General features: G+C 66.3%; 109 protein-coding genes. 67 read left to right on the plus strand and 42 right to left on the minus strand.

Going from position 1 to position 113,451, the window contains the following annotated elements:
• Positions 1–397 precede the first annotated feature (397 nt).
• From EV643_RS44755 to EV643_RS45475, 3 genes are read right to left on the minus strand one after another with little or no spacing between them, the layout of a single operon-like run.
• The gene (locus EV643_RS44755; RefSeq protein ID WP_238165462.1) at positions 398–643 is read right to left on the minus strand and encodes a phosphoenolpyruvate hydrolase family protein; all 246 of its coding nucleotides are present in this window, start codon (positions 641–643) and stop codon (positions 398–400) included.
• Positions 610–711: a phosphoenolpyruvate hydrolase family protein gene (locus tag EV643_RS45470; protein WP_238165463.1), complete on the minus strand. Its 102-nt coding sequence runs from the start codon at positions 709–711 to the stop codon at positions 610–612. The genes EV643_RS44755 and EV643_RS45470 overlap by 34 nt, the downstream gene beginning before the upstream one ends.
• A gap of 29 nt (positions 712–740) precedes the next feature.
• The gene (locus EV643_RS45475) at positions 741–872 is read right to left on the minus strand and encodes a phosphoenolpyruvate hydrolase family protein (protein ID WP_238165464.1); all 132 of its coding nucleotides are present in this window, start codon (positions 870–872) and stop codon (positions 741–743) included.
• Here EV643_RS45475 and EV643_RS09160 point away from each other — a divergent pair.
• The 8 genes from EV643_RS09160 to EV643_RS09195 all read left to right on the plus strand — a co-directional run bounded on the left by EV643_RS09160 (position 847) and on the right by EV643_RS09195 (position 9,858).
• Positions 847–1,164: a Tm-1-like ATP-binding domain-containing protein gene (locus EV643_RS09160; RefSeq protein ID WP_133799546.1), complete on the plus strand. Its 318-nt coding sequence runs from the start codon at positions 847–849 to the stop codon at positions 1,162–1,164. The two genes, EV643_RS45475 and EV643_RS09160, sit on opposite strands and share 26 nt — an antisense overlap.
• Positions 1,165–1,366: 202 nt before the next feature.
• Complete coding sequence (locus EV643_RS09165) at positions 1,367–2,725, plus strand: ABC transporter substrate-binding protein (RefSeq protein WP_202869463.1); 1,359 nt, start codon at positions 1,367–1,369, stop codon at positions 2,723–2,725.
• A 56-nt stretch (positions 2,726–2,781) separates the two neighbouring features.
• Positions 2,782–3,717 (plus strand): carbohydrate ABC transporter permease, encoded by a 936-nt coding sequence (locus EV643_RS09170; RefSeq protein WP_133799547.1) that lies wholly within the window; start codon positions 2,782–2,784, stop codon positions 3,715–3,717.
• A gap of 62 nt (positions 3,718–3,779) precedes the next feature.
• On the plus strand, positions 3,780–4,589 hold the full coding sequence (locus EV643_RS09175) for a carbohydrate ABC transporter permease (protein WP_202869464.1): 810 nt from the start codon (positions 3,780–3,782) through the stop codon (positions 4,587–4,589).
• Positions 4,590–4,619: 30 nt separating this feature from the next.
• Positions 4,620–6,725, plus strand: coding sequence for a GMC family oxidoreductase (locus tag EV643_RS09180; RefSeq protein WP_133799549.1), 2,106 nt, complete (start codon positions 4,620–4,622; stop codon positions 6,723–6,725).
• A gap of 73 nt (positions 6,726–6,798) precedes the next feature.
• Positions 6,799–7,815: an NAD-dependent epimerase/dehydratase family protein gene (locus EV643_RS09185; RefSeq protein ID WP_133799550.1), complete on the plus strand. Its 1,017-nt coding sequence runs from the start codon at positions 6,799–6,801 to the stop codon at positions 7,813–7,815.
• 58 nt (positions 7,816–7,873) lie between these two features.
• Positions 7,874–8,836, plus strand: a complete 963-nt coding sequence (locus EV643_RS09190) for an aldo/keto reductase (protein ID WP_133799551.1) — start codon at positions 7,874–7,876, stop codon at positions 8,834–8,836.
• A gap of 47 nt (positions 8,837–8,883) precedes the next feature.
• The gene (locus EV643_RS09195; protein ID WP_133799552.1) at positions 8,884–9,858 is read left to right on the plus strand and encodes a Gfo/Idh/MocA family protein; all 975 of its coding nucleotides are present in this window, start codon (positions 8,884–8,886) and stop codon (positions 9,856–9,858) included.
• Positions 9,859–9,991: 133 nt separating this feature from the next.
• Here the strand turns inward: EV643_RS09195 and EV643_RS09200 are convergent, their stop codons facing one another.
• From EV643_RS09200 to EV643_RS09210, 3 genes are all read right to left on the minus strand, one after another.
• Positions 9,992–10,828 (minus strand): endonuclease/exonuclease/phosphatase family protein, encoded by an 837-nt coding sequence (locus EV643_RS09200; protein WP_166665374.1) that lies wholly within the window; start codon positions 10,826–10,828, stop codon positions 9,992–9,994.
• 206 nt (positions 10,829–11,034) lie between these two features.
• A complete protein-coding gene (locus EV643_RS09205) occupies positions 11,035–13,239 on the minus strand; it encodes a beta-glucosidase family protein (protein WP_202869465.1) in 2,205 nt (734 codons plus the stop codon).
• A 98-nt stretch (positions 13,240–13,337) separates the two neighbouring features.
• Positions 13,338–14,105, minus strand: a complete 768-nt coding sequence (locus tag EV643_RS09210; protein WP_133799554.1) for an SDR family NAD(P)-dependent oxidoreductase — start codon at positions 14,103–14,105, stop codon at positions 13,338–13,340.
• Between the two features lie 238 nt (positions 14,106–14,343).
• Between EV643_RS09210 and EV643_RS09215 the strand changes: the two genes are divergently transcribed.
• Positions 14,344–15,507 (plus strand): ROK family transcriptional regulator, encoded by a 1,164-nt coding sequence (locus EV643_RS09215; protein ID WP_202869466.1) that lies wholly within the window; start codon positions 14,344–14,346, stop codon positions 15,505–15,507.
• Between the two features lie 63 nt (positions 15,508–15,570).
• Here EV643_RS09215 and EV643_RS09220 read toward each other — a convergent pair whose 3' ends face one another.
• The 4 genes from EV643_RS09220 to EV643_RS09235 all read right to left on the minus strand — a co-directional run bounded on the left by EV643_RS09220 (position 15,571) and on the right by EV643_RS09235 (position 19,095).
• Positions 15,571–16,539: an aldo/keto reductase gene (locus tag EV643_RS09220; RefSeq protein WP_133799555.1), complete on the minus strand. Its 969-nt coding sequence runs from the start codon at positions 16,537–16,539 to the stop codon at positions 15,571–15,573.
• 39 nt (positions 16,540–16,578) lie between these two features.
• Positions 16,579–17,517 (minus strand): LLM class F420-dependent oxidoreductase, encoded by a 939-nt coding sequence (locus EV643_RS09225; protein WP_133799556.1) that lies wholly within the window; start codon positions 17,515–17,517, stop codon positions 16,579–16,581.
• A gap of 138 nt (positions 17,518–17,655) precedes the next feature.
• The gene (locus EV643_RS09230) at positions 17,656–18,045 is read right to left on the minus strand and encodes a Rossmann-fold NAD(P)-binding domain-containing protein (RefSeq protein ID WP_133799557.1); all 390 of its coding nucleotides are present in this window, start codon (positions 18,043–18,045) and stop codon (positions 17,656–17,658) included.
• A gap of 36 nt (positions 18,046–18,081) precedes the next feature.
• On the minus strand, positions 18,082–19,095 hold the full coding sequence (locus EV643_RS09235) for a zinc-binding dehydrogenase (protein ID WP_133799558.1): 1,014 nt from the start codon (positions 19,093–19,095) through the stop codon (positions 18,082–18,084).
• Positions 19,096–19,407: 312 nt separating this feature from the next.
• On the opposite strand from EV643_RS09235, the gene EV643_RS09240 reads away from it, so the two are divergent.
• The 9 genes from EV643_RS09240 to EV643_RS09280 all read left to right on the plus strand — a co-directional run bounded on the left by EV643_RS09240 (position 19,408) and on the right by EV643_RS09280 (position 30,477).
• Positions 19,408–20,457, plus strand: coding sequence for an ABC transporter permease (locus EV643_RS09240; RefSeq protein WP_166665375.1), 1,050 nt, complete (start codon positions 19,408–19,410; stop codon positions 20,455–20,457).
• Between the two features lie 84 nt (positions 20,458–20,541).
• Positions 20,542–21,822 (plus strand): substrate-binding domain-containing protein, encoded by a 1,281-nt coding sequence (locus tag EV643_RS09245; RefSeq protein WP_133799560.1) that lies wholly within the window; start codon positions 20,542–20,544, stop codon positions 21,820–21,822.
• Positions 21,823–21,907: 85 nt separating this feature from the next.
• Complete coding sequence (locus tag EV643_RS09250) at positions 21,908–24,433, plus strand: ATP-binding cassette domain-containing protein (protein WP_166665376.1); 2,526 nt, start codon at positions 21,908–21,910, stop codon at positions 24,431–24,433.
• Positions 24,434–24,468: 35 nt separating this feature from the next.
• A complete protein-coding gene (locus tag EV643_RS09255; RefSeq protein ID WP_133799562.1) occupies positions 24,469–25,353 on the plus strand; it encodes an SMP-30/gluconolactonase/LRE family protein in 885 nt (294 codons plus the stop codon).
• A 200-nt stretch (positions 25,354–25,553) separates the two neighbouring features.
• Positions 25,554–26,330 carry an enoyl-CoA hydratase-related protein gene (locus EV643_RS09260; RefSeq protein WP_133799563.1) on the plus strand — a complete coding sequence of 259 codons (777 nt, stop codon included), beginning with the start codon at positions 25,554–25,556 and terminating at the stop codon, positions 26,328–26,330.
• Positions 26,327–27,280: an acyl-CoA dehydrogenase family protein gene (locus EV643_RS09265; RefSeq protein ID WP_133799564.1), complete on the plus strand. Its 954-nt coding sequence runs from the start codon at positions 26,327–26,329 to the stop codon at positions 27,278–27,280. Before EV643_RS09260 ends, EV643_RS09265 begins: the two co-directional genes overlap by 4 nt.
• Positions 27,281–27,344: 64 nt before the next feature.
• Positions 27,345–28,547: a CaiB/BaiF CoA transferase family protein gene (locus EV643_RS09270; RefSeq protein WP_133799565.1), complete on the plus strand. Its 1,203-nt coding sequence runs from the start codon at positions 27,345–27,347 to the stop codon at positions 28,545–28,547.
• Entirely contained in the window at positions 28,535–29,317 is a 783-nt protein-coding gene (locus tag EV643_RS09275) for an enoyl-CoA hydratase/isomerase family protein (protein WP_133799566.1), read from the plus strand. The genes EV643_RS09270 and EV643_RS09275 overlap by 13 nt, the downstream gene beginning before the upstream one ends.
• On the plus strand, positions 29,314–30,477 hold the full coding sequence (locus tag EV643_RS09280; protein WP_133799567.1) for an acyl-CoA dehydrogenase family protein: 1,164 nt from the start codon (positions 29,314–29,316) through the stop codon (positions 30,475–30,477). The genes EV643_RS09275 and EV643_RS09280 overlap by 4 nt, the downstream gene beginning before the upstream one ends.
• 52 nt (positions 30,478–30,529) lie before the next feature.
• Here EV643_RS09280 and EV643_RS09285 read toward each other — a convergent pair whose 3' ends face one another.
• Positions 30,530–31,264, minus strand: coding sequence for a FadR/GntR family transcriptional regulator (locus EV643_RS09285; protein ID WP_133799568.1), 735 nt, complete (start codon positions 31,262–31,264; stop codon positions 30,530–30,532).
• Between the two features lie 203 nt (positions 31,265–31,467).
• Between EV643_RS09285 and EV643_RS09290 the strand changes: the two genes are divergently transcribed.
• Together EV643_RS09290 and pntB are read left to right on the plus strand one after the other, a co-directional pair.
• Positions 31,468–33,018, plus strand: a complete 1,551-nt coding sequence (locus EV643_RS09290; RefSeq protein ID WP_133799569.1) for a Re/Si-specific NAD(P)(+) transhydrogenase subunit alpha — start codon at positions 31,468–31,470, stop codon at positions 33,016–33,018.
• Between the two features lie 25 nt (positions 33,019–33,043).
• A complete protein-coding gene (pntB, locus tag EV643_RS09295; RefSeq protein WP_133799570.1) occupies positions 33,044–34,462 on the plus strand; it encodes a Re/Si-specific NAD(P)(+) transhydrogenase subunit beta in 1,419 nt (472 codons plus the stop codon).
• A 25-nt stretch (positions 34,463–34,487) separates the two neighbouring features.
• On the opposite strand, the gene EV643_RS09300 is transcribed toward pntB, so the two are convergent.
• Positions 34,488–35,903, minus strand: a complete 1,416-nt coding sequence (locus tag EV643_RS09300; protein ID WP_133799571.1) for an MmgE/PrpD family protein — start codon at positions 35,901–35,903, stop codon at positions 34,488–34,490.
• A gap of 435 nt (positions 35,904–36,338) precedes the next feature.
• Between EV643_RS09300 and EV643_RS09305 the strand changes: the two genes are divergently transcribed.
• Complete coding sequence (locus EV643_RS09305) at positions 36,339–37,109, plus strand: glucose 1-dehydrogenase (RefSeq protein ID WP_133799572.1); 771 nt, start codon at positions 36,339–36,341, stop codon at positions 37,107–37,109.
• A gap of 33 nt (positions 37,110–37,142) precedes the next feature.
• On the opposite strand, the gene EV643_RS09310 is transcribed toward EV643_RS09305, so the two are convergent.
• Positions 37,143–37,682: a cyclophilin-like fold protein gene (locus tag EV643_RS09310; protein WP_370452245.1), complete on the minus strand. Its 540-nt coding sequence runs from the start codon at positions 37,680–37,682 to the stop codon at positions 37,143–37,145.
• A 101-nt stretch (positions 37,683–37,783) separates the two neighbouring features.
• Here EV643_RS09310 and EV643_RS09315 point away from each other — a divergent pair, with 101 nt between their 5' ends.
• Positions 37,784–38,671: a helix-turn-helix transcriptional regulator gene (locus EV643_RS09315; protein WP_133799574.1), complete on the plus strand. Its 888-nt coding sequence runs from the start codon at positions 37,784–37,786 to the stop codon at positions 38,669–38,671.
• 41 nt (positions 38,672–38,712) lie between these two features.
• Here EV643_RS09315 and EV643_RS44765 read toward each other — a convergent pair whose 3' ends face one another.
• From EV643_RS44765 to EV643_RS09355, 8 genes are all read right to left on the minus strand, one after another.
• On the minus strand, positions 38,713–38,889 hold the full coding sequence (locus EV643_RS44765) for a hypothetical protein (protein ID WP_202869467.1): 177 nt from the start codon (positions 38,887–38,889) through the stop codon (positions 38,713–38,715).
• A 306-nt stretch (positions 38,890–39,195) separates the two neighbouring features.
• The gene (locus EV643_RS09325) at positions 39,196–41,682 is read right to left on the minus strand and encodes an alpha-L-rhamnosidase-related protein (protein WP_133799575.1); all 2,487 of its coding nucleotides are present in this window, start codon (positions 41,680–41,682) and stop codon (positions 39,196–39,198) included.
• The gene (locus EV643_RS09330; protein WP_133799576.1) at positions 41,679–42,527 is read right to left on the minus strand and encodes an alpha/beta hydrolase; all 849 of its coding nucleotides are present in this window, start codon (positions 42,525–42,527) and stop codon (positions 41,679–41,681) included. The genes EV643_RS09325 and EV643_RS09330 overlap by 4 nt, the downstream gene beginning before the upstream one ends.
• 1 nt (position 42,528) lies before the next feature.
• Positions 42,529–43,434, minus strand: a complete 906-nt coding sequence (locus tag EV643_RS09335; RefSeq protein ID WP_133799577.1) for a carbohydrate ABC transporter permease — start codon at positions 43,432–43,434, stop codon at positions 42,529–42,531.
• A gap of 5 nt (positions 43,435–43,439) precedes the next feature.
• Positions 43,440–44,327: a carbohydrate ABC transporter permease gene (locus EV643_RS09340; RefSeq protein ID WP_133799578.1), complete on the minus strand. Its 888-nt coding sequence runs from the start codon at positions 44,325–44,327 to the stop codon at positions 43,440–43,442.
• Between the two features lie 58 nt (positions 44,328–44,385).
• Positions 44,386–45,765, minus strand: a complete 1,380-nt coding sequence (locus EV643_RS09345; protein WP_166665377.1) for an ABC transporter substrate-binding protein — start codon at positions 45,763–45,765, stop codon at positions 44,386–44,388.
• 202 nt (positions 45,766–45,967) lie between these two features.
• Positions 45,968–47,440, minus strand: coding sequence for an aldehyde dehydrogenase (locus tag EV643_RS09350; RefSeq protein WP_133799580.1), 1,473 nt, complete (start codon positions 47,438–47,440; stop codon positions 45,968–45,970).
• A 142-nt stretch (positions 47,441–47,582) separates the two neighbouring features.
• Positions 47,583–48,560, minus strand: coding sequence for an NAD-dependent epimerase/dehydratase family protein (locus EV643_RS09355; RefSeq protein ID WP_133799581.1), 978 nt, complete (start codon positions 48,558–48,560; stop codon positions 47,583–47,585).
• A gap of 175 nt (positions 48,561–48,735) precedes the next feature.
• Here EV643_RS09355 and EV643_RS09360 point away from each other — a divergent pair, with 175 nt between their 5' ends.
• Positions 48,736–49,602, plus strand: coding sequence for an NAD(P)-dependent oxidoreductase (locus tag EV643_RS09360; RefSeq protein WP_202869468.1), 867 nt, complete (start codon positions 48,736–48,738; stop codon positions 49,600–49,602).
• A gap of 33 nt (positions 49,603–49,635) precedes the next feature.
• Positions 49,636–50,403, plus strand: a complete 768-nt coding sequence (locus EV643_RS09365; RefSeq protein ID WP_133799583.1) for an SDR family NAD(P)-dependent oxidoreductase — start codon at positions 49,636–49,638, stop codon at positions 50,401–50,403.
• A 48-nt stretch (positions 50,404–50,451) separates the two neighbouring features.
• On the opposite strand, the gene EV643_RS09370 is transcribed toward EV643_RS09365, so the two are convergent.
• Positions 50,452–51,837, minus strand: coding sequence for an MmgE/PrpD family protein (locus EV643_RS09370; protein WP_133799584.1), 1,386 nt, complete (start codon positions 51,835–51,837; stop codon positions 50,452–50,454).
• A 105-nt stretch (positions 51,838–51,942) separates the two neighbouring features.
• On the opposite strand from EV643_RS09370, the gene EV643_RS09375 reads away from it, so the two are divergent.
• From EV643_RS09375 to EV643_RS09430, 12 genes are all read left to right on the plus strand, one after another.
• A complete protein-coding gene (locus EV643_RS09375; protein ID WP_133799585.1) occupies positions 51,943–52,710 on the plus strand; it encodes a glucose 1-dehydrogenase in 768 nt (255 codons plus the stop codon).
• 51 nt (positions 52,711–52,761) lie between these two features.
• Complete coding sequence (locus tag EV643_RS09380) at positions 52,762–53,505, plus strand: SDR family oxidoreductase (protein ID WP_133799586.1); 744 nt, start codon at positions 52,762–52,764, stop codon at positions 53,503–53,505.
• Positions 53,506–53,666: 161 nt separating this feature from the next.
• The gene (locus tag EV643_RS09385; RefSeq protein ID WP_133799587.1) at positions 53,667–54,410 is read left to right on the plus strand and encodes an SDR family NAD(P)-dependent oxidoreductase; all 744 of its coding nucleotides are present in this window, start codon (positions 53,667–53,669) and stop codon (positions 54,408–54,410) included.
• 17 nt (positions 54,411–54,427) lie between these two features.
• Entirely contained in the window at positions 54,428–55,639 is a 1,212-nt protein-coding gene (locus tag EV643_RS09390; RefSeq protein WP_238165468.1) for an acetyl-CoA C-acetyltransferase, read from the plus strand.
• A 1-nt stretch (position 55,640) separates the two neighbouring features.
• Positions 55,641–56,474 carry an aspartate/glutamate racemase family protein gene (locus tag EV643_RS09395; protein WP_133799589.1) on the plus strand — a complete coding sequence of 278 codons (834 nt, stop codon included), beginning with the start codon at positions 55,641–55,643 and terminating at the stop codon, positions 56,472–56,474.
• A 4-nt stretch (positions 56,475–56,478) separates the two neighbouring features.
• The gene (locus EV643_RS09400; protein ID WP_133799590.1) at positions 56,479–56,817 is read left to right on the plus strand and encodes a carboxymuconolactone decarboxylase family protein; all 339 of its coding nucleotides are present in this window, start codon (positions 56,479–56,481) and stop codon (positions 56,815–56,817) included.
• Positions 56,818–56,872: 55 nt separating this feature from the next.
• Positions 56,873–58,324 carry an aldehyde dehydrogenase family protein gene (locus EV643_RS09405; protein ID WP_133799591.1) on the plus strand — a complete coding sequence of 484 codons (1,452 nt, stop codon included), beginning with the start codon at positions 56,873–56,875 and terminating at the stop codon, positions 58,322–58,324.
• Positions 58,325–58,362: 38 nt separating this feature from the next.
• Entirely contained in the window at positions 58,363–59,109 is a 747-nt protein-coding gene (locus EV643_RS09410; protein ID WP_133799592.1) for an SDR family NAD(P)-dependent oxidoreductase, read from the plus strand.
• 63 nt (positions 59,110–59,172) lie between these two features.
• A complete protein-coding gene (locus EV643_RS09415; protein WP_133799593.1) occupies positions 59,173–59,946 on the plus strand; it encodes an SDR family oxidoreductase in 774 nt (257 codons plus the stop codon).
• Positions 59,946–61,574 carry a class I adenylate-forming enzyme family protein gene (locus EV643_RS09420; RefSeq protein WP_133799594.1) on the plus strand — a complete coding sequence of 543 codons (1,629 nt, stop codon included), beginning with the start codon at positions 59,946–59,948 and terminating at the stop codon, positions 61,572–61,574. Before EV643_RS09415 ends, EV643_RS09420 begins: the two co-directional genes overlap by 1 nt.
• Positions 61,567–62,379: an enoyl-CoA hydratase/isomerase family protein gene (locus tag EV643_RS09425; protein ID WP_133799595.1), complete on the plus strand. Its 813-nt coding sequence runs from the start codon at positions 61,567–61,569 to the stop codon at positions 62,377–62,379. The genes EV643_RS09420 and EV643_RS09425 overlap by 8 nt, the downstream gene beginning before the upstream one ends.
• Positions 62,376–62,792, plus strand: a complete 417-nt coding sequence (locus EV643_RS09430; protein ID WP_133799596.1) for an MFS transporter — start codon at positions 62,376–62,378, stop codon at positions 62,790–62,792. The genes EV643_RS09425 and EV643_RS09430 overlap by 4 nt, the downstream gene beginning before the upstream one ends.
• A 192-nt stretch (positions 62,793–62,984) precedes the next feature.
• Here the strand turns inward: EV643_RS09430 and EV643_RS09435 are convergent, their stop codons facing one another.
• Positions 62,985–63,713: a FadR/GntR family transcriptional regulator gene (locus tag EV643_RS09435; protein ID WP_133799597.1), complete on the minus strand. Its 729-nt coding sequence runs from the start codon at positions 63,711–63,713 to the stop codon at positions 62,985–62,987.
• A 296-nt stretch (positions 63,714–64,009) separates the two neighbouring features.
• On the opposite strand from EV643_RS09435, the gene EV643_RS09440 reads away from it, so the two are divergent.
• Positions 64,010–64,258 (plus strand): hypothetical protein, encoded by a 249-nt coding sequence (locus tag EV643_RS09440; protein WP_133799598.1) that lies wholly within the window; start codon positions 64,010–64,012, stop codon positions 64,256–64,258.
• Between the two features lie 151 nt (positions 64,259–64,409).
• On the opposite strand, the gene EV643_RS09445 is transcribed toward EV643_RS09440, so the two are convergent.
• Genes EV643_RS09445 through EV643_RS09460 form a run of 4 tightly spaced genes read right to left on the minus strand, consistent with a single transcriptional unit; the run spans position 64,410 to position 69,390 of the window.
• A complete protein-coding gene (locus EV643_RS09445) occupies positions 64,410–65,555 on the minus strand; it encodes an XdhC family protein (protein ID WP_133799599.1) in 1,146 nt (381 codons plus the stop codon).
• 22 nt (positions 65,556–65,577) lie between these two features.
• Positions 65,578–67,773, minus strand: a complete 2,196-nt coding sequence (locus EV643_RS09450; protein ID WP_133799600.1) for a xanthine dehydrogenase family protein molybdopterin-binding subunit — start codon at positions 67,771–67,773, stop codon at positions 65,578–65,580.
• Positions 67,770–68,750, minus strand: a complete 981-nt coding sequence (locus tag EV643_RS09455) for an FAD binding domain-containing protein (RefSeq protein ID WP_133799601.1) — start codon at positions 68,748–68,750, stop codon at positions 67,770–67,772. The genes EV643_RS09450 and EV643_RS09455 overlap by 4 nt, the downstream gene beginning before the upstream one ends.
• Positions 68,751–68,760: 10 nt before the next feature.
• Positions 68,761–69,390, minus strand: coding sequence for a (2Fe-2S)-binding protein (locus tag EV643_RS09460; protein WP_133799602.1), 630 nt, complete (start codon positions 69,388–69,390; stop codon positions 68,761–68,763).
• A 179-nt stretch (positions 69,391–69,569) separates the two neighbouring features.
• On the opposite strand from EV643_RS09460, the gene EV643_RS09465 reads away from it, so the two are divergent.
• The 3 genes from EV643_RS09465 to EV643_RS09475 all read left to right on the plus strand — a co-directional run bounded on the left by EV643_RS09465 (position 69,570) and on the right by EV643_RS09475 (position 72,656).
• Positions 69,570–70,457: a helix-turn-helix transcriptional regulator gene (locus EV643_RS09465; protein ID WP_202869469.1), complete on the plus strand. Its 888-nt coding sequence runs from the start codon at positions 69,570–69,572 to the stop codon at positions 70,455–70,457.
• A 274-nt stretch (positions 70,458–70,731) separates the two neighbouring features.
• Positions 70,732–71,424: a DUF2255 family protein gene (locus tag EV643_RS44770; protein WP_202869470.1), complete on the plus strand. Its 693-nt coding sequence runs from the start codon at positions 70,732–70,734 to the stop codon at positions 71,422–71,424.
• Positions 71,421–72,656, plus strand: coding sequence for an MFS transporter (locus tag EV643_RS09475; RefSeq protein ID WP_133799604.1), 1,236 nt, complete (start codon positions 71,421–71,423; stop codon positions 72,654–72,656). Before EV643_RS44770 ends, EV643_RS09475 begins: the two co-directional genes overlap by 4 nt.
• On the opposite strand, the gene EV643_RS09480 is transcribed toward EV643_RS09475, so the two are convergent.
• From EV643_RS09480 to EV643_RS09490, 3 genes are all read right to left on the minus strand, one after another.
• Positions 72,610–73,458 carry an oxidoreductase gene (locus EV643_RS09480; protein ID WP_133799605.1) on the minus strand — a complete coding sequence of 283 codons (849 nt, stop codon included), beginning with the start codon at positions 73,456–73,458 and terminating at the stop codon, positions 72,610–72,612. The genes EV643_RS09475 and EV643_RS09480 overlap by 47 nt on opposite strands.
• A gap of 34 nt (positions 73,459–73,492) precedes the next feature.
• Positions 73,493–73,858, minus strand: coding sequence for a cyclophilin-like fold protein (locus EV643_RS09485; RefSeq protein WP_238165469.1), 366 nt, complete (start codon positions 73,856–73,858; stop codon positions 73,493–73,495).
• Positions 73,859–74,468: 610 nt separating this feature from the next.
• Positions 74,469–75,035 (minus strand): site-specific integrase, encoded by a 567-nt coding sequence (locus EV643_RS09490; protein WP_133799607.1) that lies wholly within the window; start codon positions 75,033–75,035, stop codon positions 74,469–74,471.
• 243 nt (positions 75,036–75,278) lie between these two features.
• On the opposite strand from EV643_RS09490, the gene EV643_RS09495 reads away from it, so the two are divergent.
• The 9 genes from EV643_RS09495 (at position 75,279) to EV643_RS09535 (ending at position 85,193) form a co-directional block, all read left to right on the plus strand.
• On the plus strand, positions 75,279–75,995 hold the full coding sequence (locus tag EV643_RS09495; RefSeq protein ID WP_202869471.1) for a DUF6152 family protein: 717 nt from the start codon (positions 75,279–75,281) through the stop codon (positions 75,993–75,995).
• Between the two features lie 11 nt (positions 75,996–76,006).
• On the plus strand, positions 76,007–76,489 hold the full coding sequence (locus EV643_RS09500) for a hypothetical protein (protein WP_133799608.1): 483 nt from the start codon (positions 76,007–76,009) through the stop codon (positions 76,487–76,489).
• A gap of 114 nt (positions 76,490–76,603) precedes the next feature.
• Positions 76,604–77,029 (plus strand): aldehyde dehydrogenase family protein, encoded by a 426-nt coding sequence (locus tag EV643_RS09505; protein WP_133799609.1) that lies wholly within the window; start codon positions 76,604–76,606, stop codon positions 77,027–77,029.
• A gap of 88 nt (positions 77,030–77,117) precedes the next feature.
• On the plus strand, positions 77,118–78,368 hold the full coding sequence (locus EV643_RS09510) for an extracellular solute-binding protein (RefSeq protein WP_202869473.1): 1,251 nt from the start codon (positions 77,118–77,120) through the stop codon (positions 78,366–78,368).
• Between the two features lie 50 nt (positions 78,369–78,418).
• Positions 78,419–79,294 carry a carbohydrate ABC transporter permease gene (locus tag EV643_RS09515; RefSeq protein WP_133799610.1) on the plus strand — a complete coding sequence of 292 codons (876 nt, stop codon included), beginning with the start codon at positions 78,419–78,421 and terminating at the stop codon, positions 79,292–79,294.
• Positions 79,284–80,168, plus strand: a complete 885-nt coding sequence (locus tag EV643_RS09520) for a carbohydrate ABC transporter permease (RefSeq protein WP_133799611.1) — start codon at positions 79,284–79,286, stop codon at positions 80,166–80,168. The genes EV643_RS09515 and EV643_RS09520 overlap by 11 nt, the downstream gene beginning before the upstream one ends.
• A gap of 10 nt (positions 80,169–80,178) precedes the next feature.
• Positions 80,179–81,609 (plus strand): glycoside hydrolase family 5 protein, encoded by a 1,431-nt coding sequence (locus tag EV643_RS09525; protein WP_133799612.1) that lies wholly within the window; start codon positions 80,179–80,181, stop codon positions 81,607–81,609.
• Complete coding sequence (locus EV643_RS09530; protein ID WP_202869474.1) at positions 81,588–82,844, plus strand: ROK family transcriptional regulator; 1,257 nt, start codon at positions 81,588–81,590, stop codon at positions 82,842–82,844. Before EV643_RS09525 ends, EV643_RS09530 begins: the two co-directional genes overlap by 22 nt.
• A 54-nt stretch (positions 82,845–82,898) precedes the next feature.
• On the plus strand, positions 82,899–85,193 hold the full coding sequence (locus tag EV643_RS09535; protein WP_133799613.1) for an exo-beta-d-1,3/1,6-glucosidase: 2,295 nt from the start codon (positions 82,899–82,901) through the stop codon (positions 85,191–85,193).
• Between the two features lie 6 nt (positions 85,194–85,199).
• On the opposite strand, the gene EV643_RS09540 is transcribed toward EV643_RS09535, so the two are convergent.
• Positions 85,200–85,673: a lipocalin-like domain-containing protein gene (locus tag EV643_RS09540; protein WP_133799614.1), complete on the minus strand. Its 474-nt coding sequence runs from the start codon at positions 85,671–85,673 to the stop codon at positions 85,200–85,202.
• 156 nt (positions 85,674–85,829) lie between these two features.
• The gene (locus EV643_RS44775) at positions 85,830–86,024 is read right to left on the minus strand and encodes a hypothetical protein (protein ID WP_202869475.1); all 195 of its coding nucleotides are present in this window, start codon (positions 86,022–86,024) and stop codon (positions 85,830–85,832) included.
• A 276-nt stretch (positions 86,025–86,300) separates the two neighbouring features.
• Here EV643_RS44775 and EV643_RS09550 point away from each other — a divergent pair, with 276 nt between their 5' ends.
• The 3 genes from EV643_RS09550 to EV643_RS09560 all read left to right on the plus strand — a co-directional run bounded on the left by EV643_RS09550 (position 86,301) and on the right by EV643_RS09560 (position 88,348).
• Positions 86,301–86,954, plus strand: coding sequence for an SDR family NAD(P)-dependent oxidoreductase (locus tag EV643_RS09550; protein ID WP_133799615.1), 654 nt, complete (start codon positions 86,301–86,303; stop codon positions 86,952–86,954).
• A 360-nt stretch (positions 86,955–87,314) separates the two neighbouring features.
• A complete protein-coding gene (locus EV643_RS09555; protein WP_202869476.1) occupies positions 87,315–88,085 on the plus strand; it encodes a PQQ-dependent sugar dehydrogenase in 771 nt (256 codons plus the stop codon).
• Between the two features lie 2 nt (positions 88,086–88,087).
• The gene (locus EV643_RS09560; RefSeq protein WP_133799616.1) at positions 88,088–88,348 is read left to right on the plus strand and encodes a Rossmann-fold NAD(P)-binding domain-containing protein; all 261 of its coding nucleotides are present in this window, start codon (positions 88,088–88,090) and stop codon (positions 88,346–88,348) included.
• Between the two features lie 726 nt (positions 88,349–89,074).
• Here the strand turns inward: EV643_RS09560 and EV643_RS09565 are convergent.
• Positions 89,075–89,689: a cyclophilin-like fold protein gene (locus EV643_RS09565; RefSeq protein WP_133799617.1), complete on the minus strand. Its 615-nt coding sequence runs from the start codon at positions 89,687–89,689 to the stop codon at positions 89,075–89,077.
• Between the two features lie 101 nt (positions 89,690–89,790).
• On the opposite strand from EV643_RS09565, the gene EV643_RS09570 reads away from it, so the two are divergent.
• The 3 genes from EV643_RS09570 (at position 89,791) to EV643_RS09580 (ending at position 91,729) form a co-directional block, all read left to right on the plus strand.
• The gene (locus EV643_RS09570; protein ID WP_133799618.1) at positions 89,791–90,204 is read left to right on the plus strand and encodes a DUF2255 family protein; all 414 of its coding nucleotides are present in this window, start codon (positions 89,791–89,793) and stop codon (positions 90,202–90,204) included.
• A 275-nt stretch (positions 90,205–90,479) separates the two neighbouring features.
• Entirely contained in the window at positions 90,480–91,373 is an 894-nt protein-coding gene (locus tag EV643_RS09575; protein ID WP_238165470.1) for a zinc-binding dehydrogenase, read from the plus strand.
• Positions 91,370–91,729, plus strand: coding sequence for a cyclophilin-like fold protein (locus tag EV643_RS09580; RefSeq protein ID WP_133799619.1), 360 nt, complete (start codon positions 91,370–91,372; stop codon positions 91,727–91,729). The genes EV643_RS09575 and EV643_RS09580 overlap by 4 nt, the downstream gene beginning before the upstream one ends.
• A 26-nt stretch (positions 91,730–91,755) precedes the next feature.
• On the opposite strand, the gene EV643_RS44780 is transcribed toward EV643_RS09580, so the two are convergent.
• The 3 genes from EV643_RS44780 to EV643_RS09590 all read right to left on the minus strand — a co-directional run bounded on the left by EV643_RS44780 (position 91,756) and on the right by EV643_RS09590 (position 93,325).
• Complete coding sequence (locus tag EV643_RS44780) at positions 91,756–92,001, minus strand: (2Fe-2S)-binding protein (RefSeq protein WP_202869477.1); 246 nt, start codon at positions 91,999–92,001, stop codon at positions 91,756–91,758.
• Positions 92,002–92,152: 151 nt separating this feature from the next.
• Positions 92,153–92,356: a twin-arginine translocation signal domain-containing protein gene (locus EV643_RS44785; protein ID WP_202869478.1), complete on the minus strand. Its 204-nt coding sequence runs from the start codon at positions 92,354–92,356 to the stop codon at positions 92,153–92,155.
• Between the two features lie 99 nt (positions 92,357–92,455).
• Positions 92,456–93,325, minus strand: coding sequence for a helix-turn-helix transcriptional regulator (locus tag EV643_RS09590; RefSeq protein ID WP_133799620.1), 870 nt, complete (start codon positions 93,323–93,325; stop codon positions 92,456–92,458).
• 146 nt (positions 93,326–93,471) lie between these two features.
• On the opposite strand from EV643_RS09590, the gene EV643_RS09595 reads away from it, so the two are divergent.
• Entirely contained in the window at positions 93,472–94,488 is a 1,017-nt protein-coding gene (locus tag EV643_RS09595) for a zinc-dependent alcohol dehydrogenase family protein (RefSeq protein WP_133799621.1), read from the plus strand.
• 885 nt (positions 94,489–95,373) lie between these two features.
• Complete coding sequence (locus EV643_RS09600; RefSeq protein ID WP_133799622.1) at positions 95,374–96,225, plus strand: LLM class F420-dependent oxidoreductase; 852 nt, start codon at positions 95,374–95,376, stop codon at positions 96,223–96,225.
• 6 nt (positions 96,226–96,231) lie between these two features.
• Here EV643_RS09600 and EV643_RS09605 read toward each other — a convergent pair whose 3' ends face one another.
• Complete coding sequence (locus tag EV643_RS09605; RefSeq protein WP_133799623.1) at positions 96,232–97,431, minus strand: ROK family transcriptional regulator; 1,200 nt, start codon at positions 97,429–97,431, stop codon at positions 96,232–96,234.
• A gap of 406 nt (positions 97,432–97,837) precedes the next feature.
• On the opposite strand from EV643_RS09605, the gene EV643_RS09610 reads away from it, so the two are divergent.
• The 8 genes from EV643_RS09610 to EV643_RS09645 all read left to right on the plus strand — a co-directional run bounded on the left by EV643_RS09610 (position 97,838) and on the right by EV643_RS09645 (position 108,967).
• Entirely contained in the window at positions 97,838–100,057 is a 2,220-nt protein-coding gene (locus EV643_RS09610) for a glycoside hydrolase family 3 N-terminal domain-containing protein (RefSeq protein WP_166665378.1), read from the plus strand.
• 48 nt (positions 100,058–100,105) lie between these two features.
• The gene (locus tag EV643_RS09615) at positions 100,106–101,377 is read left to right on the plus strand and encodes an ABC transporter substrate-binding protein (protein ID WP_133799624.1); all 1,272 of its coding nucleotides are present in this window, start codon (positions 100,106–100,108) and stop codon (positions 101,375–101,377) included.
• Positions 101,378–101,405: 28 nt separating this feature from the next.
• Positions 101,406–102,308: a carbohydrate ABC transporter permease gene (locus EV643_RS09620; RefSeq protein ID WP_133799625.1), complete on the plus strand. Its 903-nt coding sequence runs from the start codon at positions 101,406–101,408 to the stop codon at positions 102,306–102,308.
• Positions 102,305–103,198, plus strand: a complete 894-nt coding sequence (locus EV643_RS09625; RefSeq protein ID WP_202869479.1) for a carbohydrate ABC transporter permease — start codon at positions 102,305–102,307, stop codon at positions 103,196–103,198. The genes EV643_RS09620 and EV643_RS09625 overlap by 4 nt, the downstream gene beginning before the upstream one ends.
• Before the next feature lie 3 nt (positions 103,199–103,201).
• On the plus strand, positions 103,202–103,921 hold the full coding sequence (locus tag EV643_RS09630; protein ID WP_133799626.1) for an IclR family transcriptional regulator: 720 nt from the start codon (positions 103,202–103,204) through the stop codon (positions 103,919–103,921).
• 132 nt (positions 103,922–104,053) lie between these two features.
• The gene (locus EV643_RS09635) at positions 104,054–106,732 is read left to right on the plus strand and encodes a glycoside hydrolase family 3 protein (RefSeq protein ID WP_133799627.1); all 2,679 of its coding nucleotides are present in this window, start codon (positions 104,054–104,056) and stop codon (positions 106,730–106,732) included.
• Between the two features lie 202 nt (positions 106,733–106,934).
• Positions 106,935–107,996 carry an ROK family protein gene (locus tag EV643_RS09640; protein WP_166665379.1) on the plus strand — a complete coding sequence of 354 codons (1,062 nt, stop codon included), beginning with the start codon at positions 106,935–106,937 and terminating at the stop codon, positions 107,994–107,996.
• A gap of 98 nt (positions 107,997–108,094) precedes the next feature.
• Positions 108,095–108,967 carry a helix-turn-helix transcriptional regulator gene (locus EV643_RS09645; RefSeq protein ID WP_133799629.1) on the plus strand — a complete coding sequence of 291 codons (873 nt, stop codon included), beginning with the start codon at positions 108,095–108,097 and terminating at the stop codon, positions 108,965–108,967.
• A 64-nt stretch (positions 108,968–109,031) separates the two neighbouring features.
• On the opposite strand, the gene EV643_RS09650 is transcribed toward EV643_RS09645, so the two are convergent.
• A complete protein-coding gene (locus EV643_RS09650; protein ID WP_133799630.1) occupies positions 109,032–109,232 on the minus strand; it encodes a hypothetical protein in 201 nt (66 codons plus the stop codon).
• A 40-nt stretch (positions 109,233–109,272) separates the two neighbouring features.
• On the opposite strand from EV643_RS09650, the gene EV643_RS09655 reads away from it, so the two are divergent.
• On the plus strand, positions 109,273–109,524 hold the full coding sequence (locus EV643_RS09655) for a hypothetical protein (RefSeq protein WP_133799631.1): 252 nt from the start codon (positions 109,273–109,275) through the stop codon (positions 109,522–109,524).
• Between the two features lie 452 nt (positions 109,525–109,976).
• Here the strand turns inward: EV643_RS09655 and EV643_RS09660 are convergent, their stop codons facing one another.
• Genes EV643_RS09660 through EV643_RS09675 form a run of 4 tightly spaced genes read right to left on the minus strand, consistent with a single transcriptional unit; the run spans position 109,977 to position 111,687 of the window.
• Positions 109,977–110,141, minus strand: coding sequence for an SDR family oxidoreductase (locus EV643_RS09660; RefSeq protein ID WP_133799632.1), 165 nt, complete (start codon positions 110,139–110,141; stop codon positions 109,977–109,979).
• A complete protein-coding gene (locus tag EV643_RS46875) occupies positions 110,138–110,305 on the minus strand; it encodes a heme-binding protein (RefSeq protein ID WP_133799633.1) in 168 nt (55 codons plus the stop codon). The genes EV643_RS09660 and EV643_RS46875 overlap by 4 nt, the downstream gene beginning before the upstream one ends.
• Positions 110,238–110,624, minus strand: a complete 387-nt coding sequence (locus EV643_RS09670) for a heme-binding protein (protein ID WP_166665380.1) — start codon at positions 110,622–110,624, stop codon at positions 110,238–110,240. Before EV643_RS09670 ends, EV643_RS46875 begins: the two co-directional genes overlap by 68 nt.
• A gap of 40 nt (positions 110,625–110,664) precedes the next feature.
• Positions 110,665–111,687, minus strand: a complete 1,023-nt coding sequence (locus tag EV643_RS09675; protein WP_133799635.1) for a zinc-dependent alcohol dehydrogenase family protein — start codon at positions 111,685–111,687, stop codon at positions 110,665–110,667.
• Positions 111,688–111,907: 220 nt separating this feature from the next.
• Here EV643_RS09675 and EV643_RS09680 point away from each other — a divergent pair, with 220 nt between their 5' ends.
• Complete coding sequence (locus tag EV643_RS09680; RefSeq protein WP_133799636.1) at positions 111,908–112,897, plus strand: LLM class F420-dependent oxidoreductase; 990 nt, start codon at positions 111,908–111,910, stop codon at positions 112,895–112,897.
• Positions 112,898–113,451: the final 554 nt, after the last annotated feature.

A 113,451-nucleotide genomic window follows, 5' to 3' on the forward strand; every position in this document is an offset into this window, starting at 1 on the left:
CTTGAAAGCATGTGGACGCGCCAAATCAGCCGCTCGCCGAGAACGCGGCGGCTGCCAGGGTTGCGCGATCAGCGGGTGCTGCTGACACTCACGATCGTGCCTGACAAGGGCGAAAACCCGCCGAAGCCCAACGTGAACGCCCTGTTACGGGCTTCGCGCACCGTTGATCAGGGCAACAAACCAGAAGACCACAGAGGATGCGGACACGGGAGGGCGCTGGGCACGGCGAGCAGCGCTGGATTTGCCTCTGGCAACTGTCACCTGCAGCCCTGCAGCACACCTGCACGGGACAGGCCTAGCAGCAGGTGGCTCCCGGCGCGTCGCGATGGCGTCAACTCGTCGAGAGCGCCCCGGCCAGCCCTTGGTTCTGGGAAGTCGTGGTCGGTGAAATCTCTCCTCAGAAGGTGATCTCGGAGAACGCGTGGGTCTGCTCGGTGAGCGCTCGTTCGACCGGGAGCCGCTCCATCGAGGAGGCGCCGTAAAAGCCGTGGACACCGGTGGTCTTGCGAAGCACGGACTCCGCGTCGCCGGGCTCCGCCACCGGTCCGCCGTGCACGAGCACGAGGACGTCTTCCCGCACACTCCGGGCAGCCTCGGACCACCCGTTGCTCAGCTGCACACAGTCATCGATCTCGGACGCCATCTCGAGCACGAGTCGTTCGCGTTGCCATAGGCAGCAGGCCGGCCGGCCAGCGAACCACGGCCCGCCATCCGGAATCGCCCGGAGTTGTAGACGATAATTAGATCGATCCCCCGGCCTCCTCGCACTTGGCGGACAGCCCCGTGCCTGCGCCGCCGCCGACGATCGGCTCGTGCCGCTCTACGTTGCCGCGCAACCGCCGCAGGATGTCGTCGCGCTCGATTCGTCCCACACTCAATCTCCCTCATGAACTCGTCCTCGCGGCCCGGTGGTGGCTGCGGCACTGGATACGGCTGTCTGCCGTCTTCCTGCCCTTGCGGGGCGTTTCAGCAATCGCCGTCCAAGGCGGCCCGTTCTACGACCCGGCCGCCGACGAGGCGCTGTTCGACGCGGTCCGGAAGAACGTCAGCCCGAATGTGGAGGTCGTCGAACTGGATCACGCGATCAACGATCCGGCCTTCGCAACCGCCATGGTTGACTCACTTCTCGACTACGTCACCACTGACAGCCCCGCTCCGCACTGACGCGCCGCAGCCTTCCGCGGTCCGAGGGGGCGCAAGACATCCTCGCCGGCGTTCAATGCTGTGCGGCGTCGAGTTGGGTCTGCTCCCGGTGTGGTCACGGTCCCAGTCGTAATAGTCCGGAGGTCGAACCATTGACGAGGGCTCGGTCTTACATTACGTTCAGAGCCCGAACGAACAAATGTAAGACCGATCACGTGCTCACGTGCGTGAAGCCCAGCGATCAGACAGGACGACTTCGATGGCGAAGAATCAAGGGCTCGGCCACGTCGGCGTTTCGCGGCGTGGGTTCCTCGGACTTGCTGGTGGTGTTGCCGGCGCCGCGGCCGTGTCGCCGCTGCTGGCCGCTTGCAGCAGTGGTGCTGCCACGGGCTCCGGCCCGCTGAAGTTCTGGGACATGCCTTGGGGTGGGACGGCTTACTCGCCAGCGGCGAAGCGACTCACCGAGGCCTACCAGCCGGCAACGGGACTGCCGACGGCGCAGTACCAACAGATTCAATGGGCGAATTTCACGCAGACGTTTTCGGCGGCCGTGGCGTCCAACACCGGGCCAGCGGTGAGCACGGGCGGCGGTTTCCAGGCCTTCCAGTTCGCCTCGGAGGGCGCGATCGCCTATGCCGACCACCTGATCGACACCTTCAAGAAGGACGGGACCTACGACGACTTCCTGCCGGGCACCATTGAGGCAATGAAGACGGAGAAGGGTTACGCCGCGGTCCCGTGGGCGATCGACATTCGCGTGTGGTGGTACCGCAAGTCCGTCATGGACCAGGTAGGGGTAGAGCCGCCGACGACATGGCCCGAGTTGCTGTCGACCGGCAAGAAACTGGCGGCTCAGGGATACTACGGATTTGCGGCCGGCGCCGGCGCGGGCCAGCCGATCGGCGGGCAACAGATGCTGATGATGATGGTCAACAACGGCGGCGGGATATTCAACGCGGGCGGCGAGCTCGATCTGCTGAACGACCGCAACATCGAGGCGATGGAGTTCGTCCGCGAGCTCGTTTCGAACAAGATCATCGACCCGCGCGCGGTGGGTTACACCATCGACAACGTGAACTCGCAGTGGAAGAACAAGAAGTTCGTGATGGGAATCGACACGCCGGGCCTGGACAGCATCCTCGGTGACACGTCGGGTGACCTGCTGGTGATGAAGCCGCTCGCGGGACCGCACGGCGACAAGGCCTGCCTCACCTTCATCAACAACATCATGATGTACAGCAATACGCCGTCCCAGGAGGGCTCGGAGGCCTTCCTGACGTACTACGTGAAGAACATGAAGACGTACTGGCAGCAGAACCTCGTCCCCGGTCTGCCCACCCTGAAATCGATTGTCGCGCTGCCCGAGTTCCAGAAGCAGAAGAACAAAGTGGACGTCATCCAGGACTGGCAGCCGATCGGCAAGTCCTTCGCCGCCCAGGCCACTGAGCTGACGCCCGCCCTCGCCAAGATCGACAGTGGCCAGGCGATCAGCTCCTTCGCGCAGACCATGTTCGCCGGCCGCACCGACGCGAAGGCGGCCCTGCGGACCTTCCAGGACGCCCTGAGCGCCCTCATTAAGTAGCCACAGAAGGCGGGTCGCCCCGGCGGACGGCTCCTGTAGTGAAGGCTGGATTGCCAATGACTATTAGCCCAGCGGGCACCGAGCACGTTGTCGCCGGCCTGCACCGGCCGGTCCGTCGCCGCCCGCGGCTCACCTCCGTACGGGTAACGATGCTTCTGCTCGTCACCCCGTCGGCCTTCCTCCTGCTGCTGATCACCGCGTATCCGTTGGGCTACGCGGCGTTTCAGTCGGTGCACGACGGGACGCTGATCACGGGTGGCTCGTACGTCGGTCTCTCCAACTACGGCAACACGCTGACGAGCGCCGCGTTCTGGGACGCAGCCAAGTTCACCGTGGTCTTCACGGTGGTCGGCGTGTTCGGCAGCTGGCTCGTCGGGCTCGGCCTCGCGCTCCTGTTGCGCAGCAAGTTTCCCGGCCGCGGCCTGTTCAAGGTTCTGCTGTTGCTGCCGTGGGTAGTGCCGGTCGTCGTATCCGCTACCTCGATGAACTACTTGGTGGCAACATCGTCGAGCCCGATGCCGAAGCTGTTCCATGCGTTGGGGCTCGGCAGTCCGCTGTTCCTCGCCGACCCGACGTGGGCCCAGGTAACCGTCTGCGTCTACAAGGTGTGGGTCTCGTTCCCGTTCATGATGCTGATGGTCAGCGCCGCGCTGTCCAGCATCGATGAGACGGTCTACGAGGCGGCGCGCGTCGACGGCGCTTCGAGTTGGCAGCAGTTCACCGGCATCAGCCTGCCGATGATTGCGCGGTCGACCTACATCTCGTGGATCCTCATGACGATCTTCTGCGTCAACGACTTCCCCACCATCTACTTGCTGACGGGCGGCGGGCCGGAGAGTTCCACGACTCCGCTGGTCGTGCTCGCCTACCGGACGGTGTTCCAGGACTTCCAGGTCGGCCCGGGGGTCGCCATCGCATTCGTGATGACCCTCATCCTCGTCGTCGTGTCCACGTTGCTGTACCGGCAGATCCGAAAGGCGACATATCAATGACCGCAGTCGATGAACGTGTGCTCGCCGCATCATCGGGGTCCGCGCCCTTGCGGGCGAATCGGATGAGGCCCCGTCGTCAGTGGTGGCGCTTCGCGGCGGCCTTGGGGATCACCGCCATCGCGATGATTCCGGTCGCGGTCGTGGTGTACCTGTCGCTGCGGCCCGGGACTGGTTCGACGAGTACAGCCACAATCACCTTCGAGAACTTCACCAACGTCTTCCAGGCGACGCAGACGTTGACCTGGCTGCGCAACAGCTTGATGGTGACTCTTGGCACCGTCGTCGTTTCCGTCGCCGTCGCCGCACCCGCCGGCTACGTCCTCTCCCGCGGTCGTGGTCGAACTGTCTCCGGCTACTCGCTGCTGCTGTTCGTCGTCCAGTCGCTGCCGGTCATCACGTCAGTCATCCCGCTGTTCATCGTCTTCGCCAAGCTCGGCCTCGTCGACAGCCTGCTCGGCCTCGGCATCGTGTACGTCGGGGTTTCGATGTCCGTGGCGACCTGGATGATGGCAGCCTACATGGACTCAGTTCCGCTGAGTCTCGAACAGGCGGCCTGGATCGACGGTGCGTCGGTGTTCGGGAGCTTCCTCCGCATCGTGCTGCCCAACTCGCTGCCGGGCGTGCTCTCGACGGCGATCTTCACTTTCCTCGTTTCCTGGAACGACTATCTGGTGGCGATCGTCTTCATCCGTACCAACACCGCGTTCACGCTCCCGCTGGGCTTGGAGTCGTTCTTCCAGCAGAACGTCACCGATTGGGGTTCGGTGATGGCGATTGCCGTGGTGATGACCGCGCCACCAGTGATCGTCTTCGGCACGCTCCACCGATTCTTCAGCGTAGGAGGTATCGGCGGTGCCCTTGCCGGACAGTGACCGTGGTTCCGCGGCCGGGACGGGGCAGCCGTGATAGCCGACTGGACGGTCGTAACGGCGTTCTGCGACCGGCTCATCCCAGCTGATGAGCACCCTTCGGCGGCGGCGGCCGGACTCGTCGACGACCTCGCGCGGGATGCCGCCGGCTTCCAGCGGCAACTCTGGGCCGACTTGCTGCAGCCCGGCTTCGAGGCGTTGTCCGCGGAGGTCGCGGTCCGCGACCTGAAGGGCTTCTTCGAGCTCGACGCCACGCACCAGGATGCCTTGATCAAGGACCTGATCGAGGGCCGTACGCGGGCCGAATGGCCAGTCGGCAGCGCGTTGTTCGTGTCGACGATGATTCGGCTGGTCGTGGAGAAGTACTACGGCGCGCGCAACGCGCCCGGTTGGCCGATGGTCGGCTACAACCCGGCGCCACGGCGGAGCTCGGGGTTGGCCGGGACACCGCCCATGGGACTGCCGGTCAGACGGCTGTGCGACGCGAATGATCACTATGACGTGATCGTCGTCGGGTGCGGCGCCGGAGGTGGTGTGGCGGCTTCGGTACTGACGGCGGCCGGTATGAAGGTCTTGGTGCTGGACCGCGGAGAGTATCTGACCTACGAACAGGTCGGCACCGATCATCTGCGTAACTACCGGTTGAGCACTTACGGCCACAACACACCGCCGGGGATCCTGGATGCGGGCCACCGCCTGTCGGTCGATTCGTCCGGTCGGGAGACGCTCGTGCCACCGTGGGCATTCGAGTACGGCGCGCTGCCGCACACCGTGGGCGGCGGAACCCGGCTGTATCAGGGCATGGCCTGGCGGCTGACGCCGGCCGACTTCGAACTCGCGTCCACGCATGGCGTCCCGGACGGAAGTTCGCTGGCCGACTGGCCTTTCGACTACGCCGAGCTCGAGCCGTACTACGACCGAGCCGAGCAGGAGATCGGCGTCTGCGGCGACGGCCGGGCGCACGCGAATCAAGGGCTGCGATCCCGGGAGTATCCGATGCCGCCGCTGCCCGACAACAGTGAGGCGCGGCTGCTTCGGGCCGGCGCCGACAAGCTCGGGTTGAGCACGGGGCCAGTGCCGATGCTCATAAATTCCGAGCCGCGGGCTGGCCGGGGCCGGTGCGCCCAGTGCGGTGAGTGCGTTGGCTTCGCCTGCCCGACTGATGCCAAGAACGGTCCGTACAACACGGTGTTACCCAAGGCGGTGGCGGCCGGGTGCGACCTGGTCACCGGCGCCCGCGCAGTTGAGGTGCGCACCGGAAGTTCAGGACGGGTGAGCGGAGTCTTGGTAGTAGACGTCCGGACGGACGAGCGTCGGGTCATCTCAGCCGGGAACGTCGTACTGGCGGCGTCCGCGATCGAGACAGCGCGGTTGCTGCTGAACAGCCGTTCGGCTCATCATCCGGACGGTCTGGGTAACCACTCCGACCAGGTCGGCCGACACTTGCAGGGCCACATTTACGTCAGCGGCTTCGGTCTCTTTGACGCGCCGGTGATCGACGGCCCCGGACCAAATGTGAGGATCGCCACCTGCGACTACGTCAACGCTCTCCCCGGTGTCATCGGAGGCGGTGTGCTGGCCAACGAGGCGGTCAAGCTGCCGATCCTGCATTGGCATTGGGCGCTGCCGCCGGATGCTCCCCGTTGGGGGCTGGCCGGTAAGCACGCGATGCGCGATCTGTACCGGCGTACCAGCCATGTCTTCGGGCCGATCCAGGAGACGCCGACGCCGGATGCACGGGTAACGCTCGACCGACGGATCGTGGACCGCTACGGGATACCGGTGGCGCGGCTGTCGGGCCAGCACCATCACGAGTCGATCCGCGCTGCACGCGCTCAGCAGGACAAGGCTTTGGAATGGCTCGAGGCTTCCGGAGCGACGCGGGTGTGGCCCAGCCAAACGCCGATCTCCACGCAGGTCGTCGGTGGGCAGCACCAGGCCGGCACTTGCCGCATGGGCGAGGATCCGGGCACGTCAGTGACCGATCCGTGGGGACGCGTCCACGGGCACGACAACCTGTGGGTGATGGACGCGTCGTTGCACGTCACCAACGGGGGATTCAATCCGGTGCTGACTGTACTGGCATTGGCGTACCGCAGCGCCGAGCGGCTCGTGGCCGAATCGGGAAGGCGGGCATGAGCCCGGGAAGCGTTCCATCAACGTCATCGAAGACAGGCACGCGGGACAAGTCCAGACACTGAGGAGATCGCACATGAAGGTCCTGTATGTCGGCGGCACTGGCACGATCAGCTGGTCCTGTGTCGCCGAATCCGCGCGGCAGGGCGCGGACGTGTACGTGCTCAACCGCGGCCGGGCCCATAAGCGTCGGCTGCCCGAGGGCGTGAAGCACCTGACCGCTGATGTCCAGGACGGCGACGCCGTCCTCGCCGCGGTCGGCGACACGCAATTCGATTCCGTGGTGAACTTCTTGAGCTTCGGCGAGAAGGACGCCGCGGCCGCGGTGGAGCTCTGGAGCGGACGCACCGCGCAATACATCCATGTCAGCTCGGCGTCGATCTACCACAAGCCGGTGCACCGGGTCCCGATCGTAGAGTCGACACCTCGACACAACCTGTTTCTCGAGTATGCGCGGGACAAGATCGCGGCCGAGGAAGTACTGGCCGGCGCGTACGAGGAGAGCGCATTCCCGGTGACGATCGTGCGTCCCTCACACACCTACGACGACGCTCACCCGCCGCTGCCCGGAGCCTGGACGGCTTGGGACCGGATCGCCCGCGGTGCCGAGCTCGTCGTCCCCGGCGATGGCACCAGCCTCTGGACCCTCACCCACGCGGCGGATTTTGCGGTTGGCCTTGTTGGCCTGGTCGGCAACTGGGGCGCCATCGGCGAGAGCTTCCACATCACCTCGGACGAGGTGCTGACCTGGGATGACATCTACGACAGCGTCGCGCGCGTCTCGGCGGTGCCGGCGCGGCTGTTGCATCTGTCGTCCGAGTTGCTGCCGGTGCTTGCGCCCGACTGGCTCTGGTCGACGTTGATTCTCGGCGATCTCGCGCACAGCGCCGTGTTCGACAACGCCAAGATCCGCCGGTTCGTGCCGGCCTTCCGCCCGGCGATCACCTGGAGCGAGGGCGTGCGCCGTCTGGCCGGCTGGCGCGATCAGCACCCTGAGGAGACCCGGCCCGACCCGAGCACTGACGCGGTCCTCGATCGCCTGGTGCTCGGTCGCCACCGGGCGGCAGAGGTGCTCGCGGAGCTGGCGCCGTGAGCCGCGCTCCGCACGGATGTCAAGACGTCCACGAATTCGATGGAATGAGGAATGTGAAATGACGACGCTGCTGCCACCGAGGCGAATCCTCGGCTCGACGGGTCTCGAGGTCAGTTCGATCTGCATCGGCACGAGCCCACTCGCGAGCATGAGCCTCCTCTACGGCTATTCGGTGAGCGAAGGTCGAGCGGTCGAGACCGTCGAGTCGGTCTTCAACAGCCCCTTCAACTTCATCGATACCTCGAACGACTACGGCGCTGACGGCGCAGCGGAGCGACGGATCGGCCTGGCGCTCCGGAGTCACGGCGGACTGCCGTCCGGCATGGTCTTGGCGACGAAAGTGGACCCCGACCCGGCAACCGGTGACTTCTCCGGTCGGCGGGTCCGTAGATCACTCGAAGAGAGCATGGAGCGGCTCGGCTTGGACCATATTCAACTGCTCCACCTGCATGACCCCGAGCGAATGTCCTTCGCCGATGCGATCGCACCGGGCGGGCCCGTGGAGGCATTGGTCCAGCTGAAGGACGAGGGATTGGTCGACCACCTTGGCGTTGCCGGCGGATCGGTTGCGCTGATGCAACAGTATGTCGACACGGGGGCTTTCGAAGTGGTGCTGACCCACAATCGCTACACCTTGCTGGACCGCTCAGCATCCCGACTGTTCCGCGACGCGCACGAGCGCGGAATGGGTGTGTTGAACGCGGCGCCCTACGGCGGTGGCATGCTCGCCAAGGGTCCCGACCGGCAACAGCGCTACGCCTATGGCCTCGGTGATGAATCGATCGGGTCGACGGCGGCGGCGATGGAGAGCGTCCTGAGCCGCGCGGGAGTGCCGCTGGCGGCTGCCGCGTTGCAGTTCTCACTCCGCGCCCCATTCGTGCACTCCACCGTGGTCGGGGTCTCGACGCCGGAGCGCGTGCGGCAGACGGCCGAGTTGGCAACGATCGACATCCCGGAAGAACTGTGGGACGAACTCGAGCAGTTGACGCCACGATCGGACCTCTGGCTGGACCCCGCGTGAGCCCACGACCCGAACATCAGGAACCGCTGACCGGAGGAGATGGTCCCGTGCTGAGAATTGGCATTTTAGGCGCCGCAGACATCGCGGTCGAGTCGATGCTGCTACCGGTTAGCCGGCGTAACGACGCCTTGGTTGTTGCGGTGGCCTCGCGTTCTGCCGGCGCCGAATATGCACGGAAGCACGGCATCGATCGGAGCTACGACACCTACGAGGCTCTGCTTGCAGATCCGGAGATCGACCTGGTCTACAACGCCCTGCCGCCCTCAGCGCATGCAGAGTGGTCGATCGCTGCGCTGCGGGCCGGCAAACATGTTCTCTGCGAGAAGCCGTTCACCATGACGGCGGCTGAGGCTTCGCGCGTGCTACAGGCGGCGCGGGCCACCGATCGCCGCGTCGTAGAGGCCTTCCACGACCACTACCACCCATTGAGCGCTTGGATTCGGGAAACTGTGAGTTCCGGCCGACTCGGCGCGGTGCGGCGCGCCGACGCCGTCTTCACCGGTGCCAACGCTTTCGTGCCCAACACCTTGCGGCACGAGCCGGCGCTCGGCGGCGGCGCGCTCATGGATCTCGGCTGCTATCCCGTCCATTGGCTGCGTGCCCTGTTCGGGGATGCCCCGCAAGTGCGTGAGGCCAAAGCCGAACTGAACCCTGCGGGCGCGGACCGGGTCATCGATGCCCGGCTGAGCTTCGATGACGAGGTCGAGGCCACGGTGCACGCCAGCATGGCCGAAGGCGTGCAGTTGCGGTCGTCACTCTCGATCGAAGCCGAACGCGGAATCCTCGAGGTCGACAACATCGTGTTCCCGTCAGCGGGGCACAGCATCCGGTTCGTTCTCGACGACGTGCCCCACAGGTGTACGGTCGCCGGAAGACAGACCTACGACCACCAGCTCGAAGCGGTCGTTGCGGCGCTGCGCACCGGTGACCCGTTGCCGACGGAGGGCGCTGACTCGGTGTCGAACATGACCGTGATCGACGAGATCTACGCGGCAGCAGGGTTTGATCGGCCGTGGATGTAGTCCGGACTCGGGCGACACGACAGGTCCGAGCGGACAAGAGGCGAGCTCCCGGGCGATGAGCCCGGAAGCTCGCCGGCAGCCGGGGTGAGCGCGGCGGCGCCTGAAGCGCGTCCAGGGTCGGTCCTAGAGCCAGCTAGGCACCTGATGGCAGCGGCCGGATCTCCAGGTCGACGACGACGCCGTAGTGCTGGCTGACCGGAGGATCGGTGAGGGCAACCCGGCAGCTGCGGATTCGGGCGGCGTAGCCGGGGTGGGCGTGCCAGGAGCCGACGAGGACGTGGTCGATGCGGCGTGCGTGGGCTGTCTGGCCGACAACCTGTTCGATGACTGGCGTCGCGAGTTCGTTCTCGGAGGTCCAGGTGTAACCGGGGGATCCGTCACCGGCGATGGCCCAGGCATCGTGGTAGTAGACGCTGTGGCCGTCGATGGCGGCCCGTCCGGTGAGGTAGCGCATGCAGTCGGCGTCGGGGGTGGCGTCGAAGTCGCCGGCGATGATCGAGGGCACCGCCTGCCGTCGCCGCGCGTCGAGGTCGGCAATCGCCCGGGCCTGCTTGCATCGGACCGCTTCGGCATCGAGACGCCAGGTCGGTTTCACCGCGAGAAAGGCGAGGCGCAGCCCGCCCGGCAGTGGGATGTCCGCGGCCAGAGCGTTGGCTACGCCATTTTCGTCGCCGGGCAGCTGGATGCCGGTCACGTCGGTCGGTTGCCAGCGGCTGGCCAGCGCGGTGCCGACAGAGGACGCCTGCAGCACGTCGAGCTGGTGTGTCCCGTACAGCGGGGTGTCGCCGAGCAGTTCGGAGAGCTGGTCGCGCTCCTCGGTGCGGGCGACGTTCTGAAGAGCGACGAGATCGGGGGCGATGTCGGCTATGCCCTTTCGTAGCAGTGCCTGGCGCTCCGGGGCGCCGTCGAAGCCCCCAACGTTGAGGGTCAGTATCCGCAACTTGAGGGCGCGTTCGCTGCTCAGTGTCATCCGACTCGGCTCCATTCAATGTGTGCGTTCGCGCGGGCCGGCCCGCGCGAACGCATTCGTTCAGGTAGACAGACCCGGCGCAAGCAGTGTGGTGGCAAGTCCGATGGCGGTTGCGGCCTCTCTGCCCGGATCGCATTGCGGCCTGGGTGAGTAGTTCATCTGCGCCCCTGCGCCGGCCGATCGTGGGTCTCTGCGCATTCTCGCGTTCAGAGCTCGGGCAGGGTCAGTTCGGTTCGCTGGCGGGCGGGGTCGCCGGACCAGGCGGCGACTTCGATGCGGATCGGGCCGGCCGGGATGCGCAGTTGCTGGGTGTCGGGGGTCCAGCGGCCGAGGGGGCGCAGTGATGCTGTGATCGTGATGGTTTGTGATGCGCCGGGTTGGAGGTGGACGGGTGTGAAGCCGAGTAGTGCCCGTTCGCCGGCGCGGTCTCCGTCGAGGCGGACGCCGTAGACCTGGGCGACGTGGCGGCCGGGGCGGTCGCCGGTGTTGCGCACCGTGGTGGTGACCCGGAGGGTTTCGGCCTGGTCGACCTCGGCGTCGGCGCCGTCAAGGGCGAACGTTGTGTAGGAAAGCCCGAAGCCCAGTGGGTACGCTGCTTGCACGCCGAGGCGGTCCAGGAGACGTTGGCCGAACCATCGGTCGTAGGTGATGGCCGTGGCGTCTGGGTCGAAGGCGGGTAAGTGCGCCTCGTCGGTGGGGATCGAGAACGGCAGCCGACCGGTCGCGTCGACGTTGCCGAGGAGGACGTCGGCGAGCGCGTGGCCGCCCTCCATGCCGGAGTACCAGGCCATCAGCACCCCCGGGACGGACTCGCGCCAGGCCTCCATGAGCACCGCTCCGGCGGCGCGAACGGCGACGACTGTGCGGGGATTCGCGGCGGCGCAAGCGCGGATGATGTCCTCGTCGACGGGCCGCAGGGTGAGTCGCGCGCGGTCGCCACCGACGTTGCCGCTCCCAACCAGCGACTTCTGGTCGGCTGCGGGGGCGCCGACCAGCCGTTCGGCGAGTTCGGGATCCGCGGCCGGCGGATACAGGGCGCGCAGCTCGGGCCGTCCGAAGGCCTCGGGGTCGACGAACTCACCTTCGTCCTCGGCGGTGAACCCGGCCACGATCACTGCCACGTCGCACGCCGCGGCCAGGGCAGCCGCCTCGGCTGGATCATCGGCGGCGGTATGGCGGATGTCCACGCCGGGCAGCGCGGCCCGCAGACCTTCGAGAGCTGTCACGACCTCTGGTGCGCGGACATCGGAGGAGCCGTGGTCGCCGGTACCTGGCTCGTCGGCGAGCCGGCCGATCACCGCGATCGACCCGAGGTCCGCCGCCGATAGCGGCAGCACCGGTGCACCGTCGACCGGCTCGTTGCGCAGCAGCACCATGGAAAGCGCTGCCGCTTCCCGGGCCAGCGCCCGATGTTCGGCAGACGCCACGACATCGCGTGCCGGGGCCGTGGCGTCCACGGAGGCCGCGTGGCGCAGCTGCGTTGCGAGGATGCGCACCCCCGCCCGCTCGACATCACTCCAACTGGCCTGGCCCTCGACCAGCGCGCTCGCTAGAAGCTGCGCGCGCTGCTGCCGGAACGGTTCCTCGACGTCAAGACCCGCGCGCAGCGACAGTACGGCGTCACGCAGCCCCCACACGAAGTCGGAGACGACCACCCCACGGAAACCCCACTGGTCGCGCAAGACACCGGTCAGCAGTGGCTCGTTCTGGCCGCACCACTCTCCGTTGACCGAGTTGTAGGCGCTCATGACCGCGGAGACACCTTCCTCGACGACCCGGCGGAAGTGGGGCAGATACACCTCGTGCAGTGTCGCATCGTCGCAGGTGACGTCGACACTGAACCGGGCGTTCTCCATCGAGTTGAGGGCGTAGTGCTTCGCGCACGCCATGACGTGGCGCTGCACACCGCGGGTGAGCGCCGCCCCGAACTCTCCGAGCACCACCGGGTCTTCGCCGTACGTCTCCTGGGCTCGGCCCCACGCCGGGTGGCGGGGCAGGTTGATGCACACGCCACCAAAGAAGTTGGCTCCCTGGGCGCGTGCCTCTGCGCCGATGACCTCCCCGATGCGTTCCTCGAGGCCGACATCCCAGGTCGCCCCGCGCGCCATCGACACCGGGAACGCGGTCGAGTTGCCCATCACCACACCACGTGGGCCATCACTGAAGCGCAGGCCAGGGATGCCGAGACGGGGAACCGCGCCATGAACGATCGGCCGCAGGTTGTAGCCCTCCTCGAAGAACTCCTGCATGCCCGGCCAGAACTCCTGATCCCCATCCAGCAGACCCAGCCGCTCCGCATCGGTCAACTCGGCGTACAGGCCAGCCGCAACCACCTCGGCAACGGCACCCGCACGGACCTCTTCCACCGATTTTCCGTACATGTTGCTGGGAAACGTGACATCCCTACTCATGAAGATTCGCTTTCTGCCAGTAACTATCGCGGATGGACAAGCTCATGTGACGGAGGACCGCTTGGATGCCAGCGGGTCGGCCGGTCGAGCCCACCGTGTCACCGGGCGGTGTAGCCGCCGTCTACAGGAAGTGCGACCCCGACCACCAGGCTCGCACCCGGGCTGCACAGCCACAGCACCGCGGAGGCGATCTCGTCGGCGGTCCCGAGGCGCTTGATCGGCTGGTCCCGCACGGCCTCCTCCATGACGAACTCACCCTTGGCGATCATGGCGTCGACCATGGGGGTCTCTACCGGGCCGGGGCAGACCGCGTTGATCCGCACCCCTCTGGGCGCGTACTCGAGCGCCGCGCTGCGGGTGAGACCGATGACGCCGTGCTTGGAGGCGTGATACGAGGCGCGCCCCGGGAGCCCGACGAGACCGCCCAGCGACGAACAGTTGACGATCGCCCCACTGCCCTGCTTGCGCATCTGGTGGAGTTGGTGCTTCATGCACGCCCAGACCCCGCGCAGGTTGACGGCGTTGACCCGGTCGAACGCCTCGAAGGTCTCCTCGGCCGCGTCGACCGGCGGGATCTGAATACCGGCGTTGTTGAACGCCATGTCCAGACGTCCGAAGGCCGATACGGTCTGCGCGACGGCCGCGGCGACCTGCTCCTCGTCGGCGACGTCGCATCGCGTTCCCGCGACCCGACGGCCCGCGGCGGTCAACTCGGCGACAGCCTTGTCCAGCGCTTCCTGGTTGATGTCGACGAGCATGACCGAGGCGCCTGCCTCGGCGAAGGCCCGCGAGGTGGCGAGACCCATCCCCGAACTCGCGCCGGTGACGAACGCGACCTGGCCGTTGAAGGCATAGATGGGATTCATGCGTATGTCGCTCCTTGTCAGAACTGTTGCCGCCCTGCCTGCCCGCCCCACATCCCCGTCGGATCTCACCGACGCTCTCGTGGCGGGGAATAGTCTTACATTTGTTCGTTCGGGCTCTGAACGTAATGTAAGACAGAGTTCCCGTCAATGGTTCATTCTCCGGACTATTACGATGGGGGCCGTGACCAACTCCCTGCCAGCCGGGCTACACACAGTCCGCCGCCACAACGCCGGGCTCGTGCTGGATGCGATCGCCACACGTCCCGGCATCTCGCGGGCTGGCATCGCGGCACGCACCGGGCTGGCCAAGGCCACGGTGTCCGGCTCGATCGACCGGCTCGTCGCGGCCAACCTGATCGTCGACACCGGGCCTCAAACCCGTAGCGGCCGAGGCCGGCGTGGTACTGGGCTCACGTTGTCCCCCTCGGGACCGCACGGGCTGGGTGTCGAGATCGGTGTCGACTACCTCGCCACCTGCCTTGTCGATCTCGCCGGCACCACGCGCGCTCACCGGATTCGCGCCTGCAACAACCGCACCCGGTCAATGCGGCAGGTGATGGCGCACGTTGCGCGGGCAGTGCGCGCCGCGCTGGACGAGGCCGAAGCCATGGGCGCGCCCGTAGGCGGAATCGGCATCGCCGTACCGGGTTTGGTGGAATCCTCCGGGATGCTTCGCACAGCCCCCAACCTCGGATGGCGCGACGTCGACGTGCGCGCGGAACTGGCCACCCGGGTAGACCTGGCCGACCGGCCGATCATTGTGGGCAACGAAGCCAATTTCGCGGCGACGGCGGAACTCCTGAGCGCAGAATCCGGCGACTTGCGCGACTTCGTGCACATCACCGGCGAGATCGGCGTCGGCGCCGGCATCATCATCAACGGCGCGTTGCTGGCGGGGGTCCACGGGTTCTCCGGCGAGATCGGCCATGTCTGCGTCGACCCCGACGGCCTCCTCTGCGGATGCGGAGCCCGCGGCTGCCTGGAGACCATGGCAGGCCAGGACGCCATCATGTCCAACGCTGGTGTCCCCGCCAACGGTCGCCCACCCGCCCACCTCATCGACACCCTCACCGAACGCCTGGCCCACGGCGATCCCGCCGCACTCGACGCAGCGCGCACGGCCGGACGGGCTCTCGGCATTGCGCTCGCAGCGCTCATCAACATCATCGATGTGCCGGTCGTTGTCCTCGGCGGCAGCTACGGCGCGCTCGAGCCCTGGATCGGGCCGCCAATCTTGGACGAACTCGCCACCCATGTGATCAGCGCCCCTTGGGAACCACCACAGGTGCTGCGATCCCAGCTCGGCGCCGAAGCCGCTGTTCGTGGCGCCGCAGCTGCCGCCGTCCAGGACATCCTTGCCGATCCTGAGAACGCGATGGCGAGCGCACGGTCCGCCACCTGACACGGGCGGATTCGACACAGACCTAGATCTCGTACTGCGATCTGCGTCCAGACCCGCGGGCGTTTAGGTGTTCTCGTCGGCGTTCAGTGCTGTGAGGGCGTCGAGTTGGGTCTGCTCGAGGTGGGTGTTTGCTGCTGCGGCGTTCGCGGTGATTTCATCCACGGTTTCGGCGCCGACGATCGCCGACGCGACGGTTGGCCGGGACAGCAGCCAGGCGAGTGAGAGCTCGTGTGGTTGCAGTCCCCATTCCTGGCTGAGCTGCTCGACCGCACGACCGATCTCGAGCTCGGTTTCGGAGAAGCCGGATCCCGAGAACCGCTGCCAGCCGTAGATGTCCCGTTCCAGGATGCGGGTGCCGGCCAGTAGACCGCCGTGGAGCGGCGAGTAGGTGACGATGGAGAGTCCGAACTGCTGGCAGGCTGGCATTAGCTCCTGTTCGGCCGCGCGGTCGATGAGGTTGTATCGGACCTGAGCGCAGACCGGGGCGTGGAGGCGCCGGTCGTCGGCGATCCATAGCGCCTGCGTGAGCTGCCAGGCCGGATAGTTGGACAATGCGACGTATCGCAGCTTGCCCTGCCGGACGAGATCGTCGTACGCCTGGAGTGTTTGTTCCAGGGGCGTGTCGGGGTCGGGCCAGTGCGCGTAGTAGAGGTCGATGTAGTCGGTTTGCAGTCTGCGCAGGCTGGTGTCGACTTGCTCGATGATGTGCCGGCGGGACAGCCCGGCACCTGGGCCGAGGCGCCGTTCTCCGGACTTGGTCGCGAGCACCACGTTGTCGCGGCGGCCGGCCAGTGCTCTGCCGAGGATTTGTTCGGCGGGCTCGCGTTCGGCGGAGGGCGGAGCGCCGGGCTGGTCGAAGACCGACAAGGTCCCGTACACGTTGGCGGTGTCGAAGAAGTTGATGCCGAGGTCAAGGGCTGCGTGGACGACCCGTTCGGCGTCCCGCTCGTCCGGCGAAACTCCAAAGGTGGCCGTGCCCAGGCAGATCTTGGACACCTCGACACCAGTCGGCCCTAGCAACGCGTATTCCATAAGCCACCTTGCCTTGGTCAGTGGTTTCGCTGGGAAGGACTACTGCGCTACGAGCGGGCTCAGGAGCTTGCCCATTTCCGCGACCAGCCCGGGCTCGTGACCGTTGACGGGCATGTTGATGATGAGTCCGTCCACGCCGGCGCCGAGGATGTCGTCGCCGAGTTGCCCGGCGATCTCGGCAGGACTCCCGATGAACGACTCTGCCTGCAGGAACGGGCTGAGCGACTCATGGACTCGTCTGCCTTCGGCGGCGCTGTCGACCGGAATGGCCGTGGCAAGGAAGCTCGACTTGAGCGTGCCGGGATCGCGGCCGATCTCCTCGCATCGCTGGTGCAGGACCTGGACTTTGTGTGGCAAGACCGGCCGTGGGCAGATCATGTTGATATGGTCGGCGAAACGGGCGGCGAGCCGAAAGGTCTTCCGCTCGCCGCTGCCGCCGAGCATGATCGGCACCGCGTCTCGATAGCGGGGTTCGTTCAGCGCGTTCTGGACCTGGTACCACTTGCCGTCGAACGTGAGCCGCTCGCCGCGGAGCATCGGCGCGATGATTTCCAAGGCCTCCTCGAGCTTTTGGAAGCGTTCGGTGAACGTGTCGAAGGCGAAGCCGAGCTCGTCGTGCTCTTGCTGGAACCATCCTGCTCCGATGCCGAGAATCGCCCGCCCTCGACTGATGACGTCCAGTGTTGAGACGGTCTTGGCGAGCAGCGCCGGGTTCCGGTAGGTGTTGCCGGACACGAGAGCGGCCAGCTGAACGGTCGAACTCGATGCGGCCAATGCGGCGAGAATCGAGTAGGCCTCGAGCATCGGCTCGTCGATGGCGCCGAGGTCCGGCAGTTGATAGAAGTGATCCATCACCAGCACGGTGTCGAAACCTGAGGCTTCAGCTTCGCGCGTTTGCGCCACGACGGTCTCGAACAGGGCATCCGCGCCGCCGGGATAGGTGAACTTCGGTATCTGGTAACCCAGCGAAATTGTCATACACGCGTCCTCTGGTGCCGTGGGAGGGGATCTCAGTCAATGTCACCTGAGCTGGCTGGGGGAGTCTCTGCCGGTAGATGTATTGACAGGGCATCCCTATCCCGATGCCGGCGTGCTAGGGCGACAGGAACCACGCGGTCACGGGCGATCAGTGGTCGTGGACAGATCAGACCATTGGTCAAGCTCGTTGAGTTGGTGTCGCAAGTGGTCTCGGATCATGCTGACCGCATCAGAGCCCATCGGCATGCGAAACGGCAGTTGATCGATCGAGGCGAGTCGCACGATGAGGTCGGCGGCACGATCGGGATCACCTGGCTCCTCGCCAGGTGCCCCGGCGTTCTCCTTGCGCCGCTTGCCGGCGGTGTCGGCGTAGGCGTCAACTGCGCGACCGGGATAGCGGCCGACAAGGTCCTCGAGCTGACGCGGATCCCGCGCCGTGGCGACAACCTTGTGACCGAGATCGAGTGCATGCACGGCGAGTGCCCGTCCGAGACCGGACGAGCAGCCGGTGATGAGCCATGTGGACAACGAGGCCCTCCTTGTCGATGGGGTCCAGCCGGCGGGCTAGTTGATGAAGACGCCCTTGCCCGAGGTCTGCTGGTCGAACAGCTCGTAGGCCGCGGCGTAGTCGGTGAGCTTCCATCGCTCGGTGAACACGGCGTCGACATCGATATCTCGCTCGACCACGAAGTCCGCGCAGCGTGCCATCGATGCGATGGACATGGTCCACGACGTCATCGCCGTGATCTGCTTGTACAGGTGCTCCGTCAAATCGAACTGGATGGTGGAGCCGACACCGACCCAGCACGCTGATCCCCACAGGTCGAGGACGTGCAGAGCGTCGTTTGCGGCCGAGGATGCGCCCGACGTCTCAAGACTCTTCGACACTCCTCGCCCCATTGTCAGCTCCCGGACCGCCAGGTCCACTGAATCGACCTCAGCGGGGTTGACCGTTGCCCAGGCACCGAAGTCGTGTGACCGCGCGAGTCTGCTGGGGGAGATATCGAGTGCGATGACGCGGGCGCCCATCGCGGAGGCCAGCTGGGTCGCGGCCAGGCCGACGGGTCCTTGCCCGAAAATGGCGATCGTGTCCGAGCCAGTCAGTGAGAGACGTTCCAGGGCTCCCCATGCGGTGCCCGTGCCACACCCTATGGCCGCCGCGCCAAGGTAGGACAATCCCGGGGGCATCGGCAGGACCGTGGACTCGGGGACCTTGACCAGATCGGCATGCGACCCGTGCGCCGTGTTGCCCATGGCAGCCGTACCTTCGCGGCAAAGCTGGGTCCATCCCATCCGGCATTGGTCGCAGCGCCCGCAGCCGAAGTAGTGGTGGACCATGACGGCCTGCCCGATCCAGGCTGGATCGGCCCCGCTGCCGACGGCGGCAACGACCCCGGCGGGTTCATGTCCGCCGATCTCGGAGCGGGCGGTCGCCTTGGGCCCGCGGTATCGGTGCAGGTCTGACCCGCACATGCCGGAGGCCATCACCTCGATGACCAGCTCACCCGGTCCTGGTGTCGGATCCGGAAAGGTCGCCAGTTCGAGCTCTCTCTCGCCGTGGAAGACGATCCCGCGCATCTCGCTCCTCGATCTGGTCCCGTGCCAGGAACCGTCGGCTAGGACGCGGCTACGCACCGCTCGCACGCTGAATACTGTCAGACATTAGTTCTAATGTGAACCAAGCCGGAGGTCAATACCCGACCGCACCTTCATGGTGCATCCGGACCCTTGACGGTTTGATGTTACGCGAGTATGAATGTCCCATGACGACCGAGATAAGGTCTGACAATTAGTCTCAGGTTCCGGGTCCGGTGCGCGTCGCCGTCCTAGATCAGCAGGGAGCAGGTTCCCCATGTACGACGTCGTATGGCAGAACGCGCGGTAAGAGCCATGACAACCTCACGGGCGGCCGAGCGATTGCGCTCAGAGTCGCCGCAGTGGATCACTGATCTGAAGTACCGGTGGCCCGCCCGGTATCGGGCGAGCTGGATCGCCCTAGTCGTCCTTCTGCTCATCGTCGGCCCGGTTGTGCCCCGGGCGCTCAGCGCGCCCTCGGTCGAGTTGGTCAGCGCGCTGGCGGGCGTGCTGATCCTCGCCGCGCTCGGCCAGATGCTCATCATCATGGTGGGTGCGCTCGACCTCTCGGTCGGCGCGATCGTGTCTGTGGCGGCTGGGATGGTCGTGCACTACGGCGGCGAAGGCGCCAACGTAGCGGGGGTTATCGCCGGCGCGGTTCTGGTGTCCGTCCTCTTGAGCTTGGCGAACGGCGTCATGATCAGTCTGCTGCGGCTGAACCCGCTGATCGTCACGCTTGCCACCTTCGGGATCATCACCGGGGCGATCCGGCTGTGGACCGGCGTTTCGTTGTCGGTGACCGGCCAGGCGCCCGAGGCCCTGACCTCGTTCGCGCAGCCCGCCCTCACGGTGTTCAACGCTGTCTTTCTCTACGCGCTGGTCGTCGCGGTCCTCCTATCACTGTTGCTGACCAAGACGCGTTACGGCCGGCACATAGCATTCGTCGGTTCGAACCGGCGGGCGGCCCGGGCGCTGGGTATGTCGATCGTGCCCACTGAACTCGGAACCTTCGCGATCGCTGGTTTGCTGTACGGCGTCGCCGGCGTGCTGCTTGCCGGGTTCCTCGGAACCCCTGACGTGCAATCAGGCGCGATCTACCAGCTGTCCACCATCACTGTCGCCGGCATCGCCGGCGTCATGTTCGGCGGTGGGCCTGCCAGCGTCGCGAGCGTGGTCAGCGCCTCCGCGTTCCTCCAGATGCTTGACCAGGGGCTGGCAATCCTCGGGCTGGGCGCCGGGTCACGGGTCATGGTTCAAGGCTTCGTGCTTGTCGTCGCCGTGGGCGCGATCACCTTGGCCCAGTACAGCGCATCCGGTCTCAGCCGCGGCATCGGTCTGCGGCGCCGCCGGCCGTCGACCGGCTGAACCCATTCCATCCGCACGTCAGTTCTGGACCTGGGGTCAGGGCGGCGAGCAAGAACACCTACCAATCCCGAACTGGAGACAATCATGGCAACGGGTACGCGGGTTGCTTTGCGCTTCCCAAGGACAGGCGCGAAGCTCAAGCTCGTCGCAATCACCGCTGCTGCGGCGGCGCTGCTCGCGGCGTGTGCCCCCGACACAGGGGCAAGTGGCAACTCGGCCAACGGCTCGTCGGCGCGCGCTTCGCGGGCACCGGTGAGCGAAGCGGCGGTCAAGAAGATCATCAACCGCTCCTTCCTCAAGGACATCCCGCTGCAGCAGCTCAACCCGGCGATCCAGGAGACCATGCAGGTCGCCGCCGCGGAGTGGACGCCGGCGATGGAGGCGAAGCTGCAGGAGTGCCTGAAGCAGAACGTGTGTGAGACCGGCCGTGGCTCGCTCACGATCGCCTTCCCGAATGACAACATCAACCCGTGGCGGCAGACTTTCCGGGCCGAGATCACCGCGCAGGCGATCGCCTCGCCTGACGTCGCCAAGATCATCTACAGCCTCGGTACCGACACCGCCAGCTGGCTTGCCAACTTCAAGAGCCTCGCGGCCCAGCGGCCCGACGTGATCGTGATCGACTCGATCTTCGGCTCGGCCATCGCCCCCGCGGTTCGCCAGGCCAAGGCTGCTGGAATCGTCGTCGTCCAGGCGGAGACACCCCTGCCACCCGAGGTCGCTTCGCTCGTCGACGTCCAGGCCACATCCGACCTGTGCGCCGCGTACCGCGACGGCGCGAAGCTGGTCACCGGCCTCATCCCCGAGCCCGCTGGTTATGGCCTCTACACCGGCATTCCAGGCAACGCCAGCGCCGCGGCGTGGCAGCCCTGCTTAGTCAAGGGTCTCGAGTCGGCCGGTTGGAAGAAGGTCATCGAGGGCTTCACCCAGTGGACTCCTCAGGGCATGACCCAGGAGGGCAACGCTTTGTTCGCGTCGGGCACCAAGCCGGCGGTCGTGGCCTACGACTACACGATGGAGTACTTCGCCGCCCCGTTCCTGAAGGCGGGCCAGACACCGCCGGTCATGATCTCCGACGTTGTCAACTACTCCTACCTGAAGCAACTGAAGGAGACCCAGGCCAAGGGCATCAAGGCCAAGGCGATCGTTGCCAACAGCAGGGTGTGGTACGGCCGCATTGGTCTGACGGCCGGCATCATGAAGGCGCAGGGTCAGCAGGTCGACCACCAGATCGACATTCCGTACCCGATGGTGGACGCGGACGAGATCCTGCCGTCGTACGATCCGGCGATGCCCGCGAACGCGCCGGTTCCCACCCTGTTCAATGCCGACCAGGAGACCGCGGTCCTCGCGGCCGGGTCCTGACGCTGCTGCTGCGGTGCCGGGTCGGTCTCGTCTCGGACAGGCCGACCCGGCACCGCGCACCGAGCCATCATCGGAAGGGTTCGTGATGGAGGACATCGTGTCGCTGACGAGCGAGATCTCACCCGCAACTGAAACGCCGCCTCCGAATGAAGGGGTACGCCTCCGAGGGGTCACCAAGTCCTTCCCCGGGGTACGGGCTCTCTCCACCGTCGACTTCGACTGCAGTCCGGGCGAGGTTCACGCGTTGGTGGGCGAGAACGGATCGGGCAAGTCGACGCTGATCAAGATCGCTTCCGGGGTTCTGGAGGCCGACGCCGGCACCGTCACGATCAGTGGTCGGCTCCTCGCTGGAGGAGGCGTGAAGCGCGCCAGGCAGTTCGGGTTGGCTACCGCGTACCAGGACACGTCGTTGGTGGCGGATCTCAGCGTCGCCGACAACATCACGTTGTCGCTGAACGCGATCGGCATGAAGAGGCCGAGTGACCTCGACGCCACCTTGGCCCGTTTCGGGCTTCCGTTCAAGCAGTCGGACGTCGTCTCAAGCCTCGGGCCCGGCGCTCGCCAGTTGCTCGAGGTAGCCCGCTCCATGATCACCAATCCACGCGTGCTCATGCTCGACGAGCCCACCGCCGCCCTTGACCTGCGCCTCGCGGCGCAACTCGAGGGGCTGGTGAAGGAAGCTCGTGACAGCGGCATGGCGATCGTCTATGTGAGCCATCGTCTGGCAGAGGTACGGCGGCTGGCGGATCGGCTGACGGTGCTGCGTGATGGCGTGGTTCAGGGCACCTTCGGCTCACAGAGCTGGGAGGTCGAGGAGATCGTCGAGCTCATGGTCGGGGCACCGACAGACCTCGAGTTCCCGCAGCGGACCTCGCCACCAGGCGACTCCGTCCGGCTGGACGTACGTGAGCTGCGTGGCCAGGGCTTCGGTCCGGTTTCCCTCACCGTTCATGCCGGCGAGATCGTGGGGTTGGCCGGCGCCGAGGGCAACGGACAGCGCGCCCTGCTCCGTGGGATCCTCGGTATCGGCCGCCATGGCGGCGGCGTGAGTGTCGATGGGAAGGCCGTCCGCCACGTGACCCCGGGGAGGGCGCTCGCTGCTGGGATCGGCTTCCAGAGCGGCGACCGCGCCGCCGAGTCGATCTTCGCTCCGATGTCGGTGATGGACAACGCGACCGCACAGCTGGGATCACAGGCTGGACCAGCCGGCACCTCGCTCTTGAGCAAGCTCCTTCCGGCCTTCAAGACCGCGACCAAGGACCTGGGCATCGTGTCCGGCTCACCGTTCCAGCCGGTCAGTGCACTCTCGGGCGGGAACCAGCAGAAGGCCGTGCTGGCTCGGCCCGCTTTGCGGCAGCCGAAAGTGCTCATCGTCGACGAGCCGACCCAGGGCGTCGATGCACGGGCTCGCCTGGACATCTACCGGGTCCTGAGCGATTCGGCCGAGGATGGTCTTGGCGTCTTGGTCAACTCCTCCGACTCTGCTGAGTTGGTCGGCCTGTGTGACCGCGTCTATGTGATGTCACGCGGAGTCGTGGTCACCGAGCTGACTGGGCCGTCCACCGAGAACGAGGTCGTGAAAAGCTTCGTCAGCGCGACGGACGCGACGGAGGCGCAGGAGACCGCGGTCAGTCGCGGTGGGTGGCTGGGTCGGCTCTGGGACCGTGGCACCACCCATTTGCCGATTGCGATCCTCCTGCTGCTGATCACAGTTGTCGGCCTCTACGCCCACAGCCGCTCGGACGTGTTCTGGACCACCTTCAACCTGTCGAACCTGCTGCTACTGACCCTGCCCCTCGCTTTCGTTGCGCTGGGACAGCAGTTCAACATGGTCGCGAGGCTCTTTGATCTTTCCATCGGATCGGTGATGAGCCTGACGGTCGTGGTCGTGTCGATGACCCTGCCGAGCCTGGCGTTCGAGTCGGTGCTGTCCACCGCACTTGCCCTGGTTGGGGTTGTGTTGGCGGTCGGAGGCTTCAACAGCGTTCTCATCGTGGCGCTGAAGGTTCCTGCCATCGTGGCGACGGTCGCATCGATGGGAATCGTGCAAGGTGTGGCCATTCTGCTGCGCCCAGAACCTGCCGGCGTCATCGCCCCGGAATTCGTCACTGGAGTGGCGAACGGAATCAGCTACGTCCCCTTCGCTTTCATCGCCCTCGTAGTGCTCACCGTGGCCATGGAGTACTGGCTCTACCGCCGGAGTCGTGGGCTTGCACTGCGCGCGGTCGGCTACGACGGAGAGGCCGCCCTTCGCGTCGGCGAGCGAGTGACCGTGATCCAGACCGGCGCACTGATGATCTGCACATTGGGCGCCGTGATCGGAGGCGTCTTCCTCGCCTCGCAGACCGGCATGGGCTCCAATGCCGTGGGCGCCGGTTACACGCTGCCCTGCTTCGCCGCCGTGTTCCTGGGCGGCGCCGTACTCACCGGCGGTCGCGGATCGTTCATCGGCGCCCTACTCGGGGCCCTCTTCCTTGCGCTGTTGGACAACGTCACTCCGCTGCTCAACATCGCGGACGCCTGGCGGCAGATCATGTACGGCGTCATCCTGCTGGTGGCAATCGCGGCGTACGCATCCTTGGCACGCATCCGCGGTGGCGCCGGCCGGTGACACGTTCCGTTGAGAACCCTTGCGAGGAGGCAGTGGTGGGTGAAAGACCGACGACTCTGATTGACGGACGGACCTTTGTCGAAGCCCCGAGATGGCACGAGAACCGGATCTGGTTCTCCGAGCTGTATACGCACAAGGTGATGTCGGCCAGGGAAGATGGCACGGACCTGAGAGTCGAGGCCACTGTTCCCCAGCAACCGTCGGGGATTGCCTGGCTCCCGGATGGCCGGCTCCTGGTCGTTTCGATGCGTGACAGGAGATTGATGCGTCGCGAGTACGACGGAACGCTGGTCGTGCACGCCGACCTCAGTGAGCATGCGACCGGCTTCTGCAACGAAGTCATCGTTGACGATCAGGGCCGCGCCTATGTCGGCAACTTCGGCTTCGACCTGGTCAAAGGCGGGCCGATGACGCCCGCGTCGATCCATCGGGTCGATCCAGATGGGACGATCACGGAGGTCGCGGACGACATTTGGTTCCCCAACGGCTGCGTTCTGACCGACGACGGCGTCTTCATCGTCAACGAGACGTTCGGGAACCGGATCTCCGCCTTTGACCTCACCGAGGACGGCTGGCTGGTGAACCGCCGGGTGTGGGCGGAGTTCGGCCAGCTCCCGGCAGCGACAACCCTGGCCGAAGCCACCCCTGAGCTCGTGCTGTCTCCCGACGGGATGTGCCGAGATGCCGAGGGGGCGCTCTGGATCGCGGACCTGACCTCGCAAAAGATTCTCAGAATGCGCGAGGGCGGTGAGGTCGTCGACGAGATCGATCCCGGAATGATGCCGTTCTCTGCCGCACTCGGAGGCTCGGACGGGCACACCATGTTCATCTGCGCTGCCCCCGACTTCGACGAGGAGGATCGGCGGGCAACCACGCTGGCCGCGGTACTCCAGGTCCGCGTGGACGTCCCTGCCGCGTGAGCAAGAATGCCGCCGCCGTCGCCGGCGGCAGGGCCAGGGGAGAAGTCTTGAACCTTACTGTATGACAATGTACTGTCTGTAAAGAATCGACTGGATGATCATGAGCCTGACTGTTCGCAATGCCCGCTCTCTGTGTCGCATGATGAGGGAAACGTTGCGCCGGGCACTGAATCCCGGACCCGATGCTGGAGCTGAGAGCAATGACCTACGAAGACATCGAGCTTGCCGTCGAGGACGGGGTAGCCGTGCTGACCATCAATCGGCCGGAGAACGCGAACAAGCTTCGTTTCGAAACCGCCCGCGAGCTGCATGATGCCCTCCGCCTCGTCCGGCAACAGGCGGACATCGACGTCGCGATCCTGACCGGCGCGGGCGACAAGTTCTTCTGCATCGGCGGTGAGCACGAAGAGCTCACCGGCCTCGACTACTCCAGTGTCATGCCGGTGATCGATCTCTACGAGTTCATCGACACCATGCCCAAGCCGGTGATTGCCGCGGTCAACGGGTTCGCCGTCGGTGGCGGGAACGTTCTCCAGGTCGTGTGCGACCTCTCGATCGCCGCGTCGACAGCGGTGTTCCGGCAGGTCGGGCCGATGGTCGGCAGCTTCGATGCCGGGTTCGGAACCTGGTATCTCGAGGAGTCCATCGGACGCCGCCGCGCAAAGGAAATGTGGTATCTGAACAAGAAATACTCGGCCGCCGAAGCGCTGTCGATGGGCCTGGTGAACGAGGTGGTCGAAGGGCGGCCCGTTCTCGAGCGCGCCGTCGAGGTCGCCCAGGAGTTGCGCCGGCGCGGGCCGTTCGCGCTCGCGGCTCTCAAGACTGCTTTCTCGAGCCGCCACACCGGCGTTGTCGGTCAAGCCCGACTGGCGCACGATCTGCTCCTCACCGCCTATCGGGGGACCCAGGAGGCCAGCGAGATGGCGGAGTCCTTCGAGGAGCGGCGCGCTCCCGACCGTGGCAGGTTCAACCGATGAGCGCGGACGCGGAGCTCGACAGCTTCATCGTCGTTCTGGACAAGCAGTTGACGGCGGTTCGCCGGGCCGCCCCGGATCCGTCGGCGCTCGACCCGGAGCTGGTCATCCCGGCCTTGGAGTCGGTTGGTGTCCTCGACCTCGCCCTGGACACGGTCGAGCTGGACAACTCACTCGAATGGCTCTCGTCAGTCATCCGCACCTGTGCTCGTTTCTCACCATCGATCGCGTTCGCCCTTGCTTCCCGCTTTGCCGGGCAGCGGGCGACGCGAGGGATCGGCGCGCTGTCACCAGCCGCCGCCGTCGCCGGCGGGGACGGCGGGGCCGCCTGGCGTGCGACCGTTCCGGGCTTGTTCGCGCCCCAGACCGTGGTTTTGCTCAACCGGGCGGAGGTCGCCGCACGAGTGGTCACCTGGGACGTCGGGGAGATAGGAGCATCCGTGCGACGGACCGGTCTCATTGATGCGGATCTTCGCACAGTCACGGACCCTGCCGCAGCCGCAACCGAGCCGACCTTGACCGGCGAGCAGGCCCGGATCGCGCTGTTCGAGCTGGATCTGCTCAACGCGTCCGTGGGCTTGGGACTGATCGAGAACGCCGTCGCGACGTCAGAGGATTACGCGGCCAACCGCCGTCAGTTCGGCCAACCAGTAGCCACCTTCGCAGGTCTTGCGGCCATCCTCGTCGAGATGCGCCTGCGGTCGTCGATTGTCGCGGGCCTGTTGACCGCCGCGCTCGGCGGCCAGCGCGACGGAGCTGAGCTGGTGGCAGTCACGGGCCGTGCCGGTGTCGAGGTGTGTCTGGACGCGATTCAGGTGCACGGAGGGTACGGATACATCGACGAGTACCCGGTTGCCGGGATGCTGCGTGATGCGATCAGTCTCCGCGCGCGGGGTGGCGGACGGAGAGCTGCCGTGGCCGCAGTCGCCGCCGCCCACCTGCCGTCGAGGTGACCAGGCCGCCGCATCTTGGCCATGTCCTGCGTTACTCCACCAATTCGACTGTTACCGAGGAGCCATGAGCGAGAACCGGGGCCCGCTGCAGGGTGTCAGGGTGGTCGACGTCTCATCGTCGTACGCCGCACCCACCACGTCGATGTACCTCGGTGACATGGGTGCCGACGTCATCAAGGTCGAGCCCATCTGGGGCGACGATGCCCGCGGGTGGGGTCCGCCGTTCCTCAACGGCGAGGCGGCCTGGTTCTTGTCGGTGAACCGGAACAAGAAAAGCCTCTGCCTCGATATCCGTAGCGACAAAGGACGGGAGATCCTGTTCCGTCTGCTGGAGACGGCGGACGTCTTTATCGAGAACCTCAATCCGGCCAAGCTCGAGAAGCACGGGCTGGGACTGGACGGCCTGCGTGAGCGGTTCTCCCATCTGGTCATCTGCGCAGTCTCGGGGTTCGGCCTCGACGGCCCTGACGCCTCGCTTCCCGGCTATGACCTAATAGCGCAGGCGCGCTCGGGGTTGATGAGCGTGACCGGCGTCGACGACGTGCCGCAGCGCGTCAGCACGGCGCTCTCGGACGTGGCCGCAGGCACGGTGGCTGCCTTCGCTGTGGCGTCTGCCCTGGTGCGGCAACGTACGACGGGGCGCGGGGAGATCGTCGATATCGCACTTCTCGAGGCCGACCTGGCGTTCATGGCCCCCCGCATCGCCGGCTTCTTGGCTGGGGGAGAAGAGCCCCGCCCGTGTGGAGGGACCGACTCGGTGATCGCGGTCTACCAGTCGTTCCCCACGGCCGACCGTTCGATCGTCATCGCCCTCGGAAACGACCGGCTCTGGCAGCGTGCGTGCCGGGCGCTCGGCCTCCATGAGCTGGCAGCGGATCAGGATCTGGCCACCAACGCACAGCGGCGCGGTCGGCGATCGGAGGTCGTAGAAGCATTCGCTGGTGCCCTCGCGGAGATGACTTCCGAGATGGCACTCAAGGCGTTGCAGTTGGCCGGGGTTCCGTGTGCCCCGATCAACTACCTGTCGGAGGTTGTCGCGGACCCACAGGTGGTGGCGCGCCAGGCCATTGTTGAGCAGCACCATCCCGTCGCAGGAAGATTCCAGAGCGTCGCTGCCCCGTGGCGGCTCGGGTCCAACGAACCTCGCGAGCCGCGACTCCCAGCACCACTGTTGGGCCAGCACGGTCGTGAGATCCTCACCGAGGCCGGGTACGACGCGGCGGCGATGCAGGATCTGGTCGAGGCAGGTGTCGTATGGCTCCCCTGATTGAAGTCAGCGAAGCTGGTCTGGTCCGCACCCTTGTGCTGAATCGACCACAGCAACTCAACGCGTTGAACAGTGCTGTCCTCGAGCAGCTCATTGAGCAGATCGACTCGGTCGCCCATGCCTCATCAGTGGGGTGCGTGGTGATCAAGGGTGCAGGTGATCGCGCTTTCAGTGCAGGCGCCGACCTGGACGAGATCCGAGGGCTGAATGCCGAGCAGGCGCATCAGTTCATCCGGCGTGGTCACCGGGCGATGGCGTGTATCGAGCAGTCCCCGGTTCCCGTCGTGGCGCAAGTGGACGGCTTTGCTCTGGGAGGCGGCTTCGAGCTCATGCTTGCTTGCCATCTGGTGATCGCGTCGGAGCGAAGCCAGTTCGGTCTGCCCGAATCCCGAATCGGATGTATCCCTGGCTTCGGGGGAACCCAGCGACTCAGTGCTGCCGTCGGCAAGGCGGCCGCTTTTCACCTCATGCTCACCGGGGAGCGGGTTGATGCTGCCCGCGCATGGCAGATCGGATTGCTCTCTGTGCCGCCCGTTCCTCACACCGATCTTGACGCCGAGGTCGAGCGAACTTCCGCGTTGATCGCGTCCGGGAGCCGTGCCGGCACCGCCACGCTGCTTGAAGCAGCACGTGCGGGTTTTGCGGCTCCAGCGCTGGAACAGGAGGCAGCCCTCGCCGCCCTGGCGATCGCGTCCACGGACGGTCAGGAGGGCATCACGGCGTTCGCGGAACGACGCGACCCCGTCTTCAACAAGGAGGACCCGCGATGATCCCTCGGCCACAGGGTGCCGGTGCCGATGAGCGTTCGAACGTACTGGCCAAGGTGCAGAAGGTCGTCGCCGAAGCGGTGGCGCCTGCAGCTGGCGTAACTGATCGGAATGGCACCTTCCCGGCCGAACAGATCGCTGCGCTGGCAGAGGCCGGCGTCGGCGGTCTCTTGATGCCGGAAAGGCTGGGTGGGCTGAACACCTCCACGGCGACGTACGCCGATTCGTTGGCCGCCATCGCCGCTGCGTGCGGCTCGACCTCGACGGTCTACATGACCCAGATGCACTGCGCACACCCGATTCACGTGCAAGGCCGACCAGACCAGCAAGAAGCCTGGATTCCCCGTCTTTGCTCGGGCGACGCGATCGGCGCCATCGCCCTCACCGAGCCGGAAGCAGGTTCGGACATCGCATCGATGCGAACAACCGCGCTCCTGGACGGGGATCATTACGTCATCAACGGCGAGAAGACCTTCATCTCCAACGGCGACGTCGCTGACGTGATCGTGTTGTTCGCCACGGTGGACACCAAACGTGGCAAGGACGGCATCACCGCATTCCTCGTCGACACTGCGGCGGTCGAAGGATTACATGCCGGCGCGCCGATGAAGAAACTCGGCCAGAAGGGCGCCTCAACGGTTGCGCTCGGCTTCGAGGAGTGCCGCATCCCTGTCTCCGCACGGCTCGGAGACGAGGGACAGGGATACGCGCTGCTCCTCCGCTCGGTCACCAAGTCGCGGATCAGCGCCGCTGCCCAGGGGATTGGCTTCGCCCAGGGAGCCTTCGACGCCACCGTGCAGTACTGCGCCGAACGCGATCTGCTGTCTGCGCGCACGCGCAGCGCACAGGATCTGCAGTTCGCGTTGGCTCGGCTGCGGGCCGAGATCGCCGCGGGACGCGCCATGCTGAACGAGGTCTGCGACCTGGTCGATGCGAGCCCTGATGATCCGACCGGCGAGGTCGCGATGGCGAAGCTGCACTGTACTGCGCTGGGCGTCGAGGTCAGCTCGACCTGTGTGGAACTGCTCGGCGAAGACGGCGATCAGTGGGACCTGGGAGTCGAGAGACGCCTTCGCGATGCCAAGATCACCGAGATCTACGACGGCACGAACCAGGTGCAGAGCATGCTGGTCGCGCGCGCCATCGCGGCCAGGCCTGAGTAGGGGTGAACGATATGGCGGCCGGAGGGCAGTTCATGGCCGCAGCGCAGCATGCTCATTCGGAACGAACGATGCCGAGCGAGTACTGGAGCACGTAGTCCAGATGGGAGGCCATGGCGTCGCGAGCCGTCTCGGCCTCGCCGCTCTCGATCGCTCGAAGAATCGCCATATGCTGCTTCACGGTCCGGCGGCCGACCTCCTCAGTGACTTCGAGGTACTGAGCTGGGTGAGTCGAATCATGCACAGCAGCAATGAATGCCGCCAGGAGACGGTTCCCCGAGGCGTGCCCGATCGTCGTGTGGAACGCCAGATCGTACGACGGTATTGCTGGGTCGTTGATCGTCGTATCCCGTTGCTTCTGAACGATCGCCTGCAACGTGTCGAGGTGGGAGTCCTGCCGGTTCTTCGCAGCCCATTCTGCGGCAGGGACCTCCAGCATCCTCCGCACGGACGTCAACTCACCGACGTCGAGCGCACCCAGACGCAGAATCGTGTCCATGGACTCCTTGAGCATCTGGCTCAGTGAATCCGGGGTCACGACGTTCACGAAACTGCCGCCGGCCACGCCGGGGCTCTTCCGGATGAGCCCTGCGCTCACGAGCGCGCCCAGGGCTTCTCGCACCGTCGGTCGGCTGACACCGAACTGTTGAGCGAGTTCGGTTTCAGCCGGCAGCTTCTCTCCCTGAGCGAACTGTCCGGTCAGGATCGCCTCACGGATCTGCTGCTCGACTTGGTCCCGGGGTCTGGTGACCTGTTGGGGACGGAACTTCTGGGCGACTGGATCAGTCATGCGGCGCCTCTCGCAATGTCTCGGCCGTGCAAGCCGCATCGGCGGGGCAGTGAGTCTAACGATCAAACAATTGTCGTACAGATATCATACAGGCAATTTCAGCTTCTGGTGTGACGCTCAGTGTCCGCCTGCCGAGCGAGAGACTCTTGCCAGAAGCCTAGTATCTATTGTTTGACATTATGAGAAGTGCTAACTTCTGTCACGTGATCATAGGAGTCCTCAAAGAGGCGCAGCCGGGGGAGACGCGGGTTGCGGCAACGCCGACCACGGTGGTCCAGCTTGCGAAGCTGGGGTACGGCGTCGTGGTGGAGGCGGGTGCGGGTGAGGCGTCGAGCTATCCAGACAGCTCGTACGTCGAGGCCGGCGCCTCGATCGGTTCGGTGTCGCAGTCCGACGTCGTGTTCGGCGTGAACGCGCCTTCGACGGACCAACTGGACCGCTTGAAGCCGGGCGTGACTGTGGTAAGCCTCATCCAGCCGGCGCTGAATCCGGACTTGGTGGACGACCTGGCAACGCGGCCGCTGACGGCCCTGGCGATGGACGCGGTACCGCGGATCAGCCGGGCTCAGTCGTTGGACGTGTTGTCGTCGATGGCGAACATTGCTGGTTACCGGGCGGTGATCGAGGCCGCGTATGTATTCGGGCGGCTCTTCACCGGGCAGGTGACCGCGGCGGGGAAGGTGCCGCCGGCAAAGGTTCTCGTGGTGGGCGCCGGGGTAGCCGGCCTGGCCGCGATCGGCGCTGCCGGGAGCCTGGGGGCGATCGTACGGGCGACGGATCCGCGGCCGGAGGTGGCCGACCAAGTGCGGTCGCTGGGGGGTGAGCACCTGGCGATCGAGTCCGCTGAGGTCGAGGTGTCGGCGACCGGCTATGCCAAGGAGATGGGCAAGGAATACAAGACGCGTGAGGCTGAGCTGTACCTCGCGCAGTGCCGGGATGTGGACATCATCATCACCACCGCGCTGATCCCTGGGAAGCCTGCGCCCCGGATCATCACCGCCGAGATGGTGGAGTCGATGCGGCCGGGCAGTGTCATCGTGGATCTGGCCGCGGGAACCGGCGGCAACGTGGAAGGGGCTGTGACGGGCGAAGCGATCACCACCCCAAACGGCGTGACGATCATCGGCTACACAGACCTGCCCGGCCGGCTGCCGGCGCAGGCCTCCCAGCTGTACGGCACCAACCTGGTCAACTTGATCAGGCTGATGACGCCGGCGAAGGACGGGCAGCTGGCCTTGGACTTCGACGACGTGGTGCAACGGTCGATGACCGTAGTCCGGTATCACGACGGCGCCACTGAAGTGACCTGGCCGCCCCCGCCGGTGCAGGTGTCAGCCACCCCGAGTCTCGCGGCCTCGAAGGCGCCTGCGACGGATTCTCCGGCCAAGGCGCGCCTGTCGCCCGCTCGCCGGCTGGGCCTGGTGTTCGGCTCGGCCGCGGCATTGTTCGTGCTGGTTGGAGTTTCGCCGGCGGCCCTGCAGGTCCACCTGACCGTGTTCGCTCTGGCGATCGTGATCGGCTTCTACGTGATCGGGCACGTGCACCATGCCTTGCACACGCCGCTGATGAGCGTGACCAACGCGATCTCGGGCATCATCGTGGTCGGCGCGCTGCTGCAGATCGGCCATGCCGGCAGAGCTGGTGGCGGCCTCGTCACGGCCCTCTCCTTCGTGGCGATCCTACTGGCCTCGATCAACGTCGTCGGCGGCTTCGCGGTCACCCGACGGATGCTCGCCATGTTCTCCCGGTCGTGATCCGGGCCCGCACAAAGGATCTGACGTGAGTACCGAGACCATCGCCTCGTCGGCGTACATCGTCGCTGCGCTGCTGTTCATCCTGGCCCTGGCCGGCCTCTCGAGGCATGAGACTGCCAAGGTCGGCAACACCTTCGGAATCGCCGGAATGGCGCTCGCGCTGGCAGCGACGATCGCGCTGGCGTTCGAGCACGAAATCGAGGTCGTGGGCCTGGTCCTGCTGATCGCGGCGACTGCGGCGGGGACGGCCATCGGGTTGTGGCGTGCCCGAGCGGTGGAGATGACCGGGATGCCTGAGCTGATCGCGCTGCTGCACTCGTTTGTCGGTCTGGCCGCGGTGCTGGTCGGGTGGAACGGCTATCTGTCCGTCGAGCGCAATCTCGATGGGGAGGAGGCGCACCTGCTGGCTGCTCAAGACCTCCTGGGGATCCACTCCGCGGAGGTGTTTGTCGGCGTGTTCATCGGCGCCGTCACGTTCACCGGCTCGATCGTCGCCTTTCTCAAGTTGTCGGCGCGGATCGGCTCGAGGCCGCTGATGCTGCCGGGCAAGAATGTCCTGAACGTCGGCGCGGTGTGCGCGTTCGCTCTGTTGACGGTCTGGTTTGTGCTCGATCCGCAGCTGTGGCTACTGATCGCCGTCACTGTTCTTGCACTGGCTCTGGGGTGGCATCTGGTCGCGTCGATCGGTGGTGGCGACATGCCGGTAGTGGTGTCGATGCTGAACAGCTACTCGGGCTGGGCTGCTGCCGCGTCAGGGTTTCTGCTGGGCAATGACCTGCTGATCATCACCGGAGCCTTGGTGGGTTCCTCGGGTGCGTACCTGTCCTACATCATGTGCCGGGGGATGAATCGGTCGTTCCTGTCCGTCATCGCCGGCGGTTTCGGCGTCGAGGCGGCTGCCAGTGCTGATGGCGGGTACGGCGAGCATCGCGAGATCACCGCCGAGGGTGTCGCAGAGCTGCTGACCGCCGCCGACTCGGTGATCATCACCCCCGGATATGGGATGGCGGTGGCGCAGGCGCAGTACGGAGTGGCTGAGCTCACCCGCAAGCTTCGTGACCGAGGCGTGGATGTCCGATTCGGGATCCATCCCGTGGCGGGTCGCCTGCCCGGTCACATGAACGTCTTGCTGGCCGAGGCCAAGGTGCCCTACGACATCGTGCTGGAGATGGACGAGATCAACGACGACTTCGCCGCAACCGCCGTCGTCTTGGTCATCGGCGCGAACGACACCGTCAACCCCGCCGCCGTCGAAGACGCCGACTCGCCGATTGCAGGCATGCCCGTCCTCACCGTCTGGGAAGCCGACGACGTCGTGGTGTTCAAACGCTCCATGGCCTCGGGGTACGCCGGCGTACAGAACCCGCTGTTCTTCCGCGACAACGCCGCAATGCTCTTCGGAGACGCCAAAGACCGCGTCGAAGACATCCTGCACGCGATCTGATCGCCCGGCCCACCGCAACCTGATGTCAGCGGCCCGGCGTCATGAGGTTGAAGAGTCGGTCGAGAGAAGACTCGTGCTCCAGACTCCACAGTGCGCGCAGCAGCTCCCGCGCGCGGTCCTCGCCGAGCCGTGGCTCGACCTGGCCGAGGAACTTGGCGGTCAACTCGGCGTCGCTCATGGGGTTCTGCGGGTGACCCTTGGGATTTTCGCCGCGGATCGTCAGGGAACGCCCGTCCTCGGTTCGCACCTCGAACCGGCAGGCCATCTGCCACGGAAAGCTCGCCGTGTACGTCGTGTCCTCGATCAGCTCAATCGTGTCGGTGACCGACAACAGCTTCGGATCGAGGTAACGCCCGGGCTCGAACGTGGCCTCGGTGATCCCTCCGTCGACCAAGGCCGCCGCGATGAGATAGGGGCCGCTGTGATCGGCTGTCTCGCGGCCCGATGGCCGCCACAAGGCCGGCTCCGCCTCGCGTGACGCTACGGACTTGTGTTCGAGGTAGACCTTGAGTGATGCGATCTCTCGCGGATCGACGACCTCACGCAGTTTGAGTGCGAGTTGCACGGGGAGTTGCAGCTCGTAGCGCAAGGGCAAGTGCTTGAAGTAGGTGTTCTCGACGCGGAACGGTCGTCCCTTGCCACCGAAGGGGCCGAGAGAAAACCTGTGGTCGAGCTGGCGCATGAATCCACGGGCGCCTTCGAAGGCCATCTCCGGACCGGTGATTCCCGCCTCGGCGAGCATGGCCGCGAAGAGCCCGTTGCGACTCCCGTTGGGACCGGCCAGGCCCTTCCAGTTCGAGATCGATCCCACCCGGGTCTCGAACAGGCAGATGTTGGCGACCGACGCGATCCGGATCGCGTCGGCCGTCTGTGCCCGGGAGAGCCCAAGGAGTCTCGCCGCGGCTGCGGACGTCGCGATGCTGTGGAACGTGGGGTGGTCCCAGCCGTTCCCTCGCAGGACTACCTCGTCGACAAGCTGACCGCAGACCTCGTACGCGATGATGACGCCGAGCAGGGCGTCGGCGCCGGTCGCACCAGAAACCTGGGCTGCTGCCAGAACGCCCCCCAGGTTGTCGCTGGGGTGCGGCCCGGTATCTCCCTTGGCATTCGACTCATCGGTGCCGAAGTAGTCGTCGTTGAAGTCCAGACACCGGATCGCGGACCCGTTGACGAAGGCAGCCAGGTCGGGCGTCGTTCGAATGGTGGTGCCGAAGACGGTGGCCGCTCGCGAGCTGGTTGCTGTCGACGCTACGGTGCGCAGCGCCCGCATGACGTCGGTCTCCTGAGCGCCGAGGGCACATCCAAGGGCATCGACCAGACATCGTTTCGCAGCCGACACGGCGGCGTCGCCGACATCGGTGTAACGCACCTGAGTCGTGAACGAGGTGAAGTCGCGGATGACGCTGTCCGCGATGTGATTGGGGCTTGCGGCAACTGTCATGGGACGCCTCGCGCGTGTGCGTATTCAGGAGCAGGAGTCTAGGACCGCACCTTCGCGGTTCTCGGTGCACGACAACCTATTACCGATCTTACACAGCCGCAAGTGTTTGACATTTAATAATCGAGATACCTCACCCGTGCGTTTGGACCGACGTGTCAGTTGCATGGTGAGGGTGCTGAGCGGGTGGCGCCGAGATTGACCATGGCGCGGTAGAGGGCGCGCAACCGACTCGGCGACAGCACCTACACCAGGCAGCCCAGCCATCAGCAACTGACTGGCAGGCGGCTGAGAAGATGCTCCAGGCAACGATGCTGACTGCACGTTCGGCAGCTGACCAGCATTGATGGGTGTACTGACAGAGCATCCCAACTGGGTTCGTGACGCCGTACTGTCGTTTGCGGCTTCGACTCGCCGCTGCACTTCGAACGGAGCATCATGACCAGGAACACTGCAGGCGCCTTTGACGGCAAAGTAGCATTCGTCACTGGAGCCGCCAATGGGATCGGACGTGCGACTGCGCTCGCATTCGCTCAAAGCGGCGCGTCCTTGGCGCTCGTCGATATCGACGAGGCGGAGAACGCGGTGACGGCCGAGCTGGTGCGCGAAGCAGGTGGTCAGGCCCTGGCGATCCACGCAGACGTCGTGGTCGAGGCCGAGATCAAAGCCGCCCTCGACGAGACAGTGCGGCGATTAGGCAGCCTTGACATCGCGTTCAACAACGTAGGTCGAGATCAGGAGACCAAGCCCCTGGCCGAGGCGACCGAAGACGAGTGGCGATACATCCTCGACGTGAACCTCACCAGCATGTTCCTGTGCATGCGCAACGAGCTGCCGATAATGCTCGAGGCTGGCAGTGGCGTGATCGTCAACACCTCCTCAGGCGCCGGCCTCGTCGGGACCAAGGGCTCGGCCATGTATGCGACAGCCAAGCATGCGGTGATCGGCCTGACGCGGTCCGCGGCACTCGACTATGCCGACCAGGGAATCCGGATCAATGCCTTGGTACCTGGGATCATCGAGACCGGCATGATGTTGCGAGTTTCCGGCGGTACGGCGCACGGGCGCGCCGAAATGATCGCGCAGGAGCCGATCGGCCGCCTCGGCCGACCCGAGGAGATCGCCTCTGCGGTCTTGTGGCTCGCGTCGGAAGGCGCGAGCTTCGTAGTGGGTAGCTCCCTGGTGGTCGACGGCGGCTTCACGGCCTAGGGATATGCGGGCTAGGGCTGACTGGTCCGCCGCTCAGGAGCGACTCTTGACGGCCCAATCGATCCGGACCGCTACCTGATGGCCGACGTCGGCGATCTCGGCCGGGTCGCCGTCAAGTGTGCCGAGGCGGACCAGTCCCGGAGGTGGGACGCTTTGGCCGAGGTCGTCGTAGTACACAGCGAGTGTGGCAGTGTCCGGCCAGTAGTAGATACCCCCGGGAGTAGGCTCCAAAGTCCGCGCGACGCCGATGACGGGAACTGGACCCGGCAGCCGGGCGGACTTGGCCTGCCCCCAGGTGTCGCGGAAGTCCATCGTCAGCGGCAACCTTGCCGCGAGCTCGCGAGTTGCCGGCATGTCGTCTAAGGTCGCCGGGACTGCACGGTCGTCAAACAACAGCATCACCCGCAGGCCAGGAGTTGCGCTCAAGGCGTCGGGCGTTTGCACGCCTTGGATCGTGTCCATCCCACCGGCCGTGCCTCTACTGACTGAACACACGGTCAACAGTGCCACCAGGACGGTGGCCGGGACCGCCGGGAGCAACCGGCGGCACCATCCAGACGAAGTCGAGGTCATGCGCCAAGCTCACATGAACCTGGCGGCGTGGGAAAGTTACTGCCGATGGGTGTACTACCAGTACAACCCACGGCTCGGTGAGACGTCGTAGTGTCTGATGTGTGGACAACCGAGTCGAGGTGCGTGAGTTCCTGACCTCGCGGCGCGCCCGAATCAGCCCCGAGCAGGCCGGCCTGCCCGTCGCCGGGCAGCGCAGAGTTCCCGGGCTCAGGCGCAGCGAGGTCGCCGCGCTGGCCGGAATGAGCGTCGAGTACTACGCGAAGCTCGAGCGGGGCTCACTTGCCGGGGCGTCCGCCGGTGTTCTCGACGCTGTCGCCCGGGCCCTGCAACTCGATGACGCGGAGCGAGCTCACCTGCTTCACCTCGCGCACGAGGCCGACGGAAGCACCGCGATCCTGCGCCGTGCCCGGCACCCGAAGCACGCGTCGATACACCCAAGCCTGCAGTGGACGCTTGACGCCATTACCAGCGCGCCGGCGATCGTCGGCAACAACCGGATGGATCTACTCGCCGCCAACCAGCTGGGCCGCGCCATGTACTGCGACGTCTACGCCGACCCGGCCAGTCAACCGAACTTCGCCCGCTTCGCCTTCCTCGACTCGGCGGCGCATCGCTTCTACCCTGACTGGGAACTGGCTGCCAACATGACCGTGGCCAACCTACGCACCGCGGCGGGGAAGGATCCACACGACAAAGGCCTGCACGACCTGGTCGGCGAACTGTCCACCCGCAGTGACGAGTTCCGGCGGCGCTGGGGCGCCCACAACGTCCGAACGCACGGCACCGGGGTCAAACAGTTCCACCACCACATCGTCGGTGATCTCACCCTCGCTTACGAGAGCATGGACCTGAGGGCGGACCCCCACCTCACAATGACCGTCTACTCCGCCGAGCCCGGCTCCTCTTCCGAGGACGCGCTGCGGCTGCTCGCCTCCTGGGCAGCCTCACAAGAGGCGGCCGGCTCGACCACAAAGCTGTCCGCTGAATAGAAAGAACCCCGACCTGCTGAGGCAGGTAAGGGTTCTTCTTGTCAGAGGATTGGAGACAGCACTCGGCCCATCTCAGTTACGACGCCGGGCTCGTGTCCGTTGACCGGCAGGTTGATCACGATGCCGTCGATTCCGTGCCCGAGGATGTTGTCGGAGATGTGCTCGGCGATCTGTTTGGGAGTGCCGATGAACGCGAACTGGCGCATGTAGTCGGTCATCTGCTCTCGGACAGATGATGTTCATGTGCTCGGCGTACCGCGCGGCGAGCCGGAAGGTCTTCTTCTCGCCACCCCCGCCCAGCATGATCGGGAGGCGGTGTCTGTACCTTCGGCACTTTCACGGCCTGTTCACTGCGGTACCACCGACCGCTGAAGTCGTGGCGCTCATCGGCCAGCATAGGTGCGATTATCTGGTCGATCCCGCCGACTCGGCTTTGACTGCTTGGTCGATCACGGTCTGGAACAGCCGCTCCGGTCCTCCCGGGTAGGTGAAGTTCGGGATCTGATAGCCGAGCTTGAATGTCACTACTTCTGCTTCCCGGAGGTTGTCAGCGTGAACTCGTGCTTGCCGGCGGGACCGTCGTACTCGATGGAGTTGTCGTCGACGAAGCGGAACGGGACGGGACTGTCGATTCGCACGATGCCGTTGTCCACATCGACGTGAAGCAGCCCGTACGGTGTGGGCACGGACCCGCTCAGCTGGGTGATGCGTCCCGGCCGGGGAGCGATGCGAGCTGTTTCGTAGCCCGGGCTGCCGGGGGTGACGCCGAGGACGTACCAGATGAGGTCCTTGGTCGGGGTCGCGCTCCAGGCGTGGACCGGCGTGCCCCAGCCCCAGCACTCGCCGAAGGTGTCGTACCCGCTCTGAAGGAAGACGCTCCATCGGCGGAGCAGGTCCGGGAGCCGGTCGGCTGCTCCGCCAAGGGCGACGGCATCGTGGACGACGTAGCTGAAGAAGGGTTCGGCCAGAACGATCTCGGTGTGCGCGTCCCAGTCGATGCGGTAGATGCCGCTGGCTTGTTCGACGATCTTCTGCATGTCGTAGCCGCCGTCGGCTCCACCGATCCAGGAACGGATCACGAGCGACTCCGAGTCGGTGATGACGTCGACGATCCGGGCCCATCGCTCGCGTGGTGCAAGACCCGAGACGATCGCGGTCGCTCCCGCCGCCTGCGACATCGCCGGCTTGCGTTCACCTTCGACGATGTGGTCGACGTAGCTGCCACGTTCCTCGTCCCAGAAGTCCTCGAACCCGACCTGCGCGGCCTGGTGGAGTCCGCGCGCCCAGGTCGCCGAGGCGGTGTTGCCCACCCAGTCGGACATTTCGGCGTACTCGCGCAGTCCGCGTGCCCACAACCCGGTGATCAGCGAGGATCGGGCGCTGGAGAACACGCTGGACCAGTCGATCAGGTTCCACTCCGGGACGTCGCTGATGGTGCCGTGTTCGTCGACGAAGTTCGCGTACCACCTCAGGATCCGCTCGACGACCGGGAGCTGCTCGAGCGTCGCTTCGCGATCACCGTCGTGCCGGTACAGGTTCCAAACGCCGTGGATCCAGTGCAGAGCCCAGTCGGGGATGCTGAAACCGCCGCCGAACTCGGCTTCGCCGACGACGGTCATCGGCAGCATCCCGTCCGATCGGGGCGAGGCGCCGAGCGCTATGTAGTTGCGGGCCAGACGCCAGTCCTCATTCGCCACCAGATGAACCATCTGGTGTACGACACCGTCGCCCACCCATGCTCGCTGTTCACGAGTCGGGCAGTCGGTGAAGGCGTCGAAAGAGTTCATCTCCGTGGTGCGGATACCGGCCCGGTACAGCCTCGTGAGTTCGGCATCGCTTGACTCGAAGCGCGCACCGCCGGCGAAGGGGTAGTGGTATTCGTCGACCGCGATGTCGCGGACTTGGATCTCCCCGTCGCCGGCCGGCAGCATGAGGGAGATCCGGCGCAGGCCGTTGATGTCGATGGCTTTGTAATGGTCACCGACGCCGCGCGCGGTGTAGCTGGCGCTGGTGCGAGGTGCCGAGGCGACCGGCCCGGTGGTGGCATCGAATTCGGCTTCTTGGTAGAAGAGGTCGAGTCGTGCGCCGGCCGGAGCGTCCACACCTAGTTCGACATGCCCTGCGACGATCCGTTGGAAGTCGAACGTGACGATCGTGACGGTCTCCGGTGCGAGCGAGACCGTCAGCGGGAGCTCAGCTGGCGTCGGCGTACCCGCAACAGCGAGTTGGGCGACCACGCGTTCGGCGGGATGATCGGTCAGATCGTCGCGGAGCGGAGCTGTCTGTACGACGGCGGTCACCGGTGACACGCGTTCGCCGCCAAGGGTGCCGATCCCTCGCGGCAGCATCGATCCGTAGGGATCGACGGGCGGGCGCGACTCGGCCAGCCCGCCATGATGGCTGGCTTTGACCAGGCTGGCGGTGGTCCATCCCGAGTCGTCGAAGTCAGTAGTCGCCCATGAAGGGTCGAGCTCCCGTGCGTCGAGGAGCTCTACCGGAACCCCGGTCAGTGCGTCGTGGCCCTTGAACGCACGCCACGCGGGCGACCGGTAGGCCCGCCACCGCTCGTCGGTCACCAACCACTCGTCGCCCAGCCGTGCCTCGAGGACAAGTTGCGCATCGCGTCCCATCAGCCCGCTGGACGCAGCAGGCTGCCAGAACGAGTTGGCGTTGCCGTAGTACGTGACCAGAACCGAGATGACGTTGCGGCCGGCAACGAGGTGACTGGACACGTCGTACTCGTCGTATCTCAACCGGCGCGGCTGCGATCGGATTGGGCCGCGGCCGACCTCGGCGCCGTTGACAGACAACAGGTAGCGCGAGTCCGCGGACACCCGAAGTGGGGCGCGGTCGAGCTTCTCTCGCAGGTCGAACGTACGGCGGAACAGCACCCGGGAGAACTCCGCCGGCGGAAGGTCGCGGCCGAACCCGGTCGGACTCATCGTGAACTCGGGAAGATCGGCCACGATCCAATGACCGTGCCAGCGCACTCCGGGGAAGTCGTCGCTCATGGTCTACGGATCCTTTCCGTGAGCGGATCGCCGCTCATCTTGTTCTGCGAATTAGCTGCCAACCACCGGGCGATGCGTCCCACGGATGTGGTCGCGGCGGTCTCGTCTGGTCGATTGAGGTGGCCGTGGGCGGTCCCTGGCTCTGTGATCAGGGTGATCTTCCGCCCTGCATCCCGAAGCGACGTGGCGAAGATCTCGCCGGAAATGCTCAGATCATCGATCTCACTGTTGATCACCAGGACCGGAGGGAACCCCATCAGGTCAGCCGGGGTTGCGAGTCCGGGCGTCACGGGCAGAGGGGCGGTGTCAATTGGGCCACCGAAGTAGGTTTCGTACATCGCCCGGATCCGGGCGGGGCCGAACATCTCGCCGACCGGATGCGCCTTCAAGGCATCCTCGAGCTCCTGATCGGGCGGTGACTGCACGGCCAACAGCGAGGGATATGCGAGGACCAACGTGGACGGTAGCCCGCCTGAGTGGACTTCGAGCATCCTGAGTACGGCGCCGGTGACGAGATTCGCGCCTGCGCTCGCACCGCCAATGGACAAGCCATCAGGATCGATGCCGAGCAGTTCGCGATTGTCCCGCGCCCACGCCCAAGCGGTCAGGATGTCGTCGGATGGCCCGGGGTAGTGGAGGTCATCCGAGGCGAGGCGGTAGTCGACCGAGACGACTGTGATCCCACGCATTGCGAGTGACCTTGCCACCCAGTCGGCTTCGGGCATGTCGAGATCGCCGAATTCGAAGGCTCCTCCATGTGCCCACAGGAGCCCGATACCGGATGCGCGGGAGGCGGGATATACGCGCACAAGTCCGCCGGCGGCGGGATACGGATCAGTCTTCATATCAGCCCTTCATCGATCCAGCGGCGAGGCCGCGCATCACCCGTTGGTTCATGAACAGGTACAGCAGCAGAGTTGCCGAGATGCTGACGACGATCGCAGCGAACAACGGTCCGTAGTCGATCGAGCCGTACTGTCCGTTGAAGCTCAAGAGGCCGACCTGCACCGTACGGAGACGAGGGTTGTTGGTGAAGGTGAGCGCGAAGAGCAAGTCGTTCCACAAGAAGAAGAACTGAACAAGTCCGACGGTGAAGATGCCGTTTCGAACCATCGGGACTCCGACGCTCCAGAACATGCGAAGCGTGGAGGCGCCGTCGATCGCCGCTGCCTCGAACATTCCACGCGGCGCGGCCTTGAAGAAGGTCGCGATCATGAAGACGTTGAGCGGCAGTGTGACGGCCGTGTAGGTGATGATCAGCGGCCAGAGCGTCCCCAGGAGATGCAGCTGGAAGTACATGGTGAACAAGGGAAGTAGGATAATCTGCGCGGGCACCGTGATCCCCACCAGGAAGATCCCGAGCGTCGGGCCTCTGCCCTTCCAGACCAAGACTTCGAGGGCAAAGGCCGCTGCGGTACCGAGTGCCAACCCGATGATCAGCGCGGGTATCACTGTCAGGACGCTGTTGATCAGATAGGTGCCGAGGTTGGCCTTCGCGAACGCCTCGGTGTAGTTGCTGAGATCAGGCGTGCTTGGCAGTGCCCAGAACGGACTGCTCAGGAACTCGTCTTGTGTCTTGAACGACCCGAGGACGAGCCACACGAGCGGGTAGCAGACGATCACCAGCAGCAGTGCAACCACTATGTTCAGCGGCAGGCGGCGGAGAAACCGCGACCTGCGGTTCTTCGGCCGGCGAGTGGCGCGGTTCGTGGCGAGTTGGCGCGGGGCCGGTGCCTGGATAGTCGATGTCATGTTGATCAACTCGCGGTGAGGTGGCGGCGGGTGGACCGAAGGATGAACCACGTGACGATCAGCGAGAGAAGTGTCAATACCATGGCGATCGTGCTGCCGTATCCGTACTCGCCGAATCCGAACGCGGTCTGGAACATGTAGAGGGTCAAGGGAGTGGTCGAGCCGGCCGGTCCACCGCCGGTGAGTGCGATGATCGAGTCGAACACCTTCATCGTTCCGTTGATGCTGAAGACCAGCGCCGAAACAAGGACCGGTAGCAGCATCGGCAGGACGACGTGCCGGACGAGTTTCGACCCGGTCGCCCCATCCAGGCGAGCGGCTTCGATCATCTCTTCCGGGATGTCCATCAGTCCCGCGTAGAGCAGTACGGCGTAGAACCCCATCGAGCGCCACAGATCCATCACGAAGAGGACACCTACCGCACTGGCTGTACCGCCGAGCCAATCGATGCCCGTGCCGCCTAGCGTCTGGATGAGCGCATTCACCGGACCTTCGACCGGGGCGAGGCCGAAGACCCGCTGGAACAGCAGCGCGACCGCGACAGTCGGAAGGACCACCGGAAAGAAGACGAGGGTTCGAACAATCGTCGAACTTCGGCGCAGGTGAAACAAGTAGAGTAACGAGAGCAGATAGCCCAGGGCGACCTGGCCGATCGTCATCGCCACGGCGTAGATGGCGGTGAAGCGAAGGGCGGACCTCGCCTGAGGATCTGTGAAGAACTGGGTGTAGTTGTCGAATCCGGTGAAGGTGAATCCGCCGATCAGACCGCCGTCCATGAACGAGTAGATCGCCGACCAGACGATCGGGACGAGCATGACCGCGGTGTAGATCGCCAACGCCGGCATCACGAGTAGGGCGGTGGCCCGGCGATTCGAGAAGACGCTGATTGCCATGAGAATTCCAGTTCACTGATGCCGGCGAGGGCGATTCGGCCAGGCTCGATTCAATGGGCTACTTACCGAGTGCTGCCTGTACGGATGCCATGAAGTCGGTTCCTGACATCGACCCGTTGGCCAACTGGCCCGCGTTCTGGGTGGAGATGGTTGTGGCCTGGGAGCTGAACAGAGCCTCGAACCACAGCACCGTGCTCGGAGAGCCCTCGACCTGATCGACGACAACCCGCTGCAGCGGAGAGAGGTCATGCTTCTCGCGCATCTGCATACCGGTCAGAAGACCGGATTTTTCGAAGGCGGTGTCGCCGTAGTTCTGGGCGATGCACTTCAGCCACTCGCGGCTGGTGTCGCCGAATGCCGACTTGGCGAACATGAGTGGCTGACCGGCATTCGCCGGCATCTGGTCGATCGCCCCCGCACCGCCGGTCACCGCAGGGAACCTCATGAAGCCGATGTTGGCGGCGCCCACTTTGTTCTGCTTCGGGTCTTCGATGTTCTCGGTGATCCAGGAGCCCATATACATCATGGCCGCGCGGCCGGTGAGGAAGGTGTTGACCGTCTGGTTGTAGTCCGCGGAAGCGACCGCCTTTCCGAAAACACCCTCCGCACCGAGCTTGGCGATCTGATCGGCTGCGGCGACGTATTGCGGATCGGTGAGCTTCGCGTTGCCGTCCGCAACTTTGCGCATTGCATCCGGACCGAGTGCACGGAAGATATAGGCGCCGAGCCATCGCGTGATGCCCCACCCAGGATTTGCGCCGTTCTGCGCGATCGGCTGCACCCCGGCCGCCTGGAACTTGTCAACGGCAGCGAGGAACTGGTCCCACGTCGTGGGAACAGCGATGCCGTGCTGGGCGAAGATCTGCTTGTTGTACCAGATGCCCTCGATGTTGAGCTGGACCGGCAGGGCATACAGGTCGTTCGAGCCGTAGTACTGCTGAACGAGCGAACTCGCGGCCGGTAGTACCGCGTCCTTCAGGCCGGCGTCGTTCAGCACCTGCGACACGTTCACGAGCGCATCGGCGTCGATGAACTTGCGGCCGAGATCGGGTGTTCCAGGGCTCAGGAACGTGCTGGGGAGCCCGTTCTGGCTCAGCAGAAGCTGGAGCCGCTGGTCGTACTGATCCTGCGGGGCGGCGTCGAGCGTCAGCGGCGCGGATGTGTTCTGAGCTTGGCAATCACCGGTGCTCAGCGAGTTCAGGGTGTTGATGACATCGGTCGTCGCAGTCAGTGTCAAACCGCTGAACTTGCCGTCGCCGTTGCCGCCTGCCCCCTGTGAGCCACCGCCGGCGCAGGCGCTGATCGCGAGCAGGCCGCTGATAACGAGGCTCAGTCCGGCAATGCCCTTGCGTGTGATGAATCGGCTGACCACATCTCCTCCTGGCAGTGAGAACCCCGACGCTGAAAGTGAAACGTGAATCGTTTCAGATGCCGTCACGATACGAGCCTGGCCAAGATCCGATCAATGGGACAAGGGTGTACTGACAGTGCATGCTTGCCGGAGACAGCGGACCCGAATCATCCATTGAATCGTCACAATTCAGAACCGGGCGAAGACAGGTGCCTTCGGCAACTATACGTACCGCCTCGACCCCGCCGTGCAGCGGAGTGGAGGCGGTCTTGACGAGCCGGGTGCGCTCTTATTGAAGCGCGACGGCGAGATCCGCGGGGATGCCGATGGCCTTCGTCTCCACGAAAGGCTCGAGCCCTTCGGGGCCGAACTCCCGGCCCAGCCCGCTGGCTTTCACCCCGCCCATGGGCGCGTGGAAGCCGGCGGGGTTTCCGTTCAGCTCGACGGTGCCGGTGTGGATCTGGGCGGCCACCCGGAGACCCCGATCGATGTCGGTCGTGAACACTGATCCATTCAGCCCGTACTGAGAGTTGTTTGCGATCGCGATCGCGTGATCCTCTGCGTCGTACGGAATCACCGACAGGACGGGCCCGAAGATCTCCTCCTGGGCGATGGTCGCGTCGGGATCGACATTGGCAAAGATCGTCGGTTCGACGAACCATCCGTGGTCGAGGTCGGCAGGTCTTCCACCGCCGCGTACGAGACGTGCCCCCTCACCGAGGCCGGCCTCGATGTAGCCCTCGACTCGGGCGCGCTGCCTCTGGCTGACGAGCGGGCCGATGTGTGTTGCTGGGTCGTTCGGATCACCGACCGGCATCGAGTCGACAAGTGCGTCGAGCCGCTCGAGCAGCTCCGTCTGCCGTGGCCGAGGAACGACAAGCCTCGTTTTGAGACTGCAGATCTGACCATTGTTCCGGAATGCACCCAGCCGCAGGGCGGACACCGCGATGTCGAGGTCGGCGTCGTCAAGAATGACAGCGGCCGACTTTCCGCCGAGCTCCAGCGTTACCTTGCGCAGGTCTCGGCCGCAAATCTCGGCAATTCGCCGGCCTGCGGCGCTGGACCCGGTGAAGGTGACCTTGGCGACGTCCGGGTGGGACACAAGGTACTCACTGATCGCACGGTCGGCCGGGACAACGTTGACGACGCCCGGCGGCAGACCGGCCTCGATGAGCAACTCTGCCACCAGGTAGGCGTCGAGCGGAGTCTCGGGGGCTGGTTTGAGCACGACTGTGCACCCGGTGAGCAGGGCCGGGATGACCTTTTGGATCGTCAGGGAGAGAGGCACGTTCCACGGCACCACACCAGCGACCACGCCAACCGGCTCTCTCGTCACCAGGGCCTGGCCGCCCCTGGAGTGGCGGATCTCCCGGAACGGGTAGGCCGCTGCCACCTCAAGGTACGACTCCAGGATTCCGACCGGGTTGGTGACCTGGATGTTCTGCGACTGGGTGATCGGGCAACCCATCTCGTCCGTGATGAGCTGGGCGAACTGGTCGCTGTGCTTGACCAAGAGGTCGCGCAGCCGGGCCACGATCGCCATGCGGTCGGCGAGGCTCATCGCCGGCCATGGACCTGACTCGAATGCTCGCCGCGCCGCGCCGACCGCGCGGTCGACGTCCTCCCGAGACGCTGACGGTACTGAGGCGATGGGCTTCTCGGTCCACGGCGAGACCACTTCGATGCGCTCCTGTGCGACCGCCGGCACCCACTGTCCGTCGATGAAGAGCGTCTCGTGGCTCGTGAGTAGATCGGTGGTCATGGATGCTGCACTCCCGGCTGGAAAGATCGGTTGCGGGCTCAGATCGGTCGCTGGGGCGTGCGTACGCCGCTCCTCCGCCGATCCGCCAGTCTGATTATTGTCAGACTATATTGCGTGACGCAAGAGTTGCTCGCCATCTCAGTCAGCGCGGCTGACTCTGCTTTCGGTGCCAGTTGATGACCGACTGGAGGCCCTCGTCGAGGGTGGTCTCGGGTGCGAACCCGAGGACCTCTCTCATCCGGCCCTGGCTCACCCGCTGGTACCGGGTGCGTTCGCTCTTCCACTCGATCTGGGACGGGTCGTGCCCGTACAGCTCCACGATCCGGCTGCAGAACGTCTCGGCCGTGACCGGCGCTCCGACGACGTTCACAGCCAGGCCCGTCTGCGCCGCGCTCAACGATGCCACGATCGCTTTGGCGACGTCGTCGATGTAGACGAAGGAGTGGACCGAGTCTCTGGCCCAGGACACGATCGGTCGCTCGCTCCGGTCGAGCGCGTGGAGGATCTCCACGGACAAGCTGCCGTTCGACCCGGGGCTGACTCGTGGGCCGTAGATGGGGCCGATCCGCAGGGCGATGTACTCGGGACCGCCCAGCCCTGCGAAGGCTTCGAGGTAGGCCTCGCTCGCCAGCTTGGTTGCGGCGTACATGTTGATGCCTTGGGGCACCCACGGCCTGTCTTCTCTGACCGGTTCCGTGGCCGGGTCCTGGTACGGGCCGTAGATGGTGTTCGTCGAGCCGAACACGAACCGGCGGACGCCGTGCTTCGTGGCCGCAGACAGCAGGTCGTATGTCGTGCCGACGTTGATGTCGTGAGCGTCTTTTGGTCGCTTCTTCGCCGCCTGGGTGCGCACCGCGGCCAGATGCACGATGGCATCGGTCTCGGACACCACTGACTCGAGTGCATCGGTGTCACGCAGGTCCATGGCGCGGAAGTCGACCGCGGGCAGCGATGCCAGCTCGCACAAACGCGGTGACTCCACGACGTCGAGCGCAATCACACGGTGGTCCGTCGTACCTGCCAGCATCTCGACGACCCGAGATCCGACGAACCCTGCGGCGCCAGTCACGAGCACCCTCGCCGTCACGGGATCGGGCACCGGCGTTGCTGCTTGCGACATCTGTTCGTTCCTCTCGTGCGAGCGACAGTCTTCACAATAGCGCTAACGTCTGACAGTATGCGAGGTGTGGCGGCGGGACTTACGCGCCCAGATCCGCCGGCTCGCGGCCGATGATGGACGGCCAGCTGAGGAGCCCGGCATGTGACAGGGATGGACATGACGGAAGGACGATGTGATGGACACGATCGGCTTCATCGGAGTCGGCGCGATGGGCTCGTCGATTGCCAGCCGGATAGTGGCCGGCCATCAACTGCTGGTCAACGACAGCAATCCGGAAGCGGCAGCAGACCTGGTCGCAGCCGGCGCCCGGTTCGCGACGCTGGCAGAGATCGCCGAGGAGTGTCGAACGATCTTCCTGTGCCTTCCCGGTCCAGCGCAGGTGAAGGAGTTGCTGCTCGGCCCGGACGGTTTGGGAGAAGAGTTGGTTCCGGGGACCGTGATCATCGACACCACCACGAGCACACCCACAGTGGACGCCGAGGTGCTCGCTGAGCTCAAGGGTCGTGCGGTGACGTACGTCGACTCCCCGATCGCCGGTGGTGTTCGACGTACGCGCGAGGGCACAGCGACGCTCATGGTCGGCGCCGATCCGGACGTCTTCGCCCGGGTGGAGAAGCTGCTCAGCGAGGTGACGACAGAGGTGGTCAATGTCGGCCCCACCGGCGCGGGCCACGCCATGAAGCTGGTCAACAATCTGCTCAATGCCTGCAACCGGTTCGCCGCGCTGGAGACTATCCGTCTGGGCGTTGCGGCTGGGATGAAGCAGGAGGTCGTGGTCGATGTCATCAACAAGTCGAGCGGCCGCAACTACGCCACGGAGTACACCTATCCCCAACTGCTCTCCGGTGACGCCTACAAGCCGCAAGGGTTCACGCTGGAGTTGATGCTCAAGGACATCCGGCTGGCCACGGAACTCGCCGAGTCCCTCGGGCATCAGACCCCGGTCGGCAAGCTCGTCCAGGGGTTCACCGAGTTCGCGATCGAGCGGTTCGGTCCTTCTGCCGATCAGAGCCAAATGATGGCCGAGTGGTACGAGAACTGACCGGAAGACCTGGCGAACGGAAGAGGAATCATTGTGGATCTGAATCTCGGCGGAAAGACCGCCTTGATCTCCGGAGCAAGTGCGGGCATCGGTCGGGTGACGGCAAAGACCTTGGCCCGTGAGGGCGTCCAGACAATCGTGGTGGCGCGCCGCGCGCAGGCGCTCGAGGAGCTCGCCGACGAGATCCGTGCCGAGGGCAACAAGGCGCCTGTGCTGATCGTGGATGACCTGCTGGACGACGGCTCGTTCGACCGTATCGTCGCCCACGTCATGGGGCAGTTCGGTGGCGTGGACATCGTCGTCAACAACCTCGGTCAGGCGAGGCCTTTCGACCTGGACACTACCGAGGAGGAGTGGGCGGAGGCCTTCCGTCTGAACTTCGTGACTCCTCGACGACTGACGACGCCCTTCATTGCCGGCATGCGAGAGCGAGGCTTCGGTCGTGTCGTCAACTTGACCGCGACCTCGGAACCGCAGCACGTCAGCGGGTCGTTGACCTCCAAGGCGGCCGTCCTGATGTGGGCGAAAGGCCTGTCCCGTGTGGTCGCCAAGGACGGTGTGACGGTCAACTGCGTCTCGCCTGGTTATTTGCTCACGGATCAGATCCGGAACAACTTCATCCCCCAGTTCCTGCCGACCGAAGAGGAACAACAGGTCTGGCTCGACCGGGAAATCCCGGCCGGCAGGTTTGGAGACCCGGCCGACGCGGCCAACCTGATCACGTTCCTCTGCTCCCCGCTGGCCGGATACATCACCGGACAACGGGTGTACGTCGACGGCGGATGGAATCGACACGTCTGAAGGCGCAAGCCCTTCGTCCGGAGCGGCAAGCTAGATGCCGAAATCGGTCTACCCGAGGGCGCCGGTGATCTCGCTGACGTCGTCAATCGTCTCCAGGTCACGACACATGGCGATGATGGTCTCCACTTGATCGGCGGACGGTTTCCGGGCTGCAAGGGCCGCGCAGTCGCGGAACTTCTGCGCGAGGTCGCTCCACGGCGTCGGCCTGGTCACGCTTCCCGGATAGCCGGATCCGATCTTTGAGAAGCGGCGTCCGTCATTCGTGATCACCTCGACACGCCCCGGAGGCAGTTCGAGCTTCCAGTCGAGAGAGGCGTCCGCCACAGGAAGAATCTTCGCTGCAACGGCCCGAACGCGATCGTCGTCGAGCCCGGCTGCGGTGAAATGCTCGACCTTGACCGATCGGTGTACGGCGGCGAGGGCGAGCAGGAACGGGAGGCTGAATTTGGCGTCGACCAGCGTCTGTGGCGCCTGCCTTGTGGCCAACGGCGTGCACATCAGTTGGTGGTAGTCCCCGACGTAGACCCGGATCTCGCGGAGATCTTCACCGGCGAGGGCGTTCTCCGACATGAGTTCGATCATCGCGTGGATATGGCTGTGCGAAGTTCCGACCGACGGCCAAAGCTTGTACAGAGTGCCCGCGCCGCGGTACTCGTGCCCGAGGCCGGCGAGCATCGGCTCTCGATCGTAGTGGCCTCCGAAGTATGTGTTGAAGACGCCGTACGGGCCCTCGAACAGTTGGTCCACACCGGTGAGGCCGCGTTCGGCCAACAGCGTCGCGGTCACAGCGCCGCGGGCGGAGAAGCCGGCGTAGACGGCGCGGAGGTCGCTGCCGGTTCCGGCCAGCACCTCGGCGAGGCCCGCCGACTGCTGGCTTGCAATACCGAGCGCGTGCTGCACCGCTCTGCCTGGCATGCCGAGGATCCGCGATGCGGCGGCAGTCCCAGCGTAAATGCCAATCGCGCTGGACAGGTTCCAGTCCTTGCGCCACCCGACATGGCAGCGAAGACGGGCGAAAATGTCCTGGCCTGCGGCGACGGCCGCGATCAGGGAAGGGCCGCTGACGCCTCCCTTGCGCTCGGCGACAGCGATGGCCGCGGGCACCACCGAGCTCGATGCGTGTTGACCCCACGGCGTCTGATCGTCGAAATCGAGGCAGTGGGCCAGGGCTCCGTTGGCGAACGCGGCGTTCGCTGCCGGGACTCGTTGGCCCAGGCCCCAGATCACCGCTTCGCCGGGACCGCCGTCATCGGCGACGAGGTCAAGCATGGCTTGGACCGCGGGCTCGGTGCCGCTCGCCGCAACGGAAACACCGACGGTGTCGAGGATGCTCATCTTCGCCGCCTCGATCGCAGGATCGGGCAGCGCATCGATGGTGGTCTCGGCTGCCATGGCTGCGAAGTCGTACGAGAGATCCCGTTCGCGCTCGGTCATCCAGTGCCTCATCTCTTCCGGCTACTACTTCACAATACCGTTACCGTCTGACAGTATGCGCCATGTGAAGTTGAGTCACCTCGATGGCAACCCTTGGAGCTTGATATGACGTCCGATGCCGCAAGCTTCTCCGGCAAGGTCGCTTTCGTCACCGGAGCGTCGAGCGGGATCGGCCGGGCGACGGCGCTCGCCTTCGCGCGCGCCGGAGCCTCCGTCGCGGCAGTTGATATCGACGAGGTAGGCGTGGCCGAGACCGTGCGCGAGATTGCGGAGTTCGGTGGAGCCGCCGTGGCGCTGACCTGTGACGTGAGCTCCGAGGGCGACGTGAAGGCAGCGGTCAAGGGCACCATCGAGGCGTTCGGCCGGCTCGACGCAGCCTTCAACAACGCCGGCATCGAACAGCCCGTCGCGCCGCTGGCCGAGATCGGTGCCTCTGACGCCGACCGGCTGATCGCTGTCAATCTCAAGAGCGTGTTCTTGTGCATGCAGAGCCAGGTGCCCGAGATGCTTGCCCGCGGTGGCGGAACGATCGTCAACACCGCCTCCGGTGCCGGCGTCGCCGGCTTCGCCGGTCAGTCGATCTACTGTGCGACCAAGTTCGGAGTGGTCGGCATGACGAAAGCCGCGGCGCTCGACTATGCCCCCCTCGGCGTGCGAATCAATGCCATCTGTCCAGGCATCGTTCAGACCCCGATGATGGACCGCTTCACCGGAGACACCGACGAGGGCCGGGCCCGCGTCGTAGCCCAAGAGCCGATCGGCCGGATGGGTGCACCGGGGGAGATCGCTGATGCGGTCCTCTGGTTGTCCTCGGACGCGTCTTCGTTCGTCGTAGGCCACGCGATGGTTGTCGACGGGGGCCAAACGGTCTGACGAGTTCCGGCCGACAGAAGTCGAACTACGAAGGTAAAGAAGGAAGACAAAATGTCCGACCTCGAGGGCAAGAACGTTCTCATCACCGGCGCGCTGGGCACTATCGGGCAGGCCCTGGTCGCTCGTTACGCGCAGGAGGGCGCCAACATCATCGCGCTCGACGTACCCGACGCGCCCGATGCTCAGCAGACCTTGGATCGCATCGCCGAGGGCATCCGGTTCTTCGGCGCCGACCTGAACGACCTGGCCACTCTGGAGAACAAGGCGACTGCTCTGGCCGACGAGGTCGGCGGGATCGACGTGTTGGTCAACAATGCTGCGTTGGTGATCTTCAAGCAGCACGACCAGTTCACCATCGAGGAGTACGAAAAGCAGGTCCGGGTGAACTCCTCGGCCGTCTTCGTCTTGTCGCGTGTCTGCTCACAGCACATGAAGGCCAAGCGCTACGGCAAGATCGTCAACATCACCTCTCTGACGCTGACCGGTCGTTGGGAGGGGTACGTGCCCTACATCGCCTCGAAGGGCGCCATGTACGGCCTCATCAAAGGCATGGCCAGAGAGCTCGGCGAGCACTTCATCAACGTCAACGGCATCTCGCCTGGCGCGGTCCTGTCGCAGGCGGAGTTCCGTGATCGCGGTGACAAGCGCGAGGAGTACCACCAGTGGATCCTCGAGAATCAGAGCATGAAGCGTCGGATCGAGGCGTCCGACATCGCGAACTTGGCGGTGTTCCTGTCGACGTCCCAGTCCGACCTGATCACGGGCCAGAACATCCAGGTCGACGGCGGCTGGTAAGCCAGAACGCGCCGATCGCGCAGCCGGGGAGCCGCAAGCGACTTTCGTCGCCGCGCTCCCCGGCTGCTTCATCGTCACCCCCGACGCGGTACCCAACGTCGCTTTGCCATCCATCGGACATCGTCCTTGACTGGCTGTAAGATGTCAGACATATTAAAGCCATGTCGAGTCTCAGAGCGATCGTCACCGGTGCGAGCCGTGGACTGGGGGAGGCGATCGCCCGCGACCTTGCCGCGAAAGGGGTTCGCGTGGTGCTTGCCGGCCGCTCGGTCGACGACCTGCACAGGGTGCGCAAGGAGATCGAGTCCGCTGGTGGTCGTGCGCTGGTGCAACCAACCGACGTGACCGACGCCGACTCGGTGGCGCGTCTGTTCGATGCCGCCGTCGCCGAGTTCGACGGCGTCGACGTACTGGTCAACAACGCCGGAATCACGGCGCAGGTCAATCTCGTCGACCTCGACGAAGCGGATTGGGATCGCATCTTCGACACCAACGTGCGCGGGATGTTCCTGTGCAGCCGCGAGGCGGGTCGCCGGTTTGCTGAATCCGGCAAGGGACGAGCGATCAACGTCGCCTCGGTGTTCGGCCTCGTCGGACGTCCTGGGTTCTCCGCCTACTGCGCTTCCAAAGGCGCTGTCATCAACTTCACCCGTTCCGTTGCAGCGGAATGGGCGCGGTTCGGCGCCCAGATGAACGCCGTGGCGCCGGGTTACTTCGCTACGGACATCAACGCAGACCTGCGCCAAGACGGGGTGGCCATGGCAAAGGTCCTCCGCCGTATCCCCGCCTACCGCATGGGCCGACCTGAGGAGCTTGCCAACATCGTGACGTATCTAGCCATCGCAGCGCCAGACTTTCTCACCTGGCAGACCATCGCCGTCGACGGCGGAGAGTCGAGCGTCTGAGGATGGGAGCTCGTGACGTGAGGGACGTTGTCATCTGCGAACCGGTGCGGACGCCGGTAGGCCGTTACGGCGGCATGTTCAAGGACGTCCCGGTGACGACCTTGGCGTCCACAGTCGTCTCCGGGCTGGTGGATCGCACCGGGATCACCGCTGAGCACATCGACGATGTGATCTTCGGCCAGGGCTACGCCAACGGAGAAGCCGCAGCGATCGGTCGGATCGCCGTGCTCGACGCCGGCCTCGCTGTCACCGTGCCCGGCCTGCAGATCGACCGGCGCTGCGGCTCCGGTCTGCAGGCAGTGCTGTACGCCTGCATGCAGGTCGCGACCGGCGGATCCGACCTGGTGCTCGCCGGTGGCGCCGAGAGCATGAGTCAGGCGGAGTACTACGTGCCGAACATGCGATGGAACTCCGGCGGTGCGCCGCGCATGCTCGACCGTCTCGCGCAGCCGCGCACCAACTCCGGCGGGTGGCGCTACCCGGTTGAGGGCGGGATGATCGAAACGGCCGAGAACGTCGCACGTGAGCACGGAATCGGCCGTGAGGAGCAGGATGAGTGGGCGGTTCGGTCCCACGCCCGGGCGGTGGCGGCGATCGAGGCCGGTCTCTTCGACGACGAGACGATCCCGGTCGTCGTCCCGCGGCGTAAGGGCGATCCGCAGACGATCACGCGGGATGAGCACCCGAGGCCGGGGACGACCGTCGACGCGCTCGCCAAGCTGACGCCGATCCTGGCCGCCTCACTGCCCGGCGCGACGGTCACGGCCGGCAACTCCAGCGGTCAGAACGATGCTGCTGCCGTGGCCATCGTGACCACCGCGGCGAAGGCCGAGGCTCTTGGCCTTCGACCGTTGGCGCGGCTGGTCAGTTGGGCCTTGGCCGGCGTCGAGCCCCGCCTGATGGGCATCGGGCCTGTACCCGCGGCCCAACGGGCTCTCGACCGAGCGGAACTGTTGTGGGCGGACATCGACCTGATCGAGCTCAACGAGGCGTTCGCCGCGCAGGTACTCGGATGTTTCCGCGGCTGGGGGCTGACTGATGCCGATCTCGAACGGGTGAACGTCAACGGATCCGGCATCTCACTCGGCCACCCGATCGGCGCGACCGGCGGTCGCATCCTGGCCAATCTCTTGCGGGAGATGGATCGGCGCGAGGCGCGCTACGGCATGGAAACCATGTGCATCGGCGGGGGCCAAGGCCTGGCCGCGGTCTTCGAGCGGGTCGCCTGACATGCCGCGGATCCTCTACCTCAGCATGTCGCGCGAGGAGTACTCACCGAACTACTTCCCGTTCCTGCGCTCCTACATAGAGCAGGTGAAGTCTCCGGAAACCGAGGTGGACCTTCGAGGCACCCGGGTCGGCCGCATCGACAGCTTCCGGTTCTTCGAGACCCTCGACTGGATCTCCATCCTCGACTCCGTCGTCGGCGCGGAGCAGGAGGGGTACGACGCCGTTGCGATCGGCAACATCTTGGACCCCGCGCTCCGCGAGGCGCGGTCGATGGTCGACATCCCTGTGCTCGGCCTCGGTGAGACCTCGATGCTGACCGCTTGCATGATGGGAAGCACGTTCGCCCTGGTCGGCGTGAACCCTTACTTCGGCGGGCGCTTCGAGGAGAACGTGGCCAAATATGGCCTCAAGGAGCGCCTGGCGAGCATCGAGTGCATGGGGCTGACTCCGCATGAGCTCGACGCCTGTTTCTCCGACGAGAGTGGTCGGGACAAGGCCATCGAGTCGTTCACCGAGGCCGCCCGTGCTTCTCTCGCGAAGGGGGCGGAGGTGGTGATTCCGGCCGGCGGTCGGCTGACCGCGTTCCTGAACGCGGTCGGCATCCGCGAGGTCGACGGCGCGCCGTTGCTGGACGGCACGGTCTCCCTCGTCGCCGCCACCGAGGCCGCGATCCGTATCCGAGAGCAGTCCGGGTCGTTCGTGAGCCGGCGCCGTCTGTATGCGAAAGCCGCCGAGAGCTCGATCCGCCAGGCGGCCGTCGAGTACGCCGAGGGCTACAACCTCCCCGCCCTCGGGCGCATCGCCACCGACCTGACCGACTCCGAGAAGGAATGATCCGATGAGCTTCGATTACCCGCTCAGCAAGCAGGAGAACTTCGTCTCGAACCTCGACCGTCTCCGCGATATCGCACCCGACGTCGCGACTGCTTTCCGCGCGCTTCGCGTCGCGGCGGATGCATCCGGGCCACTGGATGCCAAGCAGATCGAGCTCACTCTCCTCGCGGGCTTCGCGGCGACGGGGAATGAGGGCGGGTTTCGCGTGCACTGCACCCGCCTGGTGCAGGCCGGCGGCAGTCTCGCCGAGATCGAGCAGCTCGTGATTCTTCTCCTCGGGACGAGCATCGGCCTTGCGCCCGCGGTCGCAGCGCTGGGGTGGGCGCACGACGAGCTGAGGTAGCGCGGGCGGCGGGGCCCGGATCGTCTGATCTCTCTGGATGACTTGGAGGCAAGTGGTGGAACACTTCGGACAGCTCTACATCGACGGCGAGTGGGTCGTGCCCTCCGGCCAAGGCGCGCGGACCCTCATCGACCCGACGTTCGAGGAGCCGTGGGCCACCGTGACGTCGGGGGCCGGGGTGGCCGACGTCGACCGAGCCGTCGCCGCGGCCAAACGCGCCTTCGAGACCTTCTCGAGGACGTCCGTAGACGACCGGATCGCACTGATCGACCGCATCATCTCCGCGTATGAGCGTCGCGAACAGGAACTGGCGCAGCTCATCGCGCAAGAGGTGGGTGTGCCGGTCTCGTTCAAGGCGCAGGTGACCGGCCCAGCCGGGCACATGAAGGTCGCCCGCGACCTTATCCGTGACTACGCCTTCGAGCAGCAGCTCGCCGACACGATTGTCCGGCGGGAGCCTATCGGTGTGTGCGCACTGATCTCGCCGTGGAACTGGCCCATCCAGACCTCTGTGATCAAGGTGATCTACGGCATCGCCGCCGGCTGCACAGTGGTACTCAAACCCTCGGACGCCTCGCCGGCGTCGGGTGTTGCCCTGGCCGAGGTGATGGACGAGGCCGGCACTCCGCCGGGTGTCTTCAACCTCGTGATCGGCCGCGGCAGCGTCGTGGGCAACGCCCTGTCGAGCCACCCCGACGTGGACATGATCTCGTTCACCGGTTCGACTGACGCGGGCATCAAGGTCGGCGAGTCGGCGGCGCAGACCGTCAAGCGGGTGTGCCTGGAGTTGGGCGGCAAGTCGGCGAACGTCGTACTGACCGATGGAAACCTGGAGAAGGCCGCCCGCTGGAACATCCAGCGCGGCTTCTCCAACACCGGCCAGTCCTGCCATGCCCCCAGCCGGCTCCTTGTGCACGAAAGCCAGGTCGAGGACATCGTTCCTTTCCTCATCGAGGAGATCGGCCGGATGCGGGTGGGTGATCCGCGTGATCCGATCACCACCCATGGACCGCTCATTCACGCCGAGCAGTTCGACAGCGTGCAGAACCACATCGCGGTCGGTCTGAGGGAGGGCGGTCGCCTCGTTACCGGGGGACTGGGCCGGATGGACGGCTTCGAGCGTGGCTTCTTCTGCAAGCCGACCGTGCTGGCTGACGTGACACCCGACATGACGCTGGCCAAGGAGGAGATCTTCGGCCCTGTCCTGGTCGTCATGCCGTACGCGACCGAGGAGGAGGCGCTGGCCATCGCCAACGATTCGATTTTCGGTCTCGGCGGTTACGTCTTCAGCCAGGACCGCAAGCGCGGTTACGAGTTCGCCTGCGGTCTGCGCGCGGGACGGATCGCGTTCAACGGCGCCAACACCAACTCGTTCACCCCGATGGGCGGCTACAAGCAGTCCGGTGTCGGTCGGTCGATGGGTGTGCTCGGGCTGGAGGAGTACCTCGAGGTCAAGTCGATCTACGGCTTCGAGGAAGAGGCTCGCGCATTTCCGCCGCTCGCCTAGGCGGCCTCGTCACTGTCGCACCACGAGGAGAGGACCTCATGTCAGACAACCCTGAGACCCGCGTCGCCCTGGTTGTGGGCGCAGGATCCGGTATCGGACGCGCCACCGCGCTCAAGCTCGCCGCATCCGGGCTCCGCGTCGTCGCGGCCGACCTGAACGACGAGGCAGTCGCCAAGCTGGCTGCCGAGCACGAAGACATCGTGAGCCTGGGCGAGTCCTGGGACGCGATCAGCGCGACGGAGTGCCAGCGGCTCGTCGCCGCCACAGTCGCAGAGACCGGCCGCATCGACCACGTCGTGTCGACCGTCGGCTGGACCGCGATCACTCGCTTCCTCGAAGAGTCGCCCGAGTACTGGCGCCGGATCATCGACGTCAATCTGATGTCCGCGATCTACCTGAGCGCCGCCGCCGGCGAGGCCATGCGTGAGACGGGCGGCACCATCGTGCTCACCAGCTCCGAGGCGGGCATGGTCGGCCAGTCCGGCGAGGCCGTGTACTCGGCGGCGAAGGGCGGCATCGTGGCGTTGGCCAAGGCGCTGGCCCGGGAATGGGCACGCTACTCGATCCGCGTCAACGTGGTGGCGCCGGGCGTTACCGAGACTCCGCTGCTCGAGAGCCAGGGCGGCGAGGCGCTTCTCGCCAGCGTCGTGCGTGCCATCCCGCTGCGGCGGGCGGGTCGCCCGGAGGAGATCGCCGACGCGATCGCCTACCTCAGCTCGGACGAGGCGAGCTACGTCACCGGCCAGACGCTCTGCGTCGGCGGCGGTCTGACGATGAGCTCCTGACCAGCGGCCCATCCACTCAACGCACTCCGTGACACCAGCGGACTACAGGACGAGGCGACAACGATGCAGGACAAGACGATCATCATCACCGGCGGATCGCGCGGCATGGGTCAACGCCTTGCGCTGAAGCTCGGCGCCGAGGGCGCGAACGTCGTGGTCAACTATCGGCGCGACGACGCGGCGGCCAAGCTGACCGTCGCGGACATCGAAGCGGTCGGTGGCACCGCGATCGCCGTACAGGCCGATGTCGCAGACACCGCCGCTGTCGAATCCATGGTCGACAAGGTCGTCGACCGGTTCGGCACGATCGACGTCGTCGTCGCCAACGCCGCAGCGAGCGCCTTCAAGCCGCTGATGCAGATCCGCGGTCACCACATCGAGAAGACGATGGGCATCACCGTGCAGGGCTTCCTCGACCTGGTCCGCGCGAGCGTGCCGCACATGCCGCGGGGCAGCCGGGTGCTGGCTGTCAGCGGATGGGACAGCTTCCGCGCCCTCCCCGGGCACGGACTGCTGGGCGCAGGAAAGGCCGCCATGGAAACGATCGTGAAGTACCTGGCGATCGAGCTCGCCGCCGAAGGCGTGACGGCTGTCGGCGTGTGCCCGGGGCCGATCGACACTGATTCGTTCCGCTACTACGCGGGCGAGGCGTGGGACGACTACGCGAAGCAGTGGCTCGCGCAGACGCCGTCGGGCGCCTACCCGACGCCCGACGAAGTCGCCGAGGTGATGGCATTCCTGTGCTCGCCGCGGAGCGCCGCGATCAACGGGCAGACGATCGTGGTGGACGGCGGTCTGTCGCTGGCGACCATGCCGATCGGGTTCGGTCAGAGCTGATGTCGTCCAGCGTGCATCGCTCGGCGGTCGCCCAGACCGTCGTACAACTGATGAGCCAGGTTCAACGCCGACCCGCCGGAGATGTCGCGGTCGAGGATGTCGCGGGACTCCGCCGCATGACCATCGGCGAGCTCGCCGAGTCCTCAAACCGGCTGGCCAACGTCTTCTTGGGCCTCGGGCTGCAGCCGGGCAACCGCGTCGTGTATGTCGCGCAGAACCATGTCGAGTACGTCGTCCTGGAATTCGCTCTGCTGAAGGCCGGACTCGTCAAGGTGCCGCTGAACCATCGGCTTGCCCCGCAGGAGTTGCGACGCTGTATCGAACTGGCCGAGGTACGGCTCGTCGTCGCCGACGGCCAGTCGGCACTCTCGTTGGACGAGGTGTTGGAGGAACCCGAGATCCTCAAGGTCGTCATCGGTGGCCAGCGCGCGGGATGGCTCACCTTCGACGACCTGGTGGCACAGGGCGCCCCGGCCGCTGTGCAGGTGCCGGTCGGCCCGGACGACCTGTACCACATCCGTTTTAGCTCCGGCTCGACGGGACGTCCCAAGGGAATCGCCATTTCGCATCGCGGTGCGCGGGCGGCGATCCTCGGAAACACCTGGGTCATGAGCAGCAGCGGGCCGGTGGCGACGCCACGAACGCTGCAGGTCGCGCCTTTCGTGTACGCCGGCGGGTGGAGCGTCATGCCGACATTGCTCTGCGGCGGCACCAATGTGGTCATGGATCGGTTCGACGCAGACCAGACCCTCGACGTGATCGCCGACCGGGGGATCACCTGGATGTTCGCGGTGCCGACGATGCTGCGTCGCATGAGTAGTTCCTCGGTGCTGCCGAAGTTGCGGTCCTCGTCGCTGTCCTGCCTGATGCTCGCTGGTGAGCCGGCTGCGCTGCCGGCCCTCGAAGTGGTGGGCGAACACACCGATGCGCTCATCCAGTGCTGGGGACAAACCGAGGCACCTGCCTCGACCACCTTGCTGTCGCGCGCGGAGATGCGACAACCGGAGCTGTGGTCGTCGATCGGCCGCCCGGTGCCGGGAGTGGAGTTCGCCATCCTCGACGGCGGCGTGGTCCTCGACCGCCCTGAGCCCGGGACCGTCGGGGAGCTCGTCATCCGTACACCCAGTGTCGCCACGACACTTCTGGGAGCTGAGTCCGAGCACGAGGAACGGCTGCTCGCCGACGGGTGGTGGCGGACCTCCGATCTCGGCCACGTGGACGAAGCCGGCCGCCTCTACATCGTCGGCCGGGCCAGCGAGACGATCATCACCGGTGGAACGAACATCCATCCGGTCGAGATCGAGCGCGCCTTCGAGTCGCACCCAGATGTCCGCGAGGCCGTGGTGGTCGGGGTGCCGGACTCGGACTGGGGCGAGACCCCGGCTGCCTACGTGCATGTCGCAAAGTTGTCGCCGGCAACGGGCGACGTCCTCGAGGGCTGGCTCAAAGAACAGTTGGCCGGTTTCAAGCGGCCCCGTCACATCTTCTTGTCGGCAGATGCGATCCCCAGGGCATCGGGTGAGTCGAAGATCGCTCGCGGAGACATCAAGCAGTTGGTGCGCGGCTGGGTCGAAAAGCCCGAGAACCTGCCGGCCAACGTGACAAAGGTGGTGACATCACGTGGATGATCTCGACGTCAGCCGCGCTGACGGCATCGGCACGGTGCGACTGAACCGGCCGGAGCGCGGTAACTCGGTGACTCCCGATGTGGTGACCCGCATGGGTGACGCAGTCCAGGACCTCGCCGAGTCGGAGGACATCGGGGCCGTCGTGCTCACCGGCACCGGCTCGGTGTTCTGTGCGGGAGCCGATGTCCGCGAGATGTTCGATGTGTACCACGCCGAGGGATCGGACGGCCTGATGGACTATCTGGCCGAGGTGTGGATGCCCGCGGTGCAGCGAACGGTGCGGCTCCTGTGGAACGCCCCCGTGGCGGTCATCGCGGCGTACAACGGCGCTGCCACCGCGGGCGGGCTCGACTTCGGCCTGTCCTGCGATGTGCGCATCGCGGCAACCAGCGCCAGGTTCGCCGAGAGCTACGTCAACCTGGGCATGGTTCCGGTCGCCGGTGGCGCCTACCTGCTTCCTTCGCTGATCGGAATCGCGCCCGCGTCGCGGATGATCGCGACCGGCGAGTTCATCTCGGCCGAGGAGGCGTTGGCGCTGGGGATGATCAGCGAAGTGTGTGCGGACGATCGCCTGGCGGCGCGGGCGACAGAGGTTGCCCGGGACATGATGCACGGTCCGGCTGCGACGTACGCGCGCGCCAAGAAGGTCGCTCGCGCGGCGGGCAGCCGTGAGCTGGAGGCCGCGCTCGACGAGAGCCTTGCTGCGAACATCGACTTGCTGGCGCGACCGGAGGTGCGGGCGCGCGTGCTGGCGGTCATGGAGCGGTACAGCCTGTCCCGCGGGCGTACAACAGACGTCGGTTGAGCTGGCTGCTCGCCCCTGTGAGTAGCTGGTTCGTGCGTCTCATGGTGGCGACTGCCGCGTCGCAGTTGGTCGTGTTCGCACTGCGACCCGTACTGACTTATCAAGCGCTCTCGCTGCACGCATCGACGGCCCAACTCGGCCTGCTGGTCACCTCGTTCTCAGTGGTGTCGCTCGTGGCCGCCATTCCGGTCGGCCGGGGAATCGACCGTCGCGGAGAACGCGGATACCTCCTTGCGGGGGCGGCGATGCTCCCGTTTGCGGTCCTGGGCATGCTCGCAGCGGACCGCCTTGAGCTGCTCATGGCGGCGAGCGCAGCGCTGGGCCTCGGGCAGCTCCTCACGATGATCGCCTGTCAGACGATCATCGCCAACGGTCGCGAGGCCGGCCGACGCCTCTCGGCGGGACGGCGATGAGATTGCAGATGGCGGGCAATCGCCTCGGTCAGAGCCTCGTCCCGTTGGGTAGCGTCGCTGCGGCATTCATCGGGCCCGCGGCACTACTCTTCCTCGCCGCAACCCTGACGACACTCGCCGTCGGTCGGGACGACGGATCAAGCCGGTACCAACGCGGATCTAGGCGCCGTGACGCCGACGGACCGCTCACGCCTACGACGCGTTGGGCAGTGAGTACTGGAGGACATAATCGAGGTGTTCGTTCATTGCGGCGGCCGCGGCCTCGGGTTCGGAAGACTCGATGGCGGCGACGATGGCGATGTGCTGGCGGATGGTCTTCTTGGCGACATCGCTGGTGACGTCGAGGAACTGAGCCGGATGAGTGGCGTCGTGAACCGCAGCGATGAACGCCCCGAGGAGGCGGTTGCCCGATGCGTAGCCGATCGCGGTGTGAAATCGCAGGTCGTACTCGGGAATGTCGGGGTCGTCGATCGTGGTCCTCTTCTGCTGCTCGATGACAGACCTCATTTTCGCGATGTCCGCGTCGCTCCGGTTGCGAGCAGCCCACTGTGCAGCAGGAATCTCCAGGACCCTGCGGACAGCCGTGATCTCTGCGATGTCCAGCGCGCCGATCCGGACGATGGTGTCCATCGACTCGCTCAGCATCTGGCTCAGCGAGTCCGGTGTCACAGAGTTGACGAAGCTGCCGCCTGCGACGCCGGGGACCTTGCGGATCAGGCCGGCGCTCACCAGCGCGCCGAGGGCTTCACGCACCGTCGGCCGGCTGACTCCGAACTGCTGAGCGAGCTCGGTCTCAGGAGGGAGCTTGTCGCCCTGCCCGAAATGGCCGTCAAGAATCGCCTCGCGGAGCTGCTGCTCCACCTGGTCCCGAGGGCGCGTGACCTGGCGGGCCTTGAACTTGTTGTCGCTGCCTGTGGGCATCTCTGGCTCCTGTCGGACGGCAGCGCGTCACCGTCTCCGGTGCGCGGACACCTGCTGGTCAATTGTCCTACAATATACACCCATCGGGGCGTGCTCCGTGGCGATATACCAGGGTGCGGCGTACCACGACTGACAGCTTCCGAGCGTCGTCACTGCCTTCACCGCCGTCCGTCGACGACGGCTCAGGGGCAACCGACTGCAGAAGAACAGACAGAAATTGCTGCAGTCAGACAGTAGTCTGACTGACACTTCCGGGTTAGGTTCTCGTCCGCCCCGTCCCGCACGCGACCAAGCCGGTGACCGGCATCGCGGATCCACACGTCGAGTTCGCGAACGCCGTGGAGTTCGGTCTGGGCGGCCCCACACCGCCTGGAGCGACGACCACCGGGACGTACGCGGAACGCCAGGCGACCGGATACGGCGTCGTCGGCGGCGAGTTGCTCCTCCCGGCGATGTCCGCCCGCGACTCCGGCGAGACCTACAGCACCCCGGCGGTCTGCCTCTCGTATGGCGTCGGCCTGGACGACCGTCGGTGGTACGGCTGATCGGCGCGGCAGGTGGCAGTGGGGAGACGGCACTAGCCAGGACCGCATACACGGGCCTGGGCACCGGTGCTGATGGGCGCCACCCACTGGCACCCCGCGATGGCGTCCGTTGCCTTCGGCAACGAAATCGACCCGCTCGACGGTTAGGTCGTCACCCGGCTATTCGAGCAGCCTCTGAGCTGGTGGCTGGGGAATGACGATGGATGGGACCGGAGCCGTCGGTAAGGGACAGGCCGGTGCCCTGGTTGGCATGAGCAATGATCTCTGCGGCGATAGCTAAAGCGGTCTCTTGAGGCGTACGGGCGCCGAGGTCGAGGCCGATGGGGGAGTGCAGGTTCGCCAACTGGTGGGTGGGCACGCCGGCTTCGCGCAGGCGTTGCAGCCGATCGTCGTGGGTGCGTCGTGAGCCCATCGCCCCCACGTAGCCGACCGGAAGGCGGAGGGCGAGGCGGAGGAGGGGGATGTCGAACTTGGCGTCGTGGGTCAGGACGCAGATCGCGGTGCGTGCGTCCACTTCGGTGTTGGCCAGATACCGGTGGGGCCAGTCGCGGACGACCTCGTCCGCGTGTGGGAAGCGTGTGGGGGTGGCGAAGACGGGCCGGGCGTCGCAGACGGTGACGTGGTACCCGAGGAAGCGTCCGGCCTGGCTGAGTGCGTCGGCGAAGTCGACGGCGCCGAAGATCAGCATGCGGGGCCGCGAGGCACTGGCGTGGACGAGGATCGATAGCCTGTCCGGACAGGAGTCGGCGTCGCCGCCGACCTCGACCCGAGCGGTCTGGCCTGCTCGAAGCAGGCCGCTCGCCCGGGCCGCCACGATCCCGTCCTCGACCTCGCCGCCCAGGGTGCCGCGGTGCTCGCCGTCGTGGGGGACATAGATGGTGCGGCCGAGAACTTCTTCGGGGCCGTCCACGACGTGCGCGATGGCACCTGGGCGGCCCCGCGCCAGCTCATCGAGGGCCAGGGCCAGGTGCGGCTGAATCGCGGGATCGATGCGCTGCACCAGGATTTCGATCTCGCCGCCGCAGGTCAGGCCGATGGCGATGCCCTCGTCGTCGGCGTATCCGAACGACGCTCGTACGGCGGTTCGGCCGGACTCCAGGATCTCCTGGCACAGGTCGTAGACGGCTCCCTCGACGCATCCGCCGGAGACGCTGCCGACCGCGGCGCCCTCGCTGCTCACGGCCAGCGAGGTGCCCGGTGGCAGGGGTGCGCTTCCGTTGACCTGCACGATGGTGGCGAGGGCGAAAGGGCGCGACTCACGGCACCACTGGAGCAGGGTGTCAACGATGTTCAGCATTGCGGTTCATCCCTGAGCGTGTTCAGAGCAGGGCCTCCGCGGTGATGGGGAGCTCGCGGATCCGGCGTCCAGTCGCGTGGAAGACCGCGTTGGCGACGGCGGCCGCGACGCCGATCATCACGAGTTCGCCGAGGCCTTTGACACCGATCGGGTCGGCCTCGGCGTCGTGGCCGTCGAGGTAGATCGCCCGCAGTTGGGTGATGTCGGCGTTGACCGGGACCAGGTAGTCGGCGAGGTTGGCGTTCACGATCCTGCCGTCGCGGTGGTCGGTCACGGTGTGTTCGAGCAGCGCGGTGCCGATGCCGCCGACCATTCCGCCGATCGCCTGGCTGTCGGCCAGCTTGGGATTGATGATGCGGCCGGCGTCGTACACGCCGAGCATCCGGCGGAGACGGACCAGTCCGAGCTGGCGGTCGACGGCGACCTCGGCGAAGACCGCGCTGTAGGCGTGCAGCGAGAAGCGGTCCTGCGCTGGCCGCTCGAAGCTTCCGAGCGCTTCGAGGTGGGTGCGGTTGTTGCGGGACAGCAGGCGCTGGTAGGTCTCGCCCCGCCTTGGGTTGTTCGTCACGTGCAGGCGGCCGTCGGTGGCGACGATGTTGCCGGGGGCAACGCCGTACAGGGGTGATCGCCCGTCGGCGACGGCGAGTTGGATCGCGAGCTGCCGCACCTGGAGGGCGCCGTCCTGGACGGCGGAGCCGACGCTGGCCATCGTCTGGGAGCCGCCGTGCGGGGGGACCCGTGGCATCGTGGAGTCCCCGAGCCGGAAGTCCACGTCCGGCATGGCCAGGCCGAGGGAATCGGCCGCGACCTGGGTCATCGAGGTGTAGGTGCCCGGGCCCATGTCGCTGGTAGCCGCTTGGACCACGGCGGTGCCGTCGGCGTCGAGCCGGACGTGGGCCAGTGCGTTGTTGCGGCTGGTGTCATAGACGCCGGTGGCCATGCCGGTGCCGATCAGCCAGTCGCCCTCGCGGGTGGATCGAGGCTTCGGGTTGCGCCGCTGCCAGCCGAACTCGCGGGCGCCGACGGTGTAGCACTCGCGCAGCCGCCGGGTGGAGAACGGCAGGCCGCTCGACTGGTCGTTCGCGGGTTCGTTGCGCCGGCGCAGCTCGAGGGGATCCAGGTTCAGCTCGTGGGCGAGCTCGTCGATTGCGGACTCGAGCGCGAAGGAGGTCGTGGCCCAGCCGGGGCCGCGCATCCAGATGGGGGTGTTGACGTCCAGCGGGACCGTCCGGTACTGCTGGCTGACATTCGCCGTGGTGTAGAGCATCTGGCCGGCGCCCATGATGCCCTCGGTGAACGTCTCGTAGGACGACGTCTCGGCTCTGACGTCGTGCGTCATCGCGGTCAGGCGGCCGCTCCGGTCGCTGCCGAGGCGGACGCCGTACTCGTACGCGGGCCGGAAGCCGGTGCCGAAGTACATCTGCCTGCGGGACAGCACCACCTTCACCGGGCGCCCGAGCTCGCGGGCGGCGATTGCGGCGACGACCACGTGCGGCCAGCACCGCAGGCCACTGCCGAACCCACCGCCGACGTACGGCGAGATGACGCGAACCGACGCCGCCGGCAGGCCGAACACGGCGGCGAGCTCGATCTGCGTGCCGGGCACCCATTGGGTCTTGTCCCACACGGTGAGCCGAAGGCCGTTCCAGCGGGCGATCGTCGCGTGCGGCTCCATCGGGTTGTGATGGTTGCGGGCGGTCCGGTACGTCATGGCCAGCTTGACGGCCGCGGACTGCAGAGCCGCTTCGGCGTCGCCCCGCTCGTACGTCATCGGGTCGTCGGCGGGTGCCGATGTCAGGTCGGTGGAAGGCTGCTCGGCGTCGTAGCGAACGTCGACGAGCCTCGCGCCGTGCTGTGCGGCCTCCAGCGTGGTGGCCACCACGACAGCCACTGGCTGGCCGAAGAACTGGACCCGGTCGTCCTGGAAGGCGCGCAAACGGTCGCCCGGCGGATTGTTCGAATTCGCATAACCCGGGTTGGGGTTGTACGGCAGCCGGGGAGCGTTGAGGTGGCTGATCACCCGCAGTACGCCGGGATGGGCCTGGGCGGCCCGGGTGTCGATGCCGGTGATGCGTCCGCGGCCGACAGTGCTGTCGACGATCGCGCCGTACACGGTCCCTTCGATGACATGGTCGGCGGCGTACGGCGCCTTGCCCGTCACCTTGAGTCGTCCCTCCACCCGGGAGTGTGGCGACCCGATGGCTGGCGGCCGGCTCATGCGGTCCCTCCTAAAGTGCTCAGTTGGCGTTCGATGGTGCGTTTCAGCAGGTCGACCTTGAACCCGTTGTGCTCGAGGGGCCGGGCGCCTTCGGCTGCCAGTTCCGCGGCTTCGGTCCACAGCTGCGGTGACGGTCGTTTGCCGACCAGGTGGCGTTCCACCGCGGGCAACTTCCACGGCACGGTGCCCACGCCGCCGGCAGCGATCTTCGCCTGCTGGATGACGCGGCCGCGGACGTGCAGGGCGACTGCCGCTGAGACCAGGGCGAACTCGTAGCTCTGCCGGTCGCGGACCTTCAGGTAGCCCGAGGCCAGCGGGCGGGGATGAGCGGGGATCTCGACGGCGGTGATCAGCTCGCCCGGCCGCAGGGACTGCTCTCGTTCGGGAGTGGATCCCGGCCGGAGGTGGAAGTCGCCGAAGGCGATGGTGCGCGGGCCGTCCGGGCCGAGCACGTGCACGGTCGACTCCAGCGCAGCGAACGCGACGGCGACGTCTGAGGGGTGTGTCGCGACACAGTGATCGGAGGTGCCGAGAATCGCGTGGGTGCGGTTGTGGCCGTTGATCGCCGTACATCCCGAGCCCGGCTCGCGCTTGTTGCAGGCAGCCGTCACGTCGCGGAAGTACCCACACCGGGTGCGCTGCATGATGTTGCCGCCGATGCTTGCCATGTTGCGCAACTGAGCCGAGGCACTCAGCTCCAGGGCCTGAGTGACGACGGGGTAGGCGGTCCGCAGAGCCGGATGGGCGGCGGCCTCGGCCATACTGACCAGCGCGCCGATGCGCAGACCCCCTTGTGGGGTGGCGCTGATCCTGCGCAGCGGAAGGTCGCTGATGTCGACCAGCGTGCCGGGACGTTCGACCGTCTCGCGCATCAGGTCGACCAAAGTGGTGCCGCCGGCGATGTAACGTCCGCCCCGCCGCCCGGCGGCGAGTGCGTCGTCGAGGTCGGCGACCTTCGTGTAGGAGAAGGGATACATGGAGCCGGCCTCAATTCCCGTGCGCGGCCTGCTGGACCGCCTTGACGATCTTCACGTAACAGCCGCAGCGGCAGATGTTCCCGCTCATCCACTCGCGGATCTCGCCCGGTGAACCGGTGTGGCCCTCTTCGATGCAGCCGACGCCCGACATGATCTGGCCAGGGGTGCAGTAGCCGCACTGGAACGCGTCCTGGTCGATGAAGGCTTGCTGCAGCGGGTGCAGTTCGTCCTCGCTCTGGGCGAGACCTTCGATCGTGGTGACCTCGGCACCTTCGAGGCGAACCGCCAGCGTCAGGCAGGCGTTCACACGGCGACCGTCGACCTGAACGGTGCAGGCTCCACAAGCGCCGGCGTCACAACCTTTCTTGGTCCCGGTCAGGTCGAGGTGCTCACGGAGCAGATCCAGCAGGGAAGTCCGGTTGTCAATCGTGACAGTCTGCCGTACGCCGTTGACGATCATCGAAACCTCGCCGCTCGTCGCCTCGGCGGCGGCTTCTACCGGATCAGCCTGAAGAACCTGGGTTCCTACAGCCAGACCCCCCGCGGCGATTCCGGTGGCGGCGATGAACGTACGCCTGGACGGCGCCAAGGACAGCTCGTGCTCGGGGGACGGGTGTGGATCAGGCTGTTCGTGGGGCATCGACACTCTCTCGATTCACTGGACGACTCGGGACGTCACTCGCCTGGTCCACCACTACTCAAGGGAACTCGCGAACGGCGCTTCCGATGACACACGGCGAGCCTAGGACCGCTCGATCGAGCCTGGGAGGTCGAGTTACTACCCCCGCTAGCAGCCCGAGTGGCAATACCGTGGTTGTCGTGGACAACCGAGCGGAGATCCGGGCCTTTCTGACCAGCCGGCGAGCGAAGATCAGCCCGAAACAGGCCGGCCTGCCCGCCGGCGGTGGGGTGCGACGTGTCCCGGGGCTGCGACGTGAGGAGGTGGCCGTTCTGGCAGGGGTGAGCACCGATTGGTATGTCCGGTTGGAGAAGGGGCACATCAGTGGTGTCTCCGAGGATGTGCTGGACGCGGTCGCCCGGGCGCTGCGATTGACCGAGGCTGAGCGAACCTACCTGTTCGACCTGGCCCGTGCGGCCAAGCCGGTAGGGCGTGCCGCGCGGCGACGCAGGCGTGCCGAGCTTCCTCCCAGTGTCCAGTGGATGCTGGACTCGATCACCTCGGCAGCCGCCCTGGTGCGCAACGGACGCATGGATCTCCTGGCCACGAACTCGCTGGGGCGTGCCCTGTACGCGCCGCTGTACGACGACGAACGCCGGCCGGTGAACATTGCCCGATTCCACTTCCTCGACCCCCGGGCGCACGACATGTACCCCGACTGGGACGGCGCGGCCCACACGATCGTCGCTCTGCTGCGCACCGACGCGGGTCGTAACCCGTACGACAAAGATCTGCGGGACCTCATCGGTGAGCTGTCGACGCTGAGCGAGGAGTTCCGGACGCTGTGGGCCGGCCACGACGTCCGGCTCCACTCAATCGGCATGAAGCAGTTCCACCACGTCGACGTCGGAACGCTCGACCTCGTCTTCCATTCGATGGAACTGCCGACCGACGACCGAAGCGCTCTGGACCTGACGATCTATACCGCGGAGCCGGGCTCACCGACCGAGGATGCGCTGAAGCTGCTCGCCAGTTGGGCCGCGACCCACGAAGAGCAGGCGGAAACCACTGACGAGCCGCATCGCTGATCCCGTTACTGCGGCGGGCGATGAGCGTAGGGGAGAGCTTCACCTCAGCTGACGGTTTGTGCCGATTGGCGATCCGGTCCGGCAACAGCCGTGCGGCCGCCTGCGTCAGAGTTGGACGGGATCCCGGCGCCGACACCGAGGATCCGGGCCGGCGGCGAGCACCCAGGCTTCGGGCCGTCGGCGCTGCCGACGGGCTACCTGGGCGCTCGACCCCAGGAATAGGTGCGGCGCCCGCGCGACCCCGAGGGGTACTCCGCTGGTACACCTCTCATCAGTGACTCCCGCACTCGCGCAGGTTCCGGTTTCCTGGGAGCGTGAAACCCACGGCTCGGCAAGTGACCCGCTTCGCGGCCGGCAGTGTCTTGCTGGCCGGGTCTCTGACGGGCTGCGCAGCGAACGCCGACTCGTCGGCAATCTCGCCTGGCGAGTCGGCACGTCCTCCGGCGCCGGCCTCTGCGGCGACGTGGGCGGTGATCGTCGCGACCGCTCGTGGAATGCAGGCGGATCGGTGCAAACTCGACCAACGGCCGACCGGATAGAGCTTGCCGTGGGCAACCCGGCAATTTCTCTGGAAAGGACACGTATGACCGCGTGGTCGCGGGAGCAGCTTGACCTCCTTGCGCGTGCCTCCGAACTGACAATCTCACCGCTTCGCCAGGACAAGGTTCGGTACGCGAGGCCGACGATCATCTGGTCGGTCGTGGTCGGCGACCAACTCGTGGCCCGCGCGTACACAGGCAGGACGGCGCGCTGGTACCGCACCGCGATGGCTCAGCGGATCGGCCGCATCCACGTCGCCGGTCACCACTTCAACGTGGAGTTCGCGCCCGTGGAACGCTCCAGCGACGCCGACGTGGACGCTGCCTACCGTGCGAAGTACGGGAATAGTTCGTACGTCGGACCGATGATCGCTGACGCCGCCCGCGCGGCGAGCGTGCGGATCACGCTGCGGGCGCAGGGAGCGTGACGGCGCCCGACGTGCAGGATGCCGTAGGCACGGACCGGGTGTTGCCGCGGCTGCCGGGTCGGGTGACCTTCGTTGTCGCGGCCGGGTCGTTGTTATGCGTCTTCGTGGCTGCGGGAAGCCCGATTTCGTTGTTCAACCTGTACCGGCACCATGGTCTGTCAGGTGCGGTGATCGCGTCCGCCGCGGTCTTGTACTTCGTCGCGGCGGCGTTCTCGTTGCTCGTTCTCGGCCGCCTGTCCGATCACCTCGGGCGACGCCCGGTCGCCATCGTCGCGGTGCTCAGCTCCGCCGCCGGCACCCTCCTGCTCACACAGGTCGATGGGCCGCAACCGCTCTTGTTGGGCCGGGTATTCCAAGGCCTCGCCTGCGGCGCAGCGTCCGGCACCCTCGGTGCGTTTGTCGTGGACACCGCTCCAGCGCGTCCACGCTGGCTGCCGGCACTAGTTGTCGGCAGCGCCCCGATGCTCGGCATCCCGGTCGGCGCCGTCGGTGCGGGAGTACTCGTCGAGTACGCTCCCGCGCCTCGTGTTCTCGCCTACCTGATCGTCTCCGCCGCACTCGTCCTCGGGGCCGCTTTGTTGCTCGCGGCACCGGAATCGATCAGGCGACGTCCTGGAGCCATCAGGTCCCTGCTGCCGCGCTTCGTCGTACCGGCTGGCTCCGGCCGGCTGATGTTCGCTGCCGGATCGGCGTACGTCGCGACGTGGGCGGTCGGCGGCTTCTTCCAGGCCTTTGGCCCGACCGTCGCCGAGCAACAGCTCGGATCCGCCAACGCGGTCGTCGCCGCCGCGGTGTTCGCCTCGATCATGATCCTCAACCCGCTCGGCGGCCCTCTCGGCGGCGGCCTGTCGCCGACCGCCGGTCTGCGCATCGGGATCGCCGCCTACTTGGCAGCCATCGCCGGCGTTCTCCTCGCCCTCGAGTTCTCGGCAACTGTCCCCTTCTTCCTGGCGGCCCTCCTTGCTGGCATTGCGCAGGGCGTCATCTCCACTGGCGGCAACCGAGCACTCCTGGCCGCCACGGATTCCGACGAACGTGCCGGTCTGCTCTCCACCCTCTTCCTGATCTCGTACTGCGGTGCCGCGCTGCCCGGCCTCGTCGCAGGCCAGGTCGCCGACCACCTCAGCGTCGTACAGATCGCACTCGGCTACGTCCTTCTGGGGTCCCTCGGATGCCTTGCTGCGTTCATCGGGGCTCCGCCGGGTCGGCGTCGAAGTCGGTGCTGCGGCTGAGGGTTTCCCAAGCGTCGACCTCGCCGCGGAGTGCGTCGAGTGTGGCGCGGAATCCGTCGGACGCGTCGTTGCCGAGCAGCAGCATGTACGGCGGATCGCCGGACTCCACGGCCTCGATGAGTGCCGCGGCGGCCCTGGCAGGATCGCCCGGCTGCGTCCCGTGCGTGGTGTCGTGCTCCTTGCGGCGTCTGCCAGCTGTGCCGGCGTAGTCGGCGATCGGTTCGGCGGACTGAGACAGCGAGCGTCCGGCGAAGTCGGTGCGGAACAAACCGGGCTCGACGACCATGGCAGTGATGCCGAGGGGCGCGACCTCCTTGCGCAGCGACAGGGTGAGTGCCTCGATCGCAGCCTTGGCGGCGGAGTAATAGCCGGACCCTTCGGGACAGACTCGCGCTCCCAGCGACGACAGGTTCACGATGGTGCCGGAGCGGCGGGCGCGCATGCCGGGCAGGACGGCCTTGATAGTACGAGCGGTGCCGAACACGTGGGTGTCGAACAGTTGATGGACGGCGCCGTCCTCGCCCTCCTCGACGGCCGCGCGGTACCCGTAGCCGGCGTTGTTCACCAGGACGTCGACGGCGCCGAAGTGGTCCTCGGCGGCGCGTACGGCTTCGGTGACCTGTTCATCCACGGTGACGTCGAGCGGGAGGGCCAGCGCGGTGTCCGGGTGCCTGACGGCGATCTCCTGTACCGTCGCGACGTCGCGGGCGGTGACGACGGCATTGTGTCCTTGGGCGAGCACGGTCTCGGCCAAGGCGCGGCCGAGCCCGGTGGAGCAGCCGGTGATCAACCAAGTGGACATGTGGTTCCTTTCCTGAACGGCCGCCGGGGTTCCTTCACTGCATAGCCCCTGAGGAGTTGGGGGTGGAAGCCGCTGTGATCTGGATGCGTGTTCCGTCGGGCAGATCGCGGAGAGCCTGCAGGTCGTACGTGAAACGCCCCATCCGCACCAGGCCGGGCCACCGGCCCACTCGCCCGTAGTACAGGACGAGCCCCTGCGATGGGGCGTAGTAGCCGATCTCCCCAGGCATGGGAGCATCGGCGCCCGGCACACCGCGGAGCGTCAGCGGCCGGGCCAGGCGCGCTACCTTCTCCACCTGGTTGAAGTCCTCGAAGACCAGGCTGAGTGGAAGCATTGCGGCGAGTTCGTGCGCCACCGGGTGGTCGAACAGTTCGCCTTTGGCGTTAGTCCCACCAATCACGACCTCAATGTCCATACGATCCCCTGGTTGTCTCCGGTCGGCATCAAATCGGCCAGGTCCAGCGTGAGCAGGAACAGGGCGCCGACACCGATGACGGTACGACGCGTCGCGGCCGGTTGGGATGCACTATCAGTACACGCTTCGATGGAGAACTCTCAGTGTTTCCCGGGTGTGTTCACTTGCTGTCGCCGGGCCGGGGTCGGGCGAGCGAGGCAACGGTCCGCTCGTCGGTGCGTGGCGGATGACCTCATTGGAGGTCGGGACCGAAGGAAATCTGCAACCGGTGCCGTACTCCGGCCAGATTGTCTTCACTAAGTCCGGCACGATTTCGGTGCAGGCCACGAACGCCGACCTCACCGCTGCGGGGCTCGCCGTACACGTTGAACGGGTACGAGGCGTTCTATGGGACCTTCGCTCTCGACCGCGCCCTGGACGTTCGGCGTGACCGTCGAGCCGTTATTGGTACGCAACCTCGTCGGCAGCGCCTGACGCGGGTCTTCGAAGTGTCGCGCGACACGCTGGTCCTCATCCCGACCGACCCGGCAGAAGGCTGGCGCGTCACCTACACGCGGATCTGATCAGAGAGGCCCCGCTCACACCGCGGCGCCTTTCACCGCATGCCGGATCGGCGCTGACCTCGGTGAGGGGTCTCGGCGACCTGCTTGCGGGACATGCTGGTTTCGCGGCGGAGGGCTCGGAGGGTGAGGCCCAGGTCTCGGCGGGCGGTGCTGCCGACGGTGGAGAGGGTGGTGCGGAGGGAGCGGCGGACGTGGGTTGGGTCGCGGAAGCCGCCGAGGGAATCGGGGAAGATCGGGTCGTCGAGGCGGATGCCGGCGGCGTGCCGTTTGCGGAGTGCTGCGGTGGCCCAGTCGGTTAGGCTGAGTACGCGCTGGCCGGCTTTGGACTTGGTGGTCTTGCGGAGAAGCCCTTCGCCTCTGACACGGACGATGGTGTGGGTGATATCGACGGTGCCTGCATCGAGGTCGACTTGGGACCAGAGAACAGCCATGGCTTCGCCGATGGGCACGCCGATGCGGATCTCGCCGAGGGCGGGGCGTAGGTGGTTCTTCATGGCGCGACGGTAGGTGTCCAGCGAGGTGGGGGAGCGTTTCCCGTCGGCGACCAGTCCCTCGAATCTCTTCTCCCAGAGGTCCAGCAGGTGGTTGATCTTTTGCATCGCAGTGAGCTCGCCAGACTGACTGGTGTTGGCACGATCCTGGAACTTCTCGAGCAGGGCGGCCCCTACGCTCCCGACGACCTTCGCGCCGGCTCGCCGGGCCCGAACAAGCTATGACCGCACCAAACCTCCCGCTCAAGGTGCCCTGCCAGTACACCTCATGACAGGAACTCCCTGGCTCCAGCGAGATGAGGTGTGCTGGATGACGACCACCTCAAGCCCTCTCGAAAGTATCGACTCCACATGCGCTTCATGACGATCACCGCAGCACTGACTCGCACCAGCGCCCGTCGCATCAGGCTGGCGACCGCGTCCCTCGTCTCCGCGACCCTGCTCATCCTGGTTTCCCCGGGTACCGCGCAGGCGCATCACGGGTGGGACGACTTTGACACCGACCGCCTCTACTACGTTGCGGGAACGGTCTCGGAGGTCCGCTGGGGTGAGCCGCACTCCTTCTTCACGGTGACCCTTGACGACGATCTGCCTGCTGACACCCCGGAGCGGCAGTTGCCTGAGGAGTTGCAGGCTCCCGAGGACAGCGGCCCGATCAACGTGGCCCCGTCGTACAGCGGCGCCCATGACGCGCTTGAGGTCGTCATCGCCCCGCCGAGTTTCACGGGACCGTGGGGTCTGGACCGCCCGCTGCGCGACGGCGAGCAGATCGAGCTCGTCGGCTACATCGGTGAGAGCCACGACGACGAGTTCCGTCCGGTCGCGTTCTGGTACGAGAACGGCCGACCAGTGAACCAGGTGCTCGGCAGTGAACTGCCGGCGACGCCGCTGCCCGTCCCGTATCCCGAGGGCGGCAGCCGATCCCCTGCTGCCGACGACGATGCCCCGGCCAGCGCCACCGGGCCCGGCACGTCGGCGGCCGTCGTGTGGGCCACGCTCGGCGTCGCGCTCCTTGCCGTTCTCGCGGGTGGGGCAGTCTTCCTGCGGTCACGTTCGCGCCGGGGATGAGGGCGCTCGTCATGGGCGAGGTGTTCGCATGGCTGGAGGACAGCGCGTTCTCCGAGGCGATCCGTGGTACGGCGTACCTGTATCCAATCCTCGAGAGCATCCACATCATCGGCATCGCGCTCTTGGTCGGCCCGGCCGTGGTCTTCGATCTCCGGCTGCTGGGGCTGGGCCGGCAGGCGCTGCGGGTGACGACCGCGGCGAACTGGCTCCTCCCTCTGTCGCATGTCGGCTTCATGATCGCGGCGGGCACCGGCGTCGCGATGTTCCTGCCCGGGGCGAGTGTCATCGCCGACCGCGGCAGCGCTCCGTGGAAGCTCGGCCTCATCCTGCTTGCAGGGCTGAACATCCTGATCTTCCATCGACACACCTACCGGGGTGTCGCTCGCTGGGATGTGGGCCGGTCGACGCCCGTCGCCGCCCGGTTCGCCGCGGTCGTCTCGCTGATGTCGTGGTCAGGTGTCACGGTCGCGGGCAGGCTCCTGGCCTACACCTGACTGCCGCGGTCCTCCCTGACCGTTGGGCGGTGACCGGATACGGCTGCACCCTGGCAGCGTTCAATCCATCCCGCCCTGATCAAGGGATCCTCACGTGAAGGCGGCTACCGCTCCATGAACTTGATGTCGGAGGAGCTGTTCGGGCCGGCCGTTTCGATCCGGCGTTTCAGCGATCTCGACCGGGCGATCGCCGAGGCGAACGAGACGCCGTACGGGCTCGCGGCCGGAATCTTCACCGCCGATGTCGGCATAATGCTCGACGCCGCGGAGCTGCTGCGGGTCGGCACCGTGCACATCAACGAGGCCTCGAGCAACCGGGTCGATCTGATGCCGTTCGGCGGCGTCAAGGCCAGCGGCGAGGGCAAGGAAGGGCCCGCCTACGCGATCACCGAGATGACCGAGGAGCGCCTGATCACTATCGGGCGTCATTGGGAACCGGAACCGGTCAGCGGAATACCACGTGACGACCGGTTCCGACAGTCGTTCATGGTCTTGTTCTCGTATCCGGGACTTATAGCTGGACTTATTACAAGGCGTTGACAAAGGGGTGGTGAGGCGGGAGAGTTTGGGGCAGTCGTGGTCGTGGGGCTTCCCCCGGCCGAGGTTCAAGCTCGAGAGGAACGAGCCCATGAAGAGGATCCGCTGGGTCGCTGCCGCTGTGGCGGCGGCGATGACCGTTTCACTCGCGGCGTGCAGTTCGGGAGGGGGCGAAGCGGCGTCGCCGGCGGGTCCCGGGAAGCTCACGGTCTGGGTCATGGGCGACAGCTCGGCGCACTTCGACGAGCTGGTCAAACCCTTCACGGAGGAGACGGGCACGGCGGTCGAGACCGTTCCGATTCCGTGGGACAGTGTCGATCAGAAGTTCACCACGGCGGTCGCCTCGGGCAACGGGCCGGATGTGCTGCAGATCGGGGTCTCGAAGCTGCGTACGTTCGCGGACAGCGGCGCGCTCCTGCCGCTGGACGACGAGACGTTGGCGAACCACAAGAACCTTGCGTCGTCGAACTTCCTGGACGGTGTCGCGGGTGACGCGACCGCGGTCGACGGCAAGGTGGTGTCGCTGCCGTGGGTGTCGGACACGCGGGTGCTGTTCTACCGCACCGACATCCTGTCCGCCGCCGGTGTCGCCGGTCCGCCCGCGACCTGGGACGAGTTGCGCGCCGACGCGAAGAAACTGTCCGGCCGAGGCGCCGGCAAGTTCGGGTTCCACGTTCCTCAGTGGGACAGCGCCCTGCCGGTGACCATGACCAGGAACTTCGGCGGGGACATCGTCGGGAGTGACGGGAAGATCAACTTCGGTACGCCGGAGTTCGAGAAGGCTGTCGACCTCTACACGGGGCTGTACTCCGACAAGAGCGTCCCGACGAACAGCGACTTCGACCAGGTCCAAGGCTTCGTCTCGGGCGTCACGCCGATGCTCGTGAGCGGCCCGTACCTCGCTGCCGCGATCAAGCAGGCGGCTCCGCAACTGGACGGCAAGTGGATCGTCGCCCCGATGCCGAAGGCAGTCACCGGTACCTCGCTGCTCGCCGGTTCGAACCTTGGTATCTGGAAGTCGACCAAGAACAAGGATGCCGCGCTCCAGTTGCTCGACTTCCTCTCCAGGCCGGACACGCAGGTCAAATGGTTCGGGCTCGACGGTCAGCTGCCGACAGTGAAGGCCGCGCTCGCAGACCCCAAGCTCAGCTCCGACCCGCTCGCCGCGGTGTACTCGAAACAGCTGATGGACTCGAAACTCCTCCCGCTGGTACCGAACTGGGACGGTGAGACCGGCAAGGCCCTTCTCGATGCGCTGAACGCCATCGCACTGACCGGCGCGGATCGCGGGCAGACCCTGCAGAAGCTGTTCGGCGCCACCGGAAACTCCTCCATCAACTGACCGCTCGCCGGGCCGGCCGCGTATCGGCCCGGCGACAGGAGCATCCCGTCATGAAGACACGACTGATCCCGTTCGCTTTCGTCGTCCCCGCCATGCTTCCGCTGATCGCCTTCGGCGTCCTGCCGATCGGCGTCGCCCTGGTCGTCAGCTTCACCGACATGAATCTTGCCGGCCTCGGCGACTGGTCACAGATCGAGTTCGTCGGGTCGGCCAATTACTCCCGCTTGTTCGCGGACGCCGCCTTCTGGCAGGCGCTGGCCAACACTGCGGTGTTTGCTGGTCTCGGCGTACCAGCCGTCATTGTGCTGTCGCTGGTGATCGCGCTCGGGCTCAACCGTGGTCAGGGTCGTTTCTACCGGGCGCTGCGCTCGTTCTATTTCGTTCCGGCCATTACCGGCATCGTCGCAGTCGCGCTCGTCTGGGGTTACCTGTACAACACCCAGTTCGGGTTGTTCAATTATCTGCTCTCGCTCGCCGGGCTGCCCGCCGTACCGTGGTTGTCAGATCCGGGTGTCGTCAAGTTTTCGGTGGTTCTCGTCGCGGTCTGGCGTGGGCTCGGGCTCAACGTCATCATCTTCCTGGCTGCGCTCCAGGGTGTGCCCAAGGAGTACCTCGAGGCGGCCGCGATCGACGGCGCCTCAGAGCTTCGCCGGACCGTCTCGATCGTCATCCCGCTGCTGCGCGTCGCGATCTTCTTCGTGACCGTGACGACGGTCATCGCCTGGCTGCAGTTCTTCGACGAGCCCTTCGTCCTGACCAAGGGTGGACCGCTGGGCGCATCGACATCGATCTCGCTTTTCCTGTATCAGAAGGGCTTTGCGGCCAGCCAGTTCGGTTACGCGAGCGCGGGTTCCGTCGTGCTGTTCGCGCTCATCGCCGCTGTCACCGTGATCCAGTTGCGTGTCAGGAGAACCGATGCTGACTGATATTCCAGTGCAGACTCCACGGAAGCCGTTGCCGCCTCCGGCGCCGGAGGTGAGACGCTCCGCTCGCCGAAAGGGGAGCGCACTTGTCGGGACGCTGCTTCTGGCAGGTGCACTGCTGATCGCGTTCCCGTTCCTGTGGATGGTGTTCGCCTCGGTCAAGCCGCGCAGCGAATCGGTGGCCTACCCACCGGCGTTGCTGCCGAAGAGACCGACGTTCGACTTCTACGTCGAGCTGTTCGTGCGGCTCGACTTCGGGCGGTACCTGCTCAACACACTCCTCATCGTCGTCATCTGCATGTTCGGCCTGCTGGCGATGGCGGCGGCGGGGTACGGGTTCGCCAAGTTCAGGTTCCGCGGCCGGAGCGCTCTGTTCTTCCTGGTGCTGGTGACGATGATGATCCCGGGTCAGGTGACGATGATCCCCAGCTACCTGATCCTGGACGGGATGCACCTGACCAACACGATCCCCGGAATCGCGCTGCCGATGCTGGTCTCCGGGTTCAGCATCTTCTTGTTCCGGCAGTTCATGACCACGATTCCGAACGAGGTCATCGAGGCTGCCCGGATCGACGGTGCCGGAGAATGGCGGATCTTCGCCCGGATCATCCTGCCGATGTCGCGGCCGATCCTCGCCGTGCAGGTGGTGCTGACCTTCATCGCCGGCTGGAACGCGTTCCTCTGGCCGTTGATCATCGCCAACGACCCGAACCTCTACACCCTGTCGGTCGGGCTGTCGCTGCTCAACCAGCAGCTTGCGACCAATCCGTCGCTGCAGATGGCCGCCTCGACTCTGATGATCGTCCCGATCCTGGTCGTGTTCGTCGTTTTCCAGCGCCACATCGTGCAGGGTTTCGCCCTGTCCGGGCTCAAGTAAGGACCACTAGATGACTCGCCTGCACCGCCGTGGCTTCGTACGAGCCGAAGGCACTCAACTGGTCGACGACAGCGGCACCCTGCTACCGCGCGGGGTCGGGCTGGGCAACTGGCTACTTGCCGAGGGCTACATGTGGCTCTTCGGTGACGAGCTCGCCTCACCGCGCCAGATCGAGCACCGCATCGAAACTCTCGTGGGTGCCGATCGAGCTTCCGAGTTCTGGCACCGATTTCGGGACGCGTTCGTCGGTGAGACCGACTTCGCGCTGATCGCGGCACTCGGGTTCGACCACGTCCGGCTGCCCATCAACGCCCGGGGTGTGATGGCCGCGGATGGGACCCTCGTCGAGGCCGGATTCGACCTGATCGAGCGTGCCGTGGCCTGGAGCGAGCAGTACGGTCTCCGCATCCTCCTCGACCTGCATGGCGCGCCCGGTGGTCAGACCGGGACGAACATCGACGACTCCGAGCACGGCCGGCCCGAGCTGTTCATGCGGCCGATCCACCGCGAGCACACGATCGCGCTGTGGCGCGAGCTGGCCCTGCGGTACCGCGATCGCGAGGCCGTGTTCGGTTACGACCTGCTGAACGAGCCACTGCCGAACGAGTGGCAGTACCGGTACGCCGACCACCTCGTCGACCTCTACCGGGATCTCACAACGGCGGTCCGTGAGATCGACGACCGGCATCTGATCATGTACGAGGGCAGTCATTGGGCCACGAACTGGGCTCCGCTGCGGGAACGCTTCGACGACAACCAGGCGCTGCAGTTCCACCGCTACTGGTGTCAGCCCGACGACAGCAGCATCGCGGAGTACCTCGCCGTACGCGATCGGCTCGAGACGCCGATCTACATGGGCGAGGGAGGTGAGAACACACCAGCCTGGATCTACGCCGCGACCAGGCTGTACGAGCGACACGGGATCGGTTGGAACCTGTGGCCGTGGAAGAAGCTCGGAACGCGGACTTCGCCGTTGTCGGCGGGTGTTCCCGATGGTTGGGAACAGATCGCCGACATGTCGGCGCGGCCCGACGCCGACGTGGTTTGGCGGGTACTCGAAGACTTCCTCTCCGCAGTCGAGGTGTCCCGGTGCGAGACGCGCACCCCCGTGCTGGACGCAGTGTTCGCCCGCCCTACGCTGGTGCTTCCGGCGTGGGCCGGCAGGACGGAGGAGGGTACGACGATCGCCGCGATGACCTCGGCGCCGATCCCCGACGGGCTCTGGCACCACACCAGCGGCACGCCGTACTCGCACGAGGAGTATGTTCCCGTGTCGGTGAGCGAGGGTTCCCGCTTGATGTTCGATCTGGCAGCCGCACCGAGCGGGTGGAAGGTCGAGGCCGACGATCCGGATGCCGTCGCGGTGGTGTGGGACGGGCAGTCGCTCGTTCTCGAGGCCAGGTCGTCCACGGTCGTTCGGTGGATCGAGTTGACGTCATGACCGGCGCCGGCCGGAACGACCGGCTGCGGGCCGCTTGGGCGGGCGTTTCGACCGCGCCCGAATCGCAGACGGTCAACTCGCTGCGGCAGCGCAACCGGGCGAGCGCGCTCCAGTTCATCCTCAGGCAACGCGAGGCCACCCGAGCCGACGTGGCCCGGCACTGCGGCCTGTCGGTCGCCTCCGCGACGAACATGGTCAACGATCTGATGGCTGACGGCCTCGTTGTCGAGTCCGGCACCGTCGCCTCCCGGGGCGGGCGCCCGATCACGGTGATCGCTCCGAACTCCGACGGCGCCTACGCGATTGGTGCCGACGTCGGCGAACGAGGTGTGGCGGTCGAACTGTTCGACCTCGGCTTGCAGGTGGTGGACCGCGAGTTCCGGGGCGGGCGGCAGGAGGAGTCGCCCGAGGACATCGAGCAGGACCTTCGGGACGCGATCGGGGCGCTGCGCGCGCGGAACGCGGAACGCTGGGGGAGGGTTCTCGGTGTCGGACTGGGACTGCCCGGAGTTGTGGAGACATCGGCGGACGGGGAGCAGACGCTGTACGCGCAAAGCCTGGGCTGGGCGCCGAGGCCGATCCCCGGTGCCACTAAGGACGGTCTGCCGGTGTTCGGCGAGAACGGCGCGAAGACGCTCGCTCGCGCCGAGATGTGGTTCGGGGCAGCTCGAGACATCGAGCACGCGGCGGTCGCGCTGCTCGGCCGCGGTGTCGGGCTGGCGATCGTCAACGAAGGGAAGCTCTTCCGCGGCGCGTTCGGCAGCGCGACGGAGTGGGGGCACACGAAGATCCGGTACGGCGGCGAGCCGTGCCGCTGCGGCGATCGTGGCTGCCTCGAGGCGTACGTCGGCGCGGACGCACTGCTCGCGGCCTGGCGCCGTACCGGTGGTGCGTTCGAGGGGAGCGGCTGGCAGGCGATCGGCGCGCTGTGCGAAGCCGCGGAGACCGACGATGCCGCAGCCCGGGTACTCGGCGATGGGATCGAGGCCCTGGGAGCCGCGCTCGGAAGCATCGTCAACCTCGCGAACCCGCAGCGCATCGTCGTCGGTGGATGGGTCGGCCTGCGACTGATGGAGCGCCACGGTCAAGCCATCACCGAGGCGATCAGGCGCAACTGCCTGATCCGGGCCGGCGAGCAGTTCGACTTGGTGGCCGCGACCTTCGGGGGAGACACCGTCGCCCTCGGATCCGCGCTGATGCCGATCGAGGCGCTCATCCACGCACCGCGCAACTAACGCCAAGCCACCACCGGTGGTGCCCGTGCTTCCGCCTGCCCAGAAGAGGTTGCCATGAGCACTGAACTGACGTATCTCGACCCGACGCGCCCTATCGCCGTACGTGTGGATGATCTCCTCGACCGCATGACTGTCGAAGAGAAGGCCGGACAGATGCTGCAACTCGACGCCCGCGGCGACCTCGATGACCAGGTGCTGAGAATGCACGTCGGCTCGATCCTGCACGCCTCGCCCGAGCGCATCGTGCGCGCACACGAACTCACCGCTCGAACCCGACTACGCATTCCACTGCTCGTGGGCGAGGACTGCATCCACGGGCATTCGTTCTGGGAGGGAGCAACGATATTCCCGACCCAGCTCGGTATGGCGGCGTCGTGGGACCCCGAGCTGCTCGAGCGGGTCGCGCGCGCAACGGCCGTCGAGGTGGCGGCGACTGGTGTGCATTGGACGTTCTCTCCGGTGCTGTGTATCGCCCGCGATCTGCGGTGGGGCCGCGTCGGTGAGACGTTCGGCGAGGATCCGTACCTCATCGGAGAACTTGCCGCGTCTATGGTCCGCGGCTATCAAGGCGACGGTCTGCGAGACACAACGGCTGTTCTCGCGACGGCCAAGCACTTCGCCGGGTACTCCGAAACGCAAGGCGGTAGAGACGCCAGTGAAGCGGACATCTCGCAGCGGAAGCTGCGCTCGTGGTTCCTGCCGCCGTTCGAGCGAGCCGCGAGGGAGGGTTGCCGGACGTTCATGCTCGGCTATCAGACCATCGACGGCGTACCGATCACGACCAACAGTTGGCTGCTGAACGACGTACTGCGGGGCGAGTGGGGCTACACAGGCACCCTCGTCACCGACTGGGACAACGTCGGCCGCATGGTGTGGGAGCAGCGCGTTCAGCCGACGTACGCGGAGGCTGCTGCCGCGGCGGTGAAGGCCGGTAACGACATGGTGATGAGTACGCCGGGATTCTTCGACGGTGCGCTCGAGGCGATCCGCACCGGCCTGTTGGAAGAGACCGACCTGGATGCGGCTGTCGCGAGGATCCTCACGGTGAAGTTCGAGCTCGGTCTGTTCGAGCAGCCTCGACACCCGGATCGCGAGCGGATCGAGTGTGTGATCGGCAGCACCGAGCACGCCGCGCTGAACCTCGAGGTTGCCCGCCGATCGCTTGTGCTGCTGCACAACGACGGTGTTCTGCCCCTCGCCGGTGGCTTCATCGCCGGCGCGGACGGCCGAGCGGCGACGGACAGCCGCGCGCCGCGGCGCATCGCGGTCGTCGGTCCGCTGGCCGACGACGCGCAGACACAGCTCGGCGACTGGGCCGGGGGATCCGGTCAGGCCGGATGGCTCGATGGGCAGCCTGGCGAGTTGATCACGACCGTACTGGACGGCCTGCGGGCGCACGTGCCAGTGGACTGGTCGATCACATACGCCGTTGGCGCTGAGATCGTGCAGTTGGCGCCGGACCCGGAGGGTGAGTTCTTCCCGGACGGGCAGCCGCGTCCTCCGGTCGTCGTCCCCTGTGAGCCGAACGAGGCGCAGCTCGCCGGTGCCGTCGCGGCGGCGAGGGACGCCGATTTCGTGGTCGCCGTCGTGGGAGACCGGATCGAGCTGGTCGGGGAGGGCCGCTCGACCGCGACCCTTGAACTGCTCGGTGGCCAGATCACGTTGCTCGAGGCAATCGCCGCGACAAGGACTCCGATGATCGTGGTACTGCTCGCATCGAAGCCGCTCGTACTGCCGTCCGCAGTTGCCGAGGCGGCGGCGCTCTTGTGGGTCGCGAACCCGGGAATGCAGGGCGGCCGGGCGATTGCGGAGCTCTTGCTCGGACTGATCGAGCCGAGTGGCCGACTACCGATCTCGTTCGCCCGTCACGTCGGACAGCAGCCGACGTACTACAACCAGATCCGTGGCCAGCACGGCAATCGGTACGCCGACCTCACACAGCAGCCCGCATTCGCGTTCGGAGAAGGACTGTCCTACACGCGGGTCGAGTACGAAGGCCTCCTGATCGCCGACGACCGGATTACGACTGACGGCGTACTCCGTGCGCGGGTGACGCTCAGGAACACCGGCCGGCGGCCGGTACGCGAAACCGTGCAGGCCTACGTCAGCGATTGTGTGACCTCGGTCAGCTGGGCGGAGCAGGAGCTGAAGGCGTTCCAGCAGGTCGATCTCGGCCCCTCCGAATGCAAAGAGGCCGAGATCGAGATTTCTGTCGGCGACCTCACGATCGTCGCCGCGGATGGCCGGCGCATCGTCGAACCTGGTCAGTTCGAGCTTCGCGTCGGGCCTTCAAGCCTTGCGGCGAGCCAACTCCGCGCCGTGTTCACCGTTTGCGCTAGGAGCACGTGAAGTCGATCAGGAGCGCTTGTACGTCGCGCGCCAGCCTTCGGACGGGTCGGGCGGGGTCAGCACGAGCGTGTCGCCCTTCACCTCGAAGACCCGGGTGAGGCGCTGGCCGACGAGCGCCGGGACCAGGGACGAGTCGACGGTGACGACGAAGGTGCCCGCAGCCCGGTCGACGTCGACGTGTCCGTAGAAGGCCTCGTACCCGTTCAACGTGTACGGCGTGTCCGGTGCGTCGGGGTTGAGGTTCCTCGCCTGGACCGACATGGTGCCGGACTTGGTGAAGACGACTTGGCCGGAGTACGGCACGGGCTGCAGGTTTCCTTCGGTGCCGACCTCCAGGGAGGTCATCTGCCACGCGCCGATGAGCGGCCCGGTGCCCCGGTCGGCCATGCTCTGCTGCGCGAACGGCGGCGCGATCGCCAGGAGGGCGAGCGCGAGTGCGGCCACCAGTACGAGCGGTGTGATCCGCCGCTTGATCGTCATGTCTACAGGCTCCTCTGCTTGGGGATGGAGATGCCGCAGGCAACGGATGCCTTCGACATCTCCAGCCAACACGCTCCGGCCGCCCCGAGGGAGTCTCTTTTCGAAGGGTGTACTTCCAGGGCATCCCTCGCGGTCAGGCGCTGACGACCAGCGCCGTCAGTGCGTCGAGTTGGTCCTGCTCCAGCCCGATATCAGCGGCAGCAGCGTTCGCGGCGATCTCTGTGGTGGTCTCGGCGCCCAAGATGGCTGGGCCAGGGACAGGCTCAGCGTCAGCGGCCGGGACAGCTTGAGGGTGGGGATCGCCATCGTCGGTGTCCCGACGATCATGCCGATCGCGAACACGGTGATCATCAGCCCGGTTCTCGCGACCGGGAGGCCGAGGTCGTTCGCGATATCTGCTCTTCGTTCCGCCCTTCTTCGTGCGCTGCGTGGCTGAGGTGGTCGTGGGCATGGGCTTCGCCAGTCGCCTTCGGTCGCGACTGATTGATGCCTTCCGGGGCATCACGTTTCGTGGTACCGAGGGACTCTCTGTGCAGGGGTGTACTCGTAGGGTCTCCCTGATCCGCGCCGCGGCTGCCTACCGTGGCCTCAGGGCCGCGACCCGCGTGCCCGGAGGGAAGGAACGTGATGAGCACTGTTGCGATCGTCGGCGCCGGCCCAGGACTCGGAGCAGCGGTTGCCGAGAGATTCGGACGCGAGGGCCTCGCGGTCGCTCTGATCGCGCGGAATCTGGCCAAGCTCGACAAGCTTGCTGAAGGCCTCTCGGCACAAGGAATCGCCGCGAAGGCGTATGCCGCCGACGTTCACGACCGTGACGGCCTGTCCCGGGCGCTGGCGGCGGCCGCCGATGAGATCGGCATGATCGAGGTGCTGCAATACAGTCCGGTGCCCCGGAGCGAGTTCCTGCGTCCGCTGCTCGAGACGTCGGTGGACGACCTCGCTGCTGCGGTGGAGTTCTCCGTCTACGGATCGGCTACCGCGGTGCAGCAGGTGTTACCGTGCATGACCGCTCTCGGTCGCGGCACGATTCTGTTCGTCAACGGCTCGAGTGCCGTGACACCGAACCCGAACGTGACAGGTACGTCGGTCGCCTTCGCCGCCGAGTCCGCCTACGGGCAGATGCTGCACGACACTCTGTCTGAACAGAACATCCACGTCGGACAACTCATTGTGCCCGGCGCCATCCGGGATGACGACCCGGTGTTCGCTCCGAAGGTTCTCGCCGATCGCCTCTGGCAGATCCACACCGCCAAGGGCCCGTACCGCGTGACGGTCGGATGAAGGTGGCGAGACGAACCTGGCCGCGGACGTGGGTCGGCGCGCTACTCGTGGCGGTGCTCGCCGGGTGTACGACGGACTCGTCGACCCAGCCGCCCGGGACGGGTATGTCGACGCAATCCGCCAGACCGGCCTCCCCGAGCACCCCAGGGGCTGCGGCTGCCACCGCGGTCGCTGGTGATCTGGAAGCCCCGTGGTCGATCGCGTTCCACGGCAGGGTTCCGCTCGTCAGCGAGCGAGACTCAGCTCGGATCCTCGAACTCGCACAGGACGGGGCGTCGCGCGTGGTCGGCACGGTCGACGGCGTCGCGGGCACGGGTGAAGGCGGTTTGCTCGGAATCGCCGTACGCGACCGCTGGCTCTATGCGTATGGACGGGCCCGAGCAGCCACGGTTCCTGCATTCCACGGCCGCGGACGGGAACCGCATCCAGCGCTTCACCCTCGAGGGAAACCCGGGTGCGCTTCGCCTGGGTGCGCCGGAGACGATCCTGGAACGACTCCCGTCGGCGAGCTATCACAACGGTGGACGGATCGCGTTCGGCCCGGATGGGATGCTCTACGCCACGGTCGGCGACGCCGGCGACCGCGAGAGCGCGCAGGACCTCGACGCGCTGTCCGGAAAGATCCTTCGGATGACCCCGACCGGCGGAGTGCCGCGGAACAACCCGTTCCCCGGGTCGCTGGTCTACAGCTACGGACACCGCAACCCCCAAGGGATCGCCTGGGCCGCGGACGGCACGATGTATGCCAGCGAGTTCGGGCAGAACACCTGGGACGAACTCAACACCATCAGGCCCGGCGCCAACTACGGCTGGCCGATCGTGGAGGGGATCGCGGGGCGACGCGAGTACGTCGACCCGCTGCAGCAGTGGAGTCCGGCCGATGCGAGCCCCAGCGGGATCGCCGTACATGACGACACTATCGTCATCGCGAACCTTCGCGGTCAGCGGCTCCGCGTCGTACCGACCGACAGGCCCGCCACCTCGACCGAGCGTTTCGCCGGTACCTATGGCCGGTTGCGAGATGTCACGAACGCGCCCGACGGGACACTGTGGATCCTGACCAACAACACCGACGGTCGCGGTAACCCACGACCCGACGACGACCACATCTTTCGAACCCCACTGACGTAACCATGGCACTGATCCAGCTCGCGCACCAGGCGAACGAGCTCGGCCGGTTCGACGCCGTGATCCACAACGCGGGGATCCTCAACGGTCCCGACGTGCTTGCCGTCAACATCGTCGCTCCCTACGTGCTCACTGCCATGATGACGCCTTCCGACCGGACCATCTTCCTCAGCAGTTCGATGCACACCGGCGGCTCGGCCGACCTCAGCAGCGTCGATTTCACCCGGCCTCGCGGTCGGGCGTCGACGACAGCAAGCTCTACGTGACCGCGCTGGCGATGGCATTGGCCGACCGGCACCCGGACACGATGGCCCACGCGGTGGATCCCGGCTGGGTGCCGACGCGAATGGGGGGCCCTCGGCGCCGGACAGCCTCGACGAAAGTCACCGAACCCAGGAATGGCTCGCGACCGCCGACGAGTCCGAGATCAGCCCGCGGATCGGCGCAAACTGGTACCACCGCACACCTCGTCGACCGCACCCCGCTACCCGGGACCCGCGGTTCCAGTCGGACCTCGTTCACAGGCTCGAGGAACACACTGGCATCAGCCTCACCACCTGACGCGAAAGGTGGATCCGGATGGGAAGTCGCACGGGTAGAGCGATGTGGCTCCTCGTCGTCACGGTGGGGTATCGCCCGGGACGTCATCAACGCGCCGATCACCGGCCTGGCGCTGCTGAGTGCCAGGGCCGGATGGATGCGCCAGTGCGCCGGAGCGCCGCTGGCCTTTCCGGTCGCGTACTACATTGACGGTGCGATCTTCCCGTTCTCACGCAACCATTTCGAGCGCGCCGCCAGCCTGACCGATGGCGGGCACCCCGAGCCGTCGGGTCATGGTCCGGCGCCGCTGCCTCGCGCGGTCACCGCGATCGCTCTCGTTCTGCTCCTGGTTTTCCGTTGGCTGACGCGTGTCATCGTCGCGGGCCGCGCATCCGCTACCGCGCACCAGCCCGGGCGCTGCCCTCTCCACACCCGCGGCTGGTTGCGTGGACCTACCGTGCGACCTGAATCGTGACGCTGGAGCCTTCGAGGGCTTCCAGTTGGTCGCGGGTAGCCTGGTAGGTGCCGAGGCGGGGGACCTGGTCGGAGTATCCGCCGTGCGCGTTGTAGTAGAAGATGATGTCGCCCCAGGGGGCGTAGTAGCTGAAGTCGCCGTTGCGGGGTTCGGATCCTGGCGTGCCCGCGGTGTTCAGCTTGCGCGGGAGATAGGCGATCTTCTCGCTGTTGCTGTAGTCCTCGAACTCGAGGGTCAGCGGGAGCATGGACACGAAGTCGCGTGCGGCCGGGGTGTTGCGGTCGATGGTGACGTCGATCTGGGTGCCGCCGGACGTGAACCGGACAACGGTGCCGGCCACGTTGCTGCCTGGCGCGGGAGCCGTCGCCGAGGTGGCGGACGACGGGGAGGCAGGGGACGCCGGTGAGGCGGACTGGGTGGCAGGCGTCGACGGCGACGTGGGCGACGGGGCGTCGGCTGTCGTGGGAGGGGCGCTGCTCGAGCGGGTTGCCGGGACCGAGGACGAGTCGTCGGTGGTGCATCCGGCGAGGAGTCCGATGGTCGCGGCCAGACCCGCGAGCGGTGTCGTGAGTTTCTTAATGGTCGTGGCCATGACACAAGGGTTCAGGTTCTCGCGCGCCTGCGGGAGTCTCTGGCGAAGGGTGTACCGGCAGAGCATCCCTCGCTCGGTCGAGGGAACGTAGCGTTGACACCATGGACAACTCGCTGGAGACGACCGTCGACTGGACGCCTGAGGAGCTGAGCCGGGTCGGCCGCGCCGACGAACTGCAGGTCAGCTCCTACCGCCGTGATGGGACGCTGCGGCCGTTCGTCCCCATCTGGATCGCTCGGGTCGGCGACGCGCTCTGCATCCGCTCGGCGCACGGCCCCGCCAACGGCTGGTACCGCCGCGCCCTCGCCGCGGGAGCCGGCCGCATCCGCGCCGGCGGGATCGAGCGCGATGTGCGGTTCGATCCGCTGGACGCGTCCGACCCGGCCCAGTCGGCCATCGACGAGGCGTACCACGCCAAGTACGACCGGTACGGTCCTCGCTACGTCGCCACCGTCGTCGGCCCCTCAGCTCGACAGACCACCCTGAGGATTGTCCCCGCCCAGGGTGCCCTGTGAGAACACCTATCGCTGGTGACTTCCATCGGGGCACGTCACCCGGTTGACTGGCTGGTGGTCTTTTGTTGCCTAGGGCCACAGGATGTTGGAGTAGCCAGTAGGAGTTCGCGATGCGCCAGGTAGTGATGTACCTTCCGGGGGAATGTTCGGGTCGAGGAGCGTGACGATCCGAAGATCCTGGAGCCGACCGATGCCATCATCCGGCTGTCGGCGACCTGCATCTGCGGCAGCGATCTGTGGCCGTACCGAGGTGCGGAGCCGGTTGACCACCAGTGATGGGTCACGAGTACGTCGGTGTCGTCGAGGACGGGGGCGACCAGGTGCGCAACGTCAAGGTGGGCGATTTCGTGGTCGGCTCGTTCTGGGCGTCCGACAACACCTGCGAGATCTGCCGGGCGGGTTATCAGGCGTACTGCGTACACCGCGTGCTGATGGGAACGATCGGTACCCAGTCCGAGCGGGCCCGCATCCCGCTGGCCGACGGCACGCTGGTCGCCACACCGGGGATGCCCGACCCTGAGCTGATCCCGTCCCTGATGGCCGCTTCCGACGTACTCGGCACCGGTTGGTTCGCCGCCGTGGCTGCCGAGGCCGGCCCCGGCAAGACGGTTGCGGTCGTAGGTGACGGGGCGGTAGGACTGCTCGGCGTCCTTGCCGCCAAGCAGCTGGGTGCGGAGCGGGTCATCGCGTTCAGCCGTCATGCCGATCGTCAGGCGCTGGCGCGTGACTTCGGCGCCACGGACATCGTCGAGGAGCGCGGCGACGAGGGAGTGGCCCGGGTCAAGGAACTGACGGGTGGGCTCGGAGCGCGTTCAGTCGTCGAAGCCGTGGGTACTCAGGAGGCCATGATGCAGGCCATCCGCTCGACAAGGCCAGGCGGTCACGTCGGCTTCGTCGGCGTCTCCCACGATGTCGCCATTGCCGGCGGACGAGCTGTTCATGGCCGGCGTTCACATTCACGGCGGCCCCGCCCCGGTCCGCCGGTTTCCTCCGGAGCTGATCCAGCTGATCTGGGACCGCAAGATCGACCCGGGCAAGGTCTTCGACCTCACCTTGCCACTCGACCGGGCCGCCGAGGGCTACCAGGCTATGGACCAGCGAACCGCGACAAAGGTTCTTCTCACGGTCTGAACCGTCCGACAGGCCGACACAGCCAGGAGGCAACATGAGGATCGGCATCACCATCGGTGGCCAGCCGTTCCAAGCGACGCTCGACGACAGCGCCGCGGCGCGCGATCTGATCGCGCAGCTGCCGTTGACTCTCGAGATGCGTGACCACGGTGCGGTGGAGAAGAGAGGACCCCTTCCCTCGCCGTTGTCGCTGGACGGACAGCCGCGGGGCGCAGATCCCGATGTTGGCGACGTCGGGTACTACGCCCCCGGCCATGACTTCGTCCTCTACTACGGTGACCAGTCGTACTACGACGGCATCGTCGTACTCGGACGCATGCTCGACGACGCCGCCGAGTGCATTGCCGAAATGCGGGGATCCGTAACCGCCACCATCACAGCACTCAGCAACTGACCAGGGGTCAGCAGGCTGCTCCGTGCTCACATGAGGGCGGCCGCTGCTGGGATGGACTGGTGGCGGTGGATCGGGCCTATGGTCCGGGAGAGCGGGAGACCGGTGCCGTGGTTGGTGTGTGCGATGATCTCGGCGGTAATGGAGACAGCCGCCTCTTCGGGTCCGTGGCACTGGAATGCGTCCTGATCGATGAAGGCCTGCTGCCGCGGGTGAAGTTCGTCGCCGTCGGCGAGACCTTCGATGGTGATGACGTCGGCGCCCTCGAGACGCACCGCGAGCGTCAGGCAGGCGTTGTGCCGCTCCCCGTCGACGAGGACTGTGCACGCACCGCACGCCCCTGCGTTGCAGCCCTTCTTGGATCCGTCAGACCGATGTGCTCGCGGAGCAGGTCCAGCAGGGAGGTGCGGTTGTCGATGGCAACGGTCACGCGTTGCCCGTCAAGGAGACCCGACTGGTCGGCTCCGTTTCAACGGCGCTTGCTTCCGGTGTGTCGGCGAGCGTGGACCCGCCGATCACACCTCCGGCGACGACGCCCGCGACCGCCGTACTCGTGGCGATGAAGGTGCGGCGACTGGGACCCGAGGGGTCCTCGGCGGTGGGCGTGGATTCAGCGACTTCTTCGGTCATGAGCAGGCCTTCGCATCGTGGATCGAACAGCACAGCGCCCAGTACCGCTTGGTGGTCAGGGTTGAGAGAACTTCGAGGGAGTTGGGTCCGGCCGAGGTCCTAGCGATCGGCCAACGACATAGCCGCCCAGGAGGCGAGGAGTTTGAGGGCGTCGGCGGTGGGGGAGGCGGGTTCGGCGGCGTAGATGGTGAGGGTGAGGCCGGGGTCGGAGATCATGTCGACGCTCTCGTAGGCGAGTTCGAGCTCGCCGACGGCTTGGTGGTGGAAGGACTTCGTGCCGGCGCCGTGGAGGCGGACGTTGTGCGCGCTCCAGCGTTGGCGGAATTCGGTGTTGCACGTGGACAGCTCGCCGACGAGGTCTTGCAGCGCCTTGTCGTGCGGGTCGCGTCCAGCCTCGGTGCGCAGGATGGCGACGGCGACGTCGGCGGCGGTGCTCCAGTCGGGGTAGAAGCGGTGGGAGTCGTCGTCGAGGAAGGTGTAGCGGGCGAAGTTTGGTTGCGCGCCAGGGGCCCGGTCGTAGAGCGACGAGTGCATGGCACGGCCCAGGTGGTTGGTGGCGAGCAGATCCATCCGGCCGTTGCGGACGATCGCGGGTCCCTCGGTGATCGTGTCGAGGACCCATTGCAAGCTGGGCCGGGGAGTCCAGCGTTTCGCCGTACGGCGTCGTGGCTTGGCCAATCTACCGCTGCCGTTGGCTGCCTGCGCGAGGTGGAACAGGTGGGTGCGTTCCGCGTCGTCCAGTTGGAGGGCGCGGGCAACCGCTTCCAGTACGGAGGCCGATACTCCGGCGAGGGATCCGCGTTCGAGTTTGGAGTAGTACTCGATGCTCACCCCGGCCAGCGCGGCGACCTCGCCGCGGCGCAGTCCGGGCACGCGACGCCTGTCGACCTCGGGCAAGCCCGCAGCCTGGGGCGTCAGCTTGGCGCGGCGCGTTGTCAGGAACTCCCTGACCTCCGAACGGTTGTCCATGTCAAACCACGGTACGACCGTGATCGGGAATCAGGGATGCACTGTGAGTACACCTTTCGACAGTGACTCCCCAGGCGCCGACTCACCCGGTTCTCTGGATGCGTGGCCGCCTCGGCCATGACCGATCCGTTCTTCGAGGAGTCTTCGTGCGTGCTGTGACGATGTACGGTCCCGGCGATGTCCGGGCCGAGCGCTGTGACGACGCGAAGATCTTGCGTCCCACCGACGCGGTGGTCCGTACCGTCGCGACCTGCGTGTGTGGCTCCGACCTGTGGCCCTACCGTGGTGCCGACCCGGTGACCGAGCCGGTCAGGATGGGGCACGAGTACGTCGGTGTCGTCGAGGAGGTCGGGCCGGACGTGGCCGCGATCCGGCCGGGGCAGTTCGTTGTCGGGTCGTTCTGCATCGCGGACAACACCTGTGCGAACTGTCGCAACGGGTGGCAGTCCTCCTGCAGGCAGCTCGACTTCATGAACGCGTGCCAGGCCGAGTACATCCGAGTCCCGTACGCCGACGGCATGCTGGTCGCCACCGACGGGCATCCCGACGCGTCACTCGTGCCCAGCCTGCTGGCCGTCTCGGACGTGATGGGGACGGGGTGGTACGCAGCCGTCGCCGCCGAGGTACGGCCCGGTTCGACCGTAGTCGTCGTCGGTGACGGCGCGGTCGGGCTGTGCGGCGTGATCGCCGCGAAGGAACTGGGCGCCGAACGGATCATCGCGATGAGCCGGAACGAGACCCGGCAGGAGCTCGCCCTCCACTTCGGTGCCACCGACATCATTGCCGAGCGCGGCGATGACGGCGTCGCCGGTGTCCAGGAACTGACCGGTGGCATCGGTGCCGACTCCGTGCTGGAGTGCGTCGGCACCGACGAGTCGATGGAGCAGGCCGTACGTTCGGCCCGGCCCGGCGGCAACGTCGGCTTCGTGGGCGTACCTCACGACGTGGCGCTCGCGAGCCACGAGTTGTTCTTCTCCCAGGTCGGGCTGCGCGGCGGTCCCGCGCCGGTACGGCGATTCCTGCCGGACCTGATCGACCGCGTCCTGACCGGACGGATCGATCCCGGCAAGGTGTTCGACCTCGAGTTGCCGCTCGAGAAGGCGGCCGAGGCTTACCGGGCGATGTACGAACGCCGAGCCGTCAAGGTCCTACTGCAACCATGACGTCCGGCGGATGGAGTCGTGCAGGCGTGGCGGTTCGGTTGATCTCGGCGGTTCTCTGTTTCGGTGCCTTGGGTCTGATCTGGGTCTTGGTACGCCGCCCCGGCGCCGGCGGACGTCGGCGAACATGGTCGAGGATCGTCGTCGGAACGTTCGTCGCCCTGCTAGCCGCAGGTGTCGCGACCACAGTGTCCACCGCGGTTGAGCCGCCGGTCCTCTGCCATGCGCATGTGTTTCCCGATGGCCGCGTGCAGACCGAGCCGGAGCTCCAGGACGTTTCCCCGCCACGGATCTGGCGTGTCGCCCGCGACGTGGTCAACGCGCCGACCACTGGACTCGGGCTCCTCGCGTCAAGGGCCGCAGGGATGAGTGAATGTGCCGGTCCACCGCTGACCGTGACCTTCTGGGAGGCGCCGCGACTCAGCGGCGGGGGCGGCACCATCGGGTCCACCTTCGTCGCGTGGATGCCCGCAGACTATGACAGTTCGAGCATCCTGCCGGGAGCAAGCGGCTTCGCACCCGCGACCGATCGGCGTGAGCTGGACGCGCCGTACGTTCGGTACGGTCCCAACATCTCCAGAACCCGGTCCAACGAGATGGAGCTTGCGCGGCACGAGTCGCGGCACACCGATCAGTGGGCTGTAGTGACCCTCATCGGCGGCCCGCTGGCGTTTCCGCTCGCGTACTACACCGACAGCGCGTTCTTCCCGGGATCCCGCAACCACTTCGAACGCGCCGCCGGTCTCGCTGACGGCAACTACTCCGAACCCACCGACAACAAACCCGCCCCGATCCCTGGTGCGGTCCCCGTGACAGCGCTCGTACTCGCGCTCCTGCTAGGCCGGCAAGTCCGTTGGCTCCGGCGAATCCACACAGAGAGGAACGCTCATGGAACTGGCACTTCACATCTCGGACTTCACCTGGACCGGAGGCCCCCGCAAGCTCGGGCCGACGCTTGCGCAACATGTACGTGACGCCGAGCAGGCGGGCATCACCCGGATCACGGTCATGGACCACTTCTGGCAGATCCCACAGATCGGCCCCGTCGAGAACGAGATGCTCGAGGCGTACACGGCCCTCGGATTCATCGCCGCCCACACCGAGAACGTCCAGCTGCACACCCTCGTCACCGGCGTCACCTACCGCGAGCCGGCCCTGCTGGCCAAGGCGATCACGACTCTCGACGTTCTCTCCGGTGGCCGGGCCGGCCTCGGCATCGGCGCTGCCTGGAACGTCGATGAATCCGAGGGCCTCGGGTTCGCGTTCCCGCCCGTCCGCGAGCGCTTCGAGCGGCTCGAGGACGCGATCCAGATCTGCCTGCAGATGTGGTCCGACGATGACGGCGTCTACGACGGTACCCATTACCGTCTTGGTCGGACCCTCGATTCGCCTGGTCCGCTGCACACGCCGTACCTGATGATCGGCGGGGGTGGGGAGAAGCGCACTCTGCGCCTCGTCGCTCAGTACGCCGATGCCTGCAACCTGTTCCCCGGCCCGGAGCTGCCCCGGAAGCTCGACGTGCTCCGGGAACACTGCGACGCGGTCGGACGCGCGTACGACGAGATCGAGAAGACCATCTCGCTGACCCTCGACGTCGACGAGTCCGCGGGCGACCTCGTACGGCGGGCAGAGCAGACGCGCGAACTTGGCTTCACCGTGGCGTACGTGAACGCGATCGGAATCACCGAACCCCGCAAGATCGTCGACACCCTCGCCGAAGCCGCAAGCCTGCTCGCCTGAACGGCGTCAGCCGGCCGAGGCGGTGAGCGGCTGGTTTCCGTGGCGGAGCGCGAGCGCGACCGCGCCGAGGACTTCGGCGCGGTCGCCGAGCGTGCCCTGGACGACTTCGACATCGTGGGAGGCCGAGCGGATCGCGCCCCTTTCCAGGGCTTCGCGGAGCGGGTCGATCAGGATCTCGCCGGCCGCGGCCATCTCGCCGCCGACCACGATCAGCCTAGGGTTGATCAGGTTGCACAGGGTGGCGGCGGCTGTTCCGACCGCCTGACCGGCGTCGGCGATGGCGCGTCGACAGCCATGGTCTCCGGCGGCCGCGAGTTCGAGGACCTCGGCGATGGTCTGGACGTTGCCGTGGGACGGACGCAGGGCGTTGAGCACGGCCCCGCTACCGGCCAGCATCTCGAGGCATCCGCGGTTGCCGCAGCGACAGATCGGCCCGGCGGGGTCGACCACCGTGTGGCCGATCTCGCCGGCCGTGCCACCATGCCCGGTGAATGGTCGACCGCCGATGATCAATCCGGCACCGATGCCGGTGGCCAGCTTGAGATAGATGACTTCGGTGCAGTCGCGTCCGGCGCCCCAGGTCCATTCGCCGATCGCCCCGAGATTGGCATCGTTGTCGACCTCGACCCGCAGCCCGAGAGCATCCGTCATCGCTTGAGCCGCGTTCACGCCGACCCAGCCCGGCAGAATGGTGGAGTCCCCCAATTGCCCGGTCGGGGCGTGGACGGGGCCGGGCAGTCCCATGCCCACGCCCACGACATGACTGAGGTCCGCGGCGGCGTCGCCGAGCGTCTTGTGGACGAGGGCCGCGGCAGCGCGGATCCCTTCGGAGGCCGGCAGGTCCGGAGTGACGTTCTCGGAGCGCTCGGCGAGCAACTGGTGGGCCAGATCGGCGACTGCGACGCGCACGTGCTGCTTGCCGATGTCGATGCCGACGGCAACGCCCGCTGAGCGGTCAAGGGCGACGAGGGTGGCGGGCCGGCCACCCTTGGTTCCGGCGCGCACGGATTGGGTGGCCTGCTCGACCACCAGACCTTCTCCCAGCAGTTCGGAGATGATCGCCGAGACGGTCGACGGGGCCAGGGATGTACGGCGGGCGAGCTCCGCGCGTGACGCAGCGCCGTTCTGGATCAACGCAGTGATGATCCGATCCCGGGCGTCCGCCCGTCCCATGATCGTGATGCCCACGGTCCCCAAGCCTCTCACGCGTCCTCTCCACAGCGTCTGCAGACCAGCGGGAAAGCGAAGGTTATTTCAAAACTGACTTAACCGTATCAGCCAGCCTTTGGTGCTCGCCAGTGCGAACCTTCCCACTCTTGCGCATCCAGGGGACCGCGGATATGGTCTCGTCACACAGAAGTTACTTCGATTTCGCATGAACCATCGGTGTCAGGTCAACAGATCCGGCGACCCCCGTTCAGAGCGAGGCAGCCAACCGCCGCTGCCGGATCGAGCATGTCCGCCGTGCGTGCAGCCGTACCCGTGTCCACCCGCGTGTCAACGCGGCCGTCCCCGTCCGATCGTGTCGCAGTACCGCCGGCACGTCGCTGAGGAGGTTCGAATGAGAGCAGTCCGTCCTCGCCTGAGGTGGAGGCGGCACACAGCCGTCGGCATGCTCGTCGCTCTGGTGGCCGTAGCCCTCGTGCTGCCGGGCCACACTGAGGCGCGTGCCGCCGGCCCGATCTACCGCGACAGCACCCGCCCGGCGGCGGAGCGGGTCGCCGACCTGCTCGCCAGGATGTCGCTCGACGACAAGCTCGGCCAGATGACGCAGGCTGAGCGAGGTGCTCTGACGCCTCAGGCGGACCTGGCGAGGTACCGGATCGGATCGGTGCTCAGCGGGGGTGGCTCCGCGCCGACGCCGAACACGGCGAAGTCGTGGGCGGACATGTATGACAGCTTCCAGCGCACCGCGCTCTCGACGCCGCTCGGGATCCCGATGATCTACGGTATCGACGCGGTGCACGGCCACAACAATGTGCGCGGCGCGACGATCTTCCCGCACAACATCGGGCTGGGGGCGACTCGCGATCCGGCGCTGGTGCAGCGGATCGGCCGCGCGGTCGCGGAGGAGATCTCGGGTACCGGTATCGACTGGGACTTCGCGCCCTGCTTGTGTGTGGCGCGGGACGATCGGTGGGGACGTACGTACGAGTCGTTCGGAGAGACGCCGGACATTCCGACCTCGATGGCGACGTTCGTCACCGGGTTGCAGGGGCCGTCGCTCGGTGGTCCCGCATCGGTGCTGGCGACCGCGAAGCACTGGATCGGCGACGGCGGTACGACCGGGGGCAAAGACCAGGGCAACACCGAGGTCAGCGAGGCGGAGCTCCGCGAGACCCATCTGCCGCCGTTCCAGGAGGCGCTCAAGCGTGGCGTCGGCTCGGTGATGATCTCGTACAGCAGCTGGAACGGCGTGAAGATGCACGGCAACGGCTATCTGATCACCGACGTCCTCAAGGGTGAGCTCGGTTTCAGCGGTTTCGTCGTTTCGGACTGGCAGGGCATCGACCAGCTCGACGGTCAGCCTGGCTTCACCGGTGACGAGGTTCGGGCCTCGATCAACGCAGGCATCGACATGGTGATGGTGCCGAACGACTACAAGCTGTTCATCAGCCTGCTGCGGACCGAGGTGACGTCGGGGCGGATCCCGATGTCGCGGATCGACGACGCGAACCGGCGGATCCTGACCAAGAAGTTCGAGCTCGGCCTGTTCGAGCGCCCGTACACCGATCGCAGCTACACGGCGACGGTCGGCAGCGCGGCGCATCGGGGGATCGCGCGCCAGGCGGTGCGTGATTCGCAGGTGCTGCTGCAGAACAAGTGGGGCGTGCTGCCGCTGCCGAAGACCGCGAGCAAGGTCTTCGTCGCGGGCAAGAGCGCGGACAACATCGGCTACCAGAGTGGCGGGTGGACGATCGATTGGCAGGGCGGCAGCGGCCCGATCACACCCGGTACGACGATCCTCCAGGGCATCAAGAACACGGTCTCTCCGTCGACGACCGTGACATACAACGCGAACGGCGACGGCATCGACGGCAGCTACAAGGCGGCGATCGCGGTCGTCGGCGAGACGCCGTACGCCGAGTTCAAGGGGGACCGTCCTAACGGCTTGGGGCTGGACGACACCGATCTGGCGACGTTGGCCAAGCTCAAGGCATCCGGCGTACCGGTGGTCGTGGTTCTCGTGTCGGGCCGGCCGCTGGACATCGCGCAGCAACTGCCCAACTGGGACGCTCTCGTCGCAGCTTGGCTGCCGGGGACCGAGGGGCAAGGGGTCGCGGATGTGCTGTTCGGCGACTACGCGCCGACCGGCAAGCTGCCGAGCACCTGGATGCAGTCGGCGAGCCAGCAGCCGATCAACACCGGAGATGGCAAGACGCCGTTGTTCCCGCAGGGATTCGGGCTGCAATACGCCCGCAGTCAGGATGCGTTCCAACCGATCGGGGCGGCGTACTACAGCGGCCAGTCCGGCACCCAGGTCGAAGCCTGCACGGACTACTTGTGCGGTCAGAACGTCGGACACATCTCCGACGGCGACCAGCTCTGGTACGACGACGTGGACTTCGGCATCGGGTCTCCGGCCAACGTGGTGACCCGGATTGCCTCCGCGGCGAAGGCCGGGGCGATCGAGTACCGCCTGGACAGCGCGACCGGCCCGCTGGTCGCGAGTGTCCCGGTGGCGAGCACCGGAGGGTGGCAGAACTGGACCACGGTCACGACGCCGATCGATGCGCAGGTGACGGGCAAGCATCGCCTGTACCTCGTGTTCAAAGCGACGGACACGTCGGTGGATCTGGTCAACGTGAACTGGTTCCAGTTCACCAAGTAGCTGGGGTAGCGGCGCCGTGCCGCGAACATTTCGAGAGGTGTCATCAACATGCGTGGTCTTGTAGTCAAGGCGATTTCGGTCGCCGGGGTCGCGAGTCTGGCGTTGACCGCCTGCGGCGGGAACGACGACAGCAGCAGTGGCAGTGGCGGCGACAACAAGGTGCAGGTCTTCACCTGGTGGGCCGACGGTGGAGAGAAGGCGGGCCTGGACGGACTGGTCTCACAGTTCCAGAAGGACTGCTCGCAGTACTCGTTCGAGAACGCCGCGGTCGCCGGTGGTGCGGGCGCGAATGCGAAGCAGGTGCTGGCCAACAATCTGTCGGCCGGTGATCCGCCGAGCACGTTCCAGGCGCATGCAGGCAAGGAACTGCAGGACTACATCACGAACGGTCAGGTCGACGACATCAGCGGCCTCTACAAGGAGTTCGGGCTGGACCAGGCGTTCCCGCAGAGTCTGCTCGACAACCTGACGGTCGACGGCAAGATCTACTCGGTTCCGGCGAACGTGCACCGGGCGAACGTGGTCTGGGCGAACCCGGCGGTGTTGAAGAGGGCGAGTATCGACGGTACGAAGGCGCCGGCGAGCGTCGACGCGTGGATCGCCGACCTGACGAAGCTGAAGGCCGCCGGGGTGGCCGCGCCGCTGGCGGTCTCGAAGGGCTTCGCGCAGGAGATGCTGATGGAGACGACCCTGCTCGCCGAGCTCGGACCGGACAAGTTCACCGGCTTGTTCAACGGTCAGACCGATCCGGCCGGTGGAGATGTGACGGCGGCGCTGAGCAAGTACAGGACGCTGCTGACTTTCACCAACGCCGACCGTGAGGCGATCGACTGGCCGGACGCGCTCGGGTACGTCAACTCCGGCAAGGCCGGGTACACGCTGATGGGTGACTGGGTGGCCGCGCAGCAGGTGGCCGACAAGGTGCCGGACTCGGCGTACACGTACTGGCCGGCGCCAGGCACCGACGGAGAGTTCCAGTTCCTTGCGGACTCGTTCACGCTGCCGACCAACGGGAAGGCCGCTGAGGGCACGAAGTGCTGGCTGAGGGTGGTCGGTTCGGCCGAGGGCCAGAAGGCGTTCAATACCACGAAGGGCTCGATCCCGGCCCGCTCGGACGCCAGCCCGGCGGACTACCCGAAGTACCAGCAGGCCGCGATGGCCGACTGGAAGCAGGACAAGATCGTCCCGTCCTGCGCCCACGGCTCCGCGTGCACTCTCGGACAGAACGAGAGCATCCAGTCCGCGATCAGCCAGTTCAGCGGCAGCCCGGACGTCGCAAAGCTGCAATCTGCCCTGGCCACCGCACTGAAGTCCTCCTGACGAAGGCGACCAGAGGATCTGATTGATCATGTATGGACGGTTCCGCACCTGGGGCCCAGGTCTGCTCGTGCTGTTGCCGACGATCGGCCTCCTCGGGTACTTCGTGTATGGCCTGATCGGGGCGACGCTCAACACCTCGCTCACCGCCCAGCACGCGGCGCGCCGCGGTTCGTACCCGTACGTCGGGTTCGAGAACTACGCGAACCTGTTCGCCGAGGAGCGGTTCCTCAACTCGCTGAAGAACCTCGGCGTGCTCACGGTGGCGTTCATCGTGGGCACGCTGATCTTCGGCCTGCTCTGGGCGCTGCTGCTGGAGAAGGGCGTGCCCGGCGAGAGCATCTTCCGATCGGTCTACCTGTTCCCGATGGCGATCTCGATGATCGCCTCGGGGGTGGTCTGGGGGTGGCTGATGAACCCGTCGACCGGCGACGACGCCCGAGGTATCAACCGGCTCTTCCATCTTCTCCACCTCGGTTTCCTGGAGAACTCCTGGTGGTCGGGGACCAGTCGATGGACGAACATGCTCGCGATCGCGTTGCCGGCGATCTGGCAGCTGTCCGGGTACATCATGGCGCTGTTCCTGGCCGGTTTCCGGGGCATCCCGCCGGAGCTGCGCGAGGCGGCCCGGGTGGACGGTGCGAGCGAGTTCAAGCTGTACCGGCACGTGCTGTTCCCGCAGCTGTCGCCGATCGCGCTGTCCGCGCTGATCATCCTCGGGCACATGTCGCTGAAACTGTTCGACCTGATCTACGCGATCGCCGGCCCCAGCCAGTTCCGAACCGAGGTGCCATCGGTGTACATGTGGAACACCCTCCTGCGCAGTGACATGGCGAAGGCGGCCGCGATCGCGATCGTTCTGCTCGCGGTGGTGGCTGTTCTGGTCATCCCGTACGTCGCGTACACCGTCCGGCAGGAGAGTGCGGAGCGATGACCGCCGTAGCCGAAGCGCCCGCGTCGGAGCTGCTCAAGCGGAAGGCCCGCCGCGGCGCTGTCATCGACGGAACCACGCCGACGAGCCGCACTGTGCGGTTCGCGTTGCTCCTGCTCTTCCTGTTGTTCGTACTGATGCCCGTGTACGTCGTTGTCATCACGAGCTTCAAGACGTCCAGCGACACCACCGCGGCCTCGCAGTGGAGCCTCCCACAAACCTGGACGCTCGAGCCGTGGCAAAAGGCCTGGGATGTCTTACAGCCGTACATGATCCGGTCGCTGTCGCTGGCGATCCCGGCGGCGATCATCTCGTCGATGATCGGGTCCATGAACGGGTTCGTCCTGGCCCGCTGGCGATTCCCCGGAGCGAACCTGGCGTTTGCGTTCATCCTGTTCGGGATGTTCATCCCGTACCAGGCGGTGATGCTGCCGCTGCGGAACACCTTCCGCGAGCTGAACGTGACGCAAGGGGTGCCGACGCTACTCCTGGCGCACTGCATCTACGGCATCCCGATCTGCACGCTGATCTTCCGCAACTACTACGCCACGATCGTCCCGCACGAGCTGATCGAGTCCGCACGCGTCGACGGCGCCGGACTCGTCGCGACGTACGTCCGGATCATCCTGCCGATCTCGATCTCCGGGTTCGTGGTGACGCTGATCTGGCAGTTCACTTCGGTCTGGAACGACTTCCTGTTCGCCTTGTTCCTGACGCAGCAACGCAACGGGCCGGTGACCCTGGGCCTGGCGGCGCTGGCCGGCGGCCAGAAGGTCGACTACGCCGCGAGCATGGCGGGCGCGTTGATCACGAGCCTGCCGACGCTGCTCGTCTACATCCTGCTCGGGCGTTGGTTCATCGGCGGCCTGATGGCCGGCGCGCTCAAGGGCTGACCGGTGACGGTCAGCGGGGTCCAGCACGCGGGGGAGCTCTTGGAGCTGTTCACCCCGTTGACGCCGGACTGGGGCGCGACAGACGCGGCGCGGCGGCTGGGCATCTCGAAGTCCCATGCGCACCGGTTGCTGACCAGCCTCGCCGAACTCGGGTTCGTCGAGCGTCAGCCCGGCTCGCGGCGGTACCGACTCGGGTGGCGGTGCCTCGGCTTCGCGGCGATCGTCCTCGAGACCAGCCCAATCGCCGCCCACGCCATGCCGATCATGCGTTCGCTGCGCAAGCAGTACGACGTCGAAGCGGCACTCTCGGTCTGGAACCAGGACGCGGTGGTCAGTCTGCGGCCGTTCGAGGATCCCCTGATCGTACGTCGTCCGCCGGGCGACCGGATCGCGATCACCGCAGTACTCGCAGCGGCTTGTCCGGATACTCCCGCGGCCACCGCACCAGGCCTTGCAAGGCAAGCGCATTCCGTTGCTCATAGCAACATAGCGTCCCAGGATCGGGTCCGCCATGTGCGCGCCGGCGGCCTCGTCGGCGAGTACGAGCCCGGCGCTTGCGGTGCCTTCTGCCTGGCGGCGCCCGTTCTCGACGCCGACGGCGCGATCGTGGCTGCCTTGTCGGTCGACGTACCCAGGTTGCACTGGGAGGCGCACAAGCACGACATCATCCGCGGTCTGCGGAGTGCTGCGCTACGTCTGTCCGCAAGTGTCGCGGCCGGTTGAGACGCCACTGTCCCGCATAGGGGCACAGCCCCGACGTGGCTATTGCAGGCGATTGGAGCCCGGTGTTCGACTCCGTTTCGAGCTGGTCCGTCGCCGGTAAGGAACCGGTGACCAGGTCACGAGGAGGCCTGTATGTCTGGATCTTTGCGGCAAAGAACGCGGCTCCGCCTGCTGGCGATCAGCTGCTGTCTGGCCCTGACAGCGGCACTGGCGCCGGCGAACGCCGTCGCACAGGAGCGACCGTGGATGAACACGTCGCTGTCACCTGATCAACGAGCAGATCTGCTGCTCCAGGAGATGACACTGGAGGAGAAGGTCGATCTGATGTCGGGCAACCAGGAGGACGGCAGGTTCGCCTTCTACAACAGCCCGATCCCCCGGCTAGGCATCCCGGAGCTGGCGATGCAGGACTCGGCATCCGGCATCCACGCGCACGGCTGGAGCACGCCCAACACCGGCTCCGGCATCACGGCCCGTGCCACGGCGCTGCCCTCGGCACAGGCACTCGGCGCCACCTGGTCGCGTGAGGCGACCAAGCGGTACGCGGCACTCGTGGCGACCGAGACCCGGGCCACCGGAGGCAACGTGCTGCTGAGTCCGGTGGGCGACATCCTGCGCAACCCGTACTGGGGCCGCACCAACGAGAGCCCCAGCGAAGACCCGATCATGACGGGCGACTACCTGACCGACTTCACCAAGGTCATCCAGGACAAGGACGTCATCGCTACGCTCAAGCACTACCTGGCCTACAACCAGGAAACCAACCGCAGCAACGGCCAGAACAGCGTCGTCTCCGAGCGGGCCCTCCGCGAGGTCCACGCACTGGGCTACGAGGCCGCCATGGCCGATGCCGACCCCGGCAGCATCATGTGCTCGTTCAACAAGATCAACGGCGGCTACGGCTGCGAGAACCCGCACACCCTGCGCGGGTTCCTCGACAAGTTCGGCTTCACCGGCTTCGTCGGAACGGACTTCGGCGCCGCGCACACCACCCAGGGCTCGCTTGACGGCGGCGTCGACATCGAGACGGGCAACAAGGATGCCTACTCCGAGCACCTGCTCGCGGCCGTCCAGAACGGGAGCGTCCCCGAGTCGCGGCTCGATGAGTCCTGCCACCGCATCCTGCGCACCATGTTCCGGCTCAACGCGTTCGACAACCCCGTCGAGGTCGCCCCGATCGACATCGCCCAGGGCAGCAAGGTCGCCCTGGAGACCCAGGAGATGGCAATCACGCTGCTCAAGAACACGGGCAACGCGCTTCCGCTGACCGCGCAGGCGAAGAAGATCGCCGTGATCGGCGCCGACGCCGACCACAACGCGATCGGCGGCGGAACGCCGTTCGTCAACGCGACGGAGAAGACCTCGATGCTCGACGGCATCACCCAGCGTGCTCAGGCGGCCGGCGCCACGGTTCAGTGGGTGAAGGGCAACGACGAGGCCAACGGTGCGAACATGCTGGAGACCCGGGACATGACGGCCGTCCCGTCGTCGGTCCTGTCCCCGACCAGCGGCCAGGGCACAGGCCTGAACGCCTCGTTCTGGAAGAACAACAACCTCCAGGGCGCGCCGGACGAGCAGCGCATCACGCCGCAGGTCAACTACGACGTCGGCATTCTCAGCACGCTCGACACGCCGGGACCGTCCCAGGTCACGCCGCCGCCGGTGAACTGCCCGGTCTGCCCCGGCTCCGCGGTCTACGAGGGCCACATCACCGCACCGAAGACCGGCGCCTACAAGCTGGCCCTTACCGGCATGGGCGACGCGACCCTGGACATCGACGGTCAGCGGGTCGCCACGATGCAGGGCGAGGACAAGCGCCGTGCCTTCGCCGAGACCCCGACGCTCAACTGGGTCGAGGGGCAGACGCACACGCTGCGTGTCGAGTTCAGGGGAAACCACCCGTTCGAGATCCTGAACGACGGTTCCGTGCTGCTGCAGTGGAAGACCCCAGAGGGTGCGCACTCGCCGGAGATCCAGAAGGCTGTCGCTGCCGCGAAGAACAGCGACGTGGCCATCGTCTACGCAAACACCATCGAGGGCGAGGCCCACGACCGGGTGTCGCTGAAGCTGCCGCAGAGCGGTGACCAGCTGATCAAGGCAGTCAGCGAGGCCAACCCCAACACCATCGTGGTGCTCGCGACCGCGGGCACGGTGACCATGCCGTGGCTGGACAACGTCAAGGCCGTGGTGCAGACCTACTTCGGTGGTCAGCAGCAGGGCAAGGCGCTGGCTCGCGTGCTCTGGGGTGACGTGAACCCGTCCGGGAAGCTGACGATCACGTACCCGACCAGCGAGGACACGTTGCCGCCGGGGGTCGAGGGTCCGTACGCCAACTCCAACGACCTGGACGTGGAGTACACCGAGGGCGTCAACGTCGGCTACAAGGGTTACGAGACGGCGGGCATCCAGCCGCTGTTCGAGTTCGGCCACGGAATGTCCTACACCTCCTTCGCGTACAGCGACCTGAAGGTGCAGGCGCAGCCCCAGTCCGCGGACAAGAAGCCCATCAACGTGCGCTTCAAGATCACCAACACGGGCGCGCGCGACGGTGACGAGGTCGCCCAGGTCTACCTCGGCCTCCCGTCCTCGACCGGGGAGGCGAAGCGTCTGGTGGGCTACGCCCGGGTGAGCACGAAGGCCGGCAAGTCCACGATGGCGAACATCCAGATCGACCCGGGCGCTTCCACCCATCCGCTCGGCTACTTCGACACCGCCAGCGACAGCTGGAAGATCGCGTCCGGCACCTACAAGGTGTACGTCGGCGGATCGTCGCAGAACACGCCGCTCGTCGGATCCTTCACAGTCCGCTGACGGCAAGGCCGGGGGACGCAAGGGCGGGGCTCGCTCAGAGCCTCGCCCTTGTCTGTGCTTCACATCCAGGAGATGGCAAGTTTTGAACACCTCTCGCGAGCTACGGACGGCGAACCGGACAGCTCTTGTGCAGGCCCTGTTCTTCGACGGGCCGGTGACCCGTGCACAGCTCGGTGCATCGTCAGGTCTCAGCCAGGCGTCGGTGAGCACGGTCATTTCAGAACTCGTCGCCGAAGGCGTGGTGACAGAGGTTGGGGCGCTGCGGTCCGACGGCGGCCGCCCCAGGCAACTGCTCAGAATCGCGCCAGACCACGCGTACGTCGTCGGCGTCGACGTCGGTGAACACTCCGTCCGTGCGACGCTCCACGACCTGTCCATGAAGGTTCTGGCCGCCGCCGACGTACCGCTTCCCGACGGGCCAGTGGTCGCCGACGTCGTCCGGGCGATCAGGACGCTGACCTCGGTCACAATGTCCGATGCCGCAGTCCCGTCCGGCTCGGTGCTCGGGGTCGGCATCGGCGTACCGGGCATTGTCACGCATGAGCCCGAGCCGTTCGTCCACAGCCAGGTGATCGGATGGGATGGGGTTCCGCTGCGCCGGTTGCTCGATCTCGGTCTGCCAGTTGCAGTCGGCAACGGGACAAGAGCAATGGGACAGGCCGAACTGTGGTTCGGTGCCGGCCGGGGAGCGCGCAACGTCGTGTTCGCGAAGCTGGACTACGGTGTTAGTGCGTCCTCTGCCGCCGACCGCGGGTCGGAGCGTCTGCCGACGCTCAGGACATGCGAGTGGGGACACACCAGTGTGTCCGTCGACGGGCCAAGGTGCCGGTGCGGTACCCATGGCTGCCTCGAGACGTACGTCGGCGCGGACGCGATCGCACGCCGGTACGCGCGGGCGCGGGGGAAGCGGATCCGCGGTGGCTCCCGGAAGGCGATTGCGACACTGGTGAGCGAGGCGCCGGAAGACCCGACGGCCGCGGGGCTGATCGAAGAGATGGCGGGCTATCTCGGTGTCGGTATTGCGAATCTCGTCAATCTCTTCCAGCCGGACCGCGTTGTCCTGGGTGGCTGGGTGGGACTCGAACTGGGGCCGGCGCTGCTTCCCGAGCTGCGCCGGGTGCTCGCCAGCCGTACTCTCCGGCAACCGCTTGCACGCACCGAGCTGCGCCTGGCCGAACTGCGCACCCACGCGGAAACGACCGGCGCAGCGACGCTGCAGGTCGAACGCTTCCTCGCCCTCGGCGCCAGGCCGGTGCCGGGATGAGTCGACAGCAGACGCAGCCCAGAGCGGAACGGATCATGGACGAGACACCCAGTGACAATGCATCCCGATCGGACGCCGAACGTCGTACCGTCGTTCTTATGGACAACCGTGCCGAGGTTCGCGAATTCCTGATATCGCGGCGCGCGAAGGTCAGTCCGGAGCAAGCCGGCGTCCCAGATGTCGGCGTCCGCCGGGTGCGCGGGCTCCGCCGCGGCGAAGTTGCCATGCTGGCAGGTGTGAGCATCGAGTACTACTCGAAACTCGAGCGGGGCGCCCTCGGTGGAGTCTCTGCCTCAGTGCTGGATGCGCTCGCCCGCGCACTGCAGCTGGACGACGCTGAACGAGCGCATCTCTTCCACCTCGCACATGCGGCCGACGGCACCAGTGCCGCGATGCGGCCGCGTCGACGTCCCGGAAGGCGCTGGACGCCACGCCCCAGCCTTATCTGGGTGCTGGATCAGTACGCCGCACCGGCGATCGTCCGCAACGGCCGGATGGACCTGCTCGCCTGCAACCAGCTGGGCCGTGCGATGCATGCCTCGCTGTACGACGCCACGGCAGGGACACGACCGAACTTCGCCCGCTTCACCTTCCTCGACCTCGAGGCGTCCCGCGACTTCTACCCTGACTGGGATCGCGCCGCCGACACTTGTGTCGCGATCCTCCGTACTGAGGCCGGTCGTGACCCGCACGACAAGGATCTGCATGACCTTGTCGGTGAGCTCGCGGCCCGGAGCCCCGACTTCCGCCGCCGCTGGAGCACCCACGACGTCCGTTACCACGGCGCCGGCACCAAGACCTTCCATCACAGCGAGGTGGGCAACCTCGAACTCGGCTACGAGAGCGTCGACATGCTCTCCGACCCCGGTCTCACCCTGACCCTGTACGTCGCCGAGCCCGGCTCGCCAACTGCCCAGGCCCTCGAACTGCTTGCCTCTTGGACGAGCCCGGCCGCTCAGGTCGAGGCCTGAGCGGCCGGGCTGCTTCAGCCATTCCGGTCGTCCTGCGGGACTGAGCAGGACCGGTTCGTCGGTGTCAGGGCTGGGGTGCGTCGTGCTCCACGACCTTCTTCAGTTGGGCCAGTTCCTTCTGCCCGTCGACCTGGATCCCGTAGGTCCGGTCCCAGGTGAGCGGCGTGATCGAGATGTGGTCCTCGCCGACCACGGCTGCGACGGCCAGTGCTGCGCCGATCGTTGGTTTCCCAACAAATGGCGGCTTGCTCTCCGGGACAAACACCCTCCCTCACATAGGCGCCGTGAGGAACATCTGTGAGAAGATGGGCCATCGTAAGCCGACTGCGGTGATCAGGACCGGTGACGAGACCCCGGCGCTGGTGGATGCGTACTGCACCGTCTTGGATGCCTGCCGAGCCCATGGCAAATCCGTCGGCGTCGGTGGGTTGTCCTCGCGTCTGGATCTGGCCCGCCGCTTCGTCGACGCCCGCGCTCGGCACGTCTCGGTGGGCACTGATCTGTCCTTTCTCATCCACGAAGCCGAAGCAGCCCTCGCCGACCTCTCACTCGAGTGACCTGACTCGTGCCAGTTTCGTCGTTTGCCGCTCTAAACCGGCACGACTCGAGTGACATGGCCTGCGGATGAGCGACTGGACGATGCGACGGGCGATTCCTTCGCCGGGAGTTGATCAGGCAAAGGGTGGTTGGGCCCGCAAGTACGTCGTTCGTGCGGGAGCGCCTGAGGCGCCGGCTCCAGACTCGAGATGGGCGGTCGGCTGCGCGCCGGACGAAACCATCGCGACTGGTCGATCACCTGAGATCACGAGGCTTCAATCTCGAGACCGTCGGCTGGCGTGCTCAATCGCCGAACGCCGAAACCGTCGACCGCTTCCGCACCCACAGCTCTTCGCCCAGCACCGGAGTCGACGCCGATCGCGTTGCTCCGGCCTGTCTTCAGGTGCAGCGCGACCGTACTGGGTCGGCAATCAGCTCCGCGATCGCCTTCAAGACACAGCTCTGACTTTGCTTACCAGATGGTGAAGCGTCCGTCGACGATGAGGTTGGTGCCGGTGATGAAGCCGGCTGCTTGGCTGAGGAGGAAGACGATGGGGCCGGCGACTTCTTCGGGTTGGTCGTTGCGGCCGATCGGTTCCGAGGTCGTGGGCGTCGAGAGCGATCGCACCCGAATCATGTCGTTGCTTGGTCGTCATCTGGACGACCACTTCGGCTCACGGACCTCGGTTGATCGGCTGCGGCGGCTCGGAGTGCGGTGAGCGCGAGGCTGTGGTCATCGGCTGAGGTCAGGCCGGAGACAGCGAGCACTCCGACCAGGGATCCGCTGACGCGGATCGGCACGGCACCACCAGTGGCGGCGTAGTCCCTGGGTGGGTAGCCCGAAGGCGGTGTGGAATCTCATCGGGTCGTCGGCGGCGTAGGTCTGGCCGACATCCTGGGATGACCGGTCGAAGCGTTGGACGATGCGGGTCTTGCGCATGACCCAGTCGTCGTCGTCAGCGCTGGTGCCGGGGAGGGCAGCGTGGAAGACGCGTTTGTGCGCCGAGGTGAACGCTGATGGTGATGGCAGCTTTTGCGTCCGCGACTGGGTGACGAGGTCGACGCCCAACCGCCAGGCATCGTCGTGATCGAACGAGGCAAAGTCGGGTTCCTCAGGCACGGTGGACTCCTTCAGCGAAGACCTTCATCGGCGGAGATGTCTAGAAGGTGAGGAGTACCTTCGTGGCGCGTCGTTCGTCCATGGCCTGGTAGCCCTCGGCCGCCTGGTCGAGCGGAAGCGTGAGGTCGAAGACCTTGCCAGGATCGATCTTCCGGTCCCAGATCAGGTGGATCAGCTCAGGTAGGAACCGTCGTACTGGTGCAGGCCCACCGTGCAGGTGGACGCCGGAGAAGAACATTTCCTCGCCCGGAAGCGCCACGTCGTGGCTCACGCCGACGTAGCCCACATGACCGCCGGCACGGGTCGACCTGATCGCCTGCATCATCGATTCCTGGGTTCCGACTGCCTCGATCACGGAATGGGCGCCGAGACCGTGGGTGAGCTCCTTGATCTTCTCCACCCCTTCATCCCCGCGCTCGGTCACGATGTCGGTGGCACCGAAGTCCAGGGCGAGTTTCTGCCGGGTCTCGTGCCGGCTCATCGCGATGATCCGTTCCGCGCCGAGTTGTTTGGCCGCGAGGACTCCAAGGAGGCCGACCGCGCCGTCGCCAACGACGGCCACGGTCTTGCCGGGGCCCGCCCCGGCGGCGACGGCGGCGAACCATCCTGTGCCGAGTACGTCGGAGGCGGCCAGCGGAGACGGGATCAGCTCCGGGTCAGGTCGGCCGGGGGTCGTCACCAGTGTTCCGTCGGCCAGTGGGATGCGGATGAACTCGGCTTGTCCGCCCGTCGCTGCCCCGGGTTGACGGTTGACACAGTGGGTCTGGTATCCGGCCTGACAGATCTCGCAGGTGTTGTCCGAGGCGAAGAATGAGCCGACGACGAAGTCACCGATCTTGGTGACGTTCACGTCGTCGCCGACCTGCTCGACGGCCCCGACGTACTCGTGGCCCATCGGTGTCGGCTGGTTGACGGGATCCTGGCCACGGTACGGCCACAGGTCCGACCCGCAGATGCAGGTTGCGGCGACCCGGATGACAGCGTCCGTGGGCTCGACGATCACCGGGTCCTCACGCTCTTCGGTCCGGACATCGCCTGGGGCGTGCATTACTACACCACGCATCGATTCTCCTCGAGGTCCAGGCAACGACTCGCGCCGCACCATTCGGATCATGCAGGTGTCCAGGAGTGGTGGACCGCGTCGTACATCCTAGGTATCGAGGCCGTCTCGCTGAGATGCACTATCAGGGTATGTCAGACGGCTCACTAGCTTCGGTAATGTCGGGCTGTTGTGGGGCGGCGCGGCCTCGAGTAATGACTTCCTGAAACGTAAAGGTGCGGACATGCGATTTGGACTCTTCATTCCCCAGGGATGGCGGCACGACCTCGTCGGTGTCGACCCGGCCGACCAGTGGGCGGTGATGCGCGATCTCGCCAGCGCGGCGGATTCCGGCCCTTGGGAGTCGCTCTGGGTCTATGACCACTTCCACACCATCCCAGTGCCGAGCGACGAGCCCACGCACGAGGCGTGGACCTTGATGGCCGCGTTCGCGGCCTCCACCGAGCGCATCCGTCTTGGTCAGATGTGCACCTGCATGAGCTACCGCAATCCGGCGTACCTCGCCAAGGTTGCCGCCACTGTCGACCATGTCTCAGGTGGGCGGCTCGACTTCGGCATCGGCGGCGGATGGTACGAGCACGAGTGGCTGGCCTATGGCTACGGGTTCCCGTCGGCAGGCGAACGGCTGGCGCGGCTTCGCGAAGGGGTCGAGATCATGCGCCAGGCCTGGACGACCGGCACCGCGACGCTCGCCGGAAAGCACTATCAGGTGGACGGCGCAATTGTGCGGCCGCTGCCTCGCCAAGCCGGTGGCATTCCGATCTGGGTGGCCGGCGGGGGCGAGAAGGTGACCCTGCGGATCGCAGCGAAGTACGCCGCCTACACGAACTTCGGCGGTGACCCGGAGACCTTCACCCGAAAGAGTGAGATCCTGCGCGGGCACTGTGCTGATCTAGGCACCGACTTCGACGCGATCACTCAGTCGATGGAGTTCCACACCATCATCGGGGCAACCGAGGCAGAGGCCACCGAGCGTCGGCGGGCCATCGAGGCACGGCTGCTACCGGTGCTCGGTGAGGCGAACACGGCCAGCGCGATGGCGCCGTACGACGGACCGCAGGGCCTTGTCGGCACCCCCGAACAGGCGTACGAGAAGCTCGTCGCGAGCCGGGACCTCGGGATGGGGTACGCGATCCATTACTTCCCGGAGTCGGCCTACGACCGGTCAGGAGTCGAGCTGTTCGAGCGCGAGGTGATCCCCGCGCTGGCGTGAACGGCGGAGGTGGTCGCGCATCTTGAGGGTGAGCGGTAGTTAGCGACCACGTCGCGGTCGTCCGGTGTTGCCTGAAACTGTCCGCGATCGACGCTGATTCCCATCCTCATACCGTCCTCCTGGGTATTCCGGCTCGGAGATAAAGGCAGCAATTAGGTTGCGCGGCTGAACAGAGGGCTGGGGAATCGCGACCAACTAACGACCACTTTATGGCCGTCGGAAGTCAGCGACAGGCAAGCACTGGCAACTACGACAGGCCTGTAAAACAAGGAGTTCGGCGCCTGCCAACCATGCACAACTATGTTGGCTCAAAGGACGGGGGTTCGATTCCCCCCACCTCCACCCTCGAGAACGCGCAGGTCAGAGCACGATTGACCTGCGCGTTCTGCTGTGCGCGACCACTTTATGACCAGTCTGAGCAACAGCGGCTGGGGCACCGTGGCGACGCAACGCTGCGGACCCAGGGGGACATCCTGGGTCAGCGACGGCTTGGCATGGCCGAGGCGGTCAGCGATCTCGCGTACCGACGGACCGGCCTCGTCCAGCCGGGTCAC

It is taken from the genome of Kribbella caucasensis (assembly GCF_004361855.1).
GTDB classification, from domain to species: Bacteria; Actinomycetota; Actinomycetes; order Propionibacteriales; family Kribbellaceae; genus Kribbella; species Kribbella caucasensis.

Bases quoted from the DNA above. Each gene is read 5' to 3' on its own strand.
- EV643_RS09310 (WP_370452245.1), bottom strand. From the start codon at position 37,682: ATGACCTCGACTTCGTCTGGATGGTGCCGCCGGTTGCTCCCGGCGGTC.
- EV643_RS09175 (WP_202869464.1), top strand. From the start codon at position 3,780: ATGAGGCCCCGTCGTCAGTGGTGGCGCTTCGCGGCGGCCTTGGGGATC.
- EV643_RS09240 (WP_166665375.1), top strand. From the start codon at position 19,408: ATGACAACCTCACGGGCGGCCGAGCGATTGCGCTCAGAGTCGCCGCAG.
- EV643_RS44765 (WP_202869467.1), bottom strand. From the start codon at position 38,889: ATGACCGACTACATGCGCCAGTTCGCGTTCATCGGCACTCCCAAACAG.
- EV643_RS09460 (WP_133799602.1), bottom strand. From the start codon at position 69,390: ATGCCCCACGAACAGCCTGATCCACACCCGTCCCCCGAGCACGAGCTG.
- EV643_RS09535 (WP_133799613.1), top strand. From the start codon at position 82,899: ATGAGCACTGAACTGACGTATCTCGACCCGACGCGCCCTATCGCCGTA.
- EV643_RS09330 (WP_133799576.1), bottom strand. From the start codon at position 42,527: ATGAAGACTGATCCGTATCCCGCCGCCGGCGGACTTGTGCGCGTATAT.
- EV643_RS09185 (WP_133799550.1), top strand. From the start codon at position 6,799: ATGAAGGTCCTGTATGTCGGCGGCACTGGCACGATCAGCTGGTCCTGT.
- EV643_RS09250 (WP_166665376.1), top strand. From the start codon at position 21,908: ATGGAGGACATCGTGTCGCTGACGAGCGAGATCTCACCCGCAACTGAA.
- EV643_RS09220 (WP_133799555.1), bottom strand. From the start codon at position 16,539: ATGGAATACGCGTTGCTAGGGCCGACTGGTGTCGAGGTGTCCAAGATC.
- EV643_RS09525 (WP_133799612.1), top strand. From the start codon at position 80,179: ATGACTCGCCTGCACCGCCGTGGCTTCGTACGAGCCGAAGGCACTCAA.
- EV643_RS09370 (WP_133799584.1), bottom strand. From the start codon at position 51,837: ATGACCGAGCGCGAACGGGATCTCTCGTACGACTTCGCAGCCATGGCA.
- EV643_RS09335 (WP_133799577.1), bottom strand. From the start codon at position 43,434: ATGACATCGACTATCCAGGCACCGGCCCCGCGCCAACTCGCCACGAAC.
- EV643_RS09575 (WP_238165470.1), top strand. From the start codon at position 90,480: ATGGGTCACGAGTACGTCGGTGTCGTCGAGGACGGGGGCGACCAGGTG.
- EV643_RS09415 (WP_133799593.1), top strand. From the start codon at position 59,173: ATGCAGGACAAGACGATCATCATCACCGGCGGATCGCGCGGCATGGGT.
- EV643_RS09380 (WP_133799586.1), top strand. From the start codon at position 52,762: ATGTCCGACCTCGAGGGCAAGAACGTTCTCATCACCGGCGCGCTGGGC.
- EV643_RS09265 (WP_133799564.1), top strand. From the start codon at position 26,327: ATGAGCGCGGACGCGGAGCTCGACAGCTTCATCGTCGTTCTGGACAAG.
- EV643_RS09340 (WP_133799578.1), bottom strand. From the start codon at position 44,327: ATGGCAATCAGCGTCTTCTCGAATCGCCGGGCCACCGCCCTACTCGTG.
- EV643_RS09305 (WP_133799572.1), top strand. From the start codon at position 36,339: ATGACCAGGAACACTGCAGGCGCCTTTGACGGCAAAGTAGCATTCGTC.
- EV643_RS09680 (WP_133799636.1), top strand. From the start codon at position 111,908: ATGCGATTTGGACTCTTCATTCCCCAGGGATGGCGGCACGACCTCGTC.
- EV643_RS09270 (WP_133799565.1), top strand. From the start codon at position 27,345: ATGAGCGAGAACCGGGGCCCGCTGCAGGGTGTCAGGGTGGTCGACGTC.
- EV643_RS09620 (WP_133799625.1), top strand. From the start codon at position 101,406: ATGTATGGACGGTTCCGCACCTGGGGCCCAGGTCTGCTCGTGCTGTTG.
- EV643_RS09565 (WP_133799617.1), bottom strand. From the start codon at position 89,689: ATGGCCACGACCATTAAGAAACTCACGACACCGCTCGCGGGTCTGGCC.
- EV643_RS09360 (WP_202869468.1), top strand. From the start codon at position 48,736: ATGGACACGATCGGCTTCATCGGAGTCGGCGCGATGGGCTCGTCGATT.
- EV643_RS09675 (WP_133799635.1), bottom strand. From the start codon at position 111,687: ATGCGTGGTGTAGTAATGCACGCCCCAGGCGATGTCCGGACCGAAGAG.
- EV643_RS09260 (WP_133799563.1), top strand. From the start codon at position 25,554: ATGACCTACGAAGACATCGAGCTTGCCGTCGAGGACGGGGTAGCCGTG.
- EV643_RS09325 (WP_133799575.1), bottom strand. From the start codon at position 41,682: ATGAGCGACGACTTCCCCGGAGTGCGCTGGCACGGTCATTGGATCGTG.
- EV643_RS09205 (WP_202869465.1), bottom strand. From the start codon at position 13,239: ATGAGTAGGGATGTCACGTTTCCCAGCAACATGTACGGAAAATCGGTG.
- EV643_RS09495 (WP_202869471.1), top strand. From the start codon at position 75,279: ATGCGCTTCATGACGATCACCGCAGCACTGACTCGCACCAGCGCCCGT.
- EV643_RS09635 (WP_133799627.1), top strand. From the start codon at position 104,054: ATGTCTGGATCTTTGCGGCAAAGAACGCGGCTCCGCCTGCTGGCGATC.
- EV643_RS45470 (WP_238165463.1), bottom strand. From the start codon at position 711: ATGGCGGGCCGTGGTTCGCTGGCCGGCCGGCCTGCTGCCTATGGCAAC.
- EV643_RS09515 (WP_133799610.1), top strand. From the start codon at position 78,419: ATGAAGACACGACTGATCCCGTTCGCTTTCGTCGTCCCCGCCATGCTT.
- EV643_RS09590 (WP_133799620.1), bottom strand. From the start codon at position 93,325: ATGGACAACCGTTCGGAGGTCAGGGAGTTCCTGACAACGCGCCGCGCC.
- EV643_RS09160 (WP_133799546.1), top strand. From the start codon at position 847: ATGTCGTCGCGCTCGATTCGTCCCACACTCAATCTCCCTCATGAACTC.
- EV643_RS09200 (WP_166665374.1), bottom strand. From the start codon at position 10,828: ATGACACTGAGCAGCGAACGCGCCCTCAAGTTGCGGATACTGACCCTC.
- EV643_RS09570 (WP_133799618.1), top strand. From the start codon at position 89,791: ATGGACAACTCGCTGGAGACGACCGTCGACTGGACGCCTGAGGAGCTG.
- EV643_RS09355 (WP_133799581.1), bottom strand. From the start codon at position 48,560: ATGTCGCAAGCAGCAACGCCGGTGCCCGATCCCGTGACGGCGAGGGTG.
- EV643_RS09170 (WP_133799547.1), top strand. From the start codon at position 2,782: ATGACTATTAGCCCAGCGGGCACCGAGCACGTTGTCGCCGGCCTGCAC.
- EV643_RS09560 (WP_133799616.1), top strand. From the start codon at position 88,088: ATGGCACTGATCCAGCTCGCGCACCAGGCGAACGAGCTCGGCCGGTTC.
- EV643_RS09625 (WP_202869479.1), top strand. From the start codon at position 102,305: ATGACCGCCGTAGCCGAAGCGCCCGCGTCGGAGCTGCTCAAGCGGAAG.
- EV643_RS09480 (WP_133799605.1), bottom strand. From the start codon at position 73,458: ATGTCCACTTGGTTGATCACCGGCTGCTCCACCGGGCTCGGCCGCGCC.
- EV643_RS09245 (WP_133799560.1), top strand. From the start codon at position 20,542: ATGGCAACGGGTACGCGGGTTGCTTTGCGCTTCCCAAGGACAGGCGCG.
- EV643_RS09375 (WP_133799585.1), top strand. From the start codon at position 51,943: ATGACGTCCGATGCCGCAAGCTTCTCCGGCAAGGTCGCTTTCGTCACC.
- EV643_RS09275 (WP_133799566.1), top strand. From the start codon at position 28,535: ATGGCTCCCCTGATTGAAGTCAGCGAAGCTGGTCTGGTCCGCACCCTT.
- EV643_RS09520 (WP_133799611.1), top strand. From the start codon at position 79,284: ATGCTGACTGATATTCCAGTGCAGACTCCACGGAAGCCGTTGCCGCCT.
- EV643_RS09615 (WP_133799624.1), top strand. From the start codon at position 100,106: ATGCGTGGTCTTGTAGTCAAGGCGATTTCGGTCGCCGGGGTCGCGAGT.
- EV643_RS09400 (WP_133799590.1), top strand. From the start codon at position 56,479: ATGAGCTTCGATTACCCGCTCAGCAAGCAGGAGAACTTCGTCTCGAAC.
- EV643_RS09540 (WP_133799614.1), bottom strand. From the start codon at position 85,673: ATGACGATCAAGCGGCGGATCACACCGCTCGTACTGGTGGCCGCACTC.
- EV643_RS09655 (WP_133799631.1), top strand. From the start codon at position 109,273: ATGGGCCATCGTAAGCCGACTGCGGTGATCAGGACCGGTGACGAGACC.
- EV643_RS09645 (WP_133799629.1), top strand. From the start codon at position 108,095: ATGGACAACCGTGCCGAGGTTCGCGAATTCCTGATATCGCGGCGCGCG.
- EV643_RS09285 (WP_133799568.1), bottom strand. From the start codon at position 31,264: ATGACTGATCCAGTCGCCCAGAAGTTCCGTCCCCAACAGGTCACCAGA.
- EV643_RS09510 (WP_202869473.1), top strand. From the start codon at position 77,118: ATGAAGAGGATCCGCTGGGTCGCTGCCGCTGTGGCGGCGGCGATGACC.
- EV643_RS09395 (WP_133799589.1), top strand. From the start codon at position 55,641: ATGCCGCGGATCCTCTACCTCAGCATGTCGCGCGAGGAGTACTCACCG.
- EV643_RS09435 (WP_133799597.1), bottom strand. From the start codon at position 63,713: ATGCCCACAGGCAGCGACAACAAGTTCAAGGCCCGCCAGGTCACGCGC.
- EV643_RS09190 (WP_133799551.1), top strand. From the start codon at position 7,874: ATGACGACGCTGCTGCCACCGAGGCGAATCCTCGGCTCGACGGGTCTC.
- EV643_RS09610 (WP_166665378.1), top strand. From the start codon at position 97,838: ATGCTCGTCGCTCTGGTGGCCGTAGCCCTCGTGCTGCCGGGCCACACT.
- EV643_RS09550 (WP_133799615.1), top strand. From the start codon at position 86,301: ATGAGCACTGTTGCGATCGTCGGCGCCGGCCCAGGACTCGGAGCAGCG.
- EV643_RS09300 (WP_133799571.1), bottom strand. From the start codon at position 35,903: ATGACAGTTGCCGCAAGCCCCAATCACATCGCGGACAGCGTCATCCGC.
- EV643_RS09580 (WP_133799619.1), top strand. From the start codon at position 91,370: ATGAGGATCGGCATCACCATCGGTGGCCAGCCGTTCCAAGCGACGCTC.
- EV643_RS09225 (WP_133799556.1), bottom strand. From the start codon at position 17,517: ATGACAATTTCGCTGGGTTACCAGATACCGAAGTTCACCTATCCCGGC.
- EV643_RS09420 (WP_133799594.1), top strand. From the start codon at position 59,946: ATGTCGTCCAGCGTGCATCGCTCGGCGGTCGCCCAGACCGTCGTACAA.
- EV643_RS09600 (WP_133799622.1), top strand. From the start codon at position 95,374: ATGGAACTGGCACTTCACATCTCGGACTTCACCTGGACCGGAGGCCCC.
- EV643_RS09455 (WP_133799601.1), bottom strand. From the start codon at position 68,750: ATGTATCCCTTCTCCTACACGAAGGTCGCCGACCTCGACGACGCACTC.
- EV643_RS09505 (WP_133799609.1), top strand. From the start codon at position 76,604: ATGAACTTGATGTCGGAGGAGCTGTTCGGGCCGGCCGTTTCGATCCGG.
- EV643_RS09235 (WP_133799558.1), bottom strand. From the start codon at position 19,095: ATGCGCGGGATCGTCTTCCACGGCGAGAGAGAGCTCGAACTGGCGACC.
- EV643_RS44775 (WP_202869475.1), bottom strand. From the start codon at position 86,024: ATGATCACCGTGTTCGCGATCGGCATGATCGTCGGGACACCGACGATG.
- EV643_RS09450 (WP_133799600.1), bottom strand. From the start codon at position 67,773: ATGAGCCGGCCGCCAGCCATCGGGTCGCCACACTCCCGGGTGGAGGGA.
- EV643_RS09660 (WP_133799632.1), bottom strand. From the start codon at position 110,141: ATGATTCGGGTGCGATCGCTCTCGACGCCCACGACCTCGGAACCGATC.
- EV643_RS09410 (WP_133799592.1), top strand. From the start codon at position 58,363: ATGTCAGACAACCCTGAGACCCGCGTCGCCCTGGTTGTGGGCGCAGGA.
- EV643_RS09385 (WP_133799587.1), top strand. From the start codon at position 53,667: ATGTCGAGTCTCAGAGCGATCGTCACCGGTGCGAGCCGTGGACTGGGG.
- EV643_RS09350 (WP_133799580.1), bottom strand. From the start codon at position 47,440: ATGACCACCGATCTACTCACGAGCCACGAGACGCTCTTCATCGACGGA.
- EV643_RS09445 (WP_133799599.1), bottom strand. From the start codon at position 65,555: ATGCTGAACATCGTTGACACCCTGCTCCAGTGGTGCCGTGAGTCGCGC.
- EV643_RS09280 (WP_133799567.1), top strand. From the start codon at position 29,314: ATGATCCCTCGGCCACAGGGTGCCGGTGCCGATGAGCGTTCGAACGTA.
- EV643_RS44785 (WP_202869478.1), bottom strand. From the start codon at position 92,356: ATGACCGAAGAAGTCGCTGAATCCACGCCCACCGCCGAGGACCCCTCG.
- EV643_RS09490 (WP_133799607.1), bottom strand. From the start codon at position 75,035: ATGCAAAAGATCAACCACCTGCTGGACCTCTGGGAGAAGAGATTCGAG.
- EV643_RS09500 (WP_133799608.1), top strand. From the start codon at position 76,007: ATGGGCGAGGTGTTCGCATGGCTGGAGGACAGCGCGTTCTCCGAGGCG.
- EV643_RS09555 (WP_202869476.1), top strand. From the start codon at position 87,315: ATGCGTATGGACGGGCCCGAGCAGCCACGGTTCCTGCATTCCACGGCC.
- EV643_RS44755 (WP_238165462.1), bottom strand. From the start codon at position 643: ATGGCGTCCGAGATCGATGACTGTGTGCAGCTGAGCAACGGGTGGTCC.
- EV643_RS09210 (WP_133799554.1), bottom strand. From the start codon at position 14,105: ATGAATCCCATCTATGCCTTCAACGGCCAGGTCGCGTTCGTCACCGGC.